This window comes from Micromonospora sp. NPDC005161, from assembly GCF_053599855.1.
The window spans coordinates 1-113734 of record NZ_JBSFYQ010000008.1 but is presented as its reverse complement, the minus strand read 5'-3'; the positions used below and the strand labels follow the sequence as shown (position 1 = coordinate 113734).

107 protein-coding genes and 1 riboswitch (1 of these 108 cut by a window edge) are annotated in these 113734 nt (G+C 72.7%); of the genes, 58 read left to right on the top strand and 49 right to left on the bottom strand.

Annotation, left to right across the window (positions count from 1 at the left end):
• From ACWD5O_RS10525 to ACWD5O_RS10490, 8 genes are all read left to right on the top strand, one after another.
• On the top strand, positions 1-177 hold the 3' end of the coding sequence (locus ACWD5O_RS10525) for an ABC transporter ATP-binding protein (RefSeq protein ID WP_074316275.1). 570 nt of this gene lie to the left of the window's left edge; only the last 177 of its 747 coding nucleotides appear in the window; its start codon lies beyond the left edge, outside the window; its stop codon occupies positions 175-177.
• Positions 174-2243, top strand: coding sequence for a DUF5941 domain-containing protein (locus tag ACWD5O_RS10520; RefSeq protein WP_449935553.1), 2070 nt, complete (start codon positions 174-176; stop codon positions 2241-2243). The genes ACWD5O_RS10525 and ACWD5O_RS10520 overlap by 4 nt, the downstream gene beginning before the upstream one ends.
• A gap of 15 nt (positions 2244-2258) precedes the next feature.
• A complete protein-coding gene (locus tag ACWD5O_RS10515) occupies positions 2259-4469 on the top strand; it encodes a bifunctional glycosyltransferase/CDP-glycerol:glycerophosphate glycerophosphotransferase (protein WP_387322902.1) in 2211 nt (736 codons plus the stop codon).
• A gap of 74 nt (positions 4470-4543) precedes the next feature.
• Positions 4544-5893: an ABC transporter ATP-binding protein gene (locus ACWD5O_RS10510; RefSeq protein ID WP_450085108.1), complete on the top strand. Its 1350-nt coding sequence runs from the start codon at positions 4544-4546 to the stop codon at positions 5891-5893.
• Positions 5894-5985: 92 nt separating this feature from the next.
• Positions 5986-6996, top strand: coding sequence for a hypothetical protein (locus tag ACWD5O_RS10505; protein ID WP_450085107.1), 1011 nt, complete (start codon positions 5986-5988; stop codon positions 6994-6996).
• Between the two features lie 62 nt (positions 6997-7058).
• On the top strand, positions 7059-7523 hold the full coding sequence (locus tag ACWD5O_RS10500; RefSeq protein ID WP_450085106.1) for a DUF4442 domain-containing protein: 465 nt from the start codon (positions 7059-7061) through the stop codon (positions 7521-7523).
• Positions 7524-7582: 59 nt separating this feature from the next.
• Entirely contained in the window at positions 7583-8377 is a 795-nt protein-coding gene (locus tag ACWD5O_RS10495) for an HAD family hydrolase (protein ID WP_450085105.1), read from the top strand.
• Positions 8374-10746: a glycoside hydrolase family 65 protein gene (locus tag ACWD5O_RS10490; protein ID WP_354964431.1), complete on the top strand. Its 2373-nt coding sequence runs from the start codon at positions 8374-8376 to the stop codon at positions 10744-10746. The genes ACWD5O_RS10495 and ACWD5O_RS10490 overlap by 4 nt, the downstream gene beginning before the upstream one ends.
• A 108-nt stretch (positions 10747-10854) precedes the next feature.
• Here ACWD5O_RS10490 and ACWD5O_RS10485 read toward each other — a convergent pair whose 3' ends face one another.
• Entirely contained in the window at positions 10855-11034 is a 180-nt protein-coding gene (locus ACWD5O_RS10485) for a hypothetical protein (RefSeq protein WP_210911137.1), read from the bottom strand.
• A 222-nt stretch (positions 11035-11256) separates the two neighbouring features.
• Here ACWD5O_RS10485 and ACWD5O_RS10480 point away from each other — a divergent pair, with 222 nt between their 5' ends.
• On the top strand, positions 11257-11934 hold the full coding sequence (locus tag ACWD5O_RS10480) for a dienelactone hydrolase family protein (RefSeq protein ID WP_354964432.1): 678 nt from the start codon (positions 11257-11259) through the stop codon (positions 11932-11934).
• Here ACWD5O_RS10480 and ACWD5O_RS10475 read toward each other — a convergent pair.
• Positions 11929-13062: an AI-2E family transporter gene (locus tag ACWD5O_RS10475; RefSeq protein WP_354964433.1), complete on the bottom strand. Its 1134-nt coding sequence runs from the start codon at positions 13060-13062 to the stop codon at positions 11929-11931. The genes ACWD5O_RS10480 and ACWD5O_RS10475 overlap by 6 nt on opposite strands.
• A 202-nt stretch (positions 13063-13264) precedes the next feature.
• Between ACWD5O_RS10475 and ACWD5O_RS10470 the strand changes: the two genes are divergently transcribed.
• Positions 13265-13435, top strand: a complete 171-nt coding sequence (locus tag ACWD5O_RS10470; RefSeq protein WP_387323569.1) for an antitoxin — start codon at positions 13265-13267, stop codon at positions 13433-13435.
• 154 nt (positions 13436-13589) lie between these two features.
• Positions 13590-14894 (top strand): FUSC family protein, encoded by a 1305-nt coding sequence (locus ACWD5O_RS10465; RefSeq protein WP_354964435.1) that lies wholly within the window; start codon positions 13590-13592, stop codon positions 14892-14894.
• A gap of 9 nt (positions 14895-14903) precedes the next feature.
• On the opposite strand, the gene ACWD5O_RS10460 is transcribed toward ACWD5O_RS10465, so the two are convergent.
• From ACWD5O_RS10460 to eccB, 8 genes are all read right to left on the bottom strand, one after another.
• Positions 14904-15548, bottom strand: a complete 645-nt coding sequence (locus ACWD5O_RS10460; protein WP_450085104.1) for a C39 family peptidase — start codon at positions 15546-15548, stop codon at positions 14904-14906.
• Between the two features lie 240 nt (positions 15549-15788).
• Complete coding sequence (locus ACWD5O_RS10455) at positions 15789-16196, bottom strand: pyridoxamine 5'-phosphate oxidase family protein (RefSeq protein WP_354964437.1); 408 nt, start codon at positions 16194-16196, stop codon at positions 15789-15791.
• Positions 16197-16227: 31 nt separating this feature from the next.
• The gene (locus ACWD5O_RS10450; RefSeq protein WP_354964438.1) at positions 16228-16569 is read right to left on the bottom strand and encodes a YkvA family protein; all 342 of its coding nucleotides are present in this window, start codon (positions 16567-16569) and stop codon (positions 16228-16230) included.
• 109 nt (positions 16570-16678) lie between these two features.
• Positions 16679-17473, bottom strand: a complete 795-nt coding sequence (locus tag ACWD5O_RS10445) for a hypothetical protein (RefSeq protein ID WP_354964439.1) — start codon at positions 17471-17473, stop codon at positions 16679-16681.
• A 156-nt stretch (positions 17474-17629) separates the two neighbouring features.
• On the bottom strand, positions 17630-17989 hold the full coding sequence (locus ACWD5O_RS10440; protein ID WP_354964440.1) for a hypothetical protein: 360 nt from the start codon (positions 17987-17989) through the stop codon (positions 17630-17632).
• Between the two features lie 194 nt (positions 17990-18183).
• Positions 18184-19479, bottom strand: coding sequence for a WXG100 family type VII secretion target (locus ACWD5O_RS10435; RefSeq protein ID WP_354964441.1), 1296 nt, complete (start codon positions 19477-19479; stop codon positions 18184-18186).
• On the bottom strand, positions 19472-19840 hold the full coding sequence (locus tag ACWD5O_RS10430; RefSeq protein WP_449938614.1) for a hypothetical protein: 369 nt from the start codon (positions 19838-19840) through the stop codon (positions 19472-19474). Before ACWD5O_RS10430 ends, ACWD5O_RS10435 begins: the two co-directional genes overlap by 8 nt.
• Positions 19841-19928: 88 nt before the next feature.
• Entirely contained in the window at positions 19929-21455 is a 1527-nt protein-coding gene (gene eccB / locus ACWD5O_RS10425; RefSeq protein ID WP_354964443.1) for a type VII secretion protein EccB, read from the bottom strand.
• 162 nt (positions 21456-21617) lie between these two features.
• Between eccB and ACWD5O_RS10420 the strand changes: the two genes are divergently transcribed.
• A complete protein-coding gene (locus ACWD5O_RS10420; protein ID WP_450085103.1) occupies positions 21618-22805 on the top strand; it encodes a type VII secretion protein EccE in 1188 nt (395 codons plus the stop codon).
• Between the two features lie 58 nt (positions 22806-22863).
• Here the strand turns inward: ACWD5O_RS10420 and eccD are convergent, their stop codons facing one another.
• Entirely contained in the window at positions 22864-24261 is a 1398-nt protein-coding gene (eccD, locus tag ACWD5O_RS10415; RefSeq protein ID WP_354964445.1) for a type VII secretion integral membrane protein EccD, read from the bottom strand.
• A gap of 169 nt (positions 24262-24430) precedes the next feature.
• Here eccD and eccCa point away from each other — a divergent pair, with 169 nt between their 5' ends.
• From eccCa to ACWD5O_RS10385, 6 genes are all read left to right on the top strand, one after another.
• Complete coding sequence (gene eccCa / locus ACWD5O_RS10410) at positions 24431-28396, top strand: type VII secretion protein EccCa (RefSeq protein WP_449938617.1); 3966 nt, start codon at positions 24431-24433, stop codon at positions 28394-28396.
• Positions 28397-28646: 250 nt separating this feature from the next.
• Positions 28647-28955 carry a WXG100 family type VII secretion target gene (locus tag ACWD5O_RS10405; protein WP_074316322.1) on the top strand — a complete coding sequence of 103 codons (309 nt, stop codon included), beginning with the start codon at positions 28647-28649 and terminating at the stop codon, positions 28953-28955.
• A 26-nt stretch (positions 28956-28981) separates the two neighbouring features.
• Positions 28982-29260: a WXG100 family type VII secretion target gene (locus ACWD5O_RS10400; RefSeq protein ID WP_074316323.1), complete on the top strand. Its 279-nt coding sequence runs from the start codon at positions 28982-28984 to the stop codon at positions 29258-29260.
• A 152-nt stretch (positions 29261-29412) separates the two neighbouring features.
• Complete coding sequence (locus ACWD5O_RS10395; RefSeq protein ID WP_449938621.1) at positions 29413-30870, top strand: S8 family serine peptidase; 1458 nt, start codon at positions 29413-29415, stop codon at positions 30868-30870.
• Between the two features lie 37 nt (positions 30871-30907).
• The gene (locus ACWD5O_RS10390) at positions 30908-31474 is read left to right on the top strand and encodes a WXG100 family type VII secretion target (RefSeq protein ID WP_354964448.1); all 567 of its coding nucleotides are present in this window, start codon (positions 30908-30910) and stop codon (positions 31472-31474) included.
• A 16-nt stretch (positions 31475-31490) separates the two neighbouring features.
• A complete protein-coding gene (locus ACWD5O_RS10385; RefSeq protein WP_354964449.1) occupies positions 31491-32855 on the top strand; it encodes a WXG100 family type VII secretion target in 1365 nt (454 codons plus the stop codon).
• Between the two features lie 96 nt (positions 32856-32951).
• On the opposite strand, the gene mycP is transcribed toward ACWD5O_RS10385, so the two are convergent.
• Together mycP and ACWD5O_RS10375 are read right to left on the bottom strand one after the other, a co-directional pair.
• Positions 32952-34199, bottom strand: a complete 1248-nt coding sequence (gene mycP, locus ACWD5O_RS10380) for a type VII secretion-associated serine protease mycosin (protein ID WP_354964450.1) — start codon at positions 34197-34199, stop codon at positions 32952-32954.
• Positions 34200-34250: 51 nt separating this feature from the next.
• Positions 34251-34589 (bottom strand): helix-turn-helix transcriptional regulator, encoded by a 339-nt coding sequence (locus ACWD5O_RS10375; RefSeq protein ID WP_354964451.1) that lies wholly within the window; start codon positions 34587-34589, stop codon positions 34251-34253.
• Between the two features lie 199 nt (positions 34590-34788).
• Between ACWD5O_RS10375 and ACWD5O_RS10370 the strand changes: the two genes are divergently transcribed.
• Positions 34789-35517 carry a carbonic anhydrase gene (locus tag ACWD5O_RS10370; RefSeq protein ID WP_354964452.1) on the top strand — a complete coding sequence of 243 codons (729 nt, stop codon included), beginning with the start codon at positions 34789-34791 and terminating at the stop codon, positions 35515-35517.
• 55 nt (positions 35518-35572) lie between these two features.
• On the opposite strand, the gene ACWD5O_RS10365 is transcribed toward ACWD5O_RS10370, so the two are convergent.
• Both ACWD5O_RS10365 and ACWD5O_RS10360 read right to left on the bottom strand, forming a co-directional pair.
• Positions 35573-36592, bottom strand: coding sequence for a coiled-coil domain-containing protein (locus ACWD5O_RS10365; RefSeq protein WP_354964453.1), 1020 nt, complete (start codon positions 36590-36592; stop codon positions 35573-35575).
• A gap of 4 nt (positions 36593-36596) precedes the next feature.
• Positions 36597-36727, bottom strand: a riboswitch (cyclic di-AMP (ydaO/yuaA leader).
• 166 nt (positions 36728-36893) lie between these two features.
• Positions 36894-38270: a YibE/F family protein gene (locus ACWD5O_RS10360; RefSeq protein ID WP_450085102.1), complete on the bottom strand. Its 1377-nt coding sequence runs from the start codon at positions 38268-38270 to the stop codon at positions 36894-36896.
• Between the two features lie 310 nt (positions 38271-38580).
• Between ACWD5O_RS10360 and ACWD5O_RS10355 the strand changes: the two genes are divergently transcribed.
• Positions 38581-40674 carry a heavy metal translocating P-type ATPase gene (locus tag ACWD5O_RS10355; RefSeq protein WP_449938629.1) on the top strand — a complete coding sequence of 698 codons (2094 nt, stop codon included), beginning with the start codon at positions 38581-38583 and terminating at the stop codon, positions 40672-40674.
• Between the two features lie 39 nt (positions 40675-40713).
• Here ACWD5O_RS10355 and ACWD5O_RS10350 read toward each other — a convergent pair whose 3' ends face one another.
• Complete coding sequence (locus ACWD5O_RS10350) at positions 40714-41010, bottom strand: metal-sensitive transcriptional regulator (protein WP_450085101.1); 297 nt, start codon at positions 41008-41010, stop codon at positions 40714-40716.
• A gap of 153 nt (positions 41011-41163) precedes the next feature.
• Here ACWD5O_RS10350 and ACWD5O_RS10345 point away from each other — a divergent pair, with 153 nt between their 5' ends.
• The 7 genes from ACWD5O_RS10345 (at position 41164) to ACWD5O_RS10315 (ending at position 47276) form a co-directional block, all read left to right on the top strand.
• A complete protein-coding gene (locus ACWD5O_RS10345) occupies positions 41164-41373 on the top strand; it encodes a heavy-metal-associated domain-containing protein (RefSeq protein ID WP_387322942.1) in 210 nt (69 codons plus the stop codon).
• A 14-nt stretch (positions 41374-41387) separates the two neighbouring features.
• A complete protein-coding gene (locus ACWD5O_RS10340) occupies positions 41388-42392 on the top strand; it encodes a hypothetical protein (protein WP_450085100.1) in 1005 nt (334 codons plus the stop codon).
• A 12-nt stretch (positions 42393-42404) separates the two neighbouring features.
• A complete protein-coding gene (locus ACWD5O_RS10335; protein ID WP_449938632.1) occupies positions 42405-44660 on the top strand; it encodes a heavy metal translocating P-type ATPase in 2256 nt (751 codons plus the stop codon).
• Between the two features lie 72 nt (positions 44661-44732).
• The gene (locus ACWD5O_RS10330; protein WP_121656519.1) at positions 44733-44906 is read left to right on the top strand and encodes a CsbD family protein; all 174 of its coding nucleotides are present in this window, start codon (positions 44733-44735) and stop codon (positions 44904-44906) included.
• 161 nt (positions 44907-45067) lie between these two features.
• Positions 45068-45412, top strand: coding sequence for an ArsR/SmtB family transcription factor (locus tag ACWD5O_RS10325; RefSeq protein ID WP_450085099.1), 345 nt, complete (start codon positions 45068-45070; stop codon positions 45410-45412).
• Complete coding sequence (locus tag ACWD5O_RS10320) at positions 45409-45678, top strand: hypothetical protein (protein WP_387322947.1); 270 nt, start codon at positions 45409-45411, stop codon at positions 45676-45678. Before ACWD5O_RS10325 ends, ACWD5O_RS10320 begins: the two co-directional genes overlap by 4 nt.
• A gap of 122 nt (positions 45679-45800) precedes the next feature.
• The gene (locus ACWD5O_RS10315; protein ID WP_449938637.1) at positions 45801-47276 is read left to right on the top strand and encodes an alpha/beta hydrolase; all 1476 of its coding nucleotides are present in this window, start codon (positions 45801-45803) and stop codon (positions 47274-47276) included.
• A 20-nt stretch (positions 47277-47296) separates the two neighbouring features.
• Here the strand turns inward: ACWD5O_RS10315 and ACWD5O_RS10310 are convergent, their stop codons facing one another.
• The 4 genes from ACWD5O_RS10310 to ACWD5O_RS10295 all read right to left on the bottom strand — a co-directional run bounded on the left by ACWD5O_RS10310 (position 47297) and on the right by ACWD5O_RS10295 (position 50970).
• Positions 47297-47923, bottom strand: coding sequence for a dihydrofolate reductase family protein (locus tag ACWD5O_RS10310; RefSeq protein ID WP_387323572.1), 627 nt, complete (start codon positions 47921-47923; stop codon positions 47297-47299).
• Between the two features lie 35 nt (positions 47924-47958).
• Positions 47959-49176 (bottom strand): RNA polymerase sigma factor, encoded by a 1218-nt coding sequence (locus ACWD5O_RS10305; protein WP_449938645.1) that lies wholly within the window; start codon positions 49174-49176, stop codon positions 47959-47961.
• Positions 49177-49208: 32 nt separating this feature from the next.
• Complete coding sequence (locus ACWD5O_RS10300) at positions 49209-49565, bottom strand: YciI family protein (RefSeq protein WP_354964633.1); 357 nt, start codon at positions 49563-49565, stop codon at positions 49209-49211.
• 148 nt (positions 49566-49713) lie between these two features.
• On the bottom strand, positions 49714-50970 hold the full coding sequence (locus tag ACWD5O_RS10295) for a DUF2786 domain-containing protein (protein ID WP_449938639.1): 1257 nt from the start codon (positions 50968-50970) through the stop codon (positions 49714-49716).
• 278 nt (positions 50971-51248) lie between these two features.
• Between ACWD5O_RS10295 and ACWD5O_RS10290 the strand changes: the two genes are divergently transcribed.
• Positions 51249-51740 carry a DUF2243 domain-containing protein gene (locus ACWD5O_RS10290; protein WP_450085098.1) on the top strand — a complete coding sequence of 164 codons (492 nt, stop codon included), beginning with the start codon at positions 51249-51251 and terminating at the stop codon, positions 51738-51740.
• A gap of 43 nt (positions 51741-51783) precedes the next feature.
• Positions 51784-52617: a cytochrome c oxidase assembly protein gene (locus tag ACWD5O_RS10285; protein WP_354964464.1), complete on the top strand. Its 834-nt coding sequence runs from the start codon at positions 51784-51786 to the stop codon at positions 52615-52617.
• Between the two features lie 21 nt (positions 52618-52638).
• Here the strand turns inward: ACWD5O_RS10285 and ACWD5O_RS10280 are convergent, their stop codons facing one another.
• The 9 genes from ACWD5O_RS10280 to ACWD5O_RS10240 all read right to left on the bottom strand — a co-directional run bounded on the left by ACWD5O_RS10280 (position 52639) and on the right by ACWD5O_RS10240 (position 62208).
• Complete coding sequence (locus tag ACWD5O_RS10280) at positions 52639-52908, bottom strand: hypothetical protein (RefSeq protein ID WP_450085097.1); 270 nt, start codon at positions 52906-52908, stop codon at positions 52639-52641.
• Positions 52909-52923: 15 nt separating this feature from the next.
• Positions 52924-54003 carry a WXG100-like domain-containing protein gene (locus tag ACWD5O_RS10275; protein ID WP_354964466.1) on the bottom strand — a complete coding sequence of 360 codons (1080 nt, stop codon included), beginning with the start codon at positions 54001-54003 and terminating at the stop codon, positions 52924-52926.
• Positions 53987-54328, bottom strand: a complete 342-nt coding sequence (locus tag ACWD5O_RS10270) for a WXG100 family type VII secretion target (protein ID WP_450085096.1) — start codon at positions 54326-54328, stop codon at positions 53987-53989. Before ACWD5O_RS10270 ends, ACWD5O_RS10275 begins: the two co-directional genes overlap by 17 nt.
• Before the next feature lie 4 nt (positions 54329-54332).
• Positions 54333-54791: a hypothetical protein gene (locus tag ACWD5O_RS10265; protein WP_450085095.1), complete on the bottom strand. Its 459-nt coding sequence runs from the start codon at positions 54789-54791 to the stop codon at positions 54333-54335.
• Positions 54792-54927: 136 nt separating this feature from the next.
• Entirely contained in the window at positions 54928-56247 is a 1320-nt protein-coding gene (locus ACWD5O_RS10260) for a reverse transcriptase family protein (protein ID WP_450085094.1), read from the bottom strand.
• Positions 56248-56500: 253 nt separating this feature from the next.
• Positions 56501-57658, bottom strand: a complete 1158-nt coding sequence (locus ACWD5O_RS10255) for a CaiB/BaiF CoA transferase family protein (protein ID WP_450085093.1) — start codon at positions 57656-57658, stop codon at positions 56501-56503.
• A complete protein-coding gene (locus ACWD5O_RS10250; RefSeq protein WP_450085092.1) occupies positions 57655-59823 on the bottom strand; it encodes a 3-hydroxyacyl-CoA dehydrogenase NAD-binding domain-containing protein in 2169 nt (722 codons plus the stop codon). Before ACWD5O_RS10250 ends, ACWD5O_RS10255 begins: the two co-directional genes overlap by 4 nt.
• Before the next feature lie 14 nt (positions 59824-59837).
• Entirely contained in the window at positions 59838-61052 is a 1215-nt protein-coding gene (locus ACWD5O_RS10245; RefSeq protein ID WP_450085091.1) for an acetyl-CoA C-acetyltransferase, read from the bottom strand.
• Positions 61042-62208, bottom strand: coding sequence for an acyl-CoA dehydrogenase family protein (locus tag ACWD5O_RS10240; protein ID WP_450085090.1), 1167 nt, complete (start codon positions 62206-62208; stop codon positions 61042-61044). The genes ACWD5O_RS10245 and ACWD5O_RS10240 overlap by 11 nt, the downstream gene beginning before the upstream one ends.
• Positions 62209-62675: 467 nt before the next feature.
• On the opposite strand from ACWD5O_RS10240, the gene ACWD5O_RS10235 reads away from it, so the two are divergent.
• A complete protein-coding gene (locus ACWD5O_RS10235) occupies positions 62676-63320 on the top strand; it encodes a TetR/AcrR family transcriptional regulator (protein ID WP_450085089.1) in 645 nt (214 codons plus the stop codon).
• 20 nt (positions 63321-63340) lie between these two features.
• On the opposite strand, the gene ACWD5O_RS10230 is transcribed toward ACWD5O_RS10235, so the two are convergent.
• A complete protein-coding gene (locus tag ACWD5O_RS10230; protein ID WP_450085149.1) occupies positions 63341-64147 on the bottom strand; it encodes a zf-HC2 domain-containing protein in 807 nt (268 codons plus the stop codon).
• A 72-nt stretch (positions 64148-64219) separates the two neighbouring features.
• Here ACWD5O_RS10230 and ACWD5O_RS10225 point away from each other — a divergent pair, with 72 nt between their 5' ends.
• The 7 genes from ACWD5O_RS10225 to ACWD5O_RS10195 all read left to right on the top strand — a co-directional run bounded on the left by ACWD5O_RS10225 (position 64220) and on the right by ACWD5O_RS10195 (position 73755).
• On the top strand, positions 64220-65260 hold the full coding sequence (locus ACWD5O_RS10225) for a TRM11 family SAM-dependent methyltransferase (RefSeq protein WP_450085088.1): 1041 nt from the start codon (positions 64220-64222) through the stop codon (positions 65258-65260).
• 335 nt (positions 65261-65595) lie between these two features.
• A complete protein-coding gene (kdpF, locus tag ACWD5O_RS10220; RefSeq protein ID WP_089017935.1) occupies positions 65596-65685 on the top strand; it encodes a K(+)-transporting ATPase subunit F in 90 nt (29 codons plus the stop codon).
• Positions 65685-67340, top strand: a complete 1656-nt coding sequence (gene kdpA / locus ACWD5O_RS10215) for a potassium-transporting ATPase subunit KdpA (protein WP_450085087.1) — start codon at positions 65685-65687, stop codon at positions 67338-67340. Before kdpF ends, kdpA begins: the two co-directional genes overlap by 1 nt.
• Before the next feature lie 20 nt (positions 67341-67360).
• Entirely contained in the window at positions 67361-69568 is a 2208-nt protein-coding gene (gene kdpB, locus ACWD5O_RS10210; protein ID WP_450085086.1) for a potassium-transporting ATPase subunit KdpB, read from the top strand.
• On the top strand, positions 69568-70449 hold the full coding sequence (locus tag ACWD5O_RS10205) for a potassium-transporting ATPase subunit C (RefSeq protein WP_450085085.1): 882 nt from the start codon (positions 69568-69570) through the stop codon (positions 70447-70449). The genes kdpB and ACWD5O_RS10205 overlap by 1 nt, the downstream gene beginning before the upstream one ends.
• A 76-nt stretch (positions 70450-70525) precedes the next feature.
• The gene (locus ACWD5O_RS10200; protein ID WP_387322976.1) at positions 70526-73078 is read left to right on the top strand and encodes a sensor histidine kinase; all 2553 of its coding nucleotides are present in this window, start codon (positions 70526-70528) and stop codon (positions 73076-73078) included.
• On the top strand, positions 73075-73755 hold the full coding sequence (locus ACWD5O_RS10195; protein ID WP_387322978.1) for a response regulator: 681 nt from the start codon (positions 73075-73077) through the stop codon (positions 73753-73755). Before ACWD5O_RS10200 ends, ACWD5O_RS10195 begins: the two co-directional genes overlap by 4 nt.
• Here ACWD5O_RS10195 and ACWD5O_RS10190 read toward each other — a convergent pair.
• Genes ACWD5O_RS10190 through ACWD5O_RS10180 form a run of 3 tightly spaced genes read right to left on the bottom strand, consistent with a single transcriptional unit; the run spans position 73743 to position 75120 of the window.
• Positions 73743-74126: an SAV_915 family protein gene (locus ACWD5O_RS10190; protein WP_387322980.1), complete on the bottom strand. Its 384-nt coding sequence runs from the start codon at positions 74124-74126 to the stop codon at positions 73743-73745. The genes ACWD5O_RS10195 and ACWD5O_RS10190 overlap by 13 nt on opposite strands.
• Before the next feature lie 44 nt (positions 74127-74170).
• Positions 74171-74674, bottom strand: a complete 504-nt coding sequence (locus tag ACWD5O_RS10185) for a universal stress protein (RefSeq protein ID WP_387322982.1) — start codon at positions 74672-74674, stop codon at positions 74171-74173.
• Positions 74671-75120, bottom strand: coding sequence for a hypothetical protein (locus ACWD5O_RS10180; protein ID WP_449935881.1), 450 nt, complete (start codon positions 75118-75120; stop codon positions 74671-74673). The genes ACWD5O_RS10185 and ACWD5O_RS10180 overlap by 4 nt, the downstream gene beginning before the upstream one ends.
• Before the next feature lie 166 nt (positions 75121-75286).
• Between ACWD5O_RS10180 and ACWD5O_RS10175 the strand changes: the two genes are divergently transcribed.
• Positions 75287-76042, top strand: a complete 756-nt coding sequence (locus tag ACWD5O_RS10175) for a dienelactone hydrolase family protein (RefSeq protein WP_387322986.1) — start codon at positions 75287-75289, stop codon at positions 76040-76042.
• A 5-nt stretch (positions 76043-76047) separates the two neighbouring features.
• Here ACWD5O_RS10175 and ACWD5O_RS10170 read toward each other — a convergent pair whose 3' ends face one another.
• The 8 genes from ACWD5O_RS10170 to ACWD5O_RS10135 form a co-directional block, all read right to left on the bottom strand.
• Positions 76048-77151 carry an L-dopachrome tautomerase-related protein gene (locus ACWD5O_RS10170; RefSeq protein ID WP_450085084.1) on the bottom strand — a complete coding sequence of 368 codons (1104 nt, stop codon included), beginning with the start codon at positions 77149-77151 and terminating at the stop codon, positions 76048-76050.
• A 103-nt stretch (positions 77152-77254) separates the two neighbouring features.
• Positions 77255-78139 (bottom strand): SMP-30/gluconolactonase/LRE family protein, encoded by an 885-nt coding sequence (locus ACWD5O_RS10165; RefSeq protein WP_387322990.1) that lies wholly within the window; start codon positions 78137-78139, stop codon positions 77255-77257.
• A 46-nt stretch (positions 78140-78185) separates the two neighbouring features.
• A complete protein-coding gene (locus ACWD5O_RS10160) occupies positions 78186-79127 on the bottom strand; it encodes a sugar kinase (protein WP_387322992.1) in 942 nt (313 codons plus the stop codon).
• On the bottom strand, positions 79124-79747 hold the full coding sequence (locus ACWD5O_RS10155) for a bifunctional 4-hydroxy-2-oxoglutarate aldolase/2-dehydro-3-deoxy-phosphogluconate aldolase (protein WP_450004487.1): 624 nt from the start codon (positions 79745-79747) through the stop codon (positions 79124-79126). The genes ACWD5O_RS10160 and ACWD5O_RS10155 overlap by 4 nt, the downstream gene beginning before the upstream one ends.
• Before the next feature lie 11 nt (positions 79748-79758).
• The gene (locus tag ACWD5O_RS10150) at positions 79759-80607 is read right to left on the bottom strand and encodes a hypothetical protein (RefSeq protein WP_387322996.1); all 849 of its coding nucleotides are present in this window, start codon (positions 80605-80607) and stop codon (positions 79759-79761) included.
• Positions 80601-81746, bottom strand: coding sequence for a galactonate dehydratase (gene dgoD, locus ACWD5O_RS10145; protein WP_450085083.1), 1146 nt, complete (start codon positions 81744-81746; stop codon positions 80601-80603). Before dgoD ends, ACWD5O_RS10150 begins: the two co-directional genes overlap by 7 nt.
• Complete coding sequence (locus tag ACWD5O_RS10140; RefSeq protein ID WP_387323000.1) at positions 81743-82453, bottom strand: FadR/GntR family transcriptional regulator; 711 nt, start codon at positions 82451-82453, stop codon at positions 81743-81745. The genes dgoD and ACWD5O_RS10140 overlap by 4 nt, the downstream gene beginning before the upstream one ends.
• 37 nt (positions 82454-82490) lie before the next feature.
• The gene (locus tag ACWD5O_RS10135) at positions 82491-83237 is read right to left on the bottom strand and encodes an SDR family NAD(P)-dependent oxidoreductase (protein ID WP_450085082.1); all 747 of its coding nucleotides are present in this window, start codon (positions 83235-83237) and stop codon (positions 82491-82493) included.
• A gap of 158 nt (positions 83238-83395) precedes the next feature.
• Between ACWD5O_RS10135 and ACWD5O_RS10130 the strand changes: the two genes are divergently transcribed.
• From ACWD5O_RS10130 to ACWD5O_RS10110, 5 genes are read left to right on the top strand one after another with little or no spacing between them, the layout of a single operon-like run.
• Complete coding sequence (locus ACWD5O_RS10130) at positions 83396-84691, top strand: ABC transporter substrate-binding protein (protein ID WP_387323004.1); 1296 nt, start codon at positions 83396-83398, stop codon at positions 84689-84691.
• A 1-nt stretch (position 84692) separates the two neighbouring features.
• On the top strand, positions 84693-85610 hold the full coding sequence (locus tag ACWD5O_RS10125) for a carbohydrate ABC transporter permease (protein ID WP_354964494.1): 918 nt from the start codon (positions 84693-84695) through the stop codon (positions 85608-85610).
• On the top strand, positions 85610-86431 hold the full coding sequence (locus ACWD5O_RS10120; protein WP_354964495.1) for a carbohydrate ABC transporter permease: 822 nt from the start codon (positions 85610-85612) through the stop codon (positions 86429-86431). Before ACWD5O_RS10125 ends, ACWD5O_RS10120 begins: the two co-directional genes overlap by 1 nt.
• On the top strand, positions 86428-88521 hold the full coding sequence (locus ACWD5O_RS10115) for an alpha-galactosidase (protein WP_450085081.1): 2094 nt from the start codon (positions 86428-86430) through the stop codon (positions 88519-88521). Before ACWD5O_RS10120 ends, ACWD5O_RS10115 begins: the two co-directional genes overlap by 4 nt.
• Positions 88522-88569: 48 nt before the next feature.
• Complete coding sequence (locus ACWD5O_RS10110) at positions 88570-90780, top strand: glycoside hydrolase family 27 protein (RefSeq protein ID WP_450085080.1); 2211 nt, start codon at positions 88570-88572, stop codon at positions 90778-90780.
• A 50-nt stretch (positions 90781-90830) separates the two neighbouring features.
• On the opposite strand, the gene ACWD5O_RS10105 is transcribed toward ACWD5O_RS10110, so the two are convergent.
• Positions 90831-90989, bottom strand: a complete 159-nt coding sequence (locus tag ACWD5O_RS10105) for a hypothetical protein (protein ID WP_450085079.1) — start codon at positions 90987-90989, stop codon at positions 90831-90833.
• Positions 90990-91249: 260 nt separating this feature from the next.
• On the opposite strand from ACWD5O_RS10105, the gene ACWD5O_RS10100 reads away from it, so the two are divergent.
• Positions 91250-92425: a zinc-dependent alcohol dehydrogenase gene (locus ACWD5O_RS10100; RefSeq protein WP_450085078.1), complete on the top strand. Its 1176-nt coding sequence runs from the start codon at positions 91250-91252 to the stop codon at positions 92423-92425.
• A 9-nt stretch (positions 92426-92434) separates the two neighbouring features.
• Here ACWD5O_RS10100 and ACWD5O_RS10095 read toward each other — a convergent pair whose 3' ends face one another.
• Positions 92435-92914, bottom strand: a complete 480-nt coding sequence (locus ACWD5O_RS10095) for a winged helix-turn-helix transcriptional regulator (RefSeq protein ID WP_354964500.1) — start codon at positions 92912-92914, stop codon at positions 92435-92437.
• A gap of 174 nt (positions 92915-93088) precedes the next feature.
• Here ACWD5O_RS10095 and ACWD5O_RS10090 point away from each other — a divergent pair, with 174 nt between their 5' ends.
• The 3 genes from ACWD5O_RS10090 (at position 93089) to ACWD5O_RS10080 (ending at position 97018) form a co-directional block, all read left to right on the top strand.
• On the top strand, positions 93089-94666 hold the full coding sequence (locus tag ACWD5O_RS10090; protein ID WP_450085077.1) for an MFS transporter: 1578 nt from the start codon (positions 93089-93091) through the stop codon (positions 94664-94666).
• A gap of 145 nt (positions 94667-94811) precedes the next feature.
• The gene (locus ACWD5O_RS10085; protein WP_449935857.1) at positions 94812-95756 is read left to right on the top strand and encodes an RNA polymerase sigma-70 factor; all 945 of its coding nucleotides are present in this window, start codon (positions 94812-94814) and stop codon (positions 95754-95756) included.
• A gap of 80 nt (positions 95757-95836) precedes the next feature.
• Entirely contained in the window at positions 95837-97018 is a 1182-nt protein-coding gene (locus tag ACWD5O_RS10080) for an NAD(P)/FAD-dependent oxidoreductase (RefSeq protein ID WP_450085076.1), read from the top strand.
• Between the two features lie 54 nt (positions 97019-97072).
• Here ACWD5O_RS10080 and ACWD5O_RS10075 read toward each other — a convergent pair whose 3' ends face one another.
• Positions 97073-97576, bottom strand: coding sequence for a winged helix-turn-helix transcriptional regulator (locus ACWD5O_RS10075; RefSeq protein ID WP_387323021.1), 504 nt, complete (start codon positions 97574-97576; stop codon positions 97073-97075).
• Positions 97577-97761: 185 nt separating this feature from the next.
• On the opposite strand from ACWD5O_RS10075, the gene ACWD5O_RS10070 reads away from it, so the two are divergent.
• The 4 genes from ACWD5O_RS10070 to ACWD5O_RS10055 all read left to right on the top strand — a co-directional run bounded on the left by ACWD5O_RS10070 (position 97762) and on the right by ACWD5O_RS10055 (position 100455).
• A complete protein-coding gene (locus ACWD5O_RS10070) occupies positions 97762-98484 on the top strand; it encodes an oxidoreductase (RefSeq protein ID WP_450085075.1) in 723 nt (240 codons plus the stop codon).
• Positions 98485-98523: 39 nt separating this feature from the next.
• Positions 98524-98856 (top strand): nuclear transport factor 2 family protein, encoded by a 333-nt coding sequence (locus tag ACWD5O_RS10065; protein WP_450085074.1) that lies wholly within the window; start codon positions 98524-98526, stop codon positions 98854-98856.
• Between the two features lie 297 nt (positions 98857-99153).
• Positions 99154-99327: a hypothetical protein gene (locus tag ACWD5O_RS10060; protein WP_354964507.1), complete on the top strand. Its 174-nt coding sequence runs from the start codon at positions 99154-99156 to the stop codon at positions 99325-99327.
• A 60-nt stretch (positions 99328-99387) separates the two neighbouring features.
• Entirely contained in the window at positions 99388-100455 is a 1068-nt protein-coding gene (locus tag ACWD5O_RS10055; RefSeq protein ID WP_450085073.1) for a DUF2855 family protein, read from the top strand.
• 24 nt (positions 100456-100479) lie between these two features.
• On the opposite strand, the gene ACWD5O_RS10050 is transcribed toward ACWD5O_RS10055, so the two are convergent.
• From ACWD5O_RS10050 to ACWD5O_RS10040, 3 genes are all read right to left on the bottom strand, one after another.
• Positions 100480-101280 (bottom strand): SDR family NAD(P)-dependent oxidoreductase, encoded by an 801-nt coding sequence (locus tag ACWD5O_RS10050; protein WP_450085072.1) that lies wholly within the window; start codon positions 101278-101280, stop codon positions 100480-100482.
• A 422-nt stretch (positions 101281-101702) separates the two neighbouring features.
• Entirely contained in the window at positions 101703-101888 is a 186-nt protein-coding gene (locus ACWD5O_RS10045) for a hypothetical protein (protein WP_354964510.1), read from the bottom strand.
• Between the two features lie 227 nt (positions 101889-102115).
• On the bottom strand, positions 102116-102676 hold the full coding sequence (locus ACWD5O_RS10040; protein WP_387323032.1) for a GNAT family N-acetyltransferase: 561 nt from the start codon (positions 102674-102676) through the stop codon (positions 102116-102118).
• Between the two features lie 203 nt (positions 102677-102879).
• Here ACWD5O_RS10040 and ACWD5O_RS10035 point away from each other — a divergent pair, with 203 nt between their 5' ends.
• From ACWD5O_RS10035 to ACWD5O_RS10005, 7 genes are all read left to right on the top strand, one after another.
• Positions 102880-103590 carry a siderophore-interacting protein gene (locus ACWD5O_RS10035; RefSeq protein WP_450085071.1) on the top strand — a complete coding sequence of 237 codons (711 nt, stop codon included), beginning with the start codon at positions 102880-102882 and terminating at the stop codon, positions 103588-103590.
• Positions 103587-104837 carry an MFS transporter gene (locus tag ACWD5O_RS10030; protein ID WP_450085070.1) on the top strand — a complete coding sequence of 417 codons (1251 nt, stop codon included), beginning with the start codon at positions 103587-103589 and terminating at the stop codon, positions 104835-104837. Before ACWD5O_RS10035 ends, ACWD5O_RS10030 begins: the two co-directional genes overlap by 4 nt.
• Positions 104838-104908: 71 nt before the next feature.
• Positions 104909-106396, top strand: a complete 1488-nt coding sequence (locus tag ACWD5O_RS10025; protein WP_450085148.1) for an MFS transporter — start codon at positions 104909-104911, stop codon at positions 106394-106396.
• Positions 106397-106483: 87 nt separating this feature from the next.
• A complete protein-coding gene (locus ACWD5O_RS10020) occupies positions 106484-107653 on the top strand; it encodes an ATP-grasp domain-containing protein (protein WP_450085069.1) in 1170 nt (389 codons plus the stop codon).
• The gene (locus ACWD5O_RS10015; protein WP_450085068.1) at positions 107650-109275 is read left to right on the top strand and encodes an IucA/IucC family protein; all 1626 of its coding nucleotides are present in this window, start codon (positions 107650-107652) and stop codon (positions 109273-109275) included. The genes ACWD5O_RS10020 and ACWD5O_RS10015 overlap by 4 nt, the downstream gene beginning before the upstream one ends.
• Complete coding sequence (locus ACWD5O_RS10010; protein ID WP_450085067.1) at positions 109272-110870, top strand: IucA/IucC family protein; 1599 nt, start codon at positions 109272-109274, stop codon at positions 110868-110870. Before ACWD5O_RS10015 ends, ACWD5O_RS10010 begins: the two co-directional genes overlap by 4 nt.
• Positions 110867-112012 carry an alanine racemase gene (locus ACWD5O_RS10005; RefSeq protein ID WP_450085066.1) on the top strand — a complete coding sequence of 382 codons (1146 nt, stop codon included), beginning with the start codon at positions 110867-110869 and terminating at the stop codon, positions 112010-112012. The genes ACWD5O_RS10010 and ACWD5O_RS10005 overlap by 4 nt, the downstream gene beginning before the upstream one ends.
• Positions 112013-112076: 64 nt before the next feature.
• Here ACWD5O_RS10005 and ACWD5O_RS10000 read toward each other — a convergent pair whose 3' ends face one another.
• Positions 112077-112448 (bottom strand): trypsin-like serine peptidase, encoded by a 372-nt coding sequence (locus tag ACWD5O_RS10000; RefSeq protein ID WP_450085147.1) that lies wholly within the window; start codon positions 112446-112448, stop codon positions 112077-112079.
• A complete protein-coding gene (locus ACWD5O_RS09995; RefSeq protein WP_450085065.1) occupies positions 112449-113306 on the bottom strand; it encodes a hypothetical protein in 858 nt (285 codons plus the stop codon).
• Positions 113307-113734 lie beyond the last annotated feature (428 nt).

Sequence of the window (113734 nt, the reverse complement as noted above, 5' to 3'; positions counted from 1 at the left end):
TACGCGACGATTGATCGTCTGCTCGGGGAGGGGCGCACGCTGGTGCTGGTGTCACACAACGAAAAGGACCTGACCCGGTTCTGCCGTCGGGGGTTGTACCTCGACGCGGGCCGGTTGATGCTCGACGGCACCATCGCCGAGGCGCTCGACGCGTACCACGCCGCGGTCCCGCGGTGACGCTCGCGATCGTGCTCGCCGCCGGGACGTCCGCGGCGGGCCTGACCACCGCGACCGGCGAGCCGCTGGCCGACCGGCTCGCCGCCCAGCTGCGGCAGGCCGGGGCGGACGAGGTGCGCTTCGCCGCCGGGTTGGACGAACTGGCCGCCCTGGCCGACCACGCCACCGGCCCGCTGCTGATCACCGGCACCGACCTGGTCGCGCACACCGCCGTGCTGAGACACCTGGCCACCAGCCCGGTGGGGCCGACGGTGGCACTGGTGCTCACCGACCCGGCGGTGCCCGGGCGGACGGCCGTGCGCGAGGAACGTGGCCAGGTGGTCGACGCCGGCGCGGTGGACGCCCTGGACGGCGAGGCCACCGGCGTGTTCGGCGGCGCGCTGCGGGTCGGCGTGGCTGACCTGTCGACCCTGGCCGCCGCCGCCCGGGCCGCCGCGATCGGCGTGCTGCCGGTCGCCACCCCCCTCGGTCCGCCCGGGGAGGTTTCCGCGTTCCGGCCCACCGAGGGCGCCGGGCCGGCCGGGCGTCTCGCGCCGGTCCCGGCCGGCGGCCCTGGGTCCGCCGTGGACCGGCTCGTCGCGGGTCTCGCCGCGCTCGGCACCCTGATCTTCGCCCAGCGGGTACGTCTGCTCGTCGCACACCGGGTCGACGACGCGGCTGGGCTGGTCGCCGCCGAGGCGGCGGTGACCGCGGTCGACGAGGACCGGGCCGAGTTGCGGCTGGCGGTGAAGGAGAAGGACGACTTCTTCTCGACCTACTTCGTCAGCACCTGGTCGCCGTACGTGGTGCGGGTGGCGGCCCGGCTCCGGCTCACCCCGACCGGGGTGACGGTGATCTCGGTGCTCTTCGCGCTGGCCGCCGCGGTGCTGTTCGGGGTCGGCGGGCGGCCCGCGCTGGTCAGCGGCGCGGTGCTGCTCTACCTCGGGTTCGTGCTGGACTGCGTGGACGGCCAGTTGGCCCGCTACACCCGGCACTTCAGCGCCTGGGGTGGCTGGCTGGACACGATGGCCGACCGCGCCAAGGAGTACCTGGTCTACGCCGGGCTGGGTTTCGGGGTGAGCCACGCCGGGCTGGGCAACGGCTGGGCGCTGGCGATCGCCGCGATGACGTTGCAGACCGTCCGGCACATGACCGACACCTGGTACGGCGTGCTGCACGACGAGGCGGCGCGTCGGCCCCGGGCGGCGACGGGTGCCAGTGGCGGCATCGGTGACCGGTTGAACGCCGCGTCGACCCGGGTGCAGGCGGACACCGGCTCGCTGTCGTACTGGCTGAAGCGGACCGTGGTCTTTCCGATCGGCGAGCGGTGGGCGCTGATCGCGCTGACCGTGGCGCTGTTCAATCCGCTGGTCAGTCTGATCGCGGTACTGGTGTGGGGTGTGCTGGCGTTCGCGTACACCGGGGCGCTGCGTACGCTGCGGGCCCGCTGGATGTGGGTGCCGGTGCTGGACACGGTCGATGCCACGCTGCACCGCGACGACGGCCCGCTGGCCCGCCGGCTGCCGGTGGTCCGCCCGATGGGGCCGCTCACCCTGGCGGTGATCGCCGCGCTGGGTTCGGCGGCGTTGCTGGTCGCGGCGTTGCTGGGCGACGTGCCCGACGGGCTGCGCTGGGCGGTGCCGGTGGCGTTGCTGGTGCTGCTGGTCGGTGGCCTGGGCGCCGGGGCCGCGCACAACGGTCCGCTGGACTGGCTGGTGCCCGCCGCGTTGCGGGCCGCCGAGTACCTGTTCGCGATCGCGGTCGGGGTGGTCGGCGGCGCGCCGGGGTGGCTGATCTTCGGCTACGTCTTCGTGCTCACCGTGCACCACTACGACCTGACCGCCCGGCTGGAGAAGCGGCAGGCGGCGCCCCCGTTGCACCCGGCCACGCTGGGCTGGGAGGGACGTTCGGTGCTGCTGGCCCTCGCGGCGATTGCCGGAATCGTGAGTATCGGCATGGCTACACTCGGTACATACCTTCTCGTGGTTTTCGTGGCGAGCGTCGTCCTGGCCTGGTTCGTCCGGCCGGCCCGTAGCGCGCGGGCGTCGGCCGCGCCGGCGGGCGCGGGAGGTGGCGCGCCGCGCTGACGGAGGGACGGCCGGATGACCCTGATCAGTTTCGTGGTGCCGGCCTTCCGCGTGCAGGGATACCTGCGCGAGTGCCTGGACTCGATCCTCGGCCAGCCGGAGACCGACCTCGAGGTGATCGCGGTCGACGACTGCTCCCCGGATTCCAGCGGCGAGATCATCGACGAGTACGCCGCCCGCGACCAGCGGGTCCGGTCGATCCGGCTGCCGGAGAACGTCGGCCTCGGTCCGGCCCGCAACGTCGGGCTGGACCGGGCCGTCGGGGAGTACGTCTGGTTCCTCGACGGCGACGACTGGCTGGCGCCGGAGTGCCTGCCGGAGGTCGCCGAGCGGTTACGTGCCACCCGGCCGGACGTGCTGCTGGTCGACCATGTCCGGACGCACTGGAACGACACCGCCACGCGCAGCGCGATGGCGGAGGTGTTCCCGGAGTCGCCCGGCGCGGCCACCTTCCGACTGCGGGACCGGCCGGAGGCGATGCGGCTGCTGCACACCGCGTGGAACCGGCTGGTACGCCGGGAGTTCCTCGTCGATCTGGGGCTGCGCTTCGCGCCCGGCTGGTACGAGGATGTCTCGTTCAGCTACCCGGTGCTGATGGCGGCTCAGCGGATCGGCGTACTCGATCGGGTCTGCGTCAACTACCGGCAGCGCCGGGCGGGCGCGATCACCCGGACCCGGGGTGACCGGCACTTCGAGGTGTTCCCGCAGTGGCACCGGGTCTTCCACCTCATGGACACCTGGGGGCCGGCGGCGGACGCCCTGCGGCCGGCGGTCTTCGAGCGGATGATCTGGCACTACCTGACCGTGCTCGGCAACGGCCAGCGGATCGCCCCGGAGCTGCGGCCCGCCTTCTTCGCGCAGATCACCGCCGACTACGCGCGCTGGCTGCCGGACGGCGGGTACCCGGCGCCGGACGGGGTGGAAGGGATCAAGCACCGGCTGGTCGCCACCGGCCGCTGGCGGACGTTCAGCGCGTTGCGGGCGGCGAGCCGGGCCCGCGACACCGCCCGCCGGCGGGCTCGCACCACCCGGCGTCGGGTCGGGCCGGCCGCCCGGCGCGGCGCCCGACTGACCCGCGACGGCCTGCTGCGCGAGTACTACCGCGCCGAGCTGCGGCGGCCGGTGGATCCGACGCTCGCGGTGTACGCCGCCTACTGGTACCGGGGGTACGCCTGCAACCCGGCGGCGATCTACGAGGTGGCCCGCCGGCTGGCCCCCGGTGTACGCGGGGTGTGGATCGTGCGCCGGGACCGGGTGGACACCGTGCCGGCCGGGGCGGAGTACGTGGTCGCCGGCACCCCGGCCTACTACCGGGCGCTGGCCCGGGCCCGGTGGCTGGTCAACAACGTCAACTTCCCGGACTTCGTCCGCAAGCGGCCGGAGCAGGTGCACGTGCAGACCCACCACGGCACGCCCGTCAAGGTGATGGGGCTGGACCAGCAGCGCTACCCGATCGGTGCCGGCCGGATGGACTTCGCCGGGCTGCTGCGCCGGGTGGACCGCTGGGACTACAGCGTCAGCGCGAACAGCTTCTCCACCCAGATGTGGGACCGCGCGTACCCGGCCACGTACACCACTCTGGAGGTGGGCTACCCGCGTAACGACCGACTGGTCAACGCCGGCCCCGACGAGGTACGCCGGCTGCGCGCGGAGTTCGGTCTCGGCCCCGACGAGCAGGTGGTGCTGTACGCCCCGACGCACCGCGAGCACCTGCCCGGCTACCGGCCGCCGTTCGACCCGGACCGGTTCGTCGAGGCGCTGGGTGACTCCGGTCGGCTGCTGATGCGCAGCCACTACTTCCACGACCGGGATCGCAGCCCCCGCCGCGCGGTGGACCGGGAACGGGTCCGCGACGTCAGCGGCCACCAGCGGGTGGAGGACCTCTACCTGGTGGCCGACGTGCTGGTCAGCGACTACTCCTCGGCGATGTTCGACTATGCCGTGCTGGATCGGCCGATCGTGCTCTACGCCCCGGACTGGGAGGCGTACCGGCTGGCCCGGGGCGTCTACTTCGACGTCACGGCGGAGCCGCCGGGCGCGATGGCCACCACGTTCGCCGACCTGCTCGACCTGTTCCGCACCGACGCGGTGCGCTCGGACGCGGCGACCAAGGCCCGCGCCCATTTCCGGGGCCGGTTCTGCGGGCTGGACGACGGGCGCGCGGCGGAGCGGGTGGTGCGCCGGGTGTTCCTGGGTGAGCCGGACGAGAGGGCCTCGCGCTGCTGATCGCACCGGCCCGGTGTCGCTTAATGGCAGCGTCATCAGTCGAACATGAGACGTTCACCCGATGTGCTGATTCAATGATCCTGGTCACAGTCTTCTGGAGTTCGGTCGACGAGCTGGGGGAGGGGACGGTGACCACCGTCGCGCTCAAGGATGTCACCAAGATCTTCAAGGACGGCACGCTGGCCGTCGACAGCATCAATCTGGACGTGAACGACGGCGAGTTCATGGTGTTGCTCGGCCCGTCCGGCTGCGGCAAGTCCACGGTGCTGCGGATGATCGCCGGGTTGGAGGACCCGACCCAGGGTGCGGTGCTGCTCGACGGGGAGCTCGCGAACGACCTGCCGCCGCGGGACCGGAAGATCGCCATGGTCTTCCAGGACTTCGCCCTCTATCCGCACATGACGGTGGGTGACAACATCGCCTTCCCGCTGCGCCTGGCCGGGATGGAGCCGACCCCGCGGGGTGAGCGGGTCACCGACGTCGCCAGCGCGCTGGGCATCGGCGACGTGCTCGCCCGCAAGCCGGGTCAGCTCTCGGGCGGGCAGCGGCAGCGCGTGGCGATGGGCCGCGCCATCGTCCGCCGGCCCGGGCTGTTCCTGATGGACGAACCGCTGTCCAACCTGGACAGTGGGCTGCGTGCGGAGCTGCGTGCGGAGATCTCGGGCCTCACCCGGGAGCTGGGCGTCACCACCGTCTACGTCACCCACGACCAGGCCGAGGCACTCACCATGGCCGACCGGGTGGCGATCATGCGCCGTGGGGTGCTCCAGGACGTGGGCACCCCCACCCAGGTGTATGGGCGGCCGGCGACGCTCTACGTGGCCGCCTTCCTGGGCAGCCCGCGGATGAACCTGCTCGAGGCGTCGGTCTACGTGCACCTGGACCGGTACGTCACGCTCAACCTTGGCGAGCAGTCGCTCTACCTACCCTGGGACGACATCCGCAGCCGGGCCGTGGCGCACTACCACGGCGAGCGGATCGTGGTCGGCATGCGAGCCGAGGCGCTCACCCCGGTCTCCCCGGACAGCCCCGGTGACGTGCTGCGTGGCCGGATCCGCTACCTGGAGCACCACGGGCACGAGTCGCTGGCGTTCCTCGACATCGGCGCCACCGCGATCGTGGTCGACGAGATGGGTGCGCGGCTGGACGAGCCGCCGGTGGGCCAGCGCGGCCTGCGCCGGTTCAGCTCGGTCATGCAGCGGCTGACGGGCAAGGCCGTGGAGGCGGAAGACTCCGCGGGTGGCACCCGGACGAGCGTGCTCCCCGACCCCGGTCGGCACCATCGCCGCCCGGCGGAGCTGGCGGTGCGGTTGGCGCCGTACCCGGCGGTCGCCGCGGGTCACCCACTCGCCGTGGCGGTCCGGATGGACGCGCTGCACTTCTTCGACGAGCGCGGGGGCCGGATCGACGTGGGATGGCGCTGACGCCACGCCGGAGCGGGGTGGCGAAGGCGCTGCCGGTGTCCTACGGTCTGCGCACCCAGTCCACATGAAAGACCACCGAGAGGGGTGCACCCGTGTCGGGTGACCGTCCCAGCCCGCTCGTCATCGAGCGCATCCTGCGCGACCGGCAGGGCATCTGGCAGCAGATCGTTTCCGAGCGCGACCTGAACGCGTTGACCGGACGCATGCTGGCCAGCTCCGCCATCGCGCTCGCCTGCTACGGGGCGGTTCTGGGTGCCTTTCACAGTCCGTTGATGGCGCTGACCTCCGCGCTGAAGCTGCCGCTGCTGTTCCTGGTCACGCTGGCCATCTGCCTGCCCACGCTCTACCTGTTCAATCTGGTCTTCGGTGCCCGCCTCTCGGTGCGCCAGTCACTGGCACTGGTGATGGTGGCGATCACGGTCACCTCGATGCTCGCCGTGGCGTTCGCGCCGATCAGCCTCTTCTTCCTGATCACCGCGCCCGACTACGGCTTCTTCAAGCTGCTCAACGTGGCGATCCTGACCCTGTCGGCGCTGGTCGGGCTGCGCTTCCTGACCGGCGGGATGCAGGTGCTCAACGACCACGGCCTGCTCGCCCCGGCGGCGGCCCAGGCTCAGACCCCGGCGCAGGCCGTGCCGGCCGCCGTGCCCGCCGGCGCAGTGCCGGCTGCCGCGCCGGCTGGCCAGGTCGCCGAGCCGGTCGCCGTGCCGGTTGGCGCCGCGGCGGCCGGGTCGGCCGGTACGGTCCCGAACGGCGCCACCCCCGAGGTCGGCTCGACCGCCGCGCAGGCCCCGGCGCAGGTCCCCGCCCAGTGGAGCGGGCAGCCGGCCGACGCCTCGTTCCCGCCCGGCATGCTGCCGCCCGGCTACCCGCAGCCGCACCGCCAGTGGGCCAACCAGCCGGTACGCCGTGGCGAGCCGACGCAGCGGCCAGCCAGCATGACCCTGCTCTACATCTGGATCCTGCTCTTCGGCTTCGTCGGCACCCAGCTGGCGTGGACGCTGCGTCCGTTCTTCGGCGACCCGGGTCAGGACTTCGCCTTCTTCCGCAGCATCGACGGCAACTTCTACGCGGAGATCCTGCGGACCATCGCCAACCTCTGAGCACCGACGGGACCGGGAAATCCCTGGTTGCCGGGCTGGTTACCGGCTAGTAACGTCAGCCTATGACCATCGACTCCCGCCAGGTGGCGGCCGGCATGCTGGAAGCGGTGCCGTTCGCCCGTACGCTCGGCTTCGAATTTGTCGAGGTGGCACCCGAGGCGGACGGCGGGGTGCGGGCGGTCGTCCGTCTGCCCGACTCGCCGGCCACCCACAACCACGTCGGCGGGCCGCACGCCGGGGCCATGTTCACCCTGGGTGAGACTGCCTCCGGCGCGGTCGTGCTGGCCGCCTTCGGGCAGTTGCTGGACCGTGCCGTGCCGCTCGCCGTCCGCGCCGAGATCGCCTACCGCAAACTGGCACGGGGCCCGGTGCTGGCCACCGCGCGGCTCGGTCGGCCGGCTCTGGAGGTGATCGACGAGCTGGAGTCCGGCAAGCGGCCGGAGTTCCCGGTCGAGGTCGAGATCACCACCGAGGACGGCACGCCCACCTCGGCGATGACCGTGGTCTGGACGCTGCGGCCGAACTGAGCGCCGTCTGGCGGCGGAAACATGGTTTGCCGACCCGGACGGATGGTTAGATTCGTAGCGTGCTGGGCCTACCTGCTCACGTGACCGCCTGTCTCTTCGACCTGGACGGTGTGCTGACGCAGACCGCCAAGGTGCACAACGCCGCGTGGAAGGAGACGTTCGACGAATTCCTGCGGCAGCGCGCCACAGCCACCGGTGAACCGTTCCAGCCGTTCGACGCCGGCCCGGACTACAACCGCTACGTCGACGGCCGACCCCGCGCCGACGGCGTCCGGTCCTTCCTGGCCTCCCGCGGGATCGTGCTGCCCGAGGGCGGCCCGGACGACCCGCCGGACGCCGACACGGTCAACGGGGTCGGCAACCGCAAGAACGTCCTGCTGCTGCAACGCCTGCGCAGCTCCGGCGTCGAGGTCTACCCGGGTTCGGTGCGCTACCTGGAGGCGGCGATCAACGCAGGGCTGCGTCGAGCCGTGGTGACCGCGAGCGCCAACGGGCGCGAGGTGGTCGCCGCCGCGGGGCTGGAACCGTTGCTGGAGGAGCGGGTCGACGGGCTGGTCGCCCGGTCCCAGGGCCTGCGCGGCAAGCCGCACCCCGACACCTTCCTCGCCGGGGCCAGGCTGCTCGGTGTCGACCGGTCGCAGGCCGCCGTCTTCGAGGACGCGCTCTCCGGGGTGGCCGCCGGCCGGGCCGGCGGCTTCGGTTACGTGGTCGGCGTCGACCGGGTCGGTCAGGCCGACGAGCTGCGCGCGCACGGCGCCGACGTCGTGGTCAGCGACCTCGCCGACCTGCTCGACGCGGGTGACGCCAGCCCGCCCGCGGCTCGCCACACGACGGCGGAACGGGGCCCGGCGTGATCCGGGAGCGGGCCTATCCGGTCGAGCCCTGGCACGTTCGGGAGACCCGGCTCGACATGGACGTGCTGGCCCAGTCGGAGTCCGTCTTCGCGCTCTCCAACGGGCACGTCGGGCTGCGCGGCAACCTCGACGAGGGCGAGCCGCACGGCCTGCCCGGCACCTACCTCAACTCGTTCTACGAGCTGCGTCCGCTGCCGTACGCGGAGGCCGGCTACGGCTTTCCCGAGTCCGGGCAGACCATCGTCAACGTCACGAACGGCAAGCTGATCCGGCTGCTGGTCGACGACGAACCACTCGACGTGCGCTACGGCGAGCTGCTCTCCCACGAGCGGATTCTCGACATGCGTGCCGGCACCCTGCACCGGGAGCTGCACTGGCGCTCGCCGGCCGGCCACGAGGTCAAGGTCCGCAGCACCCGGCTGGTGTCGTTCACCCAGCGGTCGGTCGCCGCCATCAGCTACGAGGTGGAGCCCGTCGACGGGCCGCTCCGGCTGATCGTGCAGTCCGAGCTGGTCGCCAACGAGACGCTGCCACCGCAGAGCTCGGACCCCAGGGTCGCGGCGGTGCTGGAATCGCCGTTGCAGGCCGAGGAGGAGCTGACCACACCGGATGGTGGGCAGCTGATCCACCGCACCAAGGTCTCCGGCCTGCGGGTGGCCGCCGCGATGGAGCACGAGGTGCACGGCCCGGACCGCACCACCATCGAGTCCGAGGGGTACGAGGACTGGGTCCGCACCACGATCGCCTGCGTGCTCAAGCCCGGCGAGAAACTGCGGATCGTCAAGTACCTGACGTACGGCTGGTCGAGCCGGCGCTCGCTGCCCGCGCTGCGGGACCAGGTCGGCGCGGCGCTGGCCGGGGCCCGACTGGACGGTTGGGACGGGCTCTGCCGCGAGCAGCGCGCCTACCTCGACGCGTTCTGGGACGCCGCCGACGTACGGGTCGAGGGGGACCCGGAGGTGCAGCAGGCCGTCCGTTTCGGCCTCTTCCACGTGCTCCAGGCCGGTGCCCGGGCCGAGCGTCGGCCGATCTCGGCGAAGGGGCTGACCGGCCCCGGCTACGACGGGCACGCATTCTGGGACACCGAGATGTTCGTCCTGCCGGTGCTCACCTACACCCAGCCGAGCGCGGTGCGCAACGCGCTGCACTGGCGACACAGCACCCTGGCGCAGGCCCGGGAGCGGGCCGAGACGCTCAACTTCAAGGGCGCAGCCTTCCCCTGGCGGACCATCGAAGGTCCGGAATCATCCGGATACTGGCCGGCCGGCACCGCGGCCTTCCACATCGCCGCCGACATCGCCGATGCGCTGCGCCGCTACGTGCTGGCCACCGGGGACACCGAGCTGGAACGGGAGATCGGGCTGGAGCTGTTGGTGGAGACCGCCCGGCTGTGGCGCTCGATCGGCCACCACGACCGGCACGGGCACTTCCACATCGACGGGGTCACCGGCCCCGACGAGTACACCGCGATCAAGAACGACAACATCTACACCAACCTGATGGCGCAGCGGAACCTGCTCGCCGCCGCCGAGGTGGTGATGCGCTACCAGGATGAGGCGTTCCACCTCGGGGTCACCGACGAGGAGGCGGCGAGCTGGCGGGACGCGGCCAGCTCGATGCACATCCCGTACGACGAAGAGCTCCAGGTCCACCAGCAGACGGAGGGGTTCACCCGGCTTCAGGAGTGGGACTTCGCGCACACGCCGGCGGAGAAGTACCCGCTGCTGCTGCATTACCCGTACTTCGACCTGTACCGCAAGCAGGTGGTCAAGCAGGCCGACCTGGTCCTGGCCATGCACTGGCGGGGGGACGCGTTCACCCCGGACCAGAAGGTGCGCAACTTCCTGTACTACGAGCGTCGCACCGTACGCGACTCGTCGTTGTCGGCCTGCACCCAGGCGGTGCTCGCCGCCGAGGTGGGCCATCCCGAGTTGGCGCACATCTACCTGCGCGAGGCCGCGCTGATGGACCTGCACGACCTCAACGAGAACACTCGGGACGGCGTGCACATGGCCTCGCTGGCCGGCGCCTGGCTCGCCCTGGTCGGTGGGCTCGGCGGGTTGCGGGACCACGATGGTCGCCTGTCGTTCGCGCCCCGGCTCTCCAGCCGACTCAGCCGTCTGGAGTTCTCGCTCCAGTGGCGCGGGCTGGCGTTGCGGGTGGACGTCCGGCCGCACCAGACGACGTACTCGCTGCGCCACGGCGGCCCGGACGACGTGGTGGAGCTGCGCCACCACGACCAGGTGCTGCGGATCACCTGCGACGAGCCGGTGACCGTGCCGGTGCCGCCGGCCGATCCGTCCGGGCCGCAGCCGGAGCAGCCGCCGGGCAGGTCACCGCTGCTGCGGTTGCCCGAGCACGAGGAGTGAGGGCCGGGACGGGATAGCTCCCGTCCCAGCCCTCGAATCTCACGTGGGCCCCGACCGTCGAGCGCCGGGCCGGCCCCGGCCGTCGGATCGGTGGACCCGGCCGGTGCGTCAGACGGGCTCGCCGGTGGAAGGGCGCCCCAACGCGTCCCTGGGCGCCATCGCCCGGGGATCCTCGGAGGTACGCGCCTGCGCGGCCTCGTCCCCCCAGTCCCGGCTTCGCTCGGCGTCCTGTTCCCGCCGGTTCCGCTCGTCCATCTGCTGCTGCCGCGACGTCTGCTGCTGGGCCATGACGATCCTCGCGATCCGTCGGGGCGCGGTGTGCGCCGACACGGTCTGCGGTCGCCCCACGGCTACCCGACGGTCCACCCGGCAAACACCACCCACAGCCGGTGCGGTCACTGGCAAGCCGGCGGCGTCCCGTCGCCGTGTCCGCTGACCCGGCACGGCGGCGGTGCGTGCGGCGCGACGAGTTGGGTACCCACAGCACAGGCGAGTACGGGGAGGTGGGGCATGGACGAGCAGCGCAGCACGGTGACCATCCCAATCGGGGACGCCCAACTCCCCGCAGATCTGATGCTGCCCGCTCAGCCGGTGGGTGCGGTGCTCTTCGCGCACGGCAGCGGCAGCTCGCGGCACAGCCCGCGCAACGTGGCGGTGGCCCGGACGCTGAACGCTCGTGGGCTCGGCACGGTACTGGCGGACCTGCTCACCCCAACCGAGGACGAAGAGGACGCGCGCACCGCCGAACTGCGGTTCGACATCGGGCTGCTGGCCGGCCGGCTGGCCGGGATCGTGGACTGGATGGCGGCCGAGCGCCCCGCCGGTGACGTGCCGATCGGCCTCTTCGGGGCAAGCACGGGTGCCGCCGCCGCCCTGGTCGCGGCGGCGTCCCGCGCGGACCTGGTGGGCGCGGTGGTGTCCCGGGGCGGCCGACCGGACCTGGCCGGCACCGCTCTGGCGCAGGTACGTACGCCGACGTTGCTCCTGGTCGGCGGCTTGGACGAGGAGGTGATCACGCTCAACGAGCAGGCGCTGGCCGAGCTGGGGGAGGTCGGCGAGCTGCGGGTGGTGCCCGGTGCCACCCACCTCTTCGAGGAGCCCGGCACCCTCGACCAGGTCGCCGACCAGGCCGGCACCTGGTTCACCACGCACCTCAGCCGGGCGACCGCCCCGTCGCGTCGATCATGAGGTTGACGGGACATCCGACGCCCCCGCGGGAGTGCTGGGGTTGTGGTGGCGTTGGACGGTGTCGATGACGCGCCAGAGGACGGCGGTGATCGGGACACTGACGAAGGCGCCGGCGATGCCCGCGATCAGGGTGCCGGCGGTGACGGCCACCAGGATCACCGCCGGGTGCAGCCGGACCTGCCGCTTCATGACCAGCGGCTCCAGCAGGTTGCCCTCGATCTGCTGCACGGCGATCACAGCGGCCAGGGTGAGCAGCGCCGTGGTCGGCCCGTTGGCGGCCAGGGCCACCAGCACCGCCACCGCGCCGGCCACCGTCGCGCCGATGATCGGCACGAAACCGCCGAGGAAGGTGATCAGCGCCAGCGGCAGGGCGAGCGGCACCCGCAGCACCACCAGGGCCAGGCCGATGCCGATCGCGTCGATCGCGGCGATCAGCATGGTGCCCCGGCTGTACGCGCCCAACGTCCGCCAACCGGCCCGGCCGGCCTCGGCCACGACAGGCCGGTTCGGGCCGGTCGTCCGGGACAGCACCCAGTGCCACATCGAGCGGCCGTCCTTGAGCAGGAAGAAGAGCAGCACCAGGGCGAGCAACGCGGAACCCAGCACCTCGGTCACCGTCCGGGCGCCGGCCACCGGGTCCGGGGAGCTCCCGCTCAGCCCCTGCCGCGCCTGGTCGACCAGGCGGTCGAGCTGCGCGTCGGTGACGGGCAGGGTGGACGTGACGAAGTCCCGGGTGCGGTCCAGCCCCTGGGTCAGCTCCTGGCTGAGTTGGTCGAACTGGCTCGCCGTCAGGTTCCACACGAGCGCGCCGACCCCCACCAGGATGCCGAGCAGCAAAAGTACGGTGAGCAGCGCGGCCAGCGCCGCGGGCAGCCGCAACCGGCGCAGCCGGAGCAGCACCGGGTCGAGCAGCGCGGTGAGGAAGATGGTGGCGGCCAGCGCGATGGCCAACGGCGCCAGCAGCACGGCGATCCGGCCCAGCAGATAGAGCCCGGCGACGACCACCACCAGGCAGGCGCTCCACAGCACCGCGATCCGGACCAGCCAGGGCAGCGCCGCCCACGCCTGGCGCGGCCCGGGGCCGCCCGTTGTCGCCCCGATGCCCGCCCCGGGCTCGTCTGCCGCCATGTCGGCCCTCCTCGATCTCGCGAGGTCGGTACCCGGCCCGGCGTGTGCCGACACCCATACCGCTTCAACGGTGGGTGAACGGCCGGCGTGGCGGGTGTAGCGGGCCGTTCCTGACCACCCCCTGCGACCGGTTTGCGCTGCCGGGCCCAGGGAACGCTGACGGGAGTGACCAGAGTGGAGGAGGAGCGCCGTGGGTGACTTCATGGACAAGGCCAAGGATTTCGCGGACAAGCACGACAAGCAGGTCGACCAGGGGCTGGACAAGGCCGGCGACATGGCCGACAAGCGCACCGGCGGAAAGTACGACGACAAGATCGACAAGGGTGTGGACCAGGCTCAGGCGCGTACCGGCGAGGGCGACCAGGTCCGCTGACCTACCGGGCCGTTCCCCGGGTCGCCGTGCACGCGGCGGCCCGGGTCCCCTGCCCGGGCGCTGGGCGAGCAGCTCGCCGAAGCGATCGGTGCCGCTGGGGGCCTCCGGGGCAGATGGGAACGATTGTCCCCCCGACGTCCGGGTAACCGTCGCCATGGCCGATGTCCGACCACCATCCGAGAGCGACCGGTCACGGCTCGACCAGGCCGCCGAGAGGGCGTTGCACCGCAGCGGGGAGGCCGGCCGGGTCCGTGCCCGGCAGTGGGAGGTCACCCTGGTGATCGCCATCCAGGCCGGGCTGGCCGCGGCGCTCGCCGCCCTGATCGCCCAGCACCTGCTCGGCCCCGGCGCGCACGTCTTCGCACCCGCCGCCGCCGTCGGTACGATCGCCACCGCCATCGGTCAGCGGGCCCGGCGCACCTTCGAGCTGCTGGCCGGCGTGGGCCTGGGCATCGTCATCGGCGACACGCTGCGGTTCTTCCTCGGCTCGGGGCCGTGGCAGACCGGCATGGTGGTGGCCCTGGCCATCGCCAGCGCGCTGCTGGTGGCAGGAAAGGGTGGCCAGCTCGTCGGTCAGGCCGGCGGTACCGCCGTGCTGATCGCCACGCTGGCTCCGATGGAGCGCGGCCTGGAGCTGCCCCGCATCTTCGACGCGCTGGTCGGTGGGGTGGTCGGCCTGGTGGTGGTCGCGCTGCTGTTGCCGATCAACCCGATACGGACGCTCGACCGCGCCGCGACGCCGATCTACGCGGTCCTCTGCGAGCAGCTCGACGAGCTGGCACATGCGTTGCGCGAGCGCGACGCCGACCGGGCGATGCGCGTCCTGGAACGGCTCCGTGCCACCGAGGGTGATCTGGGTCGGTTGAACGATTCGCTGAGCGGGGCGGAGGAGGTGGTGACGATCGCACCCGTGCGCTGGCACCGGCGCCAGCAGTTCCACCGGTACGCCCGCAGTGCCGATTACCTCCAGCGGCTGATGCTGGACAGCCGGGCCATGGCCCGCTGGTCGACGACCGCCCTCCAGTACGACGAGCCGATCCCGCCGGAGCTGCCGGACGCGGTCGCCCGACTGGGCCAGGCGGTGGCGGAGATGCGCAGGGAGTGCCGGGTCGGAAACGACACCGAGTGCACCCGCAGGCTGGTCGAACAGTGTGCCGAACTGGCCGGGCGGGCCACCGCGGCCGGCCTCAAGTCGTTCGGCGACGCGCTCGTCACCGGCCTGCGTACGGCGGCCAGCGATCTGCTCCGGGCCGCCGGATGCGAGCCGGACTATGCGAACTCGGTCGTCCGCCGGGCGGCCGGGGCCGGCGAGGCGGTCGTCCACCCGCCGCTCCGGCGACGCCTGCACCGGTCCCGGCCGACCCGGGCCGCCCGGGCCCGACGGCGTTCGCACCTCGCCGCCCGCAACCGCGACGATGAGCGGGCCGGCCTCCCCGACAGGGGGAGACCGGCCCGATGAACGGCAGGGTCAGGACGAGTAGCCCCGCTCGGCGATCCAGTTGGCGACCTTCGGCAGGGTCATCCAGTACTCGCCCAGCGCCGGGTCGGCCGGGTCGGCAATCCGGATCATGTCGCCACCGTCGCGGTAGCCGACCAGGGTCAGATAGTGCCCGCCCTCGTACGAGTGCGGGTTGCCGTGGGTGTCCACCGTCGTGCCCTTGATGTTGGCCACCACCGGTCGGCCGGCGTCCACCGCCGCCAGCACGTCCCGGCGTAGCTGCTCAACCTGCTCCGGGCGGGCCACCGAGTCACGGATCTCCGTGGTCCGGTACTTGCCGCCGGTCAGCTCGTTGAGCACCCGGGTGGTGTCCAGGGCCGAGGGGGTGCCCGCCTCGGTCGTGCCGAGCAGCTTGGCCACCTCGTCCTGGGAGAGCGCCTTGCCCTGCGCGGAGAGCGCGATGCGGGTGGCGGCCGGGCCGCAGTAGTAGAAGTTCGGCTGAGCCTGGTAGTCGATGCCGAGGACCCGCTCGGCGGAACGGTCGCTCTGGCTCGCCGAGGTCGGTGCGCCCTGCACCGGGGCGGCCTGCGCGGCCACCGCGGGGGCGAGGGCGCAACCGCCGGCGACCAGCATGCCGGCGACGGACAGGCCGCTCTTCTGGATGATCGGATTCATGGTCGAGTCTCCGTTCGGGGGGTTGGCGCCTCCGAGTGGCGGAGGGCGGCAGCACCGGGAATGGCGGTCGGCTCAACAGGAGCGACGACCCGCGGCAGTCTCGGCCGGGGCGTACCGGGGGTGTAACGGCCCTGCTCCGGCCGGCATTCCGCCGCCGGCTGACCGGGACGGGCGACGGTGAGCGGCCAATCAGGCGTCAGGGCAGGAAACGGTCATCAGGCCGACGTCCCGATCGGGGGGTCAGAGGCTGCCCAGCAGGCCGGTCACGGTGATCTCGATGACCACCCGCTCCGGATTCGGACGCGGAGTCCGATACCGCTCGGCGTAGCGGCGCTCCGCCTCCGCGACGGCGGTGCGGTCCGAGCGGAGCACCGCCCGGCCCTCGATGGTCAGCCAGCGTCGGCCGTCCACGTGGCAGACGGCCACCGGGACGCCCGCCGCGCCCCCGGCAGCCACGTGCCGGGCCTTGCGGGAGGCGCCGGAGGTGATCACCCGGGCCAGCCCGGCCGCCGGGTCGAGGGTGACCCCGACCGGCACCACGTGCGGGGTGCCGTCGGCGCGCACGGTGGTCAGCGTCGCGAGGTGCCGTTCCGCGCAGAACGCGGCAACGCGCTCATCGCGTACGTCCAGCCGATGATCGCCCGCCATGACCGTCCCCCGTCTGCCGACCCGACCACGATCATGGCACGGAGCGGCGCGCCCGGTCCGGGTCCGGGGGCGCGTCCGGCTGCCCGGGCAGCCGGCGTCCGGCCGCCCGGCGCTGGTGCACCAGGCGGGTCAGGTAGATCAAGGCGCCCGCCAGCACACCCATGTCGTCCAGGTAGATCGGGTCCGGGAGCAGGTCGACCGGGAAGATCGTGTAGATCAGCGCCCCGTAGAAGGCGACCTTGCCGCCCGCGCCGAGCCCGGCCAGCAGCCGTCGGGTCCGCACCACCCGCACCGCCAGCACCACCGCGCCGACCAGCGTGGCGATCGCCAGAATGCCGGCGATCCCCACGAGGACCCATGCCTGTCGGGACATTCCGTCACGCTAACCCACCGGAGCCCGCACGGCCCGGTGACGGGGGCCGGCACCCGGCCTGGTTCTCCGCTCCCGAACTTGCCGCCGGGCAGCCGGTCATGCCGACCGGTCAGAACGCGGGCACCGCCGCACGGCCGCGGGCGATCACCTGGGTCTCCCGGGTCTGCTCGACCGACGGGACGACCTCGCTCAGCGGCAGCACGGAGGCCGACTCCGCAACCCGCCGTCCGCTCGCCGCGTGGGCCTCCTCCCGCAGGCTCCGCGCCGCCGCCACGGCCAGCTCGGCGGCACGCCACGCGGCCTGCTCCCGCTCTCCTGCGGCGGCGTGCCGGGCCGCCAGATTGTCGCGGATCGCCCGCTGCAACACGAGCTCCTGCTCGACCGGGTGCAGCCGCGGGTCCCAGCCGTCGCGGTGCGCGAAGACGTCACTGAGCTGCTCCACCGACAGCTCCCGCCGCCAGTACGCGTCCAGCGCTGCCCGGTGCAGGTAGCGCTCGCGGTCGACGTACTCGGCGGGGGTCCGGGAGGTGTGCGGCAACGGCATCGCGGCGGCGGCGCTCAGTCGCCGTACGGCTGCCTCGGCCGCCTCGTAGGCCTGCCAGGCGGTCTCGACCTCCTCCTGCGCGGCGACCCACTCCGCCCGGCGGCGCTGGGCGGTGGTGGCGGCCCGTTCGGCGGCCACCGCGACCTCCTGCGCGTAGCGACTCTGCTCCCGTTCCTCCTGCACCTGCTCAAGCTGGCTGGGCATGGCCGCGCGGCGGATCCGAGCACCCGGATCGAGACGGATCCGGCCGGGCCGCAACAGCAGGGCGGCGACAGTGACAGCGACCACCCCGAGCAGGCTCAGCCAGATGGCGGCGGCTCGAGGCACGTCGGGCAGGACGGTGGAGAGGACGGTCTGCATGATCAGCACCTCAGGGTCGAACGACGGGTGTCGACGGGTGGCGGCGCACGGACGGCCGGTGTGCCGGCGGGGTCACGTCGAAGACGGTGACGGGAGCGCCCGGACGGATGAGCCGGATCGGGCTGCGGAAATCGCCGGGCCGGTGGTCGGCCGGGGTCAGCGAGTGGGCGGGCCGCGCCGGGGCGGGATACCACGCCCGAACTGATCGGCTGGCGGGTGCTTCGCGCCACCGGTGACCGGGCCGGTCGCCGCGGTGGTGTCGACAGTGCTGACGGGCCGCGACGCGGCCGGCTGGTCCGCCCGCTGGGCGGCCGGAACGGCGTCGGGCCGGAGGGTTTCCACCCGGCTGCTCACGACGCTGGGCCGCAGCTGTGTCGGTGCCGGGGGCGGGGTCGCGGCGAGGGCGCCGCCGAGGCCGACCGCGAGCACCAGCGCGGTGACCGCCAGCCGGGTCAGCTCCCGCAGGGACCGCAGCACGGCCCACCGGGCTGGGCGGACGGGCGCTGCGGAGGACACCCGACCAACCTAACCCCCGCCCCGCGCCGACGCAGCTCGGCAACGGCCCGTTCGCGCGTGACCGTCACCACGCCGCGCACTGTGGACGGAGCTGGCGGGCCGAAACAGCGGTGACCCCCGCCGGATCTGGTCCGGCAGGGGTCACCGCGGAGCGTTCTTACGGCGCCGCCGACAGGCGAGCGCCGGTGCGGAAATCAGTCGGCGGTGCCGAGCACCGACGGCGGAGCGTCTCCGCCGTCTCGCCACACCATCTCGTCCTCCGTCAGCCAGGTCATCCGCTCGTCGGACTCCTCGGACTCCGGTCGGCCGTGCCCGCCGAGCACCCCCGGGCGATTGGCTCCCCTGCCGCCCGCCGCCCCCTGCCGACCGGCCACCGCCGACCGGCCGGTGGACTCGGCGCGCCGACCGTCCATGCTGCGCCCGACTCCGCTGGCGGCGCGGTTCTCGGCCGCGGCCGCACCACCGGTGGTCGCTCGGACCGGGGTGCTGGGCGTGCTGCCCGAACCGGCGAGGGCGGACGTCCGCAGCACCCCGCCAGCCGGTGCCCCGCCCTGCGCTCCGAAGAGCAGACCCGGCCCGGTGCCGCCGGCGCTGGCGGCCACGGTGGTCGGCCCGGACAGGTTGGCCAGCCCGGCGGCGCCGCCGGCGAGCAGCGCACCGCCGACCACCGGATCCGCACCGGCGAGGGAGGTGGTGAAACCACCCGCGCCGCTGCCCGGACCGGTGGCAACGGCCGGCGTGCCGCCGGTGCCCGCGCCGTCCTGGCCGGGGCCGGACCCGTCGCCGGCGACCGGGGGCGGAGCGACGCCGTCGGGCGTCGCGATGGTCGCGCCGCCGGTGTGCGCGGTGCTACGGGAGGCGGTGGGCGCGGCGGTCGGCGTGGTGGTGACCGGGACACTGCGTGGCGTCGTCGCGTCGTCGCTGGTGGTCTTCGGCGTGTCCGGGTGGGGCGGGGGCGGGTTGACCACCCGGTCGTAGGCGGAGAGGTCGTAACCGGCGGCCAGCTCGGCCACCACGTTCACCATCCGCTGGTGGGCCTTCTCCTGCTCTTCCTTGTCCTGCTGGTGGCCCATGATGCCCCCGACGACCGCGCCGGGCAGGCCGAAGGCGGCGCCCTTGAGCGCCCCGGAGACCGCCTTGTCGTTGTCGTCGGTCTCGTCCGGGCTCTCCGCCTGCTTGTGCGCGGTGCGCAACTGGCTGGCCATCATGGTCAGCGCCTGCTTGACGTCGGCCATCCCCGCGCCCAGCGACTCGGCGTGGTCGACGATCAGCGTCAGCCGCCGCTGGAACTCCCGACCTGCCGAGCCCGTCCACGTGTTGCCGAGCTTTTCGAGGTCGCCGCTCAGCTCCCGGCCGAGACCGTCAAGGATGCCCTTGAGGGAGGCCCACTGGGCGGCCACGCCGTCGATCTGCTCCGGCTTGCCGGCCATCACGGCGTCGTAGAGCTGCTGGTGGCTGCTGCCCTGGTAGCGCTGGGTGTACTCAGACACGCCCGTCCCCCTTCGGCTGCAACGCCCGGTCGACGCCGGTCAGCGCGGCGGTGATGTCGGTGGCGTTGGCCGCGTTACGCGCTTCGGCGGTGCGGTAGTTGGTCAGGATCTTGCTGGTCGCCTGCTGCGCGGCCAGCACCGCCTGCCGCAGCCGCTCGGCCTGGTCGACATAGGACTGGTGGACCTCGCTGTAACGACGCGCGTTGTGGGTGGCGTCGGTGAACGAGCCCAGTGCCGGGGGGCTGCACTGCATCTCGGTGTTGAGCTTGCGCAGCACCGACTCGGCCTGGCTCAGCCGCGCCGCCAGGTGCTGGTGGAAGTCCTCAAGGGACAGCAGGTCGACTTCCGTACGCCCGGTCATGGCAAACATCCCCGTCGTTCTGGTTGACAACCGTCAGCGAGCCCAGGTTAGTCCACCAGTGCGATCCGGGGCGACCCGTCCGGGCCGCTCAGTCGTCGGCTTCGATCGATGCCGTGGCCACTCCACCACCCGTTCCGCCGGTCGCCGGAGCGCCACTGGCTGTGGCGGACGGGGTCGGCTCCCGTGGCGGCGTCGTCGACGGCTTCCCGCCGGGCGAGAAGTAGGTCGACGCGTCCTCACGGCTCAGGGTGGGCCCGGTCGGGATCAGCGCCAGCAGCGAGCCGGGCACCGCCAGCGGGGTGACCCCGCCGTAGCCGAGCACGGCCAGCGTCTCACCGGACCCGAGCGGATACCGGATGCCCTGCGGGCTGATCAGGTAGACCGTCGACCCGGCGGCACCGGATCCGCTGGTCCCGGCGCCGGGCGCGGCCTGGGCGAGGACGCCCTTGCCGCCGGGCAGCAGCACGGCCTCGGCCGTGCGTACCGCGTCCCGGTCGGTCTGCCGCACCGGCACCGGGCCCGACTCGCTCGCGGTCAGCTCCGCCGGTGCCCGGTCGAAGACCTCCACGGTGGTGGTCGGCGGCCCGCCGCCGCTGCCGGCCCGGTACGTCGCGCACAGCAGCGTCTGCCCGGCCCTGGCCGGGTACAGGGCGGGCAGCGTCTGCGGCAGCCCCTCCTCGTCCAGCCGCTTGTCGGTGTAGAGCCGGCCGGCCTGATCCGGCGTGATGTCAATGATCTGACCGCCGCCGCTGATCATCAGCAGGGCCGTGATCTCAGAGATTGAGACGAGCCCCTCCCGGGTCAGCACGTAGTGCTGCCCGGCCGCCCGGAACACCTGACCGACGGAGGCCTGCTTGCCGGCGAGGCTCAACCCGCTGCGTTCGCCCAGGCCGGGCAGCGACGGCTTACGCAACGGCGGCCCGGCCGGTACGGCGTTGAGCAGCTGCTGCCCGACCGGCAGTGGTGCCGTGCCGGTCATCCGCAGCGCCGCGATCGCCTGGTCGCCGCCGAGCACCTGGAGGCGGGCGTTGCCGGTGAGCAGGTGCCGCTGGTCGTCCACGGTGACCAGCACCGCGCGGTCACCCAGCGGCGTGCCGCCGGGCAGCGCCCGGTCGATGACCACCCGGGTGGTGGAGTGGCGCGGGTCGGCCGGGTCGGGCACGTCGCAGACCGACCACGGCAGCCCGGTCAGCGACTTGCGGTCCGGCAACGCGTCCGGCGCGCCGACGATGCCGACCGTGCGGCCCCGCGGCCGGTCCCGCAGCGACGCCTGGGACATCGTGCGCACCGCCGGGTCCGCCTCGTTCAGGATCAGTCGCGCCGAGGTGTAGTTGAGCGTCGGGTGCAGCTGCCCCTCCACGAACACGTACGTCGCACCGGTCTCCCGCTCGATGACCAGCGTGTTCTCTTCCAGCGGCGCGGTGTTCCCGGTCAACTGGCCGTACGCGCCGACACCGCCGAGCACCACGGCCGCGGCGATCACACTGCCGAAGACGGCCATGCCGAGCCGTCGCATCGGCAGGTTCGTGGTCTCCGGATCGCCCGACAGCAACGCGGAGACGATCCGGCGGGTGACGAAGCGGTACGCCTGCACCTGATCGCGGCGGGTCCGCATGACTTACCTCCGGCGGGGTGGATCCGCGACGATCAGGGTCGGGGTGCCGTCGCGGGCTTCCCTACGATAAGGGGCCGACGGCGGGTCCTTGGGACCACCGCCCGTGGCCGGCGCCGGACCGACCCGGCGTGGAGCCGTACCGTGCAGGAGGGACAGTCACCGATGACGCAGGTCCAGGCGCGACCCGCCCGAGTGGCCACGAACCCGTCCGACGTTCCGGCGCGGGCGACGCCGCCGGCCGATCGGCCCGGCCGGGGACGGGTCGGTCCGGTGCTGGTCGGGCAGCTCGTCGTGCTGGAGTTGTGCGCGGTCGCCGTCTGGGCCGCCGCGACCGGGCCCAGCTGGCTGCTCGCCACGGTGGGCACGGCGGCGGCGCTGGTCGTACTGGCCGCGTTCGCCCGTCGGGGCGGCCGCTGGTGGTTCGAGGACCTGCTGCTGCGCCGGCGGCTGCGACGCCGCCGCGAGCGCGCGGCGGCGGCCCTGACCAGCGGCGCGGCATCGGACCCGCGCCTGGCCGCGCTCGCCCCCGAGCTGAGCGTCATCGAGCTGACCGACCGGGGCACCCGGCTCGGCATCGGGCAGGACGACCAGGGCTGGTTCGCGGCGGTCGCGCTGCAACCCACCACCGGCGCGGTCGTCGGTTCGGTGGAGGCGTCGGCCATGGACCAGGCGCTGCGGGTGCTCGCGGACTTCGCCGCCCCGGTGTCCCGGGCTCAGGTCGTCGCGCACACCCTGGTCTGGTATCCGGCGCCCGGTGCGCCGCCGGCCGCGCACCGGACGGTGTGGGTCGCACTGCGGCTCACCGTCCGCGACGCGCGGGTCGAGGCGGTGAGCCGGGGTGGCGGGCTGCCCGGCGTACACCGGACACTGGCCGCCGGGATCGGCCGGCTGGGCAAGGCGCTGACCGCCGCCGGGCTGGCCCACCGGCCGCTGGGCCGCGACGAGTTGCGGGCGGCCGTGGTCTCGGCCGCCGGGTTGGACCTGGTGCCGGAGCCCCCGGCGGAATCCTGGCAGGGGCTGCGCGGCGGCGGCTGGACGCATCGCTGCCTGGCCCTGCGCAGCCGGTCGGACGCCCCGCTCGGCCCGCTGGTGGACGCGATCACCGCGACTTCCGCCCCGTCGCACACGGTGGCCGCGGCGGTGTCGCCGGACGGTCGGGTGGCGGCGCCGCTGCTGCGTGTCGCGGCGATGGACAACCACGTCGAGGCGCTGGTCAAGGTTGTCCGGGACATCGCGCAGCGGGCCGGCACGCCGGCTCGGTCGGTGGACGGTCAGCACGGCCCGGGTGTCTACGCCAGCGCGCCGGTGGCCTCCGTGCTGGGCGGCTCCGTCCGTCCGCAACCGCGCTGATCGCCCGCCCGCCGACCAGCCCTCCGGCTCGTTGGTCTGCGGGCGGGAAAGCCCCCGGTCAGGGCCGCAGGTTGACGATCCAGCCGTACAGACCGCAGACCCAGACGGCGAGTGGGACCAGCGCGATGATCAGCATGATCTCGACGATGTCGAGCAGCCGGCCCCAGACCGGGGAGATGGGCTTACCGGCCACGGTCAGCCCGTAGATCAGGCTGATCACGGCGGCCAGCAGCAGCCCACCGAGGATCAGGCCGAGCCGGACCGGCAGCGACCCGCTGGCGAAGGTGGCCGCGGCGCTCAGACCCAGCCCGACGGTGCCGGTGAGCAGCACCGGGGTGCGCTGGGCCCGGCCCAGCAGCGGACGGGCCCGCAGCAGTGAGAGCAGGGCCAGCACCAGGCAGAGCAGCACCGCCGGGAGGCGTCCGTCCAGGGCCAGCACCAGCTGGGCGCCGAGCACCAGCAGCGACACGGTCCACAGCAGGCCGGTGAGGAACTCGTCGGCCCGCTCGCTCTGCTGGAGCACCTGCCGGCCGTCGACCGACTCGCTGTCGGTCTTCAGGTCCTCCGGGCCGGTCGGGATCGACGGCACCGGCAACCGGGCCATCCGGTAGGCCACCATCGGCAGCGCCGGCACCACGCCGAACGCCACCGCTGCCACGACCGCCGCCGAGCCCGGCGCGTCCATGCCGAAGGCCAGACAGAGCAGCGCGCCCAGGCCGATCGCGGCACCCACGCCGAGGGCGGCGAAGAAGAGCGGGTAGCGGTCGCCGACGGCCAGCGCGGCGACCGCCCCGGCGACCACCACGGCGGTGGCCGCGAGCAGGATGTGCGGGCTGGCCAGCTCGGTCAGCGGGCGATCGCCGGCGAGGAGCAGCAGGCCGCCGGTGCCGGCGTACACCAGGCCCACCATGGCCAGCACGGCACCGGTCCGGCTGTCCCCGGCGGCCCGGGACAGCACCGCCGCGCCGACCAGCAGCGCCACCGCGACCAGCAGGGCGGCCACCGCGCCGGGCAGGTGCGGCGGGCCGGCGAAGAGCGCGGCCAGCGCGCCGGCGCCGAGCGCCACCGCGGCGAACAACACCGCGAACGAACGGGTCGCGCCGACCTGCCAGGCGCCGGGGCGCTGGTTGGTGGCGGTGGCGACCGCGTCCACCACGTCGTCGAAGACGACCTCCGGGGCCGCCTCGGACCGGGGGTTGAAGTAGAGCACCTCGCCGTCGCGGACGCCGAGCTGCCCGGCGGTACGCCCACCGTCCAGGGGCGCACCGCCCAACCGGGACAGTGCCCACCCGCCGTGCCGCACCCCCTCGTCAGCCAGGTCCTCCCCGGCGTAGCGCAGCAGGGTGGGGAGCAGGTCGGCCATCGGCACGTCCGACGGCAGGGCCAGATCCATTCGGGTACGGGGAGCCACGATGGTGATCCGGCTCAGACCACCGGTCGCCGTCTTCGTTGCCACAGTGGCCTCCTGGTGTCCTTCTACGATCAGCGGGCCCGCGGTGCCGCGCGGTGCGGGTCCACCGCGCCCACGGGAGATTACCTACGATGACGGGCACGTACGATGCCCACCCGCGGACTTGGGTCCGCGACGGCAGGTCGTTGAGGCCGCTTCTGGGGAGGAGACAGCCGTGAGCACGGTGGTGTTCCGCCGGCTCCCGCGTCAGCCGGGGCCGGCCTTGCCGCGCGGCGAGGTACTGCTGGAGTCCCCGCCCGAGCTGCCCGAACCGACGCCCCGCGGGATGGGGCAGCTGCTCATGATCCTGCCGATGGTCTGCGGGGTCGGCGCGATGGCCTTCCTCTACGCCGGCCGGGGCGGCGGCATGATGACGTACGTCGCCGGCGGTCTGTTCGGCGTCTCGATGCTCGGGATGGCGATCGGGTCGCTGACCAACGGCGGCGGCAACGACAAGGCGGAGCTGAACGCCGATCGCCGCGACTACATGCGCTACCTCGCCCAGATGCGCAAGCGCACCCGGCGCGCGGCGGGGCAGCAGCGGGCGGCGATGGCCTGGCGGCACCCGGAGCCCGACGCGCTCTGGTCGATCGCGGCGTCCCGGCGGCTCTGGGAGCGGCGGATCACCGAGGACGATTTCGGCGAGACCCGGATCGCGCTCGGCCCGCAGCGGCTGGCGGTGGAGATCGTCCCGCCGGAGACGAAGCCGGTCGAGGACCTGGAGCCGATGAGCGCCATCGCGCTGCGCCGGTTCGTCCGGGCACACTCCACCGTGCCCGACCTGCCGACCGCGCTGTCGGTGCGCGCGTTCAGCCGGGTGGTGCTGCGCGGCGACCGGGAGCCGGTCCTCGACCTGACCCGGGCGGCGTTGGGTCAGCTGGCCACCTTCCACGCCCCGGACGACCTGGTGATCGCGGTGGTCGCCGCACCGGATCGGCAGTCGGTCTGGGACTGGGTGAAGTGGCTGCCGCACGCCCACCACAGTGGGCGCACCGACGCCGCCGGCGCCCGCAGGATGGTCTTCGCCAGCCTGGCCGAGGCCGAGGAGTCACTCGCCGGGGAGCTGGCCGGGCGACCCCGGTTCGCGTCCGAGGCCAAGCCGCTGACCACCGCGCCGCACGTGGTCGTGGTGGTCGACGGCGGTGAGATCGCGCCGACCTGCCAGCTGTTGGGTCAGGGGCTGCTCGGCGCGACGCTGATCGACCTGTCCGGGACGGTGCCGCGCGACGCCGGGCGCTGGCTGCTCTGCCTCGACGTGGGCGACGGAAGCAACCTCGAGCTGGTCCGGGGCAGCTCGTCGTCGCGGCTGGGTCGACCGGACCGGCTCACCGCCGAGGCCGCCGAGGGGCTGTCCCGGCAGATCGCCCCCTACCGGCTGTCCCAGCAGCAGGCCAGCAACGAGGAGCCGCTGGCCCGCAGCATGGAGTTGCCCGACCTGCTCGGCGTGGGCGACGCCGCGGCCGTGGACGTGCACCAGACCTGGCGTCCGCGTGGTCACCGGGACCGGCTGCGCATCCCGCTCGGCGTCGGCCCGGACGGCAACGTGGTCGAGCTGGACTTCAAGGAGTCGGCGCACGAGGGCATGGGCCCGCACGGTCTGGTGATCGGTGCGACCGGGTCCGGCAAGAGCGAGCTGCTCCGTACGGTGGTGGCCGCGCTGGCGGTGACGCACTCGTCGGAGGAGCTGAACTTCGTCCTGGTGGACTTCAAGGGCGGCGCGACGTTCGCCTCGCTGGAGGCTCTGCCGCACACCAGCGCGGTGATCACCAACCTGGCGGACGAGCTGCCGCTGGTCGACCGGATGCGCGACGCGCTCGCGGGCGAGATGGTGCGCCGACAGGAGCTGCTGCGGGCGGCCGGCAACTACGTCTCCCGCTTCGAGTACGAGAAGGCCCGGGCCGCCGGCGAACCACTGGCGCCGATGCCCAGCCTGCTGATCATCTGTGACGAGTTCAGCGAGCTGCTCGCCGCCAAGCCCGACTTCATCGACCTGTTCGTGATGATCGGCCGGCTGGGCCGGTCGCTCGGCGTGCACCTGTTGCTGGCCAGCCAGCGGCTGGAGGAGGGCAAGCTGCGCGGCCTGGACACCCACCTGTCCTACCGGATCGGTCTGCGTACCTTCTCGGCCGTGGAGAGCCGGATCGTGCTCGGCGTTCCGGACGCGTACGAGCTGCCGAACGCGCCGGGCCACGGCTACCTGAAGACGGACACCAGCACGATGCTGCGGTTCCGTGCCGCGTACGTGTCGGGGCCGTACCGGGCGCCGGGGCAGCAGGCGTCCGCGTCGCAGGCCCTGGTGCAGCGCCGGATCGTGCCGTACGGCGTCGACTTCATCCCGGCGCAGACCCCGCAGCTGCCGGTGGACACCGCGCCGGAGCCGGAGCAGCCGGCCGACGGCAAGGCCATGGCGATGCTCGACGTGCTGATCGACCAGCTCAAGGGCCGGGGCCAGCCGGCGCACCAGGTGTGGCTGCCGCCGCTGGCCGACCCGCCGGGCCTCGGTGAGCTGCTCGGCCAGTTGGCCGTCGACCCGACGTACGGGCTGTGCACCGCGTCCTGGCCGGGCCGGGGACGGCTCACCGTGCCGGTCGGCGTGGTGGACCGCCCGTACGAGCAGCGCCGTGACCCGATGATGGTGGAGCTGGCCGGCGCCGGCGGCAACGTGGTCATCGTCGGTCGCTCACTGAGCGGCAAGAGCACGATGCTGCGTTCGCTGCTCGCCTCGCTGGCGCTCACACACACCCCGCGCGAGGTGCAGTTCTTCTGCCTGGACTTCGGCGGCGGCGCGCTGCGCAGCCTGGAGCGGCTGCCGCACATGGCCGGGGTCGCCGGCCGGCGGGACGTCGAGGCGGTGCGCCGTACGGTGGCCGAGGTGGTCGCCGTCCTGGACGACCGGGAGACGCGATTCGCCCAGCACGGCATCGACTCGGTCGCGAGCTACCGCCGTCGCCGGGCCGCCGGCGAGTTCGCCGACGACCCGTTCGGCGACGTGTTCCTGGTGGTGGACGGCTGGAACACGCTGCGCCAGGAGTACGAGGAGCTGGAGCAGACCATCACCACGCTGGCCAACCGGGGCCTCGGTTTCGGCGTGCACGTGGTGCTCACGGCGGTGCGCTGGGCGGAGATCCGGATCAACATGCGGGACCTGCTCGGCACCAAGCTGGAGCTGCGCCTGGGTGACGCGTCGGAGTCCGAGATCGACCGGCGCGCGGCGACGAACGTGCCAGAGAAGGCACCCGGTCGCGGCCTGACCCGCGACAAGCTGCACTTCCTCACCGCCATCTCGCGGATCGACGGACGCCGGGACATCGAGGACCTGAGCGAGGCCTCGATCGCCCTGGCCGGGCACGTGGCGGCCAACTGGCCGGGCCGTCCGGCGCCGAAGGTGCGGCTGCTGCCGCGCCGGCTGCCCGTGGCCGAGCTGGCCCGGATCATCGACCGGTCGGCGCCCGGCCTGCCGATCGGCGTCAACGAGTCGGCGCTCGCACCGGTCTACCTGGATCTGGCCAACGAGCCGCACCTGACGGTCTTCGGCGACGCCGAGTGCGGCAAGACCAACCTGCTGCGGTTGATCGCCCGGGGCATCACCGAGCGGTACACGCCGGCGCAGGCCCGTTTGGTGATCGCCGACTACCGGCGCGGGCTGCTGGGCGCGGTGGAGGGGGACCACCTGTTGGACTACGCCCCGTCCAACCAGGCGTTCGCCCAGGGCCTCGGCTCGATCCGCAGCGCGCTGGCCAACCGGCTGCCCGGCCCGGACGTCACCACCGCGCAACTGCGTGACCGCAGCTGGTGGAAGGGCCCGGACCTGTACATCATGGTGGACGACTACGACCTGGTGGCGTCCGGTGGCAGCAATCCGCTCAGCGCCCTGCAGGAGTTGCTGCCGCAGGCCCGTGACATCGGCCTGCACCTGATCGTCACGCGCCGGGTCGGCGGGGTGTCCCGGGCGCTCTACGAGCCGGTGCTGCAACGGTTGCGCGAACTGGACTCGCCCGGCCTGCTGATGTCCGGCAACCGGGAGGAGGGCGCGGTCTTCGGCACGTTGCGACCGAGCCCGCAGCCACCCGGCCGGGGCACTCTCGTTCGCCGCCGGGACGGCCAGCAGCTGATCCAGACCGCCTGGTCCGAGCCGTCGTGACGAGGGTCGGCTCGGGCCGGGTCGTTCCGGTGGCCGACCAGGCCACGGAACGCTCGAATTGCCGCGGACCATCGGATCCGCGTGCCCTGATTCATCACTATCCATCGAACGTGGCCGGTCAGGGCTGCGCGGGCTGGACCGGTTCCGCTACGGTCTTCACTGGAGTGTCCGTCGGTGGGGTGTTGCTGCCTTGCCGCGGGGGAGGGGCGCGGCAAAGCCGCCGCCACAACATGACGGAAGGGTGTGAAGCATGGCGTTCGAGGTCGAAGCTGCGACTCTGCATACCGCCGCGAGTGACGTGCGGTCCACGCGCAGCGAGGTCGACGGCGAGCTGAAGAAGCTGTGGAACGTAGTCGACGACCTGGCCATGGCGTGGAAGGGTCAGGCGTCCACTGGCTTCCAGTCGCTCATGCAGCGCTGGAACGAGGACACCGTCAACCTGCTGACGGCGATGGACAGCATCGCTGACCTGCTCGACAAGTCGGGTACGACGCACCAGGTCAACGACGAAGAGCAGCAGCAGATGCTGGACAAGTTCCACTCTGCTCTCAACCCGTGATCCCGTAGTTAGCAGAGGAGGAAATCGTGACGATCAAGGTTGACTACGCGGTCCTCGAGAGCAGCAACCAGCAGATGCAGGCCATCTCGAAGACCATCGACGAGAAGCTGGACACGCTGCGGTCGATGCTGTCCAAGCTCCAGTGGGACGGCGAGGACCGGGCAGCCTACGAGCAGCACCAGGCGAAGTGGGACTCGTCGGTCCGGGACATCAACCGGATCCTGAACGAGATCGGCGGCGCCGTCGGCATCGCCCGCGAGAACTACGTCTCCACCGAGATGAGCAACGCCAAGGTGTGGGGCTGAGACAATCACCGGTGCGGCTCCGGTCCGGTTCGACCGGACCGGAGCCGCATTGCGTTGGCGTCGACACAGGTTCTGGGAGAGCGATGGGTACGGGGAAGTCTTTCCGTTCGGCGCGGGTCACCGCCGCGGCCGTGTTGGCGTTGTGTGCCGCGATGGCCTCCACCGCGGTCCCGGCACCCGCCCGCGCCGCCGACACGGTCCGTGGCCTGCAGTGGTATCTCGACTCGCTGAAGATTCCCCAGGCGCACGAGATCACCCGGGGCAAGGGCGTCGTGGTCGCGGTCGTCGACTCCGGTGTGGATCCTTCGCACCCTGACCTGCGCGGTCAGGTGCTGCCGGGGCACGGCGTGAATGCTGCCGCCGCTCCCGACGGGCGGCGCGACGACGACGCGGAGTCCGGGCACGGCACCTCGATGGCCGGCATCATCGCCGGCCGCGGCGGGGGCACGACGCGGGAGTTGGGCATCGCGCCGGCCGCGAAGATCCTCCCGGTCTCCATGGGGCCCCGTGCGGCCAGCGTCGACATGGTCCTCGCAATCCGCTGGGCGGCGGACGCGGGCGCGGACGTCATCAACATCTCCTACGGTGGCGACCCGGCTCGCCCCGATCCGGACCTGACGGACGCCGTCAAGTACGCGTTGGGCAAGGACGCGGTGGTGGTCGTCTCCGCCGGAAACATCGAGGAGGGCGACCGGCAGGTCACCCTCCCGGCCAACATCCCCGGCGTGATCGCCGTCTCGGGGCTGAACAAGCGCGGTGGCTTCTTCGCCGGCTCGGTGCAGGGCCCGGAGATCGTGCTCGCCGCACCCATGGAGAGCATCATCGGGCCGGCGCCCAAGGCGGTCTCGCCGAACGGCTACACGGTGGCCAGCGGCACCAGCTCGGCGGCCGCCATCCTCTCCGGGGTGGCGGCGCTGGTCCGGGCCAAATATCCGAACCTCGACGCGGTCAACGTCATCAACCGGCTGGTCAAGACCGCTCGGGATGCCGGGCCGGCCGGTCGGGACCCGCAGTTCGGCTTCGGTGCGGTCGACCCGCTCGCCGCGCTGACCCGTTCGGTGCCGGCGGTGACGGCCAATCCGCTGCTGGAGGGCACGGCGGCCGACCCGACCCGGCCCGGCGGTGGCGCCGCCCGGCCCGGCGACGATGGCGGCTCGGCGGTCGAGTTCGGGGTCACCAACAAAGCCGGCGCCATCGTCCAGGTGGGGCTCTGCCTGGCTGTGCCGATTGTCGCGCTGGTCATCCTGCTGGTGGTGCTGCGGCGTCGCAAGCGGCGTAAGGGGGTGGCCGTCGGCGGTCCGCTTTCCGGCCCCCCGGGGCCGCCGCCGGGTTGGCCCGCGGGTCCGCCCGGTTGGCCGACGTCAGCGGGTCAGGCTCCACCGCAACATCCCGGCCCGGGCTACGGTCCGCCGGCGGGCCAGCCCGCGCCCGGGTATCCGCCGCCGGGCTATCCGCCGGCTCAGACCACGCCGGGTTATCCGCCGCCGGGCCAACCCGCGCCCGGCTACCCGCCGGCTCAGGCCGCGCCGGCACCGCCGTCGGGCGGGCCTGGTTGGCCGGGTGCCGGCCCGGGGCACGCTCCACCGCCAACCGGCCCACAGCAGCAGTGAGCGCGGACCACCAGTCAGGTTTTCGGGGAGGGGACCGATGACGGACGACACGACCAAGCAGCCGGAACGGTTCGAGGCAAACGACATCTACATCCCGGTCCCGGCGGCCGGGGTGATGACGCCGGGTCTGGCAGTGACCGGCTTCGAGATCGACAACGTCAACCACGCCGCGACGCCGAAGGGTCTGGTCACCGCGCCCGGCGAGGCGGGCGTCAAGACCGAGTGGGACGCCACCAGCCTGGACTCGGCCATCGACTGGCTGGAGACCCACGCGGCGTACCTGAACAAGCTCTCCTACGACATGGTCGACATCCAGGACCTGATGGGCGGCGCGGCCGCCGGCGCGGCGACCGGGGCGCCCGGGGGCCCGGCGAGCCCGCTCGGTGGCTTCGACTGGGCCGGTCGCTTGGCCGCCAAGCACCAGGGGCTCTACCAGGGCACCGAGAGCGGCGTCCGGCGGCTCTCCCAGAGCCTGTACGACGCGGCGGAGGCACTGCGTCAGGTCAAGGAGAACTACGAGACGGCGGAGCACGCCAACGCGATGTCCGCCGCCGACATGCAGCGGGTCTTCGGCGACGTGGCCGGCAACGGCGACGGTCGCTAGAACGGGGAGGACGCAGATGGGCCTGAGCTGGGAAGAGATGTGCCAGAAGGTCGTCATCGACGGCCGGCCGGGTGACGTGGAGAGCGCCGCCCTTGGCTGGGAGCAGCTGATCAAGAATCTCGACAACGTCAAGCAGAGTCTCGACACCAACATCAAGGACCTGGGCACGGTCTGGAAGGGCCCCGCGTACGAGGCGTTCAAGGGGCACGTCGAGCAGATCGCCAAGGACACCGGGAACATCGTGGCGGACGCCGAGAAGGGCACCGGCATCGTCCAGTCGCTCAAGAGCGCCGCGGAGAAACTCACCGCCGCCCAGCGGGACTTCCCGGTCCCGGCGACCTGCGTCAACGACGTGCTGGAGGCGCGGAACGCCAAGCTGACCCTCAGCGTGGGCTTCTTCGAGGCCAAGGTGGCGCCGGATTTCCTCGGCTGGTTGGATCCGGTGACCGCGGTCGCCGACTGGATCAACGACCGGTCCGACGAGGCTGCGGGCGTATACCAGCGGGTCAGCGGCGACTACCAGAACATCGCCCCGGGCACCCCGGGTGACGCGAGCGGCTTCCAGAACCAGACACCGAAGACCGAGATTCCGAAGCTGGACAACGGTGGCGGCGGTGGTGGCGGGGTCGGTGGCGTACCGGACATCGGCGGCGGCAAACCGTCCATCGGCGACCTGGGCGCCAGGCCCTCGATCGACGCCAACGGCATGCCGGACACCGGCAACCTGCCCGGCGGTTCCGGCACGCACCCCGACCTCTCCGGTGGGTACGGCACCGGCTCGGGCGCTTACCCCGGCACCGGCGGGGTGCCGGGCACCGGGGGTCTGGAGGACGACTACAGCAGCGGGCTCGCGGGTGCCGGCGGCGGCGGGACGCCCGGTCTCGGCTCCGGCCTGGGGGGCGGCGGCCTGGGCTCCTCCGGTCTCGGCGGTGCCGGTGGGCTCGGCAGCGGCGGCGGCCTGGGTAGCGCCGGAGCCGGCGCTGGCACGGGCGCTCTCGCGGGCGGTGGCGCTCTCGGCCGGGCGGTCTCCCCCAACATGGGCCCGATGATGGGTGGTGGCGCGGCGGGCGCCGGCCGCGGTGGTGGCCGGGGCGGCGGTCGCGTCGGCGCGGGCGGCAAGTTGGGCGCGGGCGGCGGCATGGCACCCGGGATGGGTGGCGCCGCCGGCGGCGGTGCCGGCCGGGGCGGTGCCGGTCGGGGCGCGACGGGTGCCGGGGCCGGCGGCCGCGGCGCGGGTGCGCGAGGCGCGGGTATGGCCGGGATGGGCGCCGGTGCGGGCGCCGGCTACGGCGAGGAGGAGACTCCCCGCAACACCTGGCTGGAGGAGGACGAGGACGTGTGGGGCGCGGACGGGGGCGGCACCTCCGGCATCCTGCGCTGATCGTCAGGACGGCACGGCACCGACGGGGACGACTCGTCGGTGCCGTGGCGGGCACGGCCGCCGGAGACCGTGCCAGGCGCGATCAAGCGGCGCCGGTCAGTTGGTGATCGCTGCGTCGGTGCGCCGTCCCGGGCGCCAGCCGCGTCGGCGGCCTCGATTCATGATCGGCCGGGCGGCCAGCAGCAGCGCGGCGAGCAGCCCGCCGACCGCCGCCGCCCAGATCGCGGCGCTGCGTTGCCAGCCCAGCGGGTCGTCCGACCGGGCGGGCGCGGGGAGCGCACCGGCGGGCGGATCGGTACGAGTGCCCAGCAGGCTCGACACGGCTCGGTACGGGTTGACCACGCCGTAGCCGATCTCGGCGTTGTGCCCGTCCGGCGGGTTGTCCGCGGTCCGTTCCAGCCGGTCGGCGACCTGTTGTGGGTCGAGTTGCGGGTGGGCTGCCCGGACCAGCGCGGCCACTCCCGACACGTACGCGGCGGCGAAGCTGGTGCCGCCGGTCGGCTCGGCGCGGTAGCCGCTCCCGCGCGGGGCCGGGCCGACGATGTTCAACCCCGGTGCGGCGACGTCGACGTAGGCGCCGCTGACCGAGGTGCCCACGTGGCCGCCCTGCTCGTCGACGCCGGCCACCGCGATCACACCCTCGTACGCGGCCGGGTAACCCGTCTTCTCCTGCTGCTGCTCCTGCCGGTTGCCGGCGGCGGCAACCAGCACCACCCGCTTCGCGAGCGCGTTCTTGACCGCCGCCTCCAGTTCGGGGCGGTCCAGGGTCACCAGGGACAGGTTGATCACGTCGGCGCCCTGCCCGACCGCGTAGTCGATGGCCGCGGCGATCTGCCCGGGCAGCGCCTCGTCGTTGGTGCCCTTGGTGTCCGGCAGCACCCGGATCGGCAGGATGCGGGCCGCCGGGGCGATGCCGCTGAACGGCACGCCGGTGCCCTCCTTGCCGGCGATGATGCCGGCCACCATCGTGCCGTGCCCGGCCTCGTCGCACTGGCCCTGCCTGGCCGGCAGGCCGTTGAAGTCCCGGCCCTCAAGCACCTGGCCCTTGAGCAGCGGGTGGACGGCGGAGACCCCGGAGTCGATGACCGCCACCGTCACGCCGGCGCCCCGGGACAGCGGCCACGCCGAGGCCGGGTCCAGCCGGCGCAGTGCCCACGGCATCTCCACCAGGCCGTCCTCGCCACCTGGGCCACAGGTGGGCGGCGCCGCGACCGCCGGGGAGGGGACGACCGCCAGGGCGGCGCCGAGCAGGACCGCCAGCGCTCCACTGAGGACAGCGTGGACGGCACGTCCGGTACGGCGGCGGGACGGGTCGGTCGCGCTCAACGGCAGGCATTCGCGCACCCGCAGAGATTACCGCTGTGTCGCGGTCGGGCAACGGCCCGGCGAGGGCGCTCAGGAGCGGGGGGCGGCCTCCGGGGCGGGTGTCTCGGCGAAGAGCGCGAGCAGAGCACCGACCTGGCGGTCGGCCTCGGCGGGGTGCCGGAAGTGGCCGGCCGGGTTGAGGGTGTACTCGTTGCGCCGCCCGACCCGGGTGCGGCGCAGGTAGCCGCCGGCCTCCAGGTCGGCGACGATCGCCTGCGCGGCCCGCTCGGTCACGCCGACCTCGGCCGCCACGTCGCGCAGCCGGGCGGTGGGGTCGCGGCCGATGGCCAGCAGAACGTGCCCGTGGTTGGTGAGGAACGTCCAGTTCCGGCCGCCGGTGTCGCCAGCCGCCGTCGCCGAGCTCGCCATCGTGGGTCCGCCTCTCCGGTGCTTCGTGCCCCCTGGAGCGTCGCCGGAGCGGCGCTCCGAGGGGCAACGTATGAAATCTATATCACGTATAACTTGACGCATCTTGTGGTGCGTGTGACCGTGGAACCCGGACCAGCGCCCGCCGCCGCCCCGCTGATGAGTCGGTTGAGCAGGTCAACGCGTGGAAAGAGGTGCGGGGATGAGCCGTCCCGGTACACCCGGCCAGCAGCCGGGTTCGCAGCGTACTGCCGACCCGACGCCGGCACTCACCGAGCCGGCCCAGGCGTACGCCGAGCTGATCGCCGGGAACCGGCGCTTCGTCCGCGGCGCACCCCGCCACCCCAACCAGGATGCCGGACACCGGGCCGCGGTGGCCGACGGGCAGCACCCCTTCGCGGTGATCGTCGGCTGCTCCGACTCACGGTTGGCCGCCGAGATCATCTTCGATCGTGGGCTGGGCGACCTGTTCGTGGTCCGTACCGCCGGGCACACCACCGGCCCGGAGGTGCTGGGCAGCGTGGAGTACGCGGTGACCGTGCTCGGCACCCCGCTGGTGGTGGTGCTCGGCCACGACTCGTGCGGTGCGGTGCAGGCCGCCCGTGAGTCGGCAGCCACCGGCAACCCGCCCCAGGGGCACCTGGGCGCGGTGGTCGACGCCGTGCTGCCCAGCCTGCGTCGGGCCGAGGCGGAGGGGGTGGACGACATCGGCCGCATCGTCGACATCCACATCGCACAGACCGTCGAGGCGCTGCTCGGGCAGTCGCCCGTGCTGGCCACCGAGGTGGAGCGGGGGCGGTGCGCGGTGGTAGGGGTGTCGTACCGGCTGGCCGCCGGAGTGGTGCGTCCGGTGGCCGCCGTGCCGGCCACGACGCTCGACGGACCGATCGACGCCAGCACGCCGGTCGGTCCGGCCGCGCCCGCCGCCTGAACGCGTCGAGGGCCGCTCCGCGTCACGCGGAACGGCCCTCGACGGAGAGCGTGGGTCAGAGCAGCGACATGTGTACGTGGTCGGTGTGGTTCGACGGCCCGCTGTACGACTTCCAGCCGGTCGCCGGGAACCAGATCTGCCGGTTCCAGATCACGTAGTAGATGCCGAGCCGGTCGGCGTTGCGGATGAGGAACGCGGCGACGTTGTTGCCGTACGTCCGGGTGTCCTCGTTGTGCCACGGGCTGAAGCCGCTCTTCTGCAGAGACCAGTCGCAGGCGCGGCCCTTCGGGTGCTCCCACGGCCCCCCGGATCGGTAGCAGCCGACGAACCGGTTGAATCCGGCCCGCTTGACCTCCTTGTACGCGTGCAGCGTGCGCGGGGTGACGCAGCCGGACGTGGTCGGGTCGTTCTGGCTGCACGACTCGGACTTCCAGTCGCCGTCGGCGGTCCGGCCCGGGCCGAGCCGGGCGACCGGTGAGGTGGCCGACACCAGCCCGCCGGTGAAGCCCTTCCCACCGACCAGGGCGAGGGCCTTGTCCGCTTCGCGCTTCTCCTTGGCCATCAGGGCGGTCTGCTTCTGCTGCTCGCGGACCTCCGCGTCGAGGGCCAGCTTGGCCTGCTCAGCGCGGGTCTTCACCGCGTTGACCTCGGCGAGCTTCTTCTCGTTGACCATGTTCATCTCATCGAGCGCGGCGGCACGTTGGACGAACGAGTCCGGGGCTTCGCTCTCCAGCAGCATCGCCAGCGGGCCGATCCGGCCGGTGCGGTACGACTGGGCGGCGATCTGCCCGACCTGCGGCGCCAGTGCGTTCAGGTCGGCCTTGGCCCGGTCGACCTCCAGCGCCAGCTGCAGCTGCTTCTTCTTCGACGTGTTCAGTTTGGACTTGGCCGCGGAGAATTTGCGGTTGGTCTGCTCGATCACGTCGTTGAGCAGCTGGGGCTCGCCGTCCTCCTCGTGCCCGGACGGTGTGGGGGTCGTCGGGGCGGCCTGCGCCGGGAGGGGCCCGGCGAGCACGGTCAGTGCGGCGATCACGGCCACCACGGGTGTCAACCAGCGGCGTAGGGGTGCCGTCACAATGTTCCCTTCCGTCGACCGCCGACCGGGTTAGCTGACGGGTTCGGGGCGGAAGTGGCCCCTACCGCTGTCGCGGATTCACCCCACGTACCTGGGTTCCCGGCTCGCCGGTTGGCGATTGGGCGGTGGCACCGCAGGCGCCGCTTCGCGCCTTCATCGGTAACCGGCAGTGAGGTTACCCGAGAGCCCACCGGCTGAGCTACGCCCTGATACCGACTAAAAGCGTCATTTCGCCATGGCGCTGAGTGACCAGTGATGCGGTTCTCAGGGCGGACGCCCGACGTGGTCACGTTGAGGAGTGTCACCATGCCGTATCCGTGCTCCTGTTCGGCTCTGGCCACCGGTTGGTGGCGGTGGATGAGGGTGTGGTCCGCGTCGGGTCGGGCGACGTGAGGTCGGGCCGATCCGTGCGCGGGGAGCTCAGCGCCGCCAGTGCCTCGGCGCGGTCGGGCTGGGGTCGCGGGGCGGGCGCTTCGGCGGCGGGCGCGGTGGTCTGCCGGCCGGCTGCGGTCACCATCGCGGCCAGCCCGGTGGTCAGCGGTACGGCGGCGATCAGCCCGAGCGTGGCGACCCCGCTGCGGACGATCTCCTGCGCGAGGAACTCGCTGGTCAGGATCTGCCCGATCGGTCGCGAGTCAGCGGTGAGCAGGAGCAGCAGCGGCAACGAGGCGCCCGCGTACGCCAGCACGATGGTGTTGACGGTGGAGGCGATGTGCGCCCGGCCGACCCGGGTCGCCGCCCGGTAGAGCTGCAACCGGGTCAGCCCGGGGTTGGCGTTGGCCAGCTCGGTCACGGTGGCCGCCTGGGTGACGGTCACGTCGTCGAGCACCCCGAGCGAGCCGATGATGATCCCGGCGAGCAGCAGGCCGTGCAGGTCCACGTCGGCCTGGAACATCGACAGGGTGGTGGCGTCCTCGCTGCCGAAGCCGGTGAGGTGCGTGGCGCCGCTGACGATGGTGGCCAGTACGCCGGTGAGGACCAGGCTGCCCAGGGTGCCGAGCACCGCGACCGAGGTCTGCGCGCTGACCCCGTGCGTCAGGTAGAGCACCACGAACATGATCAGCGCGGCACCGACCACCGCTACCAGCAGCGGCGACCGGCCGGCGCCGATTCCGGGCAGCACGAAGGTGAGCAGGATGGCGAAGCTGGCGGCCAACCCGGCCAGAGCGGCCAGGCCCCGCCACCGGCCGAACGCGACGATCGCGGCGGCGAAGATCACCGCCAGCCACAGCAGCGGCGCGCCGCGCTGGTGTTCGGCGATGTTCCAACTGCTGGCGGTCGGATCGGTCGGGTCGGTCAGCTCCACCAGGATGACCTCGTCGTCGACCTCGACCCGGGGCGCGCCGGGTCCGGCGGGCACGGGTGTCTGGATCCGCTGGCCGGAGGCCGGCCCGTCGTTCACCCGGACGTCCACCGTGCCGCACGGCCCGTCCCCGACGCTCGGTGTGCCCTCGGGGTTCGGCGCCGCCGCTGGGCACGGCTCGGTCACCACCCGGGTCACCGTGCCGTGGTAGCGCGGCACGTTCGCACCGCCGTCGGTCCGCGGTGACCCGTCGCGAGGCCAGAGCACGACCGCGGCGAGCACGGTCGCGACGAAGAGGGGCACCACCGTCGCGACGAGGATCCGTCGCACCCGGGGTGGGGCGGACGGAGCGGAGCGGGTGTGGTCGGAACCCAATGCGAGACTCCCAACGATCCGGTGCGGGGTACGTGCCGACGGGCCGGTCGGTTCACCGCCGCCGCGGGAAAGCGGCGACGAGCGCGCCGGATCGCTGGACGGCGACCTCGTGACCACGCAGGGTGAAAGCTCGGCCCGGTCGGCGGGAGGTGACGCCACAACGTGGCGGCACCTCTGCCCAACTGCGTAGCGGGATCCGGAGGGCCATCGTCGGAATGCTAACCAGCCCGACCCGGGGACGCAGGTCGTGCCGGAGTGTCGGGTGGTCGAACCGCTCGCGTGGCGGGTTCCGGACCGGCATGTTGGAGTCATGCCCGCTCCGTCGCCGCCCGACCCCGATCGTCCCGCCGCCGACGAGCGCCACGCCGGGCCCGGTGGCCACCAGCGACACGCCGACGGCGGGCCACATCAGCACGACAAGCACGCCGGGCACGATCCGGCGATGTTCCGCCGCCGGTTCTGGGTCTGCCTCGTGCTCACCGTGCCGGTGGTGTTGACCAGCCACCTGGTGCTGGACCGGCTCGGCCTCGGGCTGGACGTCCCGGGCCGGTCCTGGGTCGGGCCCGTGCTCGGCTCGGTGGTGTTCTGGTGGGGCGGCTGGCCGTTCCTGGTCGGCGCGGTCCGCGAGGTCCGCGATCGGGCGCCGGGCATGATGCTGCTGGTCGCGATGGCCATCACCGTCGCCTACACCGCGTCACTGGCCACCAGCGTGGGCGCCTTCGACCTGGATTTCTGGTGGGAGCTTGCCGCGCTGGTCACCATCATGCTGCTCGGGCACTGGCAGGAGATGAAGGCCATCGGTCAGGCCAGGGGCGCGCTCGCGGCACTGGCCGCGCTGCTGCCCGACGATGCCGAGCGGGTGGCGGCGGACGGGCGGGTCGAGCCGGTGCCGGTGACCGAGCTGCGGGTCGGCGAGGTGGTGCTGGTCCGGCCGGGTGGGCGGGTTCCGGCGGACGGGCGGATCGTCGACGGCGGCGCCGAGCTGGACGAGTCGATGATCACCGGAGAGTCGCGTCCGGTCGCCCGGTCGGCAGGGGACCGGGTGGTGGCCGGCACCGTCGCCACCGACTCGGCGATCCGGGTCCGCGTCGAGGCGCTGGGTGAGCAGACCGCGCTCGCCGGCATCCAGCGGATGGTCGCGCAGGCGCAGCGCTCCGGCGGGCGGGCCCAGCTGCTGGCGGACCGGTTCGCGGCCGCGTTGTTCTACCTGGCCACCGGCACCGCCGTGCTGACCGTGCTGGTCTGGACCGCGCTGGGCCGGCCCGACGAGGCGGTGGTCCGCGCGGTCACCGTCCTCGTGATCGCCTGCCCGCACGCGCTCGGGCTGGCCATTCCGTTGGTCGTCGCGCTCTCCACCGCACTGGCCGCGCGGTCCGGGATCCTGGTCAAGGACCGGTTGGCGCTGGAGCGGATGCGGACCGTCGACGCGGTGCTGTTCGACAAGACCGGCACCCTGACCCGGGGCGAGCACGTGGTCACCGACCTGGCGACGGCACCCGGCGTCGCGCGGGACGAGGTGCTGCGGATCGCGGCCGGCGTGGAGTCCGACAGCGAGCATCCGCTGGCTCGGGCGATCGTGGCGGCGGCCGGGAGCGTCGGACCGGCCCCGGCCGTCGGGTTCCGGTCGCTGCCGGGGCGCGGGGTGCAGGCCACCGTCGACGGTACGCAGTACGCGGTGGGCGGTCCCGCGCTGCTGCGGCAGCTGGGCCTGTCGCTCCCGGCCGAGCTGGAGGCGGCGATCGGCCACTGGTCGGCGCGGGGCGCCGCGGTGCTGTACCTGGTACGGCCGCCGGACGCCGTGCTCGGCGCGTTCGCGCTGACCGACGAGGTACGTCCGGAGGCCCGGGAGGCCATCGTCGAGCTGCGCGCCGCGGGCGTCCGCGCCATCGCCATGATCACCGGTGACGCCCGTCCGGTGGCCGAGGCGGTCGCCGCCGACCTGGGTTTCCGGCGGGGTGTCGACGAGGTCTTCGCCGAGGTGCTGCCGGCGGAGAAGGACGGCCGGGTGGCCGAGCTTCAGCGGCGGGGGTTGACCGTGGCGATGGTCGGCGACGGGGTGAACGACGCGCCGGCGCTGGCGCGGGCGGACGTCGGCATCGCGATCGGCGCGGGCACCGATGTGGCGATCGAGTCCGCCGGGGTGGTGCTGGCCTCGTCGGACCCGCGCGGGGTCGGTGCCGTGGTCCGGCTCTCGCGGGCGTCGTACCGGAAGATGCGGCAGAACCTGGCCTGGGCGGCGGGCTACAACGTGGTGGCGCTGCCGCTGGCGGCCGGGGTGCTGGCGTGGGCCGGGGTGGCGTTGAGCCCGGCGCTGGCCGCGGTGCTGATGTCCGCGTCCACCATCGTGGTGGCGCTCAACGCCCAGTTGCTGCGTGGGGTACGCCTCGACCCGGAGACCGAGTGACGGCCCGGTCCGGTCGGACCGGGCGAGCGTCACCCGGTCTCAGCCGCGCTTCATCAGCCGGCCGACCGCCGCCATCATCTCGGTGGCCATCTCGTCGGCCCGGCCCTCGGCGGCGCCCTCGTGCATGCAGTGCCGCGCGTGCCCGTCGAGCAGCCCCAGCGCCACCTTGTCCAGCGCGGCCTGGATCGCGGAGATTTGGGTGAGCACGTCGATGCAGTGGCGGTCGTCGTCGACCATCTTCTCGATGCCCCGGACCTGCCCCTCGACACGGCGGAGCCGCGCGAGCAGTTGATCCTTGCTGGCGGTGTATCCGCGGATCGGAGTGGGTGCGGTCATGGCGACCAGGGTAGCCTACCCCTGGGGGGTATGGTACTGTCCCTTTCTGTCGGGATACCCCCACCGGGTACCGGTACAACACAAGGACAGACGTCCGCCTTCGATTTACCCCTGGGGGGTATAGGCTCGGAGGTGGCGGAGGGAGACGGTTCGATGGTCAACACGACGTACCAGGTGCAGGGCATGACCTGTGGGCACTGCGTCAGCTCGGTCAGCGCCGAGGTCGGCGCCATCGCGGGTGTGCGCGAGGTTCAGGTCGACCTGGCCACCGGCCGGGTCACCGTCAGCAGTGACCAGCCGCTGGACGTGGAAGTCGTCCGGACCGCCGTCGACGAGGCCGGCTACGACCTCGTCGACGCCTGATCGAGAGGCCCGGCATGAATACGGTGACCAGACTGGGCGGATTCGCCCTCGGCCTCGCGGCGGTCTTCGGCGCGGCGTACGGGATCGGTCAGGTGGCCGGTCCCGCCGCCCCGGTCGCCGAGAACCGGCACGACGACGGGGCCGCCCACGAGCCGGGCCCGGCCGGCCACGGAGAGCACGATGAGGCGGCCGACCGGCTCCCCGGCGGCCTGCTCGTCGCCGACCGCGGCTACACCCTCGAACCGGTCGCCGCGCCGGCCGGCGAGTTCGCCTTTCGGATCGGCGGCCCGGACGGCCGACCGGTGACCCGGTTCGACGTGGCGCACGACAAGCGGATGCATCTCATCGTCGCTCGGCGGGACCTCTCCGGCTTCCGCCACGTGCATCCCGACCTGGCCCCGGACGGCACGTGGCGCGTCGCCACCCCACTGGCCGGCCCCGGGCAGTGGCGGGCGTTCGCCGACTTCGCCCCGACCGGGGGAGAGCCGCTGACCCTCGGGGTGGACGTGACGGTCCCCGGAACGCTGGCCGAACGGCCGCTGCCCGCGCCGGCGACCAGCACGACCGTCGACGGCTACACGGTCACCCTGGCCGGCGCGGTGCAGCCCGGCCGGACCTCGCCGCTCACACTGACCGTCAGCCGGGACGGGCGGCCGGTGACCGACCTGGAGCCCTACCTGGGCGCGTACGGCCATCTCGTGGCGCTGCGCCGGGGTGACCTGGCATACCTGCACGTGCACCCGGAGGGGACACCCGGCGACGGGCGCACCCCGCCCGGTCCGGCTGTCACCTTCCTCGCCGAGGTGCCCTCGGCCGGCAGGTACCGGCTCTACCTCGACTTCCGGCACGGCGGGTCGGTGCACACCGCCGAGTTCACCGTGGTCGCCGGCACCTCGCCCACCCCGCCCACCGGCGCACCGACGACCGGTGGCGATCCCACCCCGACCGATCCCACCCCGAGCGGACCCGCGCCGACCGGGGACGCCGACCACGGCATCCCCGGGCACGGGCACAACTGACGGGACCAGATGATGACCACCACCAGCAGACCGCTGCCCGAGGCGCCGAACCGGATCGAGTTGGCGATCGGCGGAATGACCTGCGCCGCCTGCGCCGCCCGGATCGAGAAGAAGCTGAACCGGATGGACGGGGTCAGCGCGACCGTCAACTACGCCACCGAGAAAGCCACTGTCCGGTACGTCGACGGCGTCACGCCGGACGACCTGATCGGCACGGTGCAGAAGACCGGCTACACGGCGTCCCTGCCGTCCCCACCTTCCACCGCCGAGGAGCCGGTGGACGCGCTGCGTGGCCCGCGTACCCGCCTCTGGGTGTCGGTGGCGCTCAGCGTGCCGGTGGTCGTGCTGGCGATGGTGCCGGCCTGGCAGTTCGACTACTGGCAGTGGCTGTCGCTGACGCTCGCCGCCCCGGTGGTGGTCTGGGGCGGGCTGCCGTTCCACCGGGCCGCCTGGACCAACCTGCGGCACGGCGCGGCGACCATGGACACCCTGGTCTCGCTCGGCACCCTCGCCGCGTTCGGTTGGTCGCTCTGGGCGCTCTTCCTCGGCGACGCCGGGATGCCCGGCATGACCCACCCGTTCCGTTTCGACATCACCCGCACCGACGGCGCCGGCAACATCTACCTGGAGGCCGCCGCCGGGGTGACGGTGTTCATCCTCGCCGGCCGTTACTTCGAGGCCCGCTCGAAGCGGACCGCCGGCGCCGCCCTGCGCGCCCTTCTCGAACTGGGCGCCAAGGAGGTGGCGGTGCTCCGCGACGGGGTGGAGACCCTGATCCCGGTGGACCAGCTCGCCGTCGGTGACCGGTTCGTGGTCCGCCCCGGCGAGAAGATCGCCACCGATGGCGTGGTCGACGAGGGCACGTCGGCCGTCGACGCCAGCATGCTCACCGGCGAGTCGGTCCCGGTCGAGGTCGGCCCGGGCGACGGCGTGGTGGGTGCCACGATCAACGCGGGCGGCCGGCTCGTCGTCACCGCCACCCGGGTCGGCGGGGACACCCAGCTCGCCCGGATGGCCGACCTGGTCGAGCAGGCCCAGAGCGGCAAGGCGGCCGTGCAGCGGCTGGCGGACCGGATCTCCGGCGTGTTCGTGCCGATCGTCATCACGCTCGCCGTGGGCACCCTCGGCTGGTGGCTCGGCAGCGGGGCTGGGCCGACCGCCGCGTTCACGGCCGCGGTGGCCGTGCTGATCATCGCCTGCCCCTGCGCGCTCGGCCTGGCCACGCCGACCGCACTCCTGGTCGGCACGGGCCGGGGCGCTCAGCTCGGCGTGCTGATCAAGGGACCGGAGGTGCTGGAGTCGACCCGGCGGGTGGACACCGTGGTGCTGGACAAGACCGGCACCGTGACGACCGGCCGGATGACCCTGGTGAACGTCGTGCCGGCGGCCGGTACGGACCGTGCCGATCTGCTCCGGCTCGCGGGGGCGGTCGAAGCCGCCTCCGAGCACCCGATCGCACGGGCGGTCGCGGCGGGCGCCGCCGAGGCCGGGACGCTGCCCCCGGTGACCGGCTTCGCCAACGTCGAGGGGTTGGGCGTCAGCGCCACGGTGGACGGCCGGAGTGTGCTGATCGGTCGGCTCCGGCTGCTGCGCGAGCGCGGGTTCGACGTACCGCCGGAGGTCCAGCGGGCGGTCGCCGACGCGGAAGCGACCGGTCGGACGGCGATCGTCGCCGGTTGGGACGGGCGGGCCTGCGGTGTGCTCGCGGTCGCCGACGTGGTCCGGCCGACCAGCCGGGCGGCGGTGGCCCGGCTGCGCGCCCTGGGGCTCACCCCGGTCCTGCTGACCGGGGACAACGTCACCGTGGCCCGGGCGGTCGCCGCCGAGGTGGGCGTGGACGAGGTGATCGCCGAGGTCCTGCCGGCCGGCAAGGTCGACGTGGTCAGGCGACTCCAGGCCGAGGGGAGGTCGGTGGCGATGGTCGGCGACGGGGTCAACGACGCCCCGGCGCTGGCGCAGGCCGACCTGGGCCTGGCGATGGGCACCGGCACCGATGTGGCGATCGAGGCGTCGGACCTCACCCTCGTCCGGGGCGACCTGGACGCCGCGGTGGACGCCATCCGGCTGTCCCGGCGCACGCTCGGCATCATCCGGGGCAACCTGTTCTGGGCCTTCGGGTACAACGTGGCGGCCCTGCCGCTGGCCGCTGCCGGGTTGCTCAACCCGATGATCGCCGGCGCCACGATGGCCCTCTCCTCGGTCTTCGTGGTGGCCAACAGCCTGCGCCTGCGCCGGTTCCGCCCGGCCGCCCCCGTCGACGGGGTGTAGTCGGGATGGTTGGACCGGCGATGGCAGGGGTACTGCTGGTGGCGTAGCGACGCTCGCGATGGAGGTTGGCACATGGGTATCGACGACAAGATCAACAACGCCACCGAGGATGCGGCCGGCAAGCTGAAGGAAGGCGCCGGTCGGGCCACCGACAACGAGCAGCTCGAGGCGGAGGGTCGCAACGACCAGGCCGGAGCCAAGCTCAAGCAGGCTGGCGAGAAGATCAAGGACGCCTTCAAGAGCTGACGTACGACGCACTCCGCACGCCGGGCCGGTGATCTCACCGGCCCGGCGTGCTGTCTGTCCGGCCCCTCGGTGGACCCTGAGATCCCCCTGATTCGCTCCCGAACCCCGGTCGCCGCACGTCGGCACCCGCTAACTTCTCTTGGCATGTGCAAGGGCTGCTTATGAGTGCCGCTCCGCCGACCGGTGACGACCTGGTCCGGGTGCTGGCCACGCTGGCCAACCCGCACCGGCTGCGGGTCGTCGCCGCACTGGCCCGCGAGCGCGCCTACGTGAGCCGGCTGGCCCGGCAACTGGGCATCAGCCGGGCGCTGTTGCAGGTCCACCTACGGAAGCTGGCGGCGGCCGGGCTGGTCACCGCACGCCTGGAATTGTCGGAGGACGGGAAAGCCATGAACTACTACGAGGTGGAGCCCTTCGTGCTCACACTCACCCCCGAGATCATCGCGGCGGCGGTCGAGACGCTGACCGTGCCCGACTCGGCCGAGCAGCCCGGAGCGGAGCGATGAGCGAGCACGACTGGACCGAGGTGGTCGGCGCGATCGGCATCTTCGCCCTGCTGATCAGCGTGTTCACGGTGACCATCGTGCAGCTCGCCAAGACCCGACGGGCCCGGCTCGAATCGGCCCGCGCGGACGACTACCGCCGGCTCGCCGAGACCGCCGCTCAGGCCCAGGCGGAGAACGCCCGACTGCTCGCGGCGTTGGACGGCCGGCTAAGCGGGATGGAGACCCGGATGGGCGCGCTGGAACGCGTCCTGCGCGAGGTCGAGTGAACCCGGCGCACGAAAGGACCGGGCCGTCGAGCGGCTACTCGACGGCCCGGTGGAAGCAGCACCACCTCGCCCGGTGGGCGAGTTTCTCCCGTGACGCTCCTTCGAGGAGAGGACAGCACTCCATGCTGCGCGTACGCAAATCCACCGTCGGCTGGGCGGTCGCCCTGGCCCTCACGGTCACCGGCCTGACCCCGGTCGGCCCGGCCGCCGCCCGAGCACAACCGGGCCCCACCATCGACTGGCGGCCCTGCCCCGGGGACGCCACCGCCGAGTGCGGCACGCTGTCCCTGCCGGTGGACTGGCGCCGGCCTCGGGGCGAGAGGTTCGACCTGGCGCTGGCCCGTCGGACGGCCACCGACCCGTCCGCAAGGACCGGCGCACTGGTGTTCGGCCCCGGCGGGCCGGGCGACAGCGGGGTCGACCGGGTGGTGACCGGCAGCTCCCGGTTCAGCGCCGAGCTGCGCCGCCGCTTCGACATCGTCAGCTTCGACCCGCGCGGCACCGGCGGCAGCCACCCGGTGATCTGCTCGACGGACCTGCTCGCCCGGCAACCGCAGCTGATAGCGGACCAGGCTCAGTTCGACGCCACGCTGGCCGGCAACGCGTTGCTGCGGGCCGACTGTCGGGCCCGGACCGGGCCGCTCTACGACCACGTGGACACGACCAGCGCGGCCCGCGACCTCGACGCGGTCCGCGCCGCGCTCGGCGAGCGGCTGCTGACCTTCCACGGCAGCTCGTACGGCACCCTGCTCGGGCAGCGGTACGCGGAGCTGTTCCCGCACCGCGTCCGGGCCATGGTGCTGGAGGCCGCGATGGATCACAGCCTCGACATCCGTGCCTTCCTCGACACCCAGGCCGTCACCGCGGAAGGCGCGTTCGACGAATTCGTCGCCTGGTGTGCCCGGTCCGCCGGCTGCCCGCTCAGGGGGCGGGACGTCCGGGAGGTCTGGGCCGGGCTGCACGGCCGGGCCGCGCGCGGGACGCTGACCGACCCGGACCGGCCCGGTGCGGCGCTCACCCCGTTCGAGCTGAGCCGGCTCGCCCACAAGAAGCTCTACGAGACGCACCGGTGGCCGGAGCTGGCCGGGTGGATCGCCAGAATGGACGCCGTCACCGCGCCGACGACCGCACCCCCGGCCGGCGACACGTCGACGGGCGACGCCGTGGCTCCGTACCCGTTCGCGGTCTTCTGCCAGGACTGGAGCCTGCCCGTCCGCGACTACCGCGAGTACGCCGGACACCTGCGCCGGATGGGCCGGCTCGCGCCCGACCTGCGCTATCCGCCGGCGGTGTTCGCCCCCGTGACCTGCCTGGGAACGCCGGCGCCGGTCGCCAACCCGCAGCACCGGCTGCGGGTCCGCACCGAGGTGCCGCTGCTGCTCGCCGCCACCGTGCACGACCCGGCCAGCGGGTACAACTGGGCCACCAACGTGGCGCGGCAGTTGGGCGAGCACGGCGTGCTGCTCACCTATCAGGGATGGGGGCATGGCAGCTATACCACCAGCCCGTGTGTGGCCGGCGCTGTTGACCGCTACCTGACCAGCGTGGTCGTGCCCCGTCCGGGCACCAGCTGCCCGGCCGTCGACCCGTCGGCGTGACCGACCCGCCGGTGCCGCGATCAGCGCAGGACGCGGTAGCGCAGGTGCGCCACGGTCGGCCCGGCCACCACCGCCACCTGTTCCAGCCGCGGCGCGATCCCGTCGAAGAGCCGTTCACCGGCCCCGAGGAAGATCGGCACCAGGTGCAGATGCAGGGTGTCGATCAGCCCGGCGGCCAGGTACTGCCGGACCGTGCTCGCGCCGCCCGCGATCGACACCTGCCGGTCACCCGCCGCCTCCCGGGCCTGCCGCAGCGCCGACTCGATGCCGTCGGTGACGAACCGGAACTCGGTGCCGCCCCGCATCACCAGCGGCGCCCGGGAATGGTGGCTGAGCACGAAGACCGGGGTGTGGAACGGCGGATCGTCGCCCCACCAGCCCTGCCAGCTCTCGTCCCAGTCGCCGTCCCCGCCGCCGAACATCCGCCGGCCCATCACGTACGCCCCGATGTCCCGGGTCAGCTCGTCGACCAGGTCTGCGTCGACTCCCCGCTCGCCGCCGGTCAGCCCGTGCTGCGCCCGCCAGCTGTCCAGGCCGAAGAACCACTCGTGCAACCGCAGCCCGCCCCGGCCCAGCGGATCCTGCCGGCTCTGGTCCGGCCCGGCCACGTACCCGTCCAACGAGATCGACAATTGACTGCTCACCATTCCCATGCCACGTCGACTCCCGCGACCGCCGGAACTCATCGCTGGGCGGCCAGTCGGGTTGCCCGCAGCTCCAGGTAACGCCGCTCGGGCAGGCTGGTGGTGCCCCGGGCCGCCGCCCGGTACGCGTCCCGCGCCGCCGGAAGCTGCCCGGCGAGCTCCAGCAGGTGGGCCCGGACCGCGGCGAGCCGGTGATGCCCGGCGGTGCGCTCGTCGGCGTCCAGCGGAGCGAGCAGGGCGAGCCCGGCCTCGGGACCGTCCACCATGGCCACCGCCACCGCCTGGTTGAGGGTGACCATCGGATTCGGCGCGATCCGGGCGAGCAGCCGGTAGAGCGCGGCGATCTGCCGCCAGTCGGTCGCCGCCGCCGTCGGCGCCTCGGCGTGCACCGCGGCGATCGCCGCCTGGAGCTGGTACGGGCCGGGCGGTGACCAGGTCAGCGCCTCGGTGATCAGCGCGACGCCGGCCTTGATGGCCGTCCGGTCCCACCGGTCCCGGTCCTGCTCGGTCAGCGGCACCAGCTCGCCGTCCGGGCCGACCCGGGCGGCCCGGTGCGCATCGGTGAGCAGCATCAGCGCCAGTAGCCCGGTCACCTCGCCGTCTCCGGGCAGCAGCCCGTGCAGGACGCGGGCGAGCCGGATCGCCTCGCCGGTCAGCTCCACCCGGTGCAGGTCCGGCCCGCTGGACGCGGTGTACCCCTCATTGAAGATCAGGTAGAGCACTCGGAGCACCGTCCGCAGCCGCTCGTCGCGCTCACCCGGCGCGGGCATGCTGAACCGGGCGCCGGCGGCCTCGATCCGCTGTTTGGCCCGGCGGATCCGTTGGCTCATCGTGGCCTCCGGCACCAGGTGCGCCCGGGCGATCTGTGCGGTGCTGAGCCCGCCGACGGCGCGCAGGGTCAGCGCCACCTGCGCCGAGGGAGCCAGCGCCGGGTGGCAGCAGAGGAAGAGCAGGGTCAGGGTGTCGTCGGCGTCCGCCACCGAGGGCTCCGCGTCGGCCGCCGGCGCCACCCCGGCGTACGCCGGCTCGCGCAGCGCCACCGCCACCTCGCGGTCCCGGCGGGCGCGCTCGCTGCGCCACTCGTCGGTGAGCCGGCGGTTGGCCACGGTGAGCAGCCAGGCGCGCGGGTTGTCCGGCAAGCCCTGCCCGGGCCACTGCGTCGCGGCGGCGAGCAGCGCCTCCTGGACCGCGTCCTCGCATCGGTCGAACTGCCCGTGCCGGCGGACCAGCAGGCCGAGGACCTGCGGCGCGAGCATACGCAGCAGGTCCTCGACCGTCCGGTCGTCGGTCACATCTCCGTCCCGGCCTCGTCCATGATCGGGCGGACCTCCAGGGCGCCGCCGAAGCGCACGTCCGGCCAGCGGGCGGCGATCTCGGCGGCCCGTTGCGGGGTGTCGCAGTCGACGGCCAGGTAGCCGGCGAACTGCTCCTTGCTCTCCATGAACGGCCCGTCGACGACTTCCGGGTGGCCGCCCGCGAGCCGGACCGTCCGGGTCTGCGACGGGTCGGCCAACGCCTGACCGCCGACCAGCTCACCGGACTCGGTCAGCTCCTTCATGATCTCGTCGACCTCGCCGAACAGGGCGGTGCGCTCCCGCTCGGTCAGCTCCTCGGTGAAGCCGGGCCGGTTCCAGATCAGCAGCATGTACTTCACGGCGATGCTCCTCGGGTCCTGGTCGCGCCCCGGTCGGGACGCGGTTCACCGGAGGGTCGGAGCCGAAGCTCCGTTCCCTACCGCCTACCGAAGAACATCGCAGAATTTTTCGACGGTGGCGGTTCCCACGCTGCCTGGGTCAACGTGGGTCGGGGCGTCCCGGTACCTGTCGGGGCGGTGGCCCCCCGCCGACGTCCAGCGACGCGCGGTCCGCCGCGGAGGTGCCGGACGACCAGCCCTCGGCGTCGCGGACGCTGAGCCGGTGCCGGGTGACGCCCGGGAAGAGGGTGTCGAGCCGCTCCTGGACCGCCTCGCCGCGCGCGGCGAGCACCGGGAGGAGCCGCTCCGGGCCGGCCGTCTCGGCCGCCGCCCGGTCCGCCGCCTCGGTGGTCGCGCGCAGCCGCTCGCCGATCCGCAGCGCGAACGCGTTGAGGAAGGACTCGTCCCAGACGCGGGTCCGCCGCCCGGCCCCCGGTCGCCGCTCGGCCCGCCCGCGCAGCATCGCGGCGGTGGCCTGGACCAGCAGCGAGGTGTAGAGCAGCTCCACCGCCACGAGGTCGGCCGGCCAGCCCAGCACGGTGGCGAAGCCGAGGTCGTCGGACCAGACCGCCGCACAGCGGTTCGCCGCCGCGACCTCCTGCACCAGCAGCGCCTTCGCACCCGCGTACGGGGTGTCGGTGCCGAGCCGCACGCCGCCGGGTAGGTCGCCCCGGTCGGCCCCGGCCGCCAGCAGCGCCTCGTCGATGCTGTGCCGGGCGATCAGCTCTTGCGCCTTGGCGGTCAACGCCTCCGCCTCGGCTGGGAAGGTCGTCGACTCGGCCTTGGCCAGCAGCGCCCGTACCCGTTCGAGCATGCCGGACCCACTGCGGGCCGCGCCGGCCGGGCGGCTCGCTGCCGCCGCCCCGGTCGTGCCGGGTGGCGGACGCAGCACCGCGATCGGCGGCAGGCTCTCCACCAGGACGAGGGTGTCCACGGCCGTGCGCAGGGCGTCGACCCGGTCCAGCCCTTCCCGGGCGGACCAGCCGGCCAGCACGCTCCGGTCGTCGTCCCACCACACCTCGGCGGCCAGCTCGCGCAACTGCTCGTCCCACCAGGCCGGAACCGGCCCGGTCTGCTCGCGCCGTTGGGCGGCCATCGCGTCCCGCACCAGTCGTGCCGACCGGGCGCCGAGCCGCCGGGTGGTGAGCCGGTCCAGGTCGGCCGGCTGCCAGCCGCGCGGCCACAGCCGCGCCACGCCGCGGACCAGGCGACGCAGCAGCGCCGTGTCCACCGCCGCCGTGCCGTCCGTCGCGCCGGTGCCGACCATCAGCTGGTCCAGCTGCCGTTCGGCCTGCCGTACGTCGGTGCCGCGCACCGCCGCGAGCGCCTCGGCGACGAGTTCGTCCGCGTCCGGCACGTGCACCTCCCTCTCCGGGTTCGCTGCCTCTCAGGCTCCATGATCATGCCGTCAGCCGTGCCGGAGGCGCGAAACGGGGATGTCGTCGCCCCGCTGACCGGCGGGGCCTCGATCAACACGAGGTCCGGGAAGTCGCGGTGTCCCATCAGGTCCGACACCCCGACATCGCCAATCTCGTGTCGATCACCGCCGGCTGGACGCGCGTTGCGGCTCGGTGGGCATGTTCCGCCCGGTCTCGGGTAGTTCGACCCTCACCTGAGGCGGATGCGAGGTGTGTGGTGGTCGGTTCGAGCCCGCCGAGTGCGCGCACCGCCGCCGTGCCGGAGGTCCGGTCGTCCATCCTCGCCGGTGTCCTGATCGGGGTCGCGGTGATGGCCGCGGTGGACGAGATCGTCTTCCATCAGTTGCTGGCCTGGCACCACTTCTACGACCGGTCCACCTTGTCGGTGGGTCTGCTCTCCGACGGGCTGCTGCACGCAGCCGAGCTGATCGCCCTGGTCGGCGGGTTCTTCTGGTTCGCCGACCTGCGCCGGCGAGGCGCCCTGGCGGCCCGCTTCGCCTGGGGTGGCGTCCTGCTCGGCGCCGGGGGTTTCCAGCTCTTCGATGGGCTGGTCGACCACAAGGTGCTCCGGCTGCACCAGATCCGCTACGGCGTCCACCTGGTGCCGTACGACGTGGTGTGGAACGTAGGCGGCGCGATACTGCTGCTCGCGGGCGCCGCGCTGGTCTGGCGGGCGCGATCCCGACCGCCACGCGACGGCCAGCGGTGACGGCGACCCTCGCCCGGACGCCCCGGGCTGGTTCGCGGCGCCGGTGATCGCGCACGGGGGGCACGCCGCGGATGGCCCGGGCTGGTTTCCGCTGGCGGCGGTCGGTCTGCTGGCCGGTGGCTACCTCGTGGCCGCCGCACGCGATCCAAGGGGCTGGGACCACCGGCGCAGCGGCGCCTGGCTGGCCGGCTGCGCCGTGCTGGCGGTCGCGGTCGGGCCGTTCGCGCAGCTCCCCGACGATCCGCGCGGACACATGACACAGCACCTGCTGCTCGGCATGGTGGCCCCGCTCGGGCTGGTGCTCGGCGCCCCGGTGACACTGCTGCTGCGGATCGCGTCCACACCCACCCGCCGGTTCATCGGCCGGCTGCTGCGCGCCCGCCCGCTGCACCCGATCGCCCACCCAGTCACCGCCGCGCTGCTCAGCACGGGCGGACTGGCCCTGGTGCTGCTCACCCCGCTGTACGCGGCGGCGGAGCGCCAGCCCACCCTGCACCACGCCCTGCACCTGCACTACCTGGCCGCCGGATACCTGTTCGCCTTGTCGCTGGCCGGCCCGGACCCGGCACCCCGCCGTCCCGGGCTGGCCGTGCGGCTCGGCGCGCTGCTGGGCGCGGCGGCCGGGCACTCCGCGCTCGCCAAGTACCTCTACGCGCACGCCGGCACCCTGCCGCCCGGGCTGGCCGACCCCGACCCGGCGGCGTTCCGCTCCGCCGCCCAGCTCATGTACTACGGCGGGGACGTGGCCGAGCTGCTGCTCGCCGTCGCCCTCTTCGCCACCTGGTACCACCGCCCCTTGCGCCGCCACCCGGCGCGACCATCTCGGTCGACCAGGTTCCCCGAACGAGAGGTCAGGTCCCGGGCGGGAACCTCCTGATCGACACGGAGGCCCGGGGGGTCAGCCGCGGGCTGAGAGGGCGGTGGAGAGCCGGCCGAGGAACGCCCGGATGTTCTCCTCGCTGTGATGCGTCTCGGCCTGGTCGTTGAGGGGGCCCGAGTAGCGCAGCGCCTGATCGAGCGCGTCCAGCGTCTCGGCCCGGTCACCCGGGTAGAGCCCGCCGACCACGCCGTCGGCGACCCGCGTCACCACGGTGTCGTCGAGCGCCCGGTCGAACTGGATCCCGTAGAGGATCCCGTTGACGTGGCCCTTCCAACTGTCCGTACCCATGCTCGTTCGACTCCCCTAGAAGATCTGCCTGCCGTCCCAGCCCATGATCGGGACGTCACTGAGGCCGTTGCGCTTGAACTCGGCATCGAGGTTGCCCATGTGGCTCACGTCGGGCTGGTAGTGACCGCTGCGCGCCGTCGCGTGCTGGACCATACCGTCCTTGACGACCAGCTCGCCCGCCGCCGCGACCGGTTGCCCGTTACCCAGCGTCGAGTGGTGGAAGTCGCCGACTTTCTGGTAGTTGGACGCGTAGAGGTTGCCGTTCCGGTCCATCACGAAGATCGCCTGGCCGTTTCCGCTGAACACGGTCTGGGCGCTCGAGGTGTCGAACGGCTCGCCGTTCTTCGCGCTGCGCAGGACGCCGTTGCTGTCGAAGAACACCCGGTGCTGTTCGAGTTCCTCCGGACTGAGTCGGCGCACCGCCGTCGGGAAGTGCCCTCCCGGCAGGTGCTCGTTCCGGTACTTGTCGAGCATCGGCTTGGTGTTGTGGTAACGGGGCGTGGTGTGCGGGCCGGGCACCGGGGTTCGTCCCGGGCCGCCGCGCTTCGGGCCCTTGCGCGCGAAACGGCGCAGCAGCGTCTTCGCCCGCTTCAGCAACCGCGGAATGATCTCCTTGACGACCCGTTCGATGACCTCCTTGATGATCCGTTGGATCGCCATCCGGGCCAGGCCGATCGAGACGGGGATCTGAGCCAGCGAGGCGCCGAGGGTGGGGGCGGCCGCCGCCAGCGCGATCGCCACCTGCACGACGAGGATCGTCAGCTGGACGATGACGAGGATCTTCTGCGTCAAAGTGATGATGGCCATCACCAGCAACGCCATGCCGATCAGCTCGGCCGCCTGCGCGCCGTCCTCCATCCGGCGCGGCGCGCCCTCCTCGCCCTGCCATGCCTGCTCGAACGCCCGGACGTCGTCCCCGATGTTGGTCGCCCCGACCTTCGCAGCGCCCGCCTCCGCCTCCCCGACCGCCGTACGCAGCCGGCCGGCGAACGCGAACCACAGCTGCGACGCCTCGAACAGCAGCTCCTCGTCGGCGGTCGGCCAGGTGAAGCCGACCCAGCCCAGAGCCTCGACGAGCTCAGGAGGTAGCTGCATACCCACCGGGCAGCTCCATCCTCGTGAAGAGTTCCGCGTTGGCGATGTCGGTCGCCTCGTGCGCGTCGGCGCCGAGGTCGAGGTTCGCGGCGGCCTCCAGCAACTGGTCGGCCATCGACCGGTACACGTCGAGCGCATGCGTGAGCACCTCGACGTACACAGCTCCGAAGAGGGAGCCCGCCTCGTCGGCGCCCCACGGATTACCCGCGCCGTTCACCGTCGACTCGAGGCTGCTGACCTCTACGCCGAGCTGCTGGCCGGTGGTCGTGAGCGAGCCCGCCTCGGCGTGGAGGGCGTCGACATCGACCTGAATCCCGTCGGACATGAGCTCAGCGTCGATCCATCCGGCGGGTGACCGAGTCCAGGTCGCCGATCATCTGCTCGAACCCGCGGAACGCGTCCTCCGAGACACGTTCGAGCTGCCGGGTCAGGGCCGCGCTGTCGGCACCGACAGCGGCCGTCAACTCGGCGCGCCGGGCGCGTTCGTCGGCCTGTGCCGCCTTGACCGCCTCCAGGACGTACTCGGCGATGGCGCTGGTGCCGGCACGGGACAGACTCGGGTCGATCACCAGAGTTTCCAGGCCGCCGAAGGCGGACACCTCCGCCTCGACGAGACCGTCACCGCCGATGCCCCGCCCCACCATCTGCTCGGCAGCTGGCACAGGCCCGTCGCCCTGCTCGTCGGCCCCGCCCGGCTGTGCCGAGGCGGAACCCGTGGCCCGGCTCAGCAGGCGCATCGCCTCTTCGAGTGAGCGACTCAGGCCGGACGGATCGATTCCGCTCGCCATGCTCGTCCCCCTACGACTCGCAGTCCTTGTCCGGGGAGCGACAGTACCAACGCGACGCCTGCCCTCGCGGCCTGAAGTCCTTTGTGGATTCCACAGCTGGCCGGTGACCTGCTGGGCGTCGCGTCCCTCTGGTCCGTCAGGGCCCCGAGGAGGCCAAGGCGGCGGCGAGGAGGGGCGCAAGTTTGGCGGCGCGGGTGGGACTGTCGTGACCGACCCAGGCGACCCGGCCCGCCAGGTGCTCGGCGAAGGCCGGGTGGCCGGCGTGGTTCTGGGCGGCCAGGCCGGTGCGGGCGGCATTGTGCAGGATCGCGCGCAGCCGGTCGTACTCGTCGCGCGGCACCGCCGGCCGTTCGTTGACCACCAGCCCGGCGAGGAGCTGCCGGTCGGCCCGGCCACGGACCCGGGTCTTGCCCGGGTGCACCCGGAAGCCCTCGTCCCGGGTCACCTCGGTCACCGCGGCGAGCAGGTCGGCGACCCGCCGGGGCGGCAGCTCGCCGGAGAAGGCGAGGTCGTCGGCGTACCGCTGGTAGTCGAGGTCGAAGGCGGCGGCCAGCCCGGTCAACCGGCGATCGAGCCGGAACGTGCAGAGATTGGCCAGCGCAGGCGATGTGGGCGCGCCCTGCGGCAGGTGCCCGCCGCGCAGCACGGCCAGCCGCCAGGGCCGTTCGGGCAGGACGGCCGGCGCGGCACGGAGCACCGCCGGTGGAGTTCGGGTGGTGCAGATCGCGGCGAGCGTATGTGCGACCGGCTCCGGATAGCCGGCGGTCCGGAAAAACCCGTACACCCGGCGGGCCGGCACGCTGCTGAAGAACGCGGCCAGGTCGACGCGGACCACCACCGCCCGCCCGGCGTGCGCCGCAGCGAAGGTGTGCGCCGAACGGCCGGGCACGAACCCGTGCGCCGCCGGATGCACCGGCAGCGGGCCCAGCACCTCGGCGAGCAGCCGCCGGTGCAGCGCGCGCAACCGTGGCTTCGGCGCCTCGAACAACCGGCCGCCGGCGGCCCAGCGATACCGGTAGTGGTGCAGACGCTGATTGTCGGCGCGGCGGTTCATCGCCCGGCGGTCGGCGTACCAGTCGAGCTGCTCCGGAGCCAGGTCGAGCAGCCGGGCCAGGTCGGCCAGGTCGTCCAGGACCGGGGTCGACCAGGGCCGGCGGACCGTGCGGGTCGGCGTCACCGGCCGGGCGCGGACCGCGACGGGTCGGCCGCGCTGCCGCGCCGCGCCGACCACCTCGCCCAGCAGCGCCAGGTTGGCCAGGAAGGCGGCCAGCTCCCGGGGTCGGTCGCGCGGGGCCCGGGAGTACGCGGCGAGCGCGGCGTCCGCGACCGGCCACAGCCAACGGCGGCGTACGCCCAGCATCCGCCCACCGGCATCGACCAGGTCGCCGCGCTGCCAGCGGTCGGCTGCCAGGAACGCGTCGGCGAGCGCGACGGCCAGGGAGCCGACCGTCGTCACGGCCGGCCCGGGGTGGATGACAGCGTGCCCCGACGAATCCCGGTCGTACGGGTGCACAGGCTCGCGGAGCGTGCCGACGCACCTGTGGTGTGGTGCCCAGGTGGATGTGACGCCCCCGGGGTTGCCCCGGAGAGACTCCGACCGCGTCCCCGGTGGGGACGCGGCCAGGTCAGCTCGGGGCACGCTGCCATCCGGGCAGCGTATCCCCGGTCACCCGGTGCCGGGCGGGTCCGTGGCCGGCCCGCCGCGCGGGTCACGGCCAGTCGGCGAGGATCGTGTCGACGGGTAGGACGTCGTGCTCCGGGTCCGGTGCCGGGGCTGGCTGGCCGGTCGGTGTCCGGTCGAAGCGGGGTGCCGGGGCCGGCTGGATCTCGCCGCCGACCTCGACGAAGGTGCCCCGGGCGGCGTTGTGCGGATGCCGGTGCGCCTCGCGGGGGGCGAGCACCGGCGCGACGCACGCGTCCAGGTCGGCGAAGACCGCCGTCCACTCGTTCCGGGTCCGCTCGGCGAACCGCTCGGTGAACCGCCGGCGCAGCTCGTCCCAGCCGCTCGGGTCGTACTGGGCGGGCAGGTCCGGCTCGTCGGCGAGGCCGAGGCCGGTCAGCAGCTCGGCGTAGAAGGCCGGTTCCATCGCGCCGACGGCCATGAAGCCGTCGTCGGCGGTGCGGTACGTGTCGTAGAACGGTGCCCCGCCGTCGAACATGTTGCGCCCACGCGGCGCGGCCCACAGGCCGGTGCCGAGCAACCCGTGCAGGAACGCGGTGAGCAGTGCGGAACCGTCCACCATCGCCGCGTCGACCACCTGACCCGAGCCGGAGCGTTCCCGTTCCAGCAGCGCGGCCAGCACGCCCACGGCGAGCAGCATGCCGCCTCCGCCGAAGTCGCCGAGCAGGTTCATCGGGGCGTACGGACGCTCGCCGGCCCGACCCAGTGGCTCCAGCGCCCCGGCCACCGCGATGTAGTCGATGTCGTGTCCGGCTCGGGGCGCCAGCGGGCCGTCCTGACCCCAGCCGGTCATCCGCGCGTACACGAGCCGGGGGTTGCGGGCCCGGCAGGTCTCCGGCCCGAAGCCCAGCCGCTCGGCCACCCCCGGCCGGTACGCCTCGACCAGCACGTCGGCCCGATCCACCAGGCGCAGCAGGTCCGCCACTCCGGCCGGGGACTTCAGGTCGAGCGTGGTCACCCGCCGGCCGCGTTGCAGCGGCCCGCCGGTCGGCGCCGCCAGCCGTCCCGCGGCCGGGCCGCCCGGCCGGTCCACCCGGACCACGTCCGCGCCGAGGTCGGCGAGCACCATGCAGCCGAACGGCGCCGGAGCGAGGCTGGCCAGCTCGACAACCCGTACCCCGGCCAGCGGCCCACCGCGCCCCGGCCCGTCCGGCCTGCCGCCCGCCGGCACGTCGGTGGCCGTCACGCTGGGCTCACCGCTTCGGTGGGGCGGGTGGCCGAGGAGGCGAGCCGGTCGACCAGGTCGGCGGGGGGCGCGAACCGGTCGCCGTAGCGGGCGGCCAGCTCGGTGGCGCGGGCCGCGAAGCCCGCCGGGCCACCGGCGTACTGCCGGACGTAGCGGATCACCCCGCCGGTCCAGGCCGGGAAGCCGATGCCGAGGATCGAGCCGATGTTGGCGTCGGTCTCGGTCCGCAGCACCCCCTCGTCCAGGCAGCGCAGCGCGTCGAGCGCCTCGGCGAAGAGCATCCGCTCCTGGAGGTCGGTGAACGGCACCGCCCGGCCCGCGTCGGTGGTCAGCTCGGCGAGACCGCTCCACAACCGGCTCCGCGTGCCGTCGGCGTACCCGTAGAAGCCGCGCCCGGCGGCGCGCCCCGGCCGGTCGTACGCGTCCACCAGTTCGTCCACCAGCCGGTGCGCCGGCAGCGGTGGGAAGCTTTCGCCGGCCGCCTCGAACTGCCGGCGGATCCGCTGGATCAGGGTGAGGCTCACCTCGTCCGCCAGCGCCAGCGGTCCGGTCGGGTAGCCGGCCTGCAGGGCGGCCTGCTCCACCGAGGCGGCCGGTACCCCCTCGGCGACCATGCCGACCGCCTCGTCGATGAACCGGCCGATGACCCGGCTGGTGAAGAAGCCCCGGCCGTCGTTGACCACGATCGGGGTCTTGCCGATCCGCCGGCCCAGGTCGAAGGCGCGGGCCAGCGCGACGTCGCCGGTCCGCTCGCCGACCACGATCTCCAGCAGTGGCATCCGGTCCACGGGCGAGAAGAAGTGCATGCCGATGAAGTCGGCCGGGCGGTCCACCCCGGCGGCCAGGCCGGTGATCGGCAGGGTGGAGGTGTTGGAGGCGAGCAGGGCGTCCGGCGCCAGCACCGGCAGCACCTCGGCGAAGACCGACCGTTTCAGCGTCGGGTCCTCGAAGACCGCCTCGATCACCGCGTCGCAGCCGGTCAGCGCGTCCACCCGGTCGGTGGTGGTAATCCGGTCCAGCACGGCTCGGGCGTCCGCCTCGGTCGCGCGGCCCTTGCGGACCTTCCGCGCCAGCAGCCTCTCGGCGTGCTCCCGGGCGCGGCCCGCGGCCTCCGGCGAGACGTCCTTCACCACCACGTCGAGGCCTGCGCTGGCGCAGGCGTACGCGATGCCGGCGCCCATCATGCCGGCGCCCAGCACCGCGACCCGGCGCACCGGTGCCGCGTCCACTCCGGACGGTCGGGCCGCGCCGCCGTTGACCGCCTTGAGGTCGAAGAAGAACGCGCCGATCATGTTCTTGGCGACCTGCCCGGTGAGCAGCCCGATCAGGTGCCGGGTCTCCACGGTGAACGCGGTCTCCAGGTCGACCTGGGCGCCCTCGACGGCGGTGGCCAGGATCGCCTCCGGCGCGGGCAGCCGGGCCCCCTTGAGCTGCTTGCGCAGGGTGGCCGGGAAGGCCGGCAGTTGCGCGGCCAGCGACCGGCTGGCCGGGGTCCCCCCGGGCATCCGGTAGTCCGGACGGTCCCACGGCTGGCTCGGCCGGGGGTTGGCGGCGATCCAGGCCCGGGCCCGGTCCAGCAGCTCCGCCGGGGTGGCCACCACCTCGTCGACCAGGCCGACAGCCAGGGCGTCGGTCGGGCGCATCCGCCGGCCGGTGAGCAGCACCGTGGTCAGCGCCCCGGCCAGGCCGAGCATCCGCACCGTCCGGGTGACGCCGCCGGCGCCGGGCAGCAGGCCCAGGGTCACCTCGGGCAACCCGAGCCGGCTGCCGGGCGCGTCCAGCGCGACCCGGTGGTGGCAGGCGAGCGCGATCTCCAGGCCGCCGCCGAGCGCCGAGCCGTTGACGGCCGCGACTACCGGCCGGCCCAGCGTCTCCAGCCGGCGCAGGTCCCGCTTGATGGTGCCGAGCAGTTCGGCCAGCGCGGGCGCGTCGGCGCGCGTCGCCCGGACCATCTCCGGCAGGTCACCGCCGGCGAAGAAGGTGGACTTCGTGCTGGTCACGATGATCCCGGTCAGCTCGTCCCGCTCGGCCTCCAGCCGGTCCAGCACCGCGCTCATCGACGCGGCGTACGCCCGGTTCATCGTGTTGGCGGACTGGTCGGGATCGTCCAGGGTGAGCGTGACGATGCCGTCCGCGCCGCGGTCGTACCGGATGGTGTCGGTCATGGTCGTCCTCCGGGTCAGCAGCGCTCGATGACGGTGGCGACGCCCATGCCGCCGCCGATGCAGAGGGTCACCACGGCGCGGCGCAGGTCGCGGCGCTCCAACTCGTCCAACGCGGTGCCGAGCAGCATCGCTCCGGTCGCGCCGAGCGGGTGGCCGAGGGCGATCGCGCCGCCGTTGACGTTCACCCGGTCCGGGTCCAGGCCCAGGTCGCGGACGTACTTGAGCACCACCGCCGCGAACGCCTCGTTGATCTCGAACAGGTCGATGTCGGCGACGGTCAGCCCGGCGGCGGCGAGCGCCTTGTGGGTGGCCGGGATCGGGCCGGTCAGCATCAGCGTCGGGTCGGCGCCGCTGACCGCCGCGCCGACGATGCGGGCGCGCGGGGTGAGGCCGAGGTCCCGGCCGACCTCCGCCGAGCCGATCAGGGCCAGCGCCGCGCCGTCCACGATGCCGGAGGAGTTGCCGGCGTGGTGGACGTGCTCGATCGCCTCCAGCCAGTGGAACTTCTGCAACGCGACCGCGTCGAAGCCGGCCGCCTCGCCCATGGTGGCGAAGGACGGGGTGAGCCGGGCCAGCGCCTCCCGGGTGGTCTCCGGGCGGGGGTGCTCGTCCACGGTGAGGATGTTCAGCCCGTTGCCGTCGCGGACCGGCACCACCGAGCGGGCGAAGTGGCCACCTGCCCACGCCTTGGCGGCCCGCTCCTGCGAACGCAGCGCGTAGCCGTCCACGTCGTCGCGGGTGAAGCCCTCCAGGGTGGCGATCAGGTCGGCGCTGACGCCCTGCGGCACGAACGAGGTGGCCAGCGCGGTCTGCGGGTCGGTGGCCCAGGCCGCGCCGTCGGAGCCCATCGGCACCCGGGACATCGACTCCACCCCGCCGGCGAGCAGCAGATGCTCCCAGCCGGAGCGGATTCGCGCCGCGGCGGAGTTGACCGCCTCCAGCCCGGAGGCGCAGAACCGGTTGAGCTGCACCCCGCCGACCTGGTCGGGCAGCCCGGCCAGGAGCGCCGCGGCCCGGGCGAGATCGCCGCCCTGCTCGCCGATCGGGGTGACGATGCCGAGCAGCAGGTCCTCCAGCCGGTCGACGTCCAGGCCGGGGTTGCGCTCTCGCAGCGCGTCGATCAGGCCGACCACCAGGGAGATCGGCTTGACCCCGTGCAGCGCGCCGGTGTCCCGGCCGCGTCCGCGCGGGGTGCGGACCGCGTCATAGACGTACGCCTCAGAGGGCACGGGCGATCAGCTCCTTCATGATCTCGTTGGTGCCGCCGTAGATCTTCTGAACGCGGGCGTCGGCGTACATCCGGGCGATCGGGTACTCCGTGGTGTAGCCGTAGCCGCCGAAGAGTTGCAGGCACCGGTCGATGACCTCGCACTGGCCGTCGGTCAGCCAGAACTTCGCCATCGCGGCCGTGGCCACGTCCAACTCGCCGCGGGTGTGCCGGACGATGCAGTCGTCCAGGAAGACCCGGCTGACCCGGGTGCGGGTGGCGCACTCGGCGAGCACCATCCGGGTGTTCTGGTGGCCCATCAGCGGCTTGCCGAAGGCGGCCCGCTCCTTCGTGTACGCGACGGTCAGCTCAATCGCACGCTCCATCGCGGCGACCGCGCCGACGCCGATCACCAGTCGCTCCTGCGGGAGCTGCTGCATGAGCTGGATGAAGCCCAGCCCTTCGGCGCCGCCGAGCAGGTTGGCCGCCGGCACCCGGAACTCGTCGAAGAACAGCTCGGCGGTGTCGTTGGCGTGCAGCCCGATCTTGGAGAGCAGCCGACCCCGGCGGAAGCCCGCCGGGTCGCCACCGACCTCGCAGACCAGTAGCGAGACACCGGCGGCCCGCTGCTCGGGGTCGGTCTTTACGGCCACGATGATCAGGTCGGCCAGGCCGCCGTTGGTGATGAACGTCTTCGCCCCGGTCACCAGGTAGTCGTCGCCGTCGCGGACGGCCCGGGTACGCATCGCCTGGAGGTCGGAGCCGCCGTCCGGCTCGGTCATCGCGATCGCGCCGATCAGGTCCCCGCTGCACAAGCCGGGCAGCCAGCGCCGCTTCTGCTCCTCGCTGCCGTACGCCGCCAGGTAGCCGGTGACGATCCCACTGTGGACGGCCAGCCCTAGGCTGCTCTCCCCGGTGTACGCCTGCTCGTGCAGCATGACCGCCTCGTGGGTGAAGCCGCCGCCCCCGCCGCCGTACTCCTCCGGGACGGACAGGCCGAGCAGCCCCAGCTCGCCGGCGCGCCGGTAGTGCTCGCGGTCCGGATGGCCCTGCGCCAGCAGGCGTTCGGCGTGCGGCAGCACCTCCTTGGTGAAGAAGGTGCGGGCGAGATCGGCCAGGTCGTCGTGCTCCGCCTCACGCCAGGGTGAGGAGGAACCGTCGGATGCGAGCGTCGGCATGTGCAACACCCTCGCGCCCTGTTGGCGGCATGTCAATAACTCTCGATCATCGGGCGGACGCCGCGACTGCCGATGGCTCGACGAGGGCCGGCGGCGGTCGGTTGCGGCACTACTCAGCGCCCCCATGTCCCATGACCCAACGTGACGAGCCCCTGAGCTAGGCGCTCCCACCCTGCACCCTTTGCTCTGCTTCAACGGGCGCAACAGTTACCGTGCGCTCATTCTGGCAATCGCGCTCTCGCACGGCGACCGGGGCGTACCTGCTGCTCACAGCCTGTGTTGCGTGGAGTGAAGCAGAGCAAAGGGAAGATGGAGGCCAGGGGCCCCCGGCGCAGAGGCGACCCACCGTGAGGACGCCGGTCCACTGGCGGCGCTGACTCTGCGTGTGGAGGGCGTGCCCCCACCTGTGCCCTCCGCGTGAGCCCGAACCTAGGCCGGAACAGTGAGCCGCCGATAGGGTCGGGCAGATGAGTGTCGAGACGGCTCCGCGCCGCCGCCGGTTGGAGCCGGACGCCCGGCGCGGGCAGATCCTGGCCTGCGCGGTCCGGCTGTTCGGTGAGCGCGCGTACCCGGATGTGTCGACCACCGACATCGCCCGGGAGGCCGGTGTCGCGCGCGGCCTGGTCAACCACTACTTCGGCACCAAGAAAGAGCTCTACCTGGAGGTCGTCCGGGTCATGGTGACCATCCCCGAGGTGGCCCTGGAGCGGCTGCCCAAGGGGGACCTGCGGTCCCGGGTCGACGCCAGCGTCTCCTGGTTCCTCGACGTGGTCTCCCGGCACAGCACCTCCTGGCTGGCCGCCGTGACCGCCCGGGGGATGGGCGGCGACGCCGACGTGGAGCGGGTGCTCGCCGAGGCCGAGGAGGTCGCCGCGGACCGGATCCTGGTCGCCGTCGGCCTGGCCCACGAGGCGGAGCACCGCGAGGAGTTGCGCGGGATGGTTCGGGCCTACGGCGGGCTGGCCACCTCGACCGCGCGGGAATGGCTCCAGCGCGGCGCGCTGACCCGAGCCCAGGTGCACGTGCTGCTCACCATCACGCTACTGACCATCGTCGAGCAGGTCATCCCGGAGGTCATCGTGGGCGGCAGCGGCCAGGCCGACGCGAGCTGACCGGCCCGCGCCTCCGGCGCTCAGGCTGCGCGACGGTCACCGGCCTGACCAGCTCGTGCGGCCGGGGTGGCGTGGCGGTCGGCGGCCTGCGCCGGGTAGGACTCCGAGCGGACCACCCGCAGCGGCCGGTCGACCTCGTCCGCCCGGAACCGCCAATGTGACGGCGCCGGCTGCCGCTGCGGCGCGGGGCCTCCGGGTCGCAGTCCGGGCCGGGACAGCAGCACGGTGATCAGGTAACCGCCCACCAGGAAACCGTGGCTGACCAGCCGCTGCGCACCCACCGTGCCGGTGGCCAGGTCGTTGACCGAGAGCAGCAGCAGCGTGCCGACGAACGCGCTGAGCATCGGCACCAGGCCGGCCGGTGGGCTCCGGCGTACCGCCACGAAGAGGAAGCCGGCGCCCACCGCCACGTTCCAGGCGGCCGACTCGTGCCACAGGTGCTGGCCGGTCGGGTGCAGGTGGTCGGCGGCCGCACCACGGCCCACCTGGGCCAGGCCGAGCACCAGCTGCACCGCGCCGAGCAGCCCGAGCGCCGCCCGCAGCCCGGCGACCAGCCGGCCGCGCCAGGCCGCGCCGGGTCGCCACCGCGACCGCCACCGCGACCGTCGCGCCGGTGGCACCGCGACGGCCAGGATCGCGTCGGTCCGGTCGGGCGCTTGGGTGACCAGACGGGTACGGACCCGACGGGTCAACGCCGCCGCAGCCGTCAACCAGACCCGGCACTCGGCGCACCCGTCGAGGTGCCGCTGTGCCGCCGACCGTTCCGCGGCGGTCTCCTCGCCGTCCAACTGCGCCGACAGGACCTCCCGCCACTGCTCACACCCCATGTACGGGTAGTCGGTCCGGCCCCCGCTCCAGTTCCCGGGCACCCTGGCTGCCTGTGGAATACTCGCCGGACCATGACGCGCTACGGCCTGCTGATCCTGCCCTCGACCAACCGGGTGTACGCCCGCTCCGCCATCGACCTCACCCGGGCCGAGCTGGAGATCTTCGGCCGGTCGGCGCTCGATGGCCGGATCGGCGACGTGGGCACGACGACGGTCGGCGGGGCCACGTACCTCACCTTCGCCGGCGACGGGTTGACCGAGCGCGACCTGGCCATGCTGGGCAACCTCTCCGCGGGGTACGCGCTGTTCGAGGTCGTCGGCGAGCTGCTGCGCCCGATCGAGTGGAGCCGGCTGGACCGCTACGACGACGACCTGATCACCATCCAGAAGTACGCGGGCAAGACCAACGAGCAGTTCACCAAGCTGCTGCTCAACGTCACCCTGCTCGCCTCGGACTGGGCCGGTGAGCTGACCACCCGGCGGTTCCGGGTGCTCGACCCGCTCTGCGGTCGCGGCACCACCCTCAACCAGGCGCTGATGTACGGCTTCGACGCCGCCGGGGTGGAGCGCGATCAGAAGGACGTCGAGGCCTACCGGGCGTTCATCACCACCTGGCTGAAGCAGAAGCGGATCAAGCATCGGGTGCTGGAGTCCGGGCCGGTGCGACGGGAGCGCAAGGTCGTCGGTCGCCGGGTGCGGATCGAGCTGGCGCCCACCCGCGAGGAGCACAAGGCCGGCCAACTCCACCTGCTGGACGTGGTCAACGCCGACACCACCAGGGCCGCCGAGTTCTTCCGGCCGGAGACCTTCGACCTTGTCGTGGCGGACGCACCGTACGGCGTCCAGCACGGCAGCCGTACCGCCGAGCACGGGTTGACCCGGGACCCGCTGGCGTTGCTCGCGGACGCCGCGCCGGTCTGGGCCCGGCTGCTGCGCCCCGGCGGGGCGCTCGGCATCTCCTGGAACACCCACGTCGCAGGCCGGGACGACGCGGCGGCGGCGCTGGCCGCCGCCGGCCTGACCGTGGTCGACGCGGAGCCCTACCTGGCGCTGCGGCACCGGGTGGACCAGTCGATCATGCGCGACGTGCTGGTGGCCCGCCGACCGGCCTGACCCGGCGCGCGCCTCCTCTCCTCTCCTCTCCTCTCCTTCCACCCGCGAACGGGCGCTGCCGCACCCCGCCGTACCTGAGCGATTCGTGCCGCATTTCACCTGTTCAGGGTGCGGTTGTGAAAACCGCGTCAAGAAAAAGTCCATCACCGTCATGGTCGCGTTATTGCCCCTGTCGTCGGGGAGGTGGTGGGGCTTTGATTGCCCGGCGCGACCGGGAGGCGGTCGCGACGAACCTTTCCGGTATGAGGAGTCAGCGTGTCTGACGTGGTGTTCGTGGTCCTGACGGTGGCGCTGTTCGCAGTGCTCGCCCTGGTCGTGCGGGCGGTGGAGAAGCTGTGAGTGCCGTCAACGCCGTGGGCCTGGTGCTCGCGATCGTCCTGGGCGCGTTCCTGGTGTTCGCCCTGTTGTTCCCGGAGCGCTTCTGATGACGATGACCACAGCAGGCGTCATCTTCGTGTTGGCGCTGGTGGCGGCCCTGGTCGCCGTCTACAAGCCGTTCGGCGACTACATGTTCCGGGCGGTCTCCAGCACCCGGCAGTCCCGGGTCGAGCGGGGGATCTTCCGCCTGGTCGGGGTCAACCCGGCCGCCGAGCAGACCTGGGGTGTATACGCCCGCAGCGTGCTGGCGTTCTCCGCGGTCTCGATCCTGTTCCTTTACCTGTTCCAGCGGGTGCAGAACCACCTGTGGCTGTCGCTGGGCTTCGACCCGGTGGTGCCCCACGGCGCCTGGAACACCGCCGTCTCGTTCGTGACCAACACCAACTGGCAGTCGTACTCGGGTGAGTCGACGATGGGCCATCTGGTGCAGATGGCCGGCCTGGCGGTGCAGAACTTCGTCTCGGCGGCGGTCGGCATCGCGGTGGCGGTGGCGCTGGTACGGGGCTTCGCCCGCAGCCGCACCGGGCAGCTCGGCAACTTCTGGGTCGACCTGACCCGGATCACACTGCGAATCCTGCTGCCGGTCGCGGTGCTCGGCGCCATCCTCCTGATGATCGGCGGTGCGGTGCAGAACCTCTCCGCCGGCACCGACGTGAGCACCCTGACCGGCGGCACCCAGACCATCACGGGTGGTCCGGTCGCCAGCCAGGAAGTGATCAAGGAGCTGGGCACCAACGGTGGCGGCTTCTACAACGTCAACAGCGCCCACCCGTTCGAGAACCCCACCTCGTGGACGAACTGGCTGGAGATCTTCCTGATCCTCCTGATCCCGTTCAGCCTGCCCCGGGTCTTCGGCCGGATGGTCGGGCAGAACCGCCAGGGCTACGCCATCGCCGCGGTGATGGGCATCCTCGCGCTCGCCAGCGTGGCCATCACCAACGTCTTCGAGTTGGCCGGCCACGGAACGGTGCCGCAGGCGGTCGGCGCGGCGCTGGAGGGCAAGGAGGTGCGGTTCGACGTGTCGAACTCGGCCACCTTCGCCGCCGCCACCACGCTGACCTCGACCGGTGCGGTGAACTCGTTCCACGACTCGTACACCTCGCTCGGCGGCATGATGCTGATGGTCAACATGATGCTCGGCGAGGTCGCCCCGGGTGGCACCGGTTCCGGTCTCTACGGCCTGCTCATCCTCGCGGTGATCACGGTCTTCGTGGCCGGCCTGATGGTGGGCCGCACCCCGGAGTACCTGGGCAAGAAGATCGGCTCGCGGGAGATCAAGTTCGCCTCGCTCTACTTCCTGATCACGCCGATCCTGGTGCTGGTCGGTACGGCGGCCGCGTTCGCCACCGGCAACAACTCCACCGCGCTCAACGTCGGCCCGCACGCCCTCTCCGAGGTGCTGTACGCGTTCACCTCGGCCAGCAACAACAACGGCTCCGCGTTCGGCGGCATCACCGTCAACACCACCTGGTGGGACACCGCGCTCGGGTTGTGCATGCTGCTGGGTCGGTTCCTACCACTCATCTTCGTGCTCGCGTTGGCCGGCTCGCTGGCCCGCCAGGCACCCACCCCCGCGTCCGAGGGCACCCTGCCGACCCACCGACCGCTGTTCATCGGGATGGTCGTCGGCGTCACCGTGGTCCTCGTCGCGCTGACCTTCCTTCCCGCACTCGCGCTCGGCCCGCTGGCTGAGGGGCTGTGACCATCATGAGGAACGAGGACATGTCCGTCACCCCTGTGACATCCGGGACCGGCGAGCAACCGACGCCCGGCACCCCGGCGACCCAGGGCAACCGGGTCGGTGGGGGTCTGCTCGACCCCCAGCAGCTGATCCGGTCCCTGCCGGACGCTGTGCGCAAACTCAACCCGGGCACGCTGTGGCGCAACCCGGTGATGCTGATCGTCGAGGTCGGCGCGGCCTTCACCACCGTCCTGGCGGTGACCGACCCGTCGGTGTTCGCCTGGGCGATCACCATCTGGCTCTGGCTGACCGTGCTCTTCGCCAACCTGGCCGAGGCGGTCGCCGAGGGCCGGGGCAAGGCCCAGGCCGCCGCGCTGCGGCAGGCCAAGCGGGACACCATCGCCACCCGGCTGGTCAACTGGACGCCAGGCGCCCGGGCGAACACCTACTCCGACGAGGCGGTGCCCGCGCCGGAACTGCGCCAGGGCGACATCGTGCTGGTCGAGGCGGGCGGGATCATCCCCGGTGACGGCGACATCGTCGAGGGCATCGCCAGCGTCGACGAGTCGGCAATCACCGGCGAGTCGGCCCCGGTCATCCGGGAGTCCGGCGGGGACCGCAGCGCGGTCACCGGCGGCACCAGGGTGCTCTCCGACCGGATCGTCGTGAAAATCACCCAGAAGCCGGGGGAGAGCTTCATCGACCGGATGATCGCCCTGGTCGAGGGGGCCAACCGGCAGAAGACGCCGAACGAGATCGCGCTGAACATCCTGCTCGCCGCGCTCACGATCATCTTCCTACTGGCCGTGGTCACCCTTCAGCCGTTGGCCATCTTCTCCAAGGCGTACCAGGCGGCCGCGCCGGACAGCGGCGCGATCACCGACTCCGGTGTCACCGGGGTGGTGCTGATCTCGCTGCTCGTCTGCCTGATCCCCACCACCATCGGCGCCCTGCTCTCCGCCATCGGCATCGCCGGCATGGACCGACTGGTGCAGCGCAACGTGCTGGCCATGAGCGGCCGGGCCGTCGAGGCGGCCGGCGACGTCAACACCCTGCTGCTGGACAAGACCGGCACGATCACGCTGGGCAACCGGCAGGCCGCCGAGTTCGTACCGGTCGAGGGGGTGACGGCCGCAACGCTGGCCGACGCCGCGCAACTGTCCAGCCTGGCCGACCAGACCCCCGAGGGCCGTTCGGTGGTGGTGCTGGCGAAGAACGAGTTCGGGCTGCGCGAGCGCGAGCCCGGCGTGATGCCGCACGCCACCTTCGTACCGTTCACCGCCCAGACCCGGATGAGCGGCGTCGACCTGACGCCGGACGCCAGCGTGGACGGCGGAGCGGTCGGGACGGCGCGTCGGGTCCGCAAGGGCGCCGCCGCCGCGGTGATGAAGTGGGTCCGGGAGAACGGCGGGCACCCGACCGAGCAGGTCGGCGAGATCGTGGACGCGATCAGCGGCACCGGCGGCACTCCGCTGGTCGTCGCCGAGCAGGTCGACGGCGAGCCCGCCCGCGCGCTGGGCGTCATCCACCTCAAGGACGTCGTCAAGTCCGGTATGCGGGAGCGTTTCGACGAGATGCGTCGGATGGGCATCCGGACCGTGATGATCACCGGCGACAACCCGCGCACCGCGAAGGCGATCGCCGACGAGGCCGGGGTGGACGACTTCCTGGCCGAGGCGACGCCCGAGGACAAGCTCGCGCTGATCAAGCGGGAGCAGGAGGGTGGCCGGCTGGTCGCGATGACCGGTGACGGAACCAACGACGCGCCGGCGCTCGCCCAGGCCGACGTCGGGGTGGCGATGAACACCGGCACGTCGGCCGCCAAGGAGGCCGGCAACATGGTCGACCTCGACTCCGACCCGACCAAGCTGATCGAGATCGTGGAGATTGGCAAGCAGTTGCTGATCACCCGGGGCGCGCTGACCACGTTCAGCATCGCCAACGACATCGCGAAATACTTCGCGATCATCCCGGCCATGTTCGCCGGCCTCTACCCGAGCCTGGACGCGCTGAACATCATGCGGCTGTCCAGCCCGGAGTCGGCGATCCTGTCCGCGGTCATCTTCAACGCCCTGGTGATCATCGCGCTGATCCCGCTCGCCCTGCGTGGCGTGCGGTACCGGCCGGCCGCCGCGTCGAAGCTGCTCAGCCGCAACCTGTTGCTGTACGGACTGGGCGGCATCATCGTGCCGTTCATCGGGATCAAGCTCATCGACCTGCTCATCCAGTTCATCCCGGGGATTTCGTGATGCGCCTACCCACCTGGCTCGCCCAACACCTCGCCGCCCTGCGCGCCCTGCTCGTCTTCACGGTGCTGCTCGGGCTGGTCTACCCGCTGGCTCTTGTCGCGGTCGGCCAGTTGCCCGGCCTCAACCACAAGGCCGACGGGTCGCTCATCGACGCCGGAGGCAAGACGGTCGGCAGCTCGCTGATCGGCCAGTCCTTCACCGACGGCGACGGCAACCCCGTCCCGCGGTACTTCCAGTCCCGCCCGTCGGCCGCCGGCGACGGCTACGACCCGACCGCCACCTCGGCCAGCAACCTGGGCCCGGAGAGCGTGGTCGACACCATCGCCACCGACCCGGAGGAGTCCAGCGAGAGCCTGCTCACCCAGGTCTGCGGGCGCAGCAAGGAGGTCGGCGAGCTCAACGGCGTCGACGGCGGGCGCCCGTTCTGCACCGCCGAAGGGGTGGGCGCGGTGCTCGCCGTCTTCCGTGCCGACGGTCTGACCGGCCCGGTCGTCCGGGTGGTCAGCGTCAACCAGACCGCCCCGGCCACCCCGTTCGTCCCCTCGTACCAGGGGGTGCAGGTGGAGCTGGCCCAGCCCGGCGAGGACTACGTGGCCACCGGTGGGGTGGTCACCCCGATCCGTGGCGACGCTTCCGCCGACCCGGCGGTGCCCGCCGACGCGGTCACCGCCAGCGCCAGCGGCCTCGACCCGCAGATCAGCCCGGCGTACGCCGAGCTGCAGGTGAACCGGGTCGCGCGTGAGCGCGGCGCGGACCCGGAGGCGGTCCGCCGGCTGGTGTCTGAGCACACCACCGGGCGGGCGCTCGGCTTCATGGGCGAACCGGGCGTCAACGTGCTGGAGCTCAACATCGCGCTCGACAAGCAGTTCCCCGCTCGCTGACCGCGTTGGGAAGGGCCCCTTCTTATCGCCAGGCGTTAAGAAGGGGCCCTTCCTTCTGATCGGAGAGGATGGTTTCGTGCCACGCGGAGAACTGCGAATCTATCTCGGAGCCGCCCCCGGCGTCGGCAAGACGTACGCGATGTTGGAGGAGGCCCAGCGGCGGGCTGCGCGCGGCACCGACGTGGTGATCGGCTTCGTGGAGACCCACGGCCGCCAGCGCACCGCGGCCATGCTCGGCGACCTGGAGCAGGTGCCCCGCCGCACGATGAACTACCGGGGCGCCGAGTTCACCGAGATGGACCTGGACGCGGTGTTGGCCCGCCGGCCGGAGATCGCGGTGGTCGACGAGCTGGCGCACACCAACGTGCCCGGCTCCCGGCACGACAAGCGCTGGCAGGACGTCCAGGAGCTGCTCGACGCGGGGATCGACGTGCTCTCCACGGTCAACGTGCAGCACCTGGAGTCGGTCAACGACGTCGTCGCCCAGATCACCGGCACCGTTCAGCGGGAGACCCTGCCGGATGAGATCGTCCGCGCCGCCGAGCAGGTCGAGCTGGTCGACATGACCCCCGAGGCGCTGCGCCGGCGGATGGCGCACGGCAACATCTACCGCCCCGACAAGATCGACGCCGCGCTGGGCAACTACTTCCGGGTCGGCAACCTCACCGCGCTGCGCGAGCTGGCGCTGCTCTGGCTGGCCGACAAGGTCGACGAGCAGCTCGACCGGTACCGCAGTCAGCAGGGCATCGAAACCACCTGGGAGGCCCGGGAACGCGTGGTGGTGGCGCTGACCGGCGGCCCGGAGGGCGAGACGCTGATCCGGCGGGCCGCCCGGGTCGCCGCCCGCAGCAAGGGCGCCGACCTGCTCGCCGTGCACGTGGCCCGCAGCGACGGCCTCGCCGGCGCCGACCCGGCGCAGCTGGCCCGGCAGCGGGTGCTGGTGGAGAGCCTCGGCGGCACCTACCACCAGGTACTCGGCACCGACGTGCCGGCCGCGCTGCTGGACTTCGCCCGCGGCGTGAACGCCACCCAGCTGGTGCTCGGTGCCAGCCGCCGGGGCCGCTTCGCGCAGCTGTTCGCCAGGGGCGTCGGCGTGACCACCACCGCGCTCTCCGGCTCGATCGACGTGCACCTGGTCACCCACACCGAGGCCGGCAGGGGACGCCGGGCGGGGGCCGTGCCGGCGGCGCTGTCCCGGCGCCGCCGGTTGCTCGGCTTCGCCCTGGCCGTGCTCGGCGTGCCGCTGCTCACCCTGCTGCTGAGGTCGCTGCCCGACCTGACTCTGACCAACGACATCCTGCTCTTCCTGGTGGCCGTGGTGGCGGTCGCCCTGGTCGGCGGGCTGTGGCCGGCCCTGGTCGCCGCGCTCGGCGGCTCGCTGCTGCTCAACTGGTTCTTCACCCCGCCGTACCGCACGCTGACCATCGCCGAGGCGGACAACCTGCTCGCCCTGGCCGTCTTCGTCGGCGTGGCGCTGGCGGTGAGCTGGATCGTCGACGTGGCGGCGCGGCGGACCCGCGAGGCGGCGCGGGCGGCCGCCGACGCGCAGACCCTCGCCGCCGTCGCCGGTGGTGTGCTGCGCGGCGAACGCCCGCTGCCCGCGCTGCTGGATCAGCTTCGGGAGACCTTCGGGCTGCGCGCCGTGAGCGTGCTGGAGCTGGCCGAGGAGGCCGGTGGTCGCCCGGAACGCGCCCGCGAGGAGCGCGCCTGGTGCGTGGTGGCCAGCGTCGGCGAGCGGCCGGCCTGCACGCCGGACGGCGGTGAGACGGCGGTGCCGGTGGACGAGCGGATCACCGTTGTGTTGAGTGGCCGGCGGCTGGAGGCGGCCGACCGGCGGATCGTCGAGGCGTTCGCCGCCCAGGCCGCCGTAGCGCTGCGCCAGGAACGGCTGGCCGAGGAGGCGGCCACCGCCCGGCCGCTGGCCGCGGCGGACCGGATGCGTACCGCGCTGCTCGCCGCGGTGAGCCACGACCTGCGTACGCCGCTGGCGTCGGCGAAGGCGGCCGTGACCAGCCTGCGCAGCCCCGACATCGAGTTCGACGAGCAGGACCGCGCGGAACTGCTGGAGACCGCCGAGGAGTCGCTGGACCGGCTCGCCCGGCTGGTCGGCAACCTGCTGGACATGAGCCGGCTCCAGGCCGGTGTCCTCGGCATCACGGCGAGCGCGATCGGCCTGGAGGACGCCGTACCCCGGGCGCTGGACGAACTCGGCCCACCCGCCGCCGCCGTCGTGACCGACATCCCGGCCGACCTGCCCGCGGCCACCGCCGATCCCGGCCTGCTGGAGCGGGTGCTGGTCAACGTCATCGCGAACGCGCTGCGGTACAGCCCGTCCGGGCAGCCGCCCACCGTGACCGCGAGCGCGCACGCCGGCCAGGTGGAACTGCGGATCATCGACCGTGGGCCGGGCATCCCGGAGGACCAGTGGGAGCACGTCTTCCTGCCGTTCCAGCGCCTCGGTGACCGGGACAACCAGACCGGCGTCGGCCTCGGGCTTGCCCTGTCCCGGGGTCTGGCCGAGGCGATGGGTGGCAGCATCAGCCCCGAGACCACCCCTGGCGGTGGGCTCACCATGGTGCTGCGGCTGCCCGCCGCCGCGCAGACCAGCTCGGAGGGGCCGCAGGAATGACGCGCATCCTGGTCGTCGACGACGAACCGCAGATCCTGCGGGCCCTGCGGATCAACCTGCGCGCCCGCCGGTACGACGTGGACGTCGCCGGCACCGGGGCGGCCGCGCTGAAGTCCGCCGCCAGCCACCCGCCCGACCTGGTGGTGCTCGACCTCGGGCTGCCCGACATCGACGGGGTCGAGGTGATTCGCGGGCTGCGGGGCTGGACCGCCGTACCCATCATCGTGCTCTCCGGGCGGGCCGGCAGCGAGGACAAGGTCGCGGCGCTCGACGCCGGCGCGGACGACTACGTCACCAAGCCGTTCGGGGTGGAGGAGCTGCTGGCCCGCATCCGCGCGGTGACCCGGCGGCTCGGCGCGTCAAGTGAGGCGGTACCCGCGCTGCGGATCGGCCAACACACCGTCGACCTCGCCGACCACTCCGTCCGGCGGGACGACGGCACCGAGGTGAAGCTGACCCCCATCCAGTGGAGTGTGCTGGAGAAGCTGCTGCGCCACCCCGGCAAGCTGGTCAGCCAGCGCCAGCTGCTCCAGGACGTGTGGGGGCCGGAGTACCAGAACGAGACCAACTACCTGCGGCAGTACCTGGCCCAGCTGCGGCGCAAGCTGGAGGACGACCCGGCCCGGCCCCGGCATCTCATCACCGAGCCCGGGATGGGCTACCGCTACCGCCCCTGACCGGCGCCCGATCCGGTGCCGACCGGGACCGGGTCGATCATGTCGCGTGGGCCGACAAGGGTGGCTGGTCCCCGGGCCGGCACGGTCGGAGCTGCCCGATCGCCGATGCTCGGGTCCAGCGGCGGCGCCACCAGCAGCGGGTCGACCTGGATCCGGTCGATGCCGAGCGGACGCAGCATGCCGCGCAGCGCCGACTCGCAGAGCTCCTGCCACGGCTGATCGGCGCCCATCGCGGTGACCAGCAACTCGGACCGGGTGAAGGCGATGCCCACCCGCTGACCCTGCGGTGACCGGCCGGTTCGCACCGTCCGCACCATCCGTCCCGGCAGATCCCGCACCGGAACGGCATAGATTATCGGGGCCTCGTCCATGGTCGGGGCGATCCTTTCCGTTCGTGCCGTCGCTCTGGCGACGGTCATCGGCTGAAACGTTCGAGGTCGCGGGCGAAGCGGCGGATCGTCGCGGCCCGCGCCCAGGCCGGCGCGGGGACCGCGATGACCGGCACGGCGGCCCGTTCCACGCAGTACCGGGTGACGTGCCCGCGCGACCGGCCCAACCGTCCCCGTTCTGGGCTGCCGAGGACGAGCAGGTCGGACTCCCGGTGCGCGTGGTCGACCAGCACCTGCCCGGCGTACCCCTGTGCCGCCACCAGTCGCACGGCCACGTCCCGGGGCATGCCGCCCAGTGCGGTGTCGAAGACGGTCCGCAGGTATGCCAGGGCCGCCCGGTCGCACTCGTCCTGCCAGCGCCAGGTCAGCGTGCCGGGCCGCCACGTCGGGGCGAAGACCCACGCCCGCACCGCGTCCAGCTGAGTGCCGTCGCGGCGGGCCAGCTGCACCGCGCGGCGCAGCGCCTGCATCCCGGCGAACGACCTGTCGACGCCCACCACGATCCGCGGGGCGATGGCTGTGCGGCTCATGCTGCGGGCACCGCCCAGGCCGGAGCGTCGCGTACGACGCGCGGGTCCGCCGGCGTGGCCAGGTCGAGCGCGCGGAGGATGAAATGCGCCACCACGACCTCCACCCCGGCGCGACGTCGCAGGTCGGCCACGGCCCGGTGCAGCACGGTGATGCTGTCGGCGGAGAGCCGCACCACGGCGTCCACGTCGGCCGCGATCCACCACGCGGCGACCACGCACGGCTCGTGCCGCAGGTACTCCACCAGGTGACTGCCGGGCGCGGACGAGCCGAGTCGGACGCTGACCAGCGCCTCGTGCCGACGTTCGGGCTCGTCCGACCCGGTCGTGCGAGGTTCCGCCAGCGGGCCGGGGCGGTCGTCACGTGGTGTGCCGTCCCGGGCCGACGGTGTCTCGGTGCCGGCCGGCAGGTGTCCCCGTTCCCAGCGCGTCATCCGCCAAGGGCTCATGGACCCATCGTCACCAGTCGGCGACGGCGGACCGCCCGTCGATACGCCGTTCTGACGGGCCACCGCCAATCTTTGACGCCCTGTTCACGCCGACTGCCGGTGGGGCGACCTGACCTGACGGGTAGCGTTCCTGACGGACCGACGGTGGGCGTACGAGGAGGACCCGGTGCAGACGACGACGGTGGACATCCCGACCGGCGAAGGGGTGGCGGACGCCTGCCTCACCCGGCCTGACGGGGGCGGCCCGTTCCCGGCGGTGCTGCTCTTCCAGGACGCGTTCGGCCCGCGCCCGCGCCTGGTGGAGATGGCGGAGCGGATCGCCGCCCGGGGCTACCTGGTGCTGACGCCCCACCTGTTCCACCGTGCCGGCCGCGCGCCGCTGTTCGACCTGTCCCGCCTCGGCGAGGCGGACCAGCGCGGCGCGATCTTGGAGAAGATCATGCCGCTGGTCAGGGGGTTGACCGCCGACGTGATCAGCCGGGACACGGCGGCCTACCTCGACTTCCTGGCGGCCCGGGACGACGTGCGGCCCGGCCCCGTGGCGGTCACCGGCTACTGCATGGGCGGCACGAACGCGCTGCGGGCCATCGAGGCGCACCCGGACCGGATCGCCGCGGCGGCGAGCTTCCACGGCGGACGGATCGTCACCGACGCGCCGGACAGCCCCCACCTGGGCGTCGGTTCGATCACCGGCGAGGTGTACTTCGGGCACGCCGACGAGGATCAGTCGATGACGCCCGAGCAGATCGCGACGCTGGAGAAGGCGCTCGACGCGGCCGGCGTCCGGTACCGCTCCGAGGTGTACGCGGGCGCGCACCACGGCTACACCATGGCGGACAGCGCCGCGTACGACGAGCCGGCCACCGAGCGGCACTGGGTGGCCCTGTTCGACCTGCTGGACCGGGCGCTGCCGATCGGCTGACCCGGTCAGCGGAGCAGGAGCACCGGCCCGGCGTCGATCCGGGTGCGGAACAGCGCGTACGGCCGGCGCCGCAGGTCCTGCCCCCGCTGGTACTGCGGTTGCCGATGCAGCTGGTTGGCGGTCACGTAGAGGTACCCGTCGGCGGCCACCGACATGGTGTCCGGCCAGAGCAGTCGAGGGTCGTGGACCACGGTCTCGTACTCGCCGTCCGGCCGCCGGCGCAGCACCGCGTTGTGCTCGTACGAGGTCAGGTAGAGCCGCCCGGCGTCGTCGGTCTCCAGCCCGTCCGACGCGGTGCCCTTGTCACCCTCGTCGACCACGGTCGCCGCGACCGCCTCCTGGGTGACCCCGGGGTCGGCCAGGGCCTCGGTGGACACGCTGTACCAGCGCCGGGACGCCAGTGGGCAGTAGTGCAGCCGGGTGCCGTCGGCCGAGATGGCGATGCCGTCGGCGCCCATGCCCACCGCGTTCGGCGGCCCGTCCGCCGGCCGCTCGAGGAAGGGCCGGCCCTCGACCACCGGGCGGAACGTCGTCAGCGGCTCCGCTTTGGTGGACGGGTGGTCGTGCAGCCGTCGCCAGGAGGCCCCACTGGCCAGGTCCACCACGATGATCCCGTTCGGCCCGGTGCTCGCCGAGTCGGTGATGTACGCGACCCCCGACTCGCCCCGCCGCAGATCGAATCGAACGTCGTTGAGGTACGTCGTGGGCAGCGCCACGTCCGGCGGGAACGTGATCACCTGGGCCACCCGGTCGGTGTCCAGGTCGATCCGGACCATTTTCGGCCCGCCCGGCTTCGTCGGCTGGAACATCGGGCTGCCGGTGTCCAGCACCCAGAGTCGGTCGGCCGGGTCCACCACGATGCTCTGCACCGAGACGAACGCGCCCGCGTCGTCATCCCCCGACGGGTCGTTCCACGGCTGGTCGGGGTAGGGCGCCTCCCGGCCGTCGCGCAGCTCGACGACGGTGGCCGGCACCTCGTCGCCCCACTTGGGGAAGTTGACGAAGATCCGGCCCCGGTGCGAGACGCTCACGCCGGTCGGCATCGGGCCGGTGAAGGTGTGCACCAGCTCCAGCTCGCCGAGCGGCTCGTCGCCGACCGGCCCGTTCATGACGCCCGCCGCGCGGATCTCATCGCCTCGCCCCCTGCCGGTCGGTCGGGCCCACGCCGACCGAGGGTGGTCATTCCCGCCCCGGCGTCCGATATGCCTCCGGTCAGCCGTCGCCCGGCGTGGCGGCGAGCGCGGTGGGCAGGCCGGGGACCGGGACGTCGACCGCGAGCAGCGCGCCGTCCAGTGGTCCGGCCGGCGCGAGCCCGTACCGGGCGGTGCCGATGAAGAGCCGGCGCAGGTCGGGGCCGCCCAGGCAGATGCCGGCCGGCTGGCTCGCCGGGAGTCGGATCTCCCGGTCCAGCGTGCCGTCCGGTCGGTAGCGGCGCACCGCCGAGCCGCCCCACAGCGCGACCCAGAGGTGACCCGCCGCGTCGACCGTCATCCCGTCCGGGCCGCCTTCGGAGGTGGTCAGCCGCAGGAACGGCTCCCGCCCGTGCAGGGCACCGGTGTCCGGGTCGACGCTGAACCGGTCGACTTCGCCGCGCGGCGAGTCGGCCAGGTACATGGTGGTGCCGGCGGCGTCGAAGGCCGGACCGTTCGGCACCGTCAACCCGGTGACGGCCGGCACCGGCGCCGCGCCGGGAGCCAGCCGGTACAGCGTGCCCCCACCGGGCACCCCGGCGTACGTCATGCTGCCCGCCCAGAACCGGCCGTGCGGGTCGGCGACCGCGTCGTTCATCCGGGCCGGCTCGGGCCCGCCGGCGACCAGGTCGGCGACCGGCCGGGGGTCACCGGTGGCGGGCAGCAGCGCGACGCCGGTGCCGGCGGCGGCGAGCCAGGCGCCGGGGCTGCCGGCCACCGGGGCGACCGCGCCCAGTGGGACGTCCAGCCGGCGCAGCTCCCGCAGCGGGCCCGGCCGGTCGCCGTCGGTCTCCAGCAGCCGCCCGGCCAGCAGGTCGACCAGGACCAGGCGGCCGGCCACCCAGCGCAGCCCCTCGCCCAGCTCCAACCGGTCCGTGCTCCACGCGGTCGGTTCGGTCAGCTCCATCTCGCTCCTCCAACGAATCTTCTCCGGCGGTCGGCCGTACCGGCGCTCAACGCACGGTGCCGCCGGGCCCGTGGTCGAGCAGCGCCAGCTCGGCCCGGTCGGGCAGGCCCTCCCAGTCACCCCGGGTGGCCACCGCGAACGCGCCGGTGGTGACCGCCCGGTCCAGCCGGGCCGGTGCGTCGGCCCCGTCCAGCCAGGCGGAGAGCAGCCCGGCCACGAAGGCGTCGCCGGCGCCGACGGTGTCCACCACCGGCACCACGCGGGCGGGGCGGTGCACGGTGCCGAGCGCACTGTGGCTGGTGGCCCCGTCGGCGCCGTGCTTCACCACGACCTCGGTCACGCCGGCCGCCCGGAGCGCCGCGACCGGGTCGGCGGCGTCGGTCAGCACGGCCAGTTCGTCGTCGGAGGCGACCACCAGGTCGATCGAGGGCAGCAGCGGCCGTAGCGCGGCGGCGGCCTCGGCGATGGACCAGAGCCGGTGCCGGTGGTTGACGTCCAGGCAGACGGTGCTGCCCGCCGCGCGGGCGAGCCGCACGGCCGCCACGACGGCCTGGTACGGCTCGGCGCCCAGCGCGCAGGTGATGCCGGTGACGTGCAGCAGCCGGGGCGGTGGCCGGGGCGGGTCGAAGGCGGGGGTGACGTCGGCGGGGCGCAGCCGGGAACCGGCCGACCCGGTGCGGTGGTAGGTGACCCGGTTGATGTCGGCGACCCGGGACTCGAAGAGGATCAGCCCGGTGGGGGCCGTCGGGTCCACCCGGGACCAGGTCAGGTCGACGCCCTCGGCGCGTAGTGTGCGGCGGACCAGCTCGCCGGGCTCGTCGGCGCCGGTGACCCCGACCCAGGCGGCCCGGTGGCCGAGCCGGGCCAGGCCGATGGCCACGGTCGACTCGGACCCGGCGACCGAGATCCCGGCGGTGCCACCCAGCCGCAGGGGGCCGGTGGCGCGGAAGGCCGCCATCGTCTCGCCGAGGGTGAGCAGGTCGGTCACGCTCGGACCGCAGCCAGGAAGACGGCGGCGCGCTCGCGCAGCGCCGCCGGGTCGCCGCCGCGGACGGCGTCGCCGAGCAGCGGGGAGCCGACGCCGACCGCGACGGCCCCCCGGTCGAGGTAGCGCCGCGCGCCGTCGGCGTCAACCCCGCCGACCGGCACGAACGCGATGCCGGGGAACGGGTCGCGCAGCGCGCCGAGGTAGTCGGGCCCGCCCAGCGAGGCCGCCGGGAAGAGCTTGATCGCGGTGGCTCCGCCGCTGCTGGCCTGCACCACCTCGCTGGGGGTGAGCGCGCCGGCCAGCACCGGCAGTCCGAGCCGGCCGCCCTCGGCGAGGCTCGGCGCCAACGCCGGGGTGACCAGGAAGCCGGCGCCGGCGTCGGCCGCCGCGCGGGCGTCCTCGGCGCTAAGCACGGTGCCCGCGCCCAGGGCGAAGTCCGGCCCGAGGGCGGCTCGGGCCCGCCGGATGGTGCCGAGCGCGTCGGCCCCGGTCAGCGAGACCTCGACCAGCGCGACGCCGCTCTCGGCCAGGGTGAGCACCCCCGACAGCGCGGCGGCCGGGTCGGGGCCGCGGACGATGGCCAGCAGTCGGTGGGTACGCAGTTCGTCGAGCAGGTTCATCGCGGGCGTCCTTACCGGAAGCGGTGGGCGGAGAGGGTGAGCCGCCAGGCGACCTCACCGGCGGGCGGAACGACCGCCGCGTCGGACGGACCGGCATCGGCCAGGTCGAAGGCGGCGCCGAGCATCGGTTCGACACCGATGCTGCGGTAGGGCGTGGTGGCGGGCCAGCCGCCCAGGTTGCGCCAGAGCGCGGTGCTGCGGGGTTGGTCGGCGCACTCCAGCTCCAGGGTCAGCCGGTCGGCGCCGTCGGTCACCTGAACCCGGGGGCAGTCGAGTAGCACCGCACCGAGCGCGGTGCCGTCGTCCGGGCCGAGGGTGTCCAGCGCCAGCCCAGCCGGCGCGGGCCAGGGCCCGGTCAGCCAGGGGCTGCCGGCGGGCCAGGTGCCCGGGGACAGCAGAGCGGCGGCCTCCGGGTGCAGCCGGGTCGGAGTGCCGGCCGGCGCGTCGAGACGGGCCTCGGGGGAGAGGTCGAGCAGGGCGTGCGCCGCCCACACGAACCGGTGGCCGGGCTCAGCGGCCAGCCGGTAGTCGGCCACCACCACGCCGTCCCGGTCGGTGATCCGGCGGGTCAACGTGAACGTGGGGCGTTCGATGACCACCGTTCCGGGACCGGCTGTCCGCCACGGCCGGGACCACACCTCGCCGTGGTCGGGCCGGCCGCGCACGGTGGGCAGGCACTCCTCCAGCCCGCCGGCGTCGATGAACGCGGCGTCGGGGCGTACCTCGTGCCGGCCGGTTTCCGGCCCCCGCCAGAGCCACTCCCGGCCGCCGCCGCGCAGGCTGGTCCACCGGCCGCCTCGTGCCGCGTCGTACGCCACCCGCAGCGGCACCGGCGCGGGCCCGGCACCCCCGGTCACCATTCGGCGAACGACCCGTCGCGGTGCTGCCAGACCGGGTTCCGCCAGGCGTGTGGGGTACGCGCGGCCTGCCGCACCGCCGCCTCGTCGACCGTGATGCCCAGGCCGGGCCGGTCCAGCCGGGCGATGTGCCCGTCCACGAACCGGAACGGCTCCGGGTCGACCAGGTAGTCCAGCAGCTCGGAGCCGGAGTGGTAGTGGATGCCGATGCTCTGCTCCTGGATCAGGAAGTTCGGCGTCGCGAAGGCCACCTGGAGGCTGGCCGCCAGGGAGATCGGGCCGAGCGGGCAGTGCGGGGCCAGCAACGCGCCGTACGTCTCGGCCAGCGCGGCGATCCGGCGCACCTCGGAGATCCCGCCGGCGTGTGACAGGTCCGGCTGGACCACGGCGACCCCGGCCTGCAACGGGCCGAGGAACTCGGAGCGGCCGTAGAGCCGTTCCCCGGTGGCCACCGGGATCGGCGTACCGGCGACGATGTCGCGCAGGTGGTAAGCCTGGTCGGGCAGGACCGGTTCCTCCACGAAAAACGGACGCAGGGGGGCCAGCTCGGGCAGGATCCGGCGGATCGCGGCCAGCCCGGCCCGGCCGTGGAAGTCCAGTGCGATGTCCCGGTCGGGGCCGAGCACCTCCCGGGCTGCGGCGACCCGGCCGATCACCGCGTCCACCTCGGCGGAGGTGGGGATGGCAGACAGTCTCCCGCAGGCGTTCATCTTGACCCCGGTGAGACCGGCGGCGGCCTGCGCGGCGGCGGCGTCGGCCACCTCGTCGGGCTCGTCCCCGCCGATCCAGGAGTAGATGCGCACCCGGTCCCGGACGGCCCCACCGAGCAGGGCGTGCACCGGTGCGCCGTACGCCTGCCCGGCGATGTCCCAGAGCGCCTGGTCGAGGCCGGCGACCGCACTGGAGAGGATCGGGCCGCCGCGGTAGAAGCCGCCCTTGGTGAGCACCTGCCAGTGCTGCTCGATCCGGAGTGGATCCTCGCCGATCAGGTATTCGGAGAGCACCTCGACCGCGCTGCGCACCACCTCGGCGCGCCCCTCGACCACGGGCTCACCCCACCCGACCAGCCCGTCGTCGGTCTCCACCCGGCAGAACAACCACCGTGGCGCGACCAGGAAGGTCTCGATCCGCTCGATCTTCACTGACTGCCCCTCTGTCCCCGTGCCTTCTCGACGTCGCGGACAGCCTTGTCCAGCAACTCACGCATGGCGGTCTCGGTCGCCGTCTCGTCGCGTGCCCGCAGCGCGTCGACCACGGCGCGGTGGCTGGGCACCGGGTCGTCGTGCGGCGCGCCGCCGTGCACCAGCCGGTCCCGCTCGGCGAGCCCGGTCTCCATCACCACCTCCATGCGCTCCAGCAGCTCGTTGTGGGTGGCGGCGAGCAGCGCGCGGTGGAAGGAGAGGTCGGCGGCGACGGCGGCGGCGGGGTCGCCGTTGGCCTCGGCCATCTCGACCAGCGCCCGGTCGAGCGCGGCGATGTCGTCCTCGGTGGCCCGGGTGGCGGCCAGCCGCGCGGCGGCCGGCTCGATGATGGCGCGGACCTCGTGCAGCTGGTCGAGCAGGCGCTCGTGGGGGCCTTCGGCGAACTGCCAGCGGATCACGTCACCGTCGAGCAGGTTCCAGTCCGCCCGCGGCCGGACGAACGTGCCGCGCTTCTGCCGGGCGTCGACGATGCCCTTGGCCGAGAGAACCTTCAGCGCCTCGCGCAGCGCCGTCAGGCTGACGTCGAACTCCTCCTGCAGCGCGACGATGTTCAGGGTCGCCCCGGCGGGGATCTCACCGGTGAGGATGCGGCGGGCGATGGCTTCGACGGTCTGCCCGTGGACGCCGCGGCGTGCGTACTGTGCCAATGCTCTCCTGGCCTTCTCGCTGGTCGGTATCGATCTCTCAGGCCGAGGCTTTCACCGCGGTCCAGCCACCGTCCACCACCAGGCTCGCGCCGGTGACGTAGGCGGCGTCCGGTGAGGCGAGGAAGGCCACCGTCGCGGCCACCTCGTCCGGCGTGCCGAACCGCTTCGCCACGGTCTCCGCGACGCTGCGTCGACGGTCCTCTTCGGACACTTCGGCCCAGGCGTCGGTGAGGATCGGCCCGGGGAGCACGGTGTTGACCCGCACCTGTGGGCCGTACTCCACGGCGAGCTGGCGGCCGAGCGCGACGAGGCCGCCCTTGGCCGCGGCGTACGCGGGTCGCCCGGGCAGCCCGACCAGCGCGTGCACCGAGGAGATCAGCACCACCGAGCCCGCGCGTGCCCGCAGATCGTCCAGACAGGCGCGTACGCCGAGGAACGAGCCGGTGAGGCTGACCCCGAGCTGGTGGTCCCAGGACTGTCGGCTGGTCTCGTGTGCCGGGGCGACCTGCACGGCGTACGCGGTGCTGACCAGGATGTCCACCGGGCCGAGGCTGCCGTGCACCGCCGCCACGGCGGTCGACCAGTCGGCCTCATCGCTGACATCGCCCATTACGGACAGTGCTCGGTTGCCCCGGGCGGTCAGCTCGCCGGCCAGCGGGGTCGAGTCGGCCACGTCAAGCAGCGCGACTGCCGCTCCCTCGGCGGCGAGTCGTCTGGCGATGGCTGCGCCGATCCCGCCCATCGCGCCGGTGACCAGCGCGTTCTTGCCATCAAGCCGGCGCATAAGCTGATCCACCTGACCCTCGCCTTGGTCTCATCTAATCATTAATTACGAAGATATCTTGACAGCCGCCGAGGGTCGATGCAACCTTCTGGTCACACCATTCACATGGCCGACACATTGCGCCGTGACGCTACGTGTCGTAGAGGAAGGACACCCCCGTGAGCGACTTCGACCCCGGTCGCCGGCGATTCCTTGGCCACCTCGGGCTCGCCGGCCTGGGCGCCCTCGGCGCCAGCTCGTTCCTCAGCGCGTGCGCCAGCTCCGCGAGCGGGCCGACGGCGGGCAACGGCTCCGGCGCGGTCACCATCCAGTCCAACCTCTCCTCGCCGCAGGCCAAGGCGGCGATGGAGAAGCTGATCGCGAACTTCAACGCGCAGGGCAAGGGCACGGCGAGCCTCAACACGATCGCCTCGGAGACCTTCCGGACCCAGCTGCCGACGTACCTGACCTCGGCCAACCCGCCGGACCTCTACACCTGGTACGCGGGCTCGGTCGCCAACGACTACGCCAGCCGCAACCTCCTGCTGGACGTCTCCGACGTCTGGAAGTCGCTGGGCGACTACCCCCAGTCGCTACGCACCCTCTCCACCGACGCCAGCGGCAAGCAGGTCTTCGTGCCGATGAACAACTACTGGTGGGGCTTCTTCTACCGCAAGTCCAACTTCGCCAAGTGGGGCGTGCGGGAGCCGAAGACCTGGACCGAGTTCCTGGCGCTGTGCGAGACGCTGAAGAGCAAGGGCATCCCGCCCATCGGCATCGGTCTCGGCGACACCCCGTGGGTGGCGTCCGCCTGGTTCGACTACCTCAACATCCGGATCAACGGCGCTCCGTTCCACCGCGAGCTGCTCGCCGGCAAGCAGCGCTTCGACGACCCCAGGGTCAAGGCTGTCTTCACCCGCTGGCGCGAGGCCCTGCCCTACTTCGACCCCAAGGGCAAGGCCTACCCGTTCCAGGAGGCGACCACTGCCCTGCTGGCCGGCAAGACCGGCATGTTCCTGATCGGCACCTTCTTCGCCGACGCGGCGCCCAAGGATGCTCTCGGCGACCTGGACTTCTTCCAGTTCCCGATCATCGACCCGGCGGTGCCGGTGGCCGAGGAGGCCCCGACCGACGGCTTCTTCGCCAGCGCCAAGACCGCCAACTCCACCGGCACCAAGGCTCTGCTCACCTACCTGGCCGGCGTCGAGGCGCAGGAGGCGTACGTCAAGGCCAGCTCCGGAATCGTGCTGCCGGCCAACCCGAAGGCCAAGGCGTCCGACTCGCCGCTCGTGGTCAAGGGCAAGGCGATGCTCGACGGCGCCAAGGAGCTGACCCAGTTCTTCAACCGCGACTCCAGCGACGCGCTCCAGCCGACCGCGGACACCGCGCTGACCAAGTTCATGGACAAGCCGGACCAGATCGACGCGATCCTGCGGGAGTGGCAGAGCGGCGCCGAGAAGGTCTTCAAGGGCTGACGTGACAGCAACGATCTCCACGACTTCGGTCACCCCCACCCGGCGGCGGCGACGGTCGGCTCGACTGTCGCCGCTGCTGGTGGCGTTCGTCCTCGTACCGTTCCTGGTCGAGAGCGTCTGGGTCTTCTGGCCGGCGATCCAGGGCTTCTGGTTCTCCCTCACCCGCTGGGACGGCATGTCGCCGCCCACCTTCGTCGGCGTCGACAACTACGTGGAGATGGCCGGCGACGCCACCTTCCGGGGCGCGCTGCTCAACACGGTGATCTGGCTGGTCCTCTTCGGCGGCCTCTCCGTGCTGGGCGGCTTCGGCATGGCGCTGGTCCTGCAACGGGAACGGCGCGGGGTCGGCTTCTACCGGGCCGCGCTGTTCACCCCGGTGGTCTTCTCGCTGGTGGTGACCGCGCTGGTCTGGCGGGTCTTCTACCAACCCGACGGGCTGCTCGACTCGTTCCTGCGGTCGGTCGGCCTGGAGCAGCTGATCCGGCCCTGGCTCGCCGACCCGCAGACCGCGCTGTACGCGGTGATCCTGCCCGCGCTGTGGCGGCAGATCGGGTACGTGATGGTGCTGTTCCTGGCCGGGCTGAAGGCGATCGACCCGGCGCTGCACGAGGCGGCCCGGATGGACGGCGCCAACGCCTGGCAGCGGCTGCGGCACGTGACCATCCCCCAGCTCAAGGGGGTCAACGCCGTCGTGCTCTCGGTCATCGTGATCGACTCGCTGCGGTCGTTCGACATCGTCTGGTCGCTGACCAAGGGCGGGCCGTACCACTCGTCGGAGCTGCTCAGCACCTACATGTACTCGACCGCGTTCCAGAGCCTGCGCCTGGGCTACGCCTCCGCGATCGCCGTCGTGATCTTCGTGCTGGCGCTGGCGGTCATCCTCGGCTACCTGATCCGCGCGTTCCGGGAGGAAGCGTGATGAACAAGCTCCGCACCGGGGCCTTCCACACCGGCATGATTCTGCTCTCGCTGCTCTGGCTGGGCCCGGTGCTCTGGGTCGTGGTGATGTCCACCCGGTCGTTCGACGACATCGCCGCGCACGGGGTCGGCAGCCTGCCCCGCTCGTTCACCCTGGACACCTACCGACAGGCGTGGACCGACGGCGGCGAGCTGCGCGCGCTCATCAACAGCATGCTGGTCACCATCCCGTCGGTGGCGCTGAGCCTGGGGCTGGCCGCGATGGCCGCGTTCGCGCTGAGCCGCTTCCGGATCCCCGGCCGCCGGACCATCCTGCTGCTGATGCTCGCCGGCAACCTCCTGCCACCGCAGATCCTGCTCATCCCGGTGGCCAAGTTCAGCGAGCTGACCGGCCTGTACGACACGCTGTGGGCGCTGATCGCGGTGCAGGTCGGCTTCGGGCTCGGCTTCTACACCTTCGTCCTGCACGGCTTCATGCGGGACCTGCCGGGTGAGATCCAGGAGGCGGCCACGATCGACGGTGCCGGCACGGCGCAGATCTTCACCCGGGTGATGCTGCCGCTGACCAGGCCCGCGCTGGCCGCGCTCGGGGCGCTCTCCTTCACCTGGATCTTCAACGACCTGCTCTGGGCGATCACCGTGCTGCGCACCGACGACAACATGCCGGTCACCCCGGCACTGCTCGGCCTCCAGGGTCAGTTCGTCTCGTCCTGGAACGTCATCGCTGCCGGCACGGTCATCGCGGCCGTACCCACCGTCGCGGTCTTCCTGCGCTTTCAGCGGCACTTCGTCTCCGGCCTGGCGCTCGGGGCGGTCAAGTGACCGCCCCCGCGCCGGGCGGGCAGCGCTGGACGCTGCGCGGCGCGCACACCGAGTACACCGTGACCGTGCCGGCGCACGGCCGCTGGCTGGAGCTTGTCGCGTGGGGTCCGCACGGCGTCTCCGACGGCCCCTCCCCGGTCGCCTACGACGGCCCGGTACCGTTCCTCACCGCCGGGGACGCCGCCCCGATCGAGTACGCGACCGACGCCGACCGGCCGTTCACCGGCGCCGACCTGGCGGTGGAGACGGCCAGCGGGGAGCGCCGGGTGGGCTTCGGCCACACCGACGTGCGGGTCGACGCCGACCAGCGGGAGCTGGCGGTCGGTTTCGCCGACCCGGTGACCGGGCTGCGGGCCACCGTGCACTACCGGGTGCCCGCCGGCACCGACGTGGTGCAGCGGTGGGTCGAGCTGACCAACGAGGGCAGCGGCCCGCTGCGGGTCGTGCGGGCCGGGTCGGCCGGGTTCTGTGTGCCGACGCCGCACGGCGCGCTGCTCAGCCACCAGTGGGGGCAGTGGGCGCAGGAGTTCCAGCTCTCCCACGTCGAGCTGGGCCACGGCACGTTCACCATCGGCAGCTCGCAGGGCGTACCCGGGCACCTGCACGTTCCCTGGCTGGCCGTGCGGGACACCGCCGAGCCGGCCGGCCCCACCTGGGGGACGGCGCTGGCCTGGACCGGCTCGTGGGAGATCAGCGCCGAGCGGGACACCGGTGGCCTGACCCGGGTCCGCGCCGGCCGCCAGTTGGTCGACGGCCCGCTGGAGCTGGCCCCCGGCGACCGGCTGACCCTGCCGATGGTTACCGGGGCGTACAGCCCGGACGGCCTGGACGGCCTGGCCCGGGTCTGGCACACCCACCAGCGGCTGCTCGCCGGGGAGCGGCTGACGCCGCGCCCGGTGCTCTACAACTCGTGGGAGGCCACCTACTTCGCGGTCGAGGCGAAGAGCCAGTTGGCGCTCGCCGAGATCGCCGCCGAGCTGGGCGTGGAGACGTTCGTGGTGGACGACGGCTGGTTCGTCGGCCGCGACGACGACACCGCCGGGCTGGGCGACTGGACGCCGGATCCGACGAAGTTCCCGGCCGGGTTCGACGCGTTCATCGCCGACGTCCGCGCGCTCGGGCTGAACTTCGGGCTCTGGGTCGAGCCGGAGTGCGTCAACCCACGGTCCCGGCTCTACGCCGAGCACCCGGAGTGGGTCTACGCCGTCCACGGCCGTCCGCTCACCCCCGTACGCAACCAGTACCTGCTCGACCTGGGCCGGCCGGAGGTCGCCGAGTTCGTCCACTCCACCGTGGACGGTCTGCTCCGCCGGTACGACATCGACTACCTGAAGTGGGACTTCAACCGGCCGCGTACCGAGCCGGGGCGCCCGGGCGGGGTCGGCCCGCTCGACCTGGACGGCGCGCACGTGACCAACCTGCACCGGATCTACGAGCGGTTGCGCCGGAACCACCCCGGCGTGCTGATCGAGGCGTGTGCCGGCGGGGGCGCGCGGACCGACCTGGCGATGGCCGCCCGCGCCGACGTGTTCTGGCCCAGCGACAACACCGGCCCGCTCGACCGGCTGGCCATCCAGTACGGCTTCCTGCACGCCAACGCCCCGCACCTGCTCAGCTCCTGGGTCACCGACGCGCCCGGCCTCTTCGATCCGCGTCCGCGCTCGTTGGCGTTCCGGTTCGTGCTCGCGATGGCCGGCGTGCTCGGCATCGGCGCGGACATCCGGGCCTGGAGCGCCGCCGAGCGGGCCGAGGCGGCCTGCTGGATCGCCCGGTACAAGGAGATCCGGGACGTCGTCACGTACGGCGAGGCGCACCTGATCGGCGGCCCCGACCAGGCTCGCTGTGCGGTGCAGTACACCGCGCCGGACGAGCGCCGGGTGGTCGTGCTGGCCTGGCACACCGGCCGGCTCGACGGCGCTGGCCTGCTCCCGTCCCGCCCGGTCCGGCTGCCATTGCGGGGCCTCGACCCGGCCGCCCGCTACCGGCACGGCGACCAGCACTACTCCGGCAGCCACCTCAGCTCGGTCGGCCTGCCGGTGCACTGGAGCGCGACCCACGACGCCGACCTCATCGTGCTGCGCCGCGACTGAGGCCGGGGCACCACCGCACCCCACCCCCGAGGGACAGGAGTACCCCCCATGCGCCTGATCCGACCGCTGACCGTCGCCCTGGCCGTGCTCGGCCTGGGCCTGGTCGGCCCACTGCCGGCCACGGCCGGCCCACCGCACAGCGATCCGTCCCCGGCCCACGGCCACGGCCGGCCCGGCCACGCCCCCGCCGCCACCGGCGCCGAGGACCAGGGCGCCCCGACCTTCTTCAACAGCGGGCTGGCCCCGACGCCCTACCAGGGCTGGAACACCTACTTCGGCCTCGGTGGCGATCCCACCGAGGCCGAGGTCCGATCGGTCACCGACTTCATGGTCAGCAGCGGCCTGCGGGACGCCGGCTACACCTACGTCTGGATCGACGGCAACTGGGCCGCGCCCACCCCCCGTGACGAGGCCGGCCGGCTGGTCGCCGACCCGGCCCGGTTTCCCGGCGGGATGGGCGCGCTGGCCGCGTACATCCACAGCAAGGGCATGAAGGCCGGCATCTACACCGACGCCGGGCCGTACCTGCCCGGGCAGTGCGGGCTGGGCAGCAACGGCCACTACCGGGCCGACGTGGCCCAGTTCGCCGGCTGGGGGTTCGACGCGCTCAAGGCCGACTGGCTCTGCGGCCGCGCCGCGGGCCTCGACCCGGAGGCGACCTTCCGCGAGCTCGCCGACGCGGTACGCCAGTCGCCTCGGCCGATGCTGCTGAACATCTGCAACCCGGTCAGCTCCGACTGGGGCGGCGGCCCGTACACCCCGGAGCAGCTCTCCACCTGGACCTACACGTACGCGCCCACCGTCGCCGACTCCTGGCGGACCTACACGGACGTGGGGCTCACCGACCCGACGCCGCAGTGGGCGTTCCCGTGGGTGCTGCGCAACATGGACGTCAACGCGTACCACCCGGCGGCCACCGGGCCGGGGCACTACAACGACCCGGACTACCTGCTGCCGATGCGTCCGCTGCCCGGCGGCGGATACGAGCTGAGCCTGGAGGAGTCCAAGACGCAGCTCGGCATGTGGTCCATCATGGCCGCCCCGCTGGTCATCGGCTCCGATCCGCGCGGCCTGCCCAGCGAGATGATTTCGGCGCTGACCAACCCGGAGATCATCGCGGTGAACCAGGACCGGCTGGTCCGGCAGGGCGTCAAGGTCGCCGACACCGGGGTCGACGCGCAGGTCTGGAGCAAGGTGCTCACCGGCTCCGGCCGGCGGGCGGTCGCGCTGCTGAATCGGCACGACACCGCTCAGGAGATCACCGTCAACTTCGCTGACGTCGCGCTCGGCGGGCCGGTCGCGGTCCGCGACCTGTGGGCCCGCACCACCGTCGACGCCGAGCCCGGCACGGCCGGGGTCCAGCCGTTCACCGGCTCGTACACCGTCCAGGTTCCGGCGCACGGGGTGGCCATGCTCGGCCTGACCGGCGCCGACCAGGGCGCCGGTGCCAGCCTCGGCGGCACCGCCAGCGCCAGCCCCGCGCTGGTCCGGGTGGACGACACGCACGCCACCGCCTTCGTCCGCACGGCGCAGGGCGCGTTGGCGGTGAACACCCGCTCGGGTGCGACCTGGGGGACCTGGTGGACGTCCCTCGGCGGCCCGGTCGGCGGCCGGATCCTCGGCCAGCCGGCCGCGTACGGCTCCGCCGGCGGGCGGATCGACGTCTTCGTACGGGGCACCGACAACGCGGCCTGGCAGCGCAGTTACGTCGCCGGCAAGTGGGGGCCGTGGCGGAGCCTCGGCGGCACGGTGACCGACGGGCCCACGGTGGCCTGGACCAGCCCGACCCAGTGGACGCTGATCGTCCGCGGTGCCGACGGCAAGCTGTGGTCGCGGACCCCGAGCAGCGGCTGGACGGGCATCGGCGCGCCCGACGACCGGCCGATCTACGGCCGGCCGAGTGCCGTCGTCGACGACGCCGGCGTGCTGCACGTCGCGGTCCGCAGCCGGACCGACGAGGTGTGGTGGCGCAGCCGGACCGGCACCACCTGGTCGGCCTGGACGAGCCTGGGCGGCACCACCAGCGGCAGCCCGACCCTGCTGGCCACCGAGGGGCGGGTCTACCTCTTCGCGCTGGCCGCCGACAACCGGCTCTGGCAGCGCAACCTGGTCGACGGGGCGTGGGGCGGCTGGTTCCGTCGTGGCGAGTTCGCCACCGACGGGTTCCGGGGCGCACCGGGCGCCGCGGCAGGCGCCGACGGCAGCGCCTGGCTGGCGGTACGCGGCGTCGACGACCGGGTGCACCAGATCGTTCTCTGATCCATTGTGGTGTGCCGTCGGCGGCTCCTCCGTCGGCGGCACACCACGCGTCAGTCCGGAACGAGCTCCCGGCACCGGCGCAGGACGGCCAGGGCGAGTGGCGCGTCGCGGCCCTCGATGCCGGCCTCCAGCTCGGCCATCGCCCCCGCGGCCCGCGCCGGTTCACCCGCCGCCGTCCGTCCGGTCCGATGTGCGTTCGGTTGTGGCACGTCGTTGCCTCCACGTTCGGTGCCGGCCGCCACGACTGATGACGGTGGCCGAAACGTAGGAGCGGTATCGATCGCCGAGAAGCGCTCGTAACCTGCCGGAAACCTTGGAAACAAGCTCGTAACGTCACGGGTACTTTGCCGTCATTTTGGGCTCCTCCTCGCCGCCTGGCAGCAACCCGGCTGAACCACCGCCGCCGCGCCGGCCCGCCGCTAGCGTCGGACCGGACGGTGAGACGGCAGGGCCGACAGGAGGGGCGGCGGTGAAGGCACTGGTGTGGCAGGGCGCCGACGAGCTGGCGGTGACCCAGGTGCCGGAGCCGCAGCTGCGCAACGAGCAGGACGCGATCATCAAGGTACGCAAGACGGTGACCTGCGGCTCCGACCTGCACCTGCTGGGCGGCTACCTCCCCTTCATGGAGCGCGGCGACGTCCTCGGCCACGAGTTCCTGGGTGAGGTGGTCGAGGTCGGCCCCCAGGTGCGTAGGCACCGGGTGGGGGACCGGGTGGTGGTCTGCTCGTTCATCTCGTGCGGTCGCTGTTGGTACTGCCAGCAGCAGCAGTTCTCGCTGTGCGACAACGGCAACACCAACCCGGCGGTCATCGAGAGCCCGCGGGGCCTGGTGCCCGGCGGCTGCTACGGCTACTCGCACGCCCTCGGCGGCTTCGCGGGCAGTCACGCGGAGTACATCCGGGTCCCGTACGCGGACCAGGGGGCGTTCCCGGTTCCGGACGGGGTGAGCGACGAGCGTGCGCTGTTCGCCTCCGACGCCGCTCCCACCGGGTGGATGGGCGCCGACCTGGGCGGTGTCCGGCCCGGTGACGTGGTGGCGGTGTGGGGCGCCGGCGGGGTGGGCCAGATGGCGGCGCGGGCAGCGGTGCTGCTGGGCGCCGAACGGGTGATCGTGATCGACCGCTTCGACGACCGGCTACGGATGGCGGAGACGCACCTGGGGGTGGAGACCCTCAACTACCAGAGCCACGATGTGGGCGGCGAGCTGCTGGAACGCAGCGGCGGGCGGGGGCCGGACGTGTGCATCGAGGCGGTCGGGATGGAGTCGCACAGCACCGGCCCGCAGTCCTGGTACGACCAGATCAGGCAGCAGTTGAGGCTGGAGCCGGACGCGCCGGTAGCCGCCCAGGACGCCATCCACAACTGCCGCAAGGGTGGCAGCGTGTTCCTGCTCGGTGTCTACGCCGGTCTGGTGGACAGGTTCCCGCTCGGCGCGGTGATGAACAAGGGCCTCACGCTGCGCGGCGCCCAGCAGCACGGCCACCGCTACATTCCGATGCTGCTCGAACGGATGGCGCGCGACGAACTGGTCACCGAGCACCTGGCGACCCACACCATGCCGCTCGACCAGGCTCCGCAGGGCTACAGCATGTTCAAGAACAGGATCGACGGCTGCGTACGGGCCGTCTTCGAACCGGCCGGATGACGCCTGCGGTCACCCGCGCCGGATCAGGCCCGGCCCGGCGAGGATGTCGGTCTCGTCGTCTTTGACGTCGTGGCCGGCTTCGCAGCGGAGCACCGCGCGGATCGGCTTGCCGCAACCGTGGTGGGTGACGAGGAGGCCGGGGCCGGTTTCGTCGGCGGCCCAGGTGTCACCCCAGTTGCGCAGGGCGGTGACCACCGGCAGCAGTTCACGGCCCTTGGGGGTGAGCTGGTATTCGTGGCGGGTGCGCTGCCCCGGCTCCCGGTAGGGGATCCGTTCGAGCAGGCCGGCGCCGACCAGTTCCTTGAGCCGGGCGGCCATGGCCGGCTCGCCGACCCCGACCCGACGGACGAAGTCGTCGAAACGGCGCGTACCGAGCAATGCCTCCCGCATGATCAGCATGGTCGATCTGCTGCCGACGATGTCCATCGCGCGGGCGACCGAGCAGTTCGCCATCGACCAGGAGTCGCGGTCGTCACGTAGATCCGCCATGCCACCAGCGTACGGCCTGACTTGCGCAACTGCTAGTCAGGTGCTTGACTGGGCTCTGGCTTCGCTATGGGCAAGTCAGCCCACGTCAGCCGGCGCTGCCTGACCGGCGCCGTCCGCCTCCCCGCCGTCGCCGTCGACCCCGGCACCCGCGTGGACCGAACCTTAGGACCCCCTGTGACCGACCAGCGCACCACGGCCCCGATCGGATCAGCACGCCCGCCGCACGCGAGCGCACCCGCGCCGACCGCCACCGCGCGTCCATCCGTTCGCGGCTCCCGCGCGGTGACCCTGATCGCCATGTGCCTGGGCGCGATGATCACGTTCCTCCAGATCACCGCGACGGTCTCCGCCCTGACCACCATCCAGCGCGACCTGGGCGTCGACCCGACCACCCTGATCTGGATCCCCAGCGCCTACACCCTGGTGGTGGCGAGCCTGGTCCTGTCCGCCGCCACATTGGGCAACCGGTACGGGCGCAGGCGGATGTTCGCCGCCGGCGTCATCGCCATGATCGTTGGTGGCGCCGTCGTCGCCGCGGCCCCCACCGCGGCCTGGGTGATCGCCGGGCAGTTGGTGGCGGGCCTCGGCGGGGCCCTCATCCTGCCGAACAGCCTGGCGATCCTCGGCGCGACCTTCACCGACCCGCACCGACGCACCGAGGTCATCACCGCCTGGTCGGCCGCCTCCGGCATCGGCCTGGCGGTCGGGCCGCTGATCGCCGGCACCCTGCTGCGGCACTTTCACTGGCACAGCGTCTTCCTGTCGACGATCGTGCTGGGTGTGGTCACCCTCGTCGTGGCCGCGATCGGGGTGGCTGAGTCCCGGCAGGGCGCGGGCCGCCTGGACGTGCCGGGTCTGCTGCTCGGCACCATCGCCATCGCCGCCGCCGTCTACGCCATGATCAGGGGCGGCCGGGACGGCTACACCAGCCCGGTCGTGGCGACGACCTGGATCGTCTCCGCCGCCGCGCTGGTCGGGTTCGTGCTGGTCGAGCTGCGTACCAGCGCGCCGATGCTCGACGTACGGTTGTTCCGGTCCGCGTCGTTCAGCGCCGTCATGGTCGTCGCGGCGGTGTCGCTGTTCGGCTTCACCGGTGTGGCGATCCTGCTCGTCCTGTTCCACGAGCGTGCTCAGGCGCTCAGCCCGTTGGACACCGGCTGGCGGATGCTGGTGCTCTTCGGTGTCTACGCGGTCGCCGCCTTCGCCGCCGGGCGTGCGATCCGCCGCACCGGGTTCAAGGCCCCCCTCACCGCCGGTCTCGTCCTCGGTGCCCTGGCCAGCTTCGGTCTGGCCGCCCAGGGCCCGACCACCCCGTTCGACCACCGCTGGCCGCTGCTGGCCCTGTTCGGCGCCGCCAGCGCCCTGGTGGTGGCCCCGGCGACCGCGGCGGCGCTGGCCAGCGTCGCGCCCGCCCAGGCCGGGATGGCCTCCGGTGCGGTCAACGCCGCCCGCCAGGTCGGCTCGGTGCTCGGCTCGTCCCTGCTGGGCACGTTGCTCACCACCACGATGCTGGCCGACCTGCCCGACCGGCTCGCCGCTCACCAGGTGGGCGAGCCGACCTGGACGGCGGTGCGGACGGCGGTGGCCGGCGGCGCCACCGGTGACCCGGCGCTGCCCGAACCGGTCCGGTCCGCGCTCGCCGAGGCACTGACCGCCGGCGTGCAGGCCGGCCTGCGGGTCAACGGCATCGTCTTCCTCGCGACCGCCGTGCTCGCCCTCGCCCTCGTCCGAAACCGGCCGCACCAGCACTAAGTGGTCTGAGGTGTAAATCCTTCGAGGGTCATGCGGCGGGGTCCAGTACGGCAGGGCCCGCATCCCTGGCCACGGTCTCACATGGGTGATCCAGGGTGTCTGGGGCGCGTCGACGCGGCCTGCGCGCATGATCAATCATGGGGCAATGTCGCTACGCACGCACGAGGCCGATCTGTTCGAGAGCTCCAGGGGCCGCTTGGAGGCGATCGCCTATCGGCTGCTGGGATCGGCCGGTGATGCGGAGGACGCGGTGCAGGATACGTACCTGCGCTGGCATGCGGCGGACCGGGAACGGATCGAGACGCCCGAAGCGTGGCTGACGAAGGTGGTCACCAATCTCTGCCTCAACCAGCTCACCTCGGCGCGGGCCAGGCGGGAGACGTACGTGGGGCAGTGGCTCCCTGAGCCGGTGCTGGACGGAGATCGGATACTCGGCCCCGCCGACACCCTCGAGCAGCGCGAGTCGGTCTCCATGGCGATGCTCACCCTGATGGAGCGGCTGTCCCCCAATGAGCGCGTGGTGTATGTGCTGCGCGAGGCGTTCGGGTACGCGCACCGCGAGATCGCGGAGATTCTGGACATCACCGAGTCGAACTGCCAGCAGATCTACCGGCGTGCCAGGCAGCATCTGGCTGTCGAACGATCCCGCACGGAGATCGATGCGGTCGCCGCCCGGAAGATCGTCGAGGAGTTTCTCGCCGCGGCCCTCAGTGGCGACACCAAGCCGCTGATCCGGCTGCTCGTCGACGACGCGGTCAGCATGGCCGACGGCGGCGGCAAGGTTCATGCCCGCAGGACCCCGGTCATCGGAGCGATGGACATCGCGAAGTACCTGCGTGCTCTGTTCCAGCCGAGCGATGCCAAGCGAGCCCTCGTCGGTGGCACTCCCGCCTTCTACGCCGTCGTCGTCAACGGCGGTCCTGCCGTGCTGGCGGAGGTCGACGAGCAGGTCATCGGCGTGTTCTGCCTCGATGCGACCCCCGACGGTCTGGCGTCGATCCACATCCAGGTCAACCCGGACAAACTTCAGCGCGTCGCGCGCCAGTGGGCGGCCGCCGGACCCCATCGCCCACTGGTGGTGAATTGGTGACCCAGTTCACACTCGTTCCCTGTCAGGGATCGCGCGCCTGTCCGGTTCAGGAGGTGAAAGCAACCAGATAGGAGCGAGCCATGAAGCACCGCATCGTCGTCCTGGGAGCCGGATACGCCGGAGCCAACACCGCCGGGCGCCTCGCCAAGCGGCTGCACCGCGACGACATCGAGATCACCCTGGTCAACGGCGACCCGGAGTTCGTCGAACGGGTACGCATGCACCAGCTCGCGAGCGGGCAGGATCTGCAGCCTCGCCCACTGCGCGACGTCTACGCGGGCACCGGCGTACAGGTCCGGACCGCGCGGGTCGCCGCTGTCGATGTGGAAGGCAAGACCGTCGATCTCGGCGGTGAGACCCTCGTCTATGACACTCTCGTGTACGCCCTGGGCAGCGCCATCACCGATCACGGCGTCCCCGGTGTCGCAGAGCACGCCTACAACGTGGCCGGCAAGCAGGCCGCTCTCCGGCTGCGGGCGCGCCTGAGCGAGGTGAAGCGCGGTGGGACCGTGCTGATCGTGGGCGGCGGCCTGACCAGCATCGAGGCAGCCACCGAGATCGCCGAAGCCCACCCGGACCTTGAGGTCGCGATCGCCGCCCGTGGCCGCGTCGGCGGCTGGCTCAGCGACAAGGCCCAGCGCCACTTGCGCGGCGCCCTGGACCGGCTTGGCATCACGGTCCACGACCATGCCGACATCGCGCGCGTCGAAGCGAACGGCGTGGTCACCGGTGCAGGCAGAAAGATCGAGGCTCAGGTGACCGTGTGGACCGCGGGTTTCACCGTGCACCCGATCGCGGCCGCCACCACCCTTGAGGTGTCCGACAGTGGCCGGATCGTCGTCGACGCCAGTATGCGATCGGTCTCGCACCCCGATGTGTACGCCGTCGGCGACGCCGCGCTCGCCGAAGGAGCGGGCGGCAAGCCACTGCGGATGTCCTGCGCCTCGGCAAACCCGATGGCGTGGCTGGCAGCCGACGTCATCGCCGCGCGCTTGACCGGTCGCAAGGTTCCCGAGACCACGATCGGCTACTCCTTGCAGTGCATCAGCCTCGGACGCCGCGATGGAATCATCCAGCGCGTGACCCCCGAGGATCAGGTCACGCCCACCATCATCACGGGTCGGACCGCCGCCCGCATCAAGGAGATGATCTGCGCTAGCGCGGCCTGGAGCATCTCCCACCCGACCATGATGATGCCGAGCCGCCGCCGGCACCTCGCGGTCACCGACGCAGTGGAGACCCGACTCCTCGCCCGGTCATGACGAAAGAGCGTTGCCGGCGTGAAGAACTTACGACTGCGGCCACCAAGGCGTGCTTCAGAGAGGTGCCGACTGGGTCGGGATGTGCTCGTAGCGCCTGCGCATGATCTCGCTGGCGGCCGGGCCGGCGGCGAAGACGAAGTCGCCGTCGTCGAGCGGACGACCGGTGATCCGGTCGACGATGACCGGATCGGCTTCCACGCCGGTGTTCCGGTCGACCAGGATCATGCTGCGTTCGCTCGGGTCCAGGCGGGAGTTGCCCCACGCGGCCAGGGCGACCACGACGGGCCGCAGGCTGCGGCCGAGGTCGGTGAGGACGTACTCGTAGCGGTCCGGCCTGGTCTGGTAGCGACGTCGTTCGAGCAGCCCCTGGCCGGTGAGGGTCTTGAGCCGGCTGGTCAGGATGCTGGACGAGACGCCCAGGTTGGCCTGGAACTGGTCGAACCGGGTGTACCCGTCGAAGGCGTCGTGCAGGATCAAAAGTGTCCACCACTCGCCCACGTAGCCCAGCGCGCTGGACAGCGGGCACTCGCGGTCCTCCAAGCGGATCTTTCCTGCCACGGATGTGCCCTCTTTCGAGTCGGTGCTACTGTCGAAGTCAGTAGGTTCTGTTTCAGAAGCAACTATACGGCGTCCCGACGACGCCCGCTTCATGCTGCGCAGACAGGGGTGTCCGATGTCCGAAACGGTGTCCGCACGGGACTCGCTCCAGGGCCGCCGCGCCCTGGTGACCGGCGGTACGAAGGGTGCCGGCGCGGCGATCGCCGCCCGGCTGCGCGAGGTCGGCGCGGACGTGTGGGTCAGTGCCCGCAGTGAGCCCGAGGAGTTCGAGTTCACCGACCGGTTCATCGCCGCCGACACGTCGAGCGTCGACGGCGCGCAGGCGGTGGCCGAACGCCTGCTCGGCGAGGGGTGGCGCCGACATCGTCGTGCACGTCGTCGGCGGGTCGCACGCCCCGGCGGGTGGCTTCGCCGCGCTGACCGAGCAGGCCTGGGCCGACGAGTTGAACCTCAACCTCCTCGGCGCGGTACGCCTCGACCGGTACCTCGTTCCATCCATGATCGAGAAGCGCGCCGGTGCCATCGTGCACCTCTCCTCGATCCAGCGCCGCAAGCCGATGCACGAGGCCACCCTCGGGTACGCGGCCGCCAAGGCGGCGCTGACCGCGTACAGCAAGGGCCTGGCCAACGAGGTCGCGCCGTACGGCGTCCGGGTCAACAGCGTGGCACCCGGCTTCATTCAGACCACCGCCGCCGACGCCCTGGTCGACCGCCTCGCCGCCGGGAACGGCGTCGACCGCGACACCGCCCTCGGGCAGTTGATGGACTCCCTGGGCGGTATCCCGCTGGGCCGCCCGGCACGCCCGGACGAGGTGGCCGACCTGGTGGCCTTCCTGGTCTCCGACCGCGCCTCGTCGATCGTCGGCGCGGAGCACGTGATCGACGGCGGCACCATTCCGACGGTCTGACCCGACCCGACCCGCACCGTCCAGAAGGGACACCGAACAATGACCGCCAACCAGGCGACGCCGGACATCATTCGCCGCTACTTCGAACTCGCCGGCCAGCCGGATTCCGAGGACTACTTCGCCCTCTTCGCGCAGGACGCCGTCGTCGAGGACGAGTCGACCGAGTACCGCGGCATCGAGGCGATCCGCGAGTGGCGCCGCAAGGTGCCGCTGGTGTCGTACGAGATCACCGACGTCGACATCACTCCCGCCGGCACCATCGTGACCACGACGATCACCGGGGACTTTCCCGGCAGTCCGTTCGCCGGGCTCAGGTACCGCTTCAGCGATCACGACGACAGCGCGATCCGGGTCCTCCGCATCGCACCCTGACGGCCAGCGCCGGATTGTGCGTTTCCACAGGGCGAGGGCGTACGGTGGGCATGTCGCCCGGGATCCCGGTGGCCGGCAGTCGCTGTCGCCACCAGCCCACGAGGGGCGTTAACGATCGTCATCTTCATCGCCGCGAGTGCTGGTCGTGTTGGTTGATCACCGACCACGTCCGGCTGTCGGATCAACCGGTCACCGCACATTCGGGTTCGGTGCGATGGCCGGTGGTGGAGTCCGACCCGTTCACACCGCCGTCCGGCGAGCATGACCGTTGGGGACGGCTCAACCAGGGAGCACCAGATGAAGATCGCCAGGGACCGGATCGTCAACGCACTTCGTGATCGGGGCCAGCAGGCCAGAGCCGACTGGGTCGAGCGTGAGCTCCCGGAGCAGGTTGACCCGGCCAAGCACTCCGGCCTGCTCGCCACCCTGCACCTCGACCCGGCCGACCTGGCCGACGCCCCCTCCCCGTGAGCGGGATTTTGCATTGAGAGTGCACTTGTCTCCGTTTCCGGGACTGTCTAGCTTCAGACCATGCCTGCCTCATGGACATTCGCCGTGGCCCGTGATGACCTCGGCCGGACCACCATCGTCGATGGCGCGACCTCCGCTCTGTCCGACGGTGAGGCGCTGCTCCGGGTGGACCTTGTCGGCCTGACCGCCAACAACGTGACCTACGCGGTGCTCGGTGACTCGATGCGCTACTGGCAGTTCTTCCCGCCGGACGCCCGTGGGCTCGGGTCGCAGTGGGGGCTCCCGCCGCTGTGGGGCTTCGCCGAGGTGATCGCGTCGACGGTTCCGGAGGTCGCGGAGGGGCAGCGGGTCTACGGCTACCTCCCGCCCGCGGGTCACCTCGTGGTGCGGCCGCACCGGGTGGACGCGTCCGGGTTCCGCGACGCGAGCACGCACCGGGCCGGGCTGCCCTCGCCGTACAACGCCTACCGGTCGACCACCGGCGACCCGGCGTACCGGCCCGAGCAGGAGGATCTGCTCGTCCTGTTCCGGCCGCTGTTCTTCACCTCCTTCATGCTGGCCGACCAGGTCGCCGACAACGGCTTCCACGGCGCAACCTCGCTGGTGCTGTCGTCGGCGTCCAGCAAGACCGCCTACGCCACGGCGTTCGAACTGCACGGCCGTGGCCCGCGCCTGGTCGGGCTCACCGCACCAGGCAACGTCGCCTTCACACGGTCGCTCGGCTGCTACGACGAGGTCCACTCCTACGACGACATCGGCGTCCTCGATGTGGTTCCGACCGTCTATCTCGATCTGTCCGGAGCGCCATCGACCCGTACCGCTCTGCGACGACACCTCGGTGACCAACTCGTCCGGGACATCGCGGTCGGGCTCACCAACCAGACCCCGAACGCCGACGCGGCCGAGGAGGTGTTCTTCGCGCCGGTCCAGATGCGCAAGCGCAGCCTGGACTGGGGCCGCGAAGGGCTGGACCAACGGTTCAGCGAGGCCTGGCAACGGTTCACCGCGGTGGTGAGCGGTTGGCTCGACGTCCGGGTCGGCGCGGGGCCGGAAGCCCTGCGGCACGCGTGGCTCGAGGTCCTCGGCGGCCGTACGCCACCACGGGTGGGTCACATCGTCCAGCTCTGAGTGGTCGATGCTCAGTCGGAACGCCTACGGGATGATCGCGTCGACGTAGCCGCCGTCGACCCGGACCGCGGGGCCGGTCGTCGCGGAGGCGAGGGGAGAGGCGAGGTAGGTGACCATGTTGGCGATCTCCTCGGGCTCGATCAGCCGCTGAAGCAGGGACTGCGGCCGGTGCTGCCGCATGAACTCCCGCTGCGCCTCGTCCCACGGCAGGCTGTCGCCCATGAGGTCGGAGATGAAGCCCTCGACGCCGCCGGTGTGGGTGGGCCCGGCGAGCACGGAGTTGACGGTCACGCCCGTGCCGGCGGCAGCCTTCGCGAACCCGCGTGAGACGCCGAGCAGTGCCGTCTTGGAGACACCGTAGTGGATCATTTCGGCCGGGATCGCGACCGCCGAGTCGCTGGCGATGTACTGCACGCGTCCCCAGCCGCGCTCCATCATCCCGGGCAGGTAGGCCCGGGTCAGTCGGACGCCGGCCAGCACGTTCACCTCGAAGTAGCGACGCCACTCGTCATCCGAGATCTCCAGCGCGGGAGTGGGGCCGAAGATGCCCAGATTGTTGATGAGAATGTCGACGGCGGGCAGCAGGTCGAGGGTCCGGGCGGTGCCCTCGTCGCTGGCCACGTCGGCATCGACCTCGATCACGTCGGCACCGGGGACCTCGCTCCGCAACGCCACCGCCGCCTTCTGGACACTGGCGGCGGTACGGCCGTTGACCGCCACCCGGGCCCCCGCGCGAGCGAGGCCGGCCGCGATGGCCGCGCCGATCCCCTGGGTCGAACCGGTGACCAGCGCGGTCCTGCCCGCGAGATCGATGTGAACCGTCATGGCTGTCCTGTTCGTCGGCGTTTCCCCGGCCACCCCGGGGTCGGGGGACCGCTTCCGGCAACCTCGACCGTAACGGCGCCGGCCGGACCCGGCAGCGTGAGTGGTGCTGTCAGGAGGGTCTCGTCGCCTACCGCCCGCCGGATCGGCGCCGGATCCTGCCGCCGAAGCTGGCCCCGGCTGGCCCAGAAAATCTATGCCGGAACAGGTCCGGGCGCGGTCGTCGGAGAGGTGGCCGCGCAGCCCGGCCAACGATTGGGTGATCAGCCGGGAGGCGTGCAGTCGCGAGATGCCGACCTGGGCCTGGGCCAGGCTGCCGTGGAAGCGCGGCTCAGGATCCTGCGCCCGGTTTCCGGCAGCGTGGCGAGGGCAGGATGCTCGTGAGTGGGGAGCCCGTGGTGGGGCAGATGGAGTGGAGCCTCAAATCAGTCGCGCTGCTCCGGGTTGTCGCCCGCCGTCGCAGTAGGCCGGGCCGGCTTCACCGCGAACGGATGGCGTAGGCGCCGCATGGCCTCCTCGCTGCCGTCGACGGTCACGCTCGAGCTGTCCAGCCCGTCGGCGGCCGCGTTGGCGAGAAACAACACGGGTCGATCAGTTCCGTTCGATGTCATGCACGGGTCCTTTGTTCAACAAGGAGTGAGTCTGGGCCGTCGGCAACTCCTGCCGCACAACCTCGTGACAAACGCGGCGCTCGCACTGGCGCCAGAGCGCGGTGTCTGGATCCCGGGGAAGGCCCGGCGACACCAATACACCGCACCATACCCGGCATCGCCGTTCGTCATGCGCCAGCGCATGCCCTCAGTGCGCGAGCGCCCTCCGCTGCCGGCCGAGTCGGCGGTCAGGCCGGGGTCGGGTGGTCCGACTCGAACCGCGCGCGCGTGAGGAAAGCGAGCTGGGCGCGCTTGTCCGGCATCTCGATCTCGGCCCCGAAGGTGAAGCCCTCGACCTCCAGTCGGCGTAGCGCGAGGTGGTTGCGCACGTCCGGCTCGACGACGATCCGCTGGGCGGCCGGGTCGCGGAACAGGAAGCGCGCGAGGGCGGGACCGGCGGCGGCGGTGAGGCCCTGGGCGAGGCGCCGGTCGGGGCTGAGCAGCAGGTGCATCCCGACGTCGCCGGGCTGGACGGGGTAGCGCTCGCCGACCGGGTCCGCCTCGGGCTGGTAGGTCTGGAAGAGGCCGACCGGCTCCTCGTCGATCATGATCAGGTACGCGTGGTGCGTCGGCAGGCTGTCGACGAAGGCGTAGATCTCGCGTACCTGCTCCAGCGTGTGGGACCCCATGCCCCAGAAGGAGTTGCGGGGGCGGGTGACCCAGACGTGCAGGAGTTCGGCGTGCCGGTCGGGGTCGACGGTCACCAGCGACAACTCGCCGAGGCCGGGAATCTTCTCCTGGTATGTCATGTCGCGCTGTCCTTTGCTGAGGGGCGGTGAGGTGGGCCGTGACCGGGCGAGTGCGTCGATGCCCGTCCGCCCACAACTGGCGCTCGTCGCGGTCGGCGTGGCTCATTCAGGCACTGCGCCGAAGCGAGGGGGACACGTGTTCCGTCCGGTGTCAGGTTAGGTTACCCTCCCCTAACGAAGGCTGACCTTACCTGGAGGGGTGCGTGAAACGGAACTGGGAGGCCCTGGTCCTCAAAGCCATGGGAGGCCGGGACTTTCGGTTGACCGTGCTGGGCGCCGAGTCGATCGACGGGCACTACCAGCGGCTGCTCCTGGACGGCGGCGGCCTGCTGGAGGCGTGCGGGGTCCACCCCACGATGTGGGTCCGGCTGTGGTTCGACAATGACGGCCGCGCACACCAGCGCGCGTACACGCTGGTGGACCCCGACCCGGCGACGGGCCGGTTCAGCCTCGAATTCGCCATCCACGACGGTTGCGCCGCACGCTGGGCCACCACGGCACGGGTCGGCGACACCATCGGCGCCACCGTCCAGGGCAGCGTGTTCCAGCTGCCAGACCCCGCACCCGGGCACCTCTACCTCGTTGGCGACGCGGCGTCCCTGCCCGCGGTGAACAGCCTGCTCGACGCCGGCGCCGGCATCCCGGCGACGGTCTGGCTGGAGTACGCCCACGAAGGCGAGAAGGCGCTCACGCCACGGGCCCGGGCGCACCACGACGTCACCTGGGTGCCTCGGCGCGACGCCGGGCAGCACCTGGTCGACACGGTCTGCGCCGCCCTGCCCGCCAGCGACGCGGCCCACTACTGGGTGGCCTGCGAGGCGGCCAGCACCCGCACCATCGTCCGGCACGTCCGGCGCACCCTGGGCGTCGACAAGGGTCAGCTGACGTCTCTCGCGTACTGGAAAGCCGCATGACGGGTCGCCTCGGCACCCTGACCGCGCTGTACGTCACGCAGTATCTCGGCATCGGCTTCATCACCGTCGGGCTGACCGCCATCCTGCGCGACGGCGGCACCTCGCTGGACACCCTGGCCCTGCTGCAGATCGTCGGTCTGATCTGGCCCGTCAAGTTCCTCTGGGCGCCAATCCTCGACCGGTACGGCTCCCGTCGCCGTGGCCACTACCGATCCTGGCTGCTCGTGCTCCAGAGCGCCCTGGTCATCGCCCTGCTGGCGCTGCTGCCGTTCTCCCGCCCGGCAGACGCGCTCGGCCCGGTCATCGCCATCTGCGCGCTGTACGTCCTCTTCTCCGCCACGCAGGACATCGCCGTGGACGCGGTCGCCGTGCGGATGCTCACCGAGTCGGCCCGTGGGACCGGCAACGGCATCCAGGTGGCGGCGAGCTACCTCGGCAACCTGCTCGGCGGCGGCGCCTGCGTGGTGGTCTACGACCGGTTCGGCTGGGTGCCGGCGATCAGCTTGCTGGCCGCGCTGACAGCCATCGGCCTGCTGGTGGTGTGGCGGTTCCGTGAGCCGGCCCGTACCGACCGGGTGGCCCGGGTCGGCACGGCCTACCGGGCGCTGCTGTCGGTGTTCGGCCAGCCGGGGTGCCGGTGGTGGACGTTCGGCGTGGTGCCCCTGGTCTACGTCGGCGCCGGCATGGCGTACGCCCTCGTGACGCCGGCCCTGGTCGACGCGGGATGGTCGTTGGGCCGGATCGGCGTGGTGACGGGTGTGGTGATCAGCGCGCCGGCCATCGTGGCCGGTCTGCTCGCGGGGCTCGGGATCGGGCGGTTCGGGCGCGGCGGTGTGCTGGTGGTCGGGGGACTGGCCCTCGTGTTGTCGACGATGATGCTGCTGCCGTTGATGAACGGCAGCGCGCCCCTGGCCGGCACGGTCGTCGCGCTCTGCTGTTTCATGGTCGCCTACACGATCGCCAACGTCGTGTTCTACACGGTCAACATGGACTACTCCCGACCCGGCACCGGCGGCACCGACTTCACCGTGCTGTCGTCGTTCGGGCTGGTCTGCTCGTTCGTGGCCGCCTCCGTCGGCCTCGCGGCGGCCGATCGGGTCGGCTATCCGGCCGTCGCGGTCGCCGCCATCCTGCTGGTGGTCGCCGGGGTCGCCCTGGGCCTCGCGCACCAGCGACGGTTCCCCCGCGCGCCCCTCCCCGGGTCGGCCACGGAGCCCACACCGGACGCTCTGAAGGCAGTGGCGTGACATCAGGTGGCGGACACGGGGCGGCTGTGGACGCGCCGACCGCCGGTCAGACGGCGGTTCGGTCAGCCACCCTGACCACCGCGTCGGCCCGGCTGCCCCACCGGTGGCTCATCCTGGCCGTGCTCTGTGCCGCCCAGCTCGTCGTGGTGCTGGACAACACGGTGCTGACCGTGGCGGTGCCGGTGCTCACCACCGAGCTGGGCGCCAGCACCGCCGACGTGCAATGGATGATCAACGCGTACGCGCTGGTTCTGTCGGGTCTGCTGCTCACCGCCGGCAGCGCCGCCGATCGGTACGGGCGCCGTCGGATGCTGCTCGCCGGGCTGGTCCTGTTCGGGCTCGGCTCGCTGGCCGCCGGCCTCGCCAGCACCAGCGGGCAGCTGATCGCCGCGCGGGCCGGGATGGGCATCGGTGGTGCGTTGCTGGTCACCGCCACCCTCGCGGTCGCGATGCAGGTGTTCGACGGTGCCGAACGGTCCCGGGCCATCGGCATCTGGGCTGCCACCAGCGCGTTGGGCTTCGCTGTCGGACCACCGATCGGTGGCACCATCCTCGCCCACCTGCCGTGGGGCGCCATCTTCCTGATGAACGTCCCCGTCGTGCTGGTCTGCCTGGTGGTCGGCCGTGCGCTGATACCCGAGTCCCGGAATGCGGCCGGTGGCCGCCTCGACGTGGTCGGCGCGGTGCTCTCCACCGCCGGGCTGACCGCCGTCGTCTGGTCGATCATCTCCGGGCCGGAGCGGGGTTGGGTGTCGGCCGGGGTGCTCGGCACGGCGGCCGTCGGCGTACTCCTGCTCGGGCTCTTCGTCCACTGGGAGCGGCGGACCACCGACCCCATGCTGGACATGCACTTCTTCCGGGACCGGCGTTTCGTCGGCGCAATCTCCGGCGTCGTCCTGATCACGTTCGGGGCCACCGGCGCGCTGTTCCTGCTCACCCAGCACCTGCAGTTCGTCCGCGGCTATCCGGCCTGGGAGGCCGGCCTGCGGATGGCGCCCTTCGCCCTGTCCATTGTGCTGCTGAACGTCAGCGGCGTCGCCGCGGCCCTGATCCGTCGGCTCGGGTTGGCGGCTGCCATCGCCGTGGGCATGACGCTGCTCGCGGGTGGTCTCGCGGTGGTCACCCTGCTCCCCTCCGACGGCTACGGAGTGCTGCTGGGTGGGCTGCTCGTCATGGGTGTCGGCTGCGCTCTGGCCAATCCGGCGATCGTCGAGGCGGTGATGAGCGCGATCCCGGCGGAGAAGGCCGGCGCCGGCGCGGGGGTCGACGGCACCATGACCGAGGTCGGCGGCAGCCTCGGCATCGCAGTGCTGGGCGCCGTGCTGAACGCCCGGTTCGCCGCCCTGCTGCCGGCCACCCTGGCCGGTGCCGGATCGTTCCCGGCGGCTCTCGCCGCGGCCCGTGAAGGGCCGGAACGGGAGGCGGTCACCGTCGCCTTCGCCTCGGCGCTGGAGACCGGGCAGACGGTGGGCGCCGTCGCAGTCCTGGTCGGTGGCCTGGTGGCCGCCGGGCTGCTGCACGGGGCGCACCGGTCGGAGTCTGAGCCCGTCGGGGGGTAGGCAGCAGAGCCACCCAGACCGCGCATACCTTCACAATAAGGATAGGCTAGCCTAATAACGGCGATGGTCCTAGTCGACGGAGGCGGTATGCGGCTCTACATCACCGCGCTCAACCCCACCGACGCCGTCCTGGAGGGCTTCCTCCCGGCGGCGGCATCGCTCGGTCTGCCGGTCACCGTGCTGACCGATCGACCCGGGGAGTGGCCGGCCGGCTCGCCGGTGGCGCGGTGTGCGATCCGGGACGCGGCAGCGGTGGTCGCGGCGACAGCACCCGACCGACCGGTGGCGCTGTTGTCCAACAGCGACCACCTTCAGGAGGTGACCGCCGTCGCCGCCCGCAAGCTCGGTCTTCCCGGCAAGGATCCCGACGCGGCACGTCTCTGCAAGGACAAGGCCGCGGCCCGCAGGGCGATCGAGGCGGCCGGGCTCGACCTGGTCCGCTCCGTCGCCGTCGGCCCCGGTGTCCCGCCCGCCGTGTCGGAGGAGATGTTCCCGGCGGTGGTCAAACCCCGCGAGGGGGTGGCCAGCGAGGATGCCTACCTCGTGGCCGACCACCGGGAGCTGGGCGCCCGGGTCGCCGAGATCCGCGGCCGACGGCCGGACGTCGCCCTGGTGGTCGAGGAGTACCTCGCGGGAGAGCTGCGGACCTACGACACCCTCGGCGACGGTACGGCGCTGGCCGACCTCGGCGGGTGGCGCACCCACCTCGGGCCGCCGCCCACCTTCACCGAGGAGAGCCTCGACTGGTCACCCCCGGCGCAGCCGACCAGCACCCAGCTGCGAGCGCGGCTCGACGCGCTCGGGGTCGGCCTCGGCGCCTGCCACACCGAGTACGTGGTCCAGGACGGCCGGGTCCGCCTCATCGAGGTCAACTACCGCCTCATCGGTGACCGGATGGACCTGATCCTCGCCGAGTTGCTCGGCGTGCCGCTGTTCGAGTACGTCATCCGGCTGCACCTCGGCGAACCGCTGGCCGCCCTCGACCTGCCCGCCACCGTCGACCGGTACGCCCGGGTCGAGTACGTCTGCGCGGACCAGACGGGCCGGCTCGCCGCGGCACCCGGCCGACTGGACACGACCCGGGGCGACGTCCGGCTGAGCTGCCGACCCCTACGCGAGGTGGGCCGCACCGCCGCCCGCACCGGCACCAACCGCGACTACCTCGCCGTGCTGCACGCGATCGGCCCCGACCAGGACAGCGTCCGAGCGTCCCTGGCCACCTTCCGCCGCGACCTCCAGTGGACGATTGTCGAGTGAGCGACGACTGCGAGCGGGAGGTGTTCCTCCGGGTGCTCGACGCGCTGCTGCGCGAGGACCACCTCGGCCTGCTCAGCGGAGGCAGACTGGCGGCTCCCGACTGGTGGGAGGTCCCGCATGACGCCGGGATGCTCCGGATTCCGGTTCGCGCGGACGGCTTCCAGCAGGTCCTGCGCAGCGCCGCACCGGTGGTGCACGTCGTCATCGACGGGGACACCCGGCGGGCAGACACACTGGACGGTCTGCTGACGTTGCTCGCTCCGCACGGGGACGTCGAGGCCGAGGCGGGCTGGCGGGACTTCGGTGCCGAGTGTCGAGGCGACCTGCGGGCCCGGCGGCTCGCCGCCCGTGCCCGGCCACGCGTGCTCGCCGACGTGGCGGCCCAGCGTGCGATCACCCCCACCGGCATGGCGGCGGCGCTCCTGGACGACGTGCTCGCCGCGCACCACGGTCATCCGGTCTACCCCACCGACCGGTGCCGGCACGGACTCGACGACGACGACCTTCTCCGGTACGCGCCTGAGCACGCGCCGCGCTTCCCCCTGCGCTGGTACGCCGTTCCCGTCGAGGACGTGAACAGCACCGGCGACCTTCCGGCGTGGTGGCCGTCGGCTCCCCGCCCGGATCAGATCCTGATGCCGGCGCATCCGCTCATCGCGGCACGCGACGCGATACCGACGGCGGACCTACCGATGATCTCCGCGCGGCCCACCCTCTCCATGCGGACCGTCGCGCTCGACCACGACCCGTACCTGCACCTGAAGGTGCCGCTGCCGACCGCGAGCCTCGGGGCCCGCAACCGGCGGACACTGCACCCCGGCTCGCTGGTCGACGGTGCGACGGTCGCCGGGCTGCTCGACCGGATCGCCACCGCGGAACCGGCCTTCGCCGGTCGGATCCGTCATGCCGACGAGAGCACCTACGCGTACGTCGACGGCGACGAACGCCGCGGTTTCCTGCTGCGCCGGTATCCGCGCGATCTGGACGGGGTGCAGGTGGTGCCGGTCGCCGCCCTCGCCGCACCCGATCCGGTCGCGGGCACCGTCCTCGAACGGGTCAGCCGCGGACGGCCCGAGACGCTGCTCGACTCCTACCTGGATCTGCTGCTCGACTGGCACGTCTGCCTCTGGCTACGGCACGGGGTGGCCCTCGAGGCGCACCCGCAGAACGTCCACCTGCTGGTGCACCCGGACGGGTCGGTCGGCCTGCTCTACAAGGACAACGACGGCGCCCGACTGGACCTCCGGCACGGTGGCCCGGCGGGGCTCCCGCTGCGGGACGAGCGGATGTGGGCACGCGACCCGCAGGAGCTGGCCGACGTGTTCATCACCATCACCCTGCACCTGGCCGCGGCGGCGCCCTTGATCGCCCTGGCCGACCGAGGGCTGCCGGTGCCCGCACCGGCCGCCGCGCTCGCGCCCCGGCTGGCGGCGGCGCGGGACCGTTGGGGCGACGGGCCGGCGGTGCGATCCTTCACCGAGCGGGTCCTGCGGGCCGCCCACCTACCCATCAAGGCGATGCTCACCGCCGGCACCCTGCTGCCCAAGCAGCGGCTCGGCTGCTCCGACGTCAACAAGTACTACCGGCGCACCGGCCCGAACTACCTCCGGGAGACACGATGACGAGCGCACAGCTGCGCTCCCGGCCCGGCGTCGGCGCCAGCCACCTCGCCGACCTGGCCGCGGCCCACACCGTCTTCGGCTGCCTGCTGCGCGAGATCGCCCTGCCCGACGGCGACGCCACCGTGGTCGGCGGGGCCGCCCGCCTGCTGCTGCGGCACCTCGGCGTGACACTGCGCTGCGCCGTCGCGCGAACCTCGCCGCTCGGCGCGCACCGGTACGTCGGGCCGGTGCAGCGGAACACCGACGACGGCCGGTGGGAGGACCTGGACGCTGCCGGCCTGGCCGCCCTGGTCGCGGCGGAGCTCGCCGCTCGTACCGGCCAGGTGAACGACGAGTTCCTCGGGCAGGTCCAGGCCAGCCGGGACACGGTGGCCCGGCTGCTCGCCGAGCGTCCGGCCCAGGATCCCACCCCCACCGGCGAGCCGGCGATCGACGCGTACGTCGATTCCGAACAGTCGCTGATCTTCGGCCACCCCCACCACCCCACGCCGAAGTGGCGCAGCGGTGATCCGGACAGCTGGCGGGCCTACGCGCCGGAGCTGCGCACCGCGTTCCGGCTGCACTGGCTCGCCGTACCGGACGACCTCGTCGCCGGCGCCGGGCCCTTCGACCCGCTGATCACCGCCCTCGACCCGCCGCGGCCCCCGGCCGGGCACCGGGTGCTGCCGGTGCACCCCTGGCAGCTGTCGCTGATCCCGCCAGCGGACCCGCGGCTTCGCCACCTCGGTGCGGCCGGTGTTCCGGTACGGCCGACAGCGAGCGTCCGCACCCTCTACGCCCCCGACGCCGATCTGTTCGTCAAGACCAGCCTGCACGTACGGATCACCAACTGTCTGCGCAAGAACGCACGGTACGAACTCACCGGCGCGGTCGCCCTGACCGAGCTGCTGGCCCGGGTGCCGATGCCGGCCGGGGTCGGGGTGCTCGCCGAGCCCGCCTACCGCACAGTCAACGTCGCGGGCGCGGACGAGGCGTACGGGACGATCCTGCGCACCGGCCTGCGTCCGCACCTGCGACCCGGGGACACCCCGGTGCTGGCGGCGGCGCTGGCCGCCACGCCGCTGGCGGTACCGGATCCGGTGCCCTGGTGGCGCGCGTACATCGGGCTGCTGGTGCCGGCGGTGCTGCGCTGCTGGCTCAGCCACGGCGTCGTGCACGAGGCGCATCTGCAGAACGTGGTCGTGGTCCTCGACCGGGAGCGTCACCCGGTGCGGATGCTGCTGCGGGACCTGGAGGGGGTGAAGCTGGACACCGACCGGTGGGCCAGCTGGCCGGACGGCGTCCCGCCGCAGGTCGGCTACGGTCCGCGGGACGCCCGCCGCCGGGTCGTCTACTGCCTGTTCGTCAACCACCTGGGCGGGGTCTGCGGCGCTCTCGCCGACGGGCGACCGGGGATCGAGCCGCGGCTGTGGCAGGAGCTCCGTACGGTCGTCGAGGCGGTGTCGGCCGACCTCGGCGATCCGCCCGAGCTGCGTGCGCTGTTGAGTGGGGAGCCGCTGGTGGCCAAGGCGAACCTGCTGGTCCGGTGGCGACGCGACGCCGACCGTGCCGCCCCGTTCGTGCCGGTGCCGAATCCGATGGGCGGGCCACGGTGACCCGACCGGTCTACGTCCATGACCTCGACGGGCTGGCCGCGCATGCCCGGTCCGTCCGCGCGGCGCTGCCGCAGGGGGTCGAGCTGCTGTACGCGGTCAAGGCGAACCCGGACCCGGGGGTGCTGCGGACCCTCGCCCCGGTCGTCGACGGGTTCGAGGCCGCCAGCCGTGGCGAGCTGCGCAGGCTGGCCGAGGTGCTGCCGGGCCGGGCGCCGGGCGCGTACGCCGGGCCCGGCAAGACCGACGAGGATCTCGCCGCGGCCCTCGCCGCCGGAGTGCACCGCATCCACGTCGAGTCGCCGGCCGAGCTGCGGCGTCTCGGCGCGCTGGCCGCCGCCTCGGGCCGGTCGGCCCAGGTGCTGCTGCGGGTGAACCTGCCGGTGGCCGTGCCCGGCGCGAGCCTGATCATGGGCGGTGGGCCCAGCCCGTTCGGAATGGATCCGGCCGACGCGGTGGAGTGTGCCCGCCGGCCGCCCGCCGGCGTCGAGGTGCGCGGAATCCACGCCCACCTGGCCAGCGGACTGGACGCCCCGCTCGCCGGCGCGGTCGCCGCCGCCGTGGTCCGCTGGTCCGTCGCCGAGGTCGGTGCCGCCGAGGTCGATGTCGGGGGAGGAATGGCCGTCGACTACGCCGACCCGGCGGCGCGATTCGACTGGGTGAGCTACGGCCGCGCCCTGGCGGACGTCCTCGACGCGTACCCCGGCGTGCGGCTACGCATCGAGCCGGGCCGGTCGGTCACCGCCTACTGCGGGGCGTACCTCACCGAGGTGGTCGACGTGAAGCGCTCGTACGGCGAGTGGTTCGTGGTGGTGGCGGGCGGCACCCACCACCTGCGTACACCCGCGGCGAAGGGCCACCCGCAACCGTTCAGCGTGCACCGGCGGCGCGGTGCCGACGGCCCGCGCACCGACGGCGGGCCGGTCACCGTGGTCGGGCAGCTCTGCACCCCGAAGGACGTGCTGTCCCGCTCGGCCACCGCGGGGCCGATCGGCGTGGGGGACGTGCTGGCCTTCGCCATGGCCGGCGCGTACGCCTGGAACATCAGCCACCGCGACTTCCTGCTGCACGAGCCGCCGCTGTTCCGGACCGGTGATCCGGATGAGCTCGCCGCCCACTGGGCGGCCCGGCCGTTGCGGTCGTGACCGCCGATGCCGGTGGGCCGTCGGGGCGGATCGCGCCCCGACGGCCCGTTGTCGTCAGCCGTCGTCAGCCGTTGTCGATCAGACTGGCGATCTCGTTGTAGATGAGGTGCGCCTTCGCGCCCTGGTTCGACGGGCAACCGCCGAGGTGGTGCAGGGCGATCACCCGTTGGCTGGCGTTCAGCACCGGCGAGCCCGAGTTGCCGCCGGAGGTGTCACAGCTGTAGCTGATGTTCCAGGTGTTGTAGTTCGCGTTCTTCACGGTGCAGTTCGCGCCGTTCTGGGTGTCCTCGAAGATCGACAGCCGCTTCGGGTTGCCGTCGCCGTGCCCCGGGACGTACATCCGCGTGCCGGTGGTGGTGGCGGTCGTCGCCAGGTACAGGGTGCCGAACGACTGGATGTTGGCGAAGTTGTTCACCGAGTAGAGGGTGTAGTCCAGTTAGTTGGAGCCGCCGCTGCTCACCTTGTAGAGGGTGGCGCCGCTGACCTTGGTGCCGGCACCGGGGTTGGAGCCGCCGCAGGTGGCGCACTGGTAGTTGAACTGCATCTCGCTGCCGCTGACGGCGGACTGCGTCGAGAAGCAGTGCTTGTTCGTCAGCATGCGGTTGGTGTTGCCGACCCGCCAGGTGGTGCACATCCCACCGCCGCTGATCAGCAGCCGCGCCACCGCCCTGCCCCGGGCGTACTCGTTGGGGTGGCTGGTCTGGTAGCAGACCACGTCGCGGCGGGCGTCGGTGCTGCAGACCGATTGCGTGGTGAAGTTGTGCTGCGTGATCTCCGTGCGGTCGTAGCCGCGCCAGAACCGGTCGATGGTCGCGGCGCTGCTGCGGGAGGCACGGCTGCTGTGCAGTGTCACCACCGCGGTGTCGCCCTCCACCGACATCGCCCAGAAGCCCGGTTGCCCGTCGGTGGTGTAGTCGGCGCCGGTCGCCCGGTTCAGGTAGCGGTCGTACCGGTAGCTCTCCCGGCCGTCGGGGCTCGACACGGTCACGTAGTCGCCGTGGGCCAGGCGCAGGGAGCTGAAGTGCACCTTGACGTACGACGCACCGGGGTGCCGAATGATCTGCGTCCCGCCGTCCTGCGCGTAGGACAGCGAGCCGGTGGTGGTCCGTAGTTCACCGACCGTGGTGACGCCCTCGGCGGAGAACTGCTCGGATTCGGGTGCACGCTCGGAGTGCGGTGCGAGAGGTTGAACCGAGTACGCCTCGGCGGCGGGTACGGACAGCAGGCTCAGCCCGAGTGTGCCGGCGCTGAGCGCGATCGCCACCGTTCGTAGGCGGCGCAGGGCATGCTTCATCGTCGCTCCTCCCAGGGACAGCACCCAGACGTGCTTGCAGACTCCATACCCGAGGCCAACGAGACATGCAAATTTATCTATCTAATGTTGATCTACGCACCGCCGCGCCAACTCTTCCCCGGGCATCGGGCTGCTGCTGGCGCACGTGTGGTCGCCGCCTGGGCCCGCCGGCCGGGACAACGCAGGTCAAAGCGGGTGGCTCCCTGCCAACGCAGGCCGCCACGCAGGTCGCTAAACTGAGCGCTCGCGCCCTCGTAGCTCAGGGGATAGAGCATCGGTTTCCTAAGCCGATGTTCTTCGATCGCCCGTAGGCGCGTGACCTGCTGGACCGCCTCCTTCGGTGTCGATTTAGGGGTCGCATTCGCTCGGAAACTGCTCGGTGGGTCGGGCATCAGTATTCATCGACCTTTTTGGATCATACCCGGGGA

What these genes read in the sequence shown, in the direction of transcription:
- ACWD5O_RS10470 (WP_387323569.1), top strand. Translation starts at nt 13,265, where the DNA reads ATGGACAAGGCCAAGGATTTCGCGGACAAGCACGACAAGCAGGTCGAC.
- ACWD5O_RS10515 (WP_387322902.1), top strand. Translation starts at nt 2,259, where the DNA reads ATGACCCTGATCAGTTTCGTGGTGCCGGCCTTCCGCGTGCAGGGATAC.
- ACWD5O_RS10080 (WP_450085076.1), top strand. Translation starts at nt 95,837, where the DNA reads ATGAAGCACCGCATCGTCGTCCTGGGAGCCGGATACGCCGGAGCCAAC.
- ACWD5O_RS10390 (WP_354964448.1), top strand. Translation starts at nt 30,908, where the DNA reads ATGACGGACGACACGACCAAGCAGCCGGAACGGTTCGAGGCAAACGAC.
- ACWD5O_RS10265 (WP_450085095.1), bottom strand. Translation starts at nt 54,791, where the DNA reads ATGGCGAGCGGAATCGATCCGTCCGGCCTGAGTCGCTCACTCGAAGAG.
- ACWD5O_RS10315 (WP_449938637.1), top strand. Translation starts at nt 45,801, where the DNA reads ATGCTGCGCGTACGCAAATCCACCGTCGGCTGGGCGGTCGCCCTGGCC.
- ACWD5O_RS10195 (WP_387322978.1), top strand. Translation starts at nt 73,075, where the DNA reads ATGACGCGCATCCTGGTCGTCGACGACGAACCGCAGATCCTGCGGGCC.
- ACWD5O_RS10455 (WP_354964437.1), bottom strand. Translation starts at nt 16,196, where the DNA reads ATGGCGGGCGATCATCGGCTGGACGTACGCGATGAGCGCGTTGCCGCG.
- ACWD5O_RS10305 (WP_449938645.1), bottom strand. Translation starts at nt 49,176, where the DNA reads ATGCTCGCGCCGCAGGTCCTCGGCCTGCTGGTCCGCCGGCACGGGCAG.
- ACWD5O_RS10325 (WP_450085099.1), top strand. Translation starts at nt 45,068, where the DNA reads ATGAGTGCCGCTCCGCCGACCGGTGACGACCTGGTCCGGGTGCTGGCC.
- ACWD5O_RS10370 (WP_354964452.1), top strand. Translation starts at nt 34,789, where the DNA reads ATGAGCCGTCCCGGTACACCCGGCCAGCAGCCGGGTTCGCAGCGTACT.
- ACWD5O_RS10030 (WP_450085070.1), top strand. Translation starts at nt 103,587, where the DNA reads ATGACGGGTCGCCTCGGCACCCTGACCGCGCTGTACGTCACGCAGTAT.
- ACWD5O_RS10180 (WP_449935881.1), bottom strand. Translation starts at nt 75,120, where the DNA reads ATGAGCCCTTGGCGGATGACGCGCTGGGAACGGGGACACCTGCCGGCC.
- ACWD5O_RS10480 (WP_354964432.1), top strand. Translation starts at nt 11,257, where the DNA reads ATGGACGAGCAGCGCAGCACGGTGACCATCCCAATCGGGGACGCCCAA.
- ACWD5O_RS10430 (WP_449938614.1), bottom strand. Translation starts at nt 19,840, where the DNA reads ATGACCGGGCGTACGGAAGTCGACCTGCTGTCCCTTGAGGACTTCCAC.
- ACWD5O_RS10050 (WP_450085072.1), bottom strand. Translation starts at nt 101,280, where the DNA reads ATGACGGTTCACATCGATCTCGCGGGCAGGACCGCGCTGGTCACCGGT.
- ACWD5O_RS10150 (WP_387322996.1), bottom strand. Translation starts at nt 80,607, where the DNA reads ATGGTGACCGGGGGTGCCGGGCCCGCGCCGGTGCCGCTGCGGGTGGCG.
- ACWD5O_RS10395 (WP_449938621.1), top strand. Translation starts at nt 29,413, where the DNA reads ATGGCCTCCACCGCGGTCCCGGCACCCGCCCGCGCCGCCGACACGGTC.
- ACWD5O_RS10085 (WP_449935857.1), top strand. Translation starts at nt 94,812, where the DNA reads ATGTCGCTACGCACGCACGAGGCCGATCTGTTCGAGAGCTCCAGGGGC.
- ACWD5O_RS10060 (WP_354964507.1), top strand. Translation starts at nt 99,154, where the DNA reads ATGAAGATCGCCAGGGACCGGATCGTCAACGCACTTCGTGATCGGGGC.
- ACWD5O_RS10510 (WP_450085108.1), top strand. Translation starts at nt 4,544, where the DNA reads ATGATCCTGGTCACAGTCTTCTGGAGTTCGGTCGACGAGCTGGGGGAG.
- ACWD5O_RS10335 (WP_449938632.1), top strand. Translation starts at nt 42,405, where the DNA reads ATGACCACCACCAGCAGACCGCTGCCCGAGGCGCCGAACCGGATCGAG.
- ACWD5O_RS10235 (WP_450085089.1), top strand. Translation starts at nt 62,676, where the DNA reads ATGAGTGTCGAGACGGCTCCGCGCCGCCGCCGGTTGGAGCCGGACGCC.
- ACWD5O_RS10225 (WP_450085088.1), top strand. Translation starts at nt 64,220, where the DNA reads ATGACGCGCTACGGCCTGCTGATCCTGCCCTCGACCAACCGGGTGTAC.
- ACWD5O_RS10500 (WP_450085106.1), top strand. Translation starts at nt 7,059, where the DNA reads ATGACCATCGACTCCCGCCAGGTGGCGGCCGGCATGCTGGAAGCGGTG.
- ACWD5O_RS10450 (WP_354964438.1), bottom strand. Translation starts at nt 16,569, where the DNA reads ATGTCCCGACAGGCATGGGTCCTCGTGGGGATCGCCGGCATTCTGGCG.
- ACWD5O_RS09995 (WP_450085065.1), bottom strand. Translation starts at nt 113,306, where the DNA reads ATGAAGCATGCCCTGCGCCGCCTACGAACGGTGGCGATCGCGCTCAGC.
- kdpB (WP_450085086.1), top strand. Translation starts at nt 67,361, where the DNA reads ATGTCCGTCACCCCTGTGACATCCGGGACCGGCGAGCAACCGACGCCC.
- ACWD5O_RS10250 (WP_450085092.1), bottom strand. Translation starts at nt 59,823, where the DNA reads ATGACCGACACCATCCGGTACGACCGCGGCGCGGACGGCATCGTCACG.
- ACWD5O_RS10385 (WP_354964449.1), top strand. Translation starts at nt 31,491, where the DNA reads ATGGGCCTGAGCTGGGAAGAGATGTGCCAGAAGGTCGTCATCGACGGC.
- ACWD5O_RS10190 (WP_387322980.1), bottom strand. Translation starts at nt 74,126, where the DNA reads ATGGACGAGGCCCCGATAATCTATGCCGTTCCGGTGCGGGATCTGCCG.
- ACWD5O_RS10340 (WP_450085100.1), top strand. Translation starts at nt 41,388, where the DNA reads ATGAATACGGTGACCAGACTGGGCGGATTCGCCCTCGGCCTCGCGGCG.
- ACWD5O_RS10280 (WP_450085097.1), bottom strand. Translation starts at nt 52,908, where the DNA reads ATGGGTACGGACAGTTGGAAGGGCCACGTCAACGGGATCCTCTACGGG.
- ACWD5O_RS10020 (WP_450085069.1), top strand. Translation starts at nt 106,484, where the DNA reads ATGCGGCTCTACATCACCGCGCTCAACCCCACCGACGCCGTCCTGGAG.
- ACWD5O_RS10110 (WP_450085080.1), top strand. Translation starts at nt 88,570, where the DNA reads ATGCGCCTGATCCGACCGCTGACCGTCGCCCTGGCCGTGCTCGGCCTG.
- ACWD5O_RS10420 (WP_450085103.1), top strand. Translation starts at nt 21,618, where the DNA reads ATGACGCAGGTCCAGGCGCGACCCGCCCGAGTGGCCACGAACCCGTCC.
- ACWD5O_RS10230 (WP_450085149.1), bottom strand. Translation starts at nt 64,147, where the DNA reads ATGGGGTGTGAGCAGTGGCGGGAGGTCCTGTCGGCGCAGTTGGACGGC.
- ACWD5O_RS10135 (WP_450085082.1), bottom strand. Translation starts at nt 83,237, where the DNA reads ATGCGCCGGCTTGATGGCAAGAACGCGCTGGTCACCGGCGCGATGGGC.
- ACWD5O_RS10010 (WP_450085067.1), top strand. Translation starts at nt 109,272, where the DNA reads ATGACGAGCGCACAGCTGCGCTCCCGGCCCGGCGTCGGCGCCAGCCAC.
- ACWD5O_RS10460 (WP_450085104.1), bottom strand. Translation starts at nt 15,548, where the DNA reads ATGAATCCGATCATCCAGAAGAGCGGCCTGTCCGTCGCCGGCATGCTG.
- ACWD5O_RS10275 (WP_354964466.1), bottom strand. Translation starts at nt 54,003, where the DNA reads ATGCAGCTACCTCCTGAGCTCGTCGAGGCTCTGGGCTGGGTCGGCTTC.
- ACWD5O_RS10485 (WP_210911137.1), bottom strand. Translation starts at nt 11,034, where the DNA reads ATGGCCCAGCAGCAGACGTCGCGGCAGCAGCAGATGGACGAGCGGAAC.
- ACWD5O_RS10040 (WP_387323032.1), bottom strand. Translation starts at nt 102,676, where the DNA reads ATGACATACCAGGAGAAGATTCCCGGCCTCGGCGAGTTGTCGCTGGTG.
- ACWD5O_RS10355 (WP_449938629.1), top strand. Translation starts at nt 38,581, where the DNA reads ATGCCCGCTCCGTCGCCGCCCGACCCCGATCGTCCCGCCGCCGACGAG.
- ACWD5O_RS10240 (WP_450085090.1), bottom strand. Translation starts at nt 62,208, where the DNA reads ATGCCGACGCTCGCATCCGACGGTTCCTCCTCACCCTGGCGTGAGGCG.
- ACWD5O_RS10475 (WP_354964433.1), bottom strand. Translation starts at nt 13,062, where the DNA reads ATGGCGGCAGACGAGCCCGGGGCGGGCATCGGGGCGACAACGGGCGGC.
- ACWD5O_RS10170 (WP_450085084.1), bottom strand. Translation starts at nt 77,151, where the DNA reads ATGAACGGGCCGGTCGGCGACGAGCCGCTCGGCGAGCTGGAGCTGGTG.
- ACWD5O_RS10405 (WP_074316322.1), top strand. Translation starts at nt 28,647, where the DNA reads ATGGCGTTCGAGGTCGAAGCTGCGACTCTGCATACCGCCGCGAGTGAC.
- ACWD5O_RS10465 (WP_354964435.1), top strand. Translation starts at nt 13,590, where the DNA reads ATGGCCGATGTCCGACCACCATCCGAGAGCGACCGGTCACGGCTCGAC.
- ACWD5O_RS10045 (WP_354964510.1), bottom strand. Translation starts at nt 101,888, where the DNA reads ATGACATCGAACGGAACTGATCGACCCGTGTTGTTTCTCGCCAACGCG.
- ACWD5O_RS10165 (WP_387322990.1), bottom strand. Translation starts at nt 78,139, where the DNA reads ATGGAGCTGACCGAACCGACCGCGTGGAGCACGGACCGGTTGGAGCTG.
- ACWD5O_RS10310 (WP_387323572.1), bottom strand. Translation starts at nt 47,923, where the DNA reads ATGGTGAGCAGTCAATTGTCGATCTCGTTGGACGGGTACGTGGCCGGG.
- kdpA (WP_450085087.1), top strand. Translation starts at nt 65,685, where the DNA reads ATGACGATGACCACAGCAGGCGTCATCTTCGTGTTGGCGCTGGTGGCG.
- ACWD5O_RS10375 (WP_354964451.1), bottom strand. Translation starts at nt 34,589, where the DNA reads ATGGCGAGCTCGGCGACGGCGGCTGGCGACACCGGCGGCCGGAACTGG.
- ACWD5O_RS10095 (WP_354964500.1), bottom strand. Translation starts at nt 92,914, where the DNA reads ATGGCGGATCTACGTGACGACCGCGACTCCTGGTCGATGGCGAACTGC.
- ACWD5O_RS10120 (WP_354964495.1), top strand. Translation starts at nt 85,610, where the DNA reads ATGAACAAGCTCCGCACCGGGGCCTTCCACACCGGCATGATTCTGCTC.
- ACWD5O_RS10320 (WP_387322947.1), top strand. Translation starts at nt 45,409, where the DNA reads ATGAGCGAGCACGACTGGACCGAGGTGGTCGGCGCGATCGGCATCTTC.
- ACWD5O_RS10270 (WP_450085096.1), bottom strand. Translation starts at nt 54,328, where the DNA reads ATGTCCGACGGGATTCAGGTCGATGTCGACGCCCTCCACGCCGAGGCG.
- ACWD5O_RS10065 (WP_450085074.1), top strand. Translation starts at nt 98,524, where the DNA reads ATGACCGCCAACCAGGCGACGCCGGACATCATTCGCCGCTACTTCGAA.
- ACWD5O_RS10350 (WP_450085101.1), bottom strand. Translation starts at nt 41,010, where the DNA reads ATGACCGCACCCACTCCGATCCGCGGATACACCGCCAGCAAGGATCAA.
- ACWD5O_RS10300 (WP_354964633.1), bottom strand. Translation starts at nt 49,565, where the DNA reads ATGCTGCTGATCTGGAACCGGCCCGGCTTCACCGAGGAGCTGACCGAG.
- ACWD5O_RS10445 (WP_354964439.1), bottom strand. Translation starts at nt 17,473, where the DNA reads ATGCAGACCGTCCTCTCCACCGTCCTGCCCGACGTGCCTCGAGCCGCC.
- ACWD5O_RS10055 (WP_450085073.1), top strand. Translation starts at nt 99,388, where the DNA reads ATGCCTGCCTCATGGACATTCGCCGTGGCCCGTGATGACCTCGGCCGG.
- ACWD5O_RS10205 (WP_450085085.1), top strand. Translation starts at nt 69,568, where the DNA reads ATGCGCCTACCCACCTGGCTCGCCCAACACCTCGCCGCCCTGCGCGCC.
- ACWD5O_RS10185 (WP_387322982.1), bottom strand. Translation starts at nt 74,674, where the DNA reads ATGAGCCGCACAGCCATCGCCCCGCGGATCGTGGTGGGCGTCGACAGG.
- ACWD5O_RS10330 (WP_121656519.1), top strand. Translation starts at nt 44,733, where the DNA reads ATGGGTATCGACGACAAGATCAACAACGCCACCGAGGATGCGGCCGGC.
- eccB (WP_354964443.1), bottom strand. Translation starts at nt 21,455, where the DNA reads ATGCGGACCCGCCGCGATCAGGTGCAGGCGTACCGCTTCGTCACCCGC.
- ACWD5O_RS10155 (WP_450004487.1), bottom strand. Translation starts at nt 79,747, where the DNA reads ATGAACCTGCTCGACGAACTGCGTACCCACCGACTGCTGGCCATCGTC.
- ACWD5O_RS10345 (WP_387322942.1), top strand. Translation starts at nt 41,164, where the DNA reads ATGGTCAACACGACGTACCAGGTGCAGGGCATGACCTGTGGGCACTGC.